This is a genomic window from Zobellella iuensis (genome assembly GCF_016746085.1).
In the GTDB taxonomy this organism is placed as follows: Bacteria; Pseudomonadota; Gammaproteobacteria; order Enterobacterales; family Aeromonadaceae; genus Oceanimonas; species Oceanimonas iuensis.
In genome coordinates, this window is the sequence record NZ_JAERTZ010000019.1 from 1 (window position 1) to 104,698 (window position 104,698).

The window sequence follows — 104,698 nt, forward strand, 5'->3', positions numbered from 1 at the left end:
CGTTGTGGTCCCACCTGACCCCATGCCGAACTCAGAAGTGAAACGCACCCGCGCCGATGATAGTGTGGCAGCTGCCATGTGAAAGTAGGTCACTGCCAGGCACCCAATATAAAAAGCCCTTCACGTTTGTGAAGGGCTTTTTTCGTTGCATGATTTTCTTCCCCCTCCGAGCCCTTACCATTATTCGAATAAGGTCAATGGCTTAAAGTGTTGTTGAATGTGTGTCCACAGGTGGTTTACGGTATCATGTCTACCTATTTGGGAACGCAGATAACCGGCTGCCAACTTGCTTCTCGTTAGTTCAGCCAGCACATTTGCAGTACACTACCCACTTTGATTTTATAGGTGTCTTCAGAATGTCAGAACAGCATAAGTCGACGACCCACTTTGGCTACAAGACGGTGGGAGCAGATGAAAAAGAGCAGATGGTCGCCAGTGTGTTCCACTCTGTGGCCGCTAAGTATGACCTGATGAATGACCTGATGTCTTTTGGTGTCCACCGGTTATGGAAACGATTCACGATTGATTGTTCCGGAGTGCGTAAGGGACAGAAAGTACTGGATCTGGCCGGTGGAACCGGCGATCTCACCGCCAAGTTTTCCCGTATCGTGGGTGACAGCGGCCAGGTTGTACTGGCGGATATCAACGACTCCATGCTTAAGGTCGGTCGGGACAAGCTCAGGAATATGGGACTCGGCAGCAACATAGCCTATGTGCAGGCGAATGCCGAGCAACTGCCTTTTCCGGACAATCACTTCGATCTGATCACCATCGCCTTTGGCTTGCGCAATGTCACCGACAAGGACAAGGCACTGGCGTCCATGCAGCGGGTGCTCAAGCCCGGTGGTCGCCTGCTGGTACTGGAGTTTTCCAAGCCCCAGCACGATATCATGAACAAGTTGTACGACTTCTATTCTTTCAACATTCTGCCGAAAATGGGCGCCTTGGTAGCAAAAGACAGTGACAGCTACCAGTATCTGGCGGAATCCATCCGTATGCACCCGGATCAGGAAACCTTGAAGGGCATGATGGAACAGGCCGGCCTCGAGCAGGTTGAATATTTCAACCTGACCGACGGCATAGTGGCCCTGCACCGCGGGTTCAAGTTTTGATGAAGGATCTGCTGCTTCCCCTGTTGAATGGCACACTGGAGACGGTATTCAATCGGCTTGTCCTGCAGGATAACGAGCGCCTGAAAAAAACACGGCCGCTGCAGGGAAAAGTGCTGCAATTGACGGTGAACGAGGTCGCCAGTGGTTTCCTGCTGTTTTCCGATCAGCGGCTGGAGGTTCTGGGGCGCTATGAAGGTCAGCCGGACAGCCATCTCAGCCTGTCGCTCGATGCCCTTGGACTGCTGAAGGACAAGGGACTGCTGATGCAATATATCCGCGATGGGCGCATCGATCTGGAGGGTGATCCTCAACCCTGGCAGGATCTGGCGGCCTTGCTCAAGGATCCGGCCATCGATGTGGAAGCCCTGCTGGTGCCCTACACCGGAGATATCATGGCGCATCTGTTATGTCGACACGGGCGAGAGCTGAAAAGCGGCGTGGAACGGCGGCTGTCTGGTGCCCGGGCCCATTTGGGCGACTATCTGCGCGAAGAGGCCAGATGGGCGGTGGGTCCCCTTGAGCTGGCCGACTTCAATGACGAGGTGGCGGAACTGAACAAGCGCCTGATCCGCCTGCAGGGACGGCTGGCGGCCCTGACCGATAAGGTAACCCATTCATGAAAAAACTGCGGGAGTTGCTCCGACTCTATCAGATTGGAAAAACCCTGTTCGACTATGGCCTGGACGAGCTGATCCCGGCCCGGTTGCAGGTATGGCCGGCCCGCTGGGCGCGCAACAGCCTGTTCTGGCTGAAGAACCGACACCCGGATCTGTCTCGTGGCAAGCGTATCCGACTGGCGCTGGAAAGCCTGGGGCCGGTGTTTATCAAGTTTGGCCAGATGCTGTCGACCCGCCGGGATCTGCTGCCGCCGGACATCGCCGAGGAGCTTGCGCTGCTGCAGGATCGGGTTCCACCCTTCGATGGCGCCCTCGCGCGCAAGCAGATCGAAGCCAGCCTGCACAACCCTATCGAGGCCCTGTTCGATGACTTCGATGAAAAGCCCCTGGCTTCCGCCTCCATCGCCCAGGTACATACGGCACGGCTGAAAACCGGGCAGGAAATCGTGATCAAGGTGATCCGTCCCGGCATAGAGAAGGTGATCGAGGCGGATGTCAGCCTGATGCGCTCCATGGCGACGCTGATCGCCCGGCTGGTGCCGGAGCGCAGCAGCCGGCTGCGCCCGATTGAAGTGGTGGAGGAATATCGCAAGACCCTGATCGACGAATTGAACCTGTTGCGGGAAGCGGCCAACGCCATTCAGTTGCGGCGCAACTTCGAGGGTTCCCGTACCCTCTACGTACCGGAGATCTACCCCAGCTATTGCCATGAAAATGTGCTGGTAATGGAGCGGATCTATGGCATCCCGGTGTCCGATATCGAGGCGCTGGAAGCCAACGGTACCAATATGAAGCTGTTGGCGGAACGGGGGGTGGAGGTGTTCTTCACCCAGGTGTTCCGCGACAGCTTTTTCCATGCCGACATGCACCCGGGCAATATCTTCGTGTCTTACGATCATCCCCACGACCCCCAGTGGATCGGTATCGACTGCGGTATAGTGGGCACCCTCAACCGGGACGACAAGCGTTACCTGGCGGAAAATTTCCTGGCATTCTTCAACCGGGATTACCGCAAGGTGGCCGAGCTGCACGTGGAGTCGGGCTGGGTGCCGGCGGACACCAAAGTGGAGGAATTCGAGTCCGCCATCCGTACCGTGCTGGAACCCATCTTCGAAAAGCCCCTGTCCGAGATCTCCTTCGGCCATGTGCTGCTGAACCTGTTCAATACCGCCCGGCGCTTTAATATGGCGGTGCAGCCGCAGCTGGTATTGCTGCAGAAAACCTTACTTTATGTGGAAGGGGTGGGGCGGCAGCTGTACCCGCAGCTGGATTTGTGGAAAACCGCCAAGCCGTTTCTTGAAGATTGGATGCAGCAGCAGGTTGGCTACAAGGCGGTGATCAACGCGGTCCGGGAAAAAGCGCCGTTCTGGGCCGAAAAACTGCCCGATCTGCCGGAGCTGGTATACGATTCCCTGCGCCAGGCCAAGCTGCAGCAGCGACAGATGCAAGGGTTGTATGAGCAATTCACCCATCACAACAAGGGGCAGGGCCAGGGCCGTTTCCTGCTGGCGATGGGGGCCACCATACTGCTGGCCAGTACGCTGCTGCTGGGAATGGAGAAAACCCAGTGGGCCATGTCTGGTCTCGTGCTGACTTTGGTTGTATGGTTGCTGGGGTGGCGGCGGATAACCCGCTAGTTTGATCTGGTATCAACTCTTTGTCATCAAGCCCGGATATAATGGTTTTTTATTGTTCACTGTCTACATAGGAAAAATGTGTTATGGGTGGAATCAGTATTTGGCAATTGCTTATCGTGGTGCTGATCGTGGTGCTGCTGTTCGGAACCAAGAAATTGCGCGGTTTGGGCTCCGATCTGGGCTCTGCCGTCAAAGGCTTTAAAAAAGCCATGGGTGATGAAGAGCAAGACAAGAAAGATGCCGACTTTGAACAGCAGAAACTGGCCGACAAGAAAGAGCAGGGCGAGTCGCCGAATCAGCAGGAACAGGATAAAACCAAAGATAAAGATCGGGTGTAATCATGTTCGATATCGGTTTCTGGGAGCTGATCGTCATTTCCGTGGTGGGGCTGCTGGTATTGGGGCCGGAGCGATTGCCCGTGGCCATCAGGACGGTATCCCGGCTGTTCAAGACGGTACGTGATACCGCCAATGCGGTCAAAACCGAGCTGGCCCAGGAGCTGAAAATGGAAGAGCTGCACCGGGATCTGAAAAAGGCCGAGCAGCTCGGCATGAAGGATCTGAGCCCCGAGCTCAAGCAATCCGTCGACCAACTGAAAGAGGCGGCAGCCTCGGTCAACCGGCCCTACGAGAACAAGCCAGGGTCACAAGCCGCCTCCGATGATGCCACTCCTCCGAAAGAGCCTCAGGATAAATCCTAAATGAGTCAAACGCAGCAGCCACTGATCAGCCACCTGGTGGAGCTGAGGAATCGCCTACTTCGGGCCTTTGCCGCCATCTTGCTGGTGTTCCTGACCCTGGTTTATTTTGCCAACGATATCTACACCATACTGGCGGAGCCGCTACTGAAGCAGCTGCCGGAAGGGGCCAGCATGATCGCCACCGGCGTGGCGACGCCTTTCCTGACGCCGCTGAAGCTGACCCTGATAGTGTCCTTCTTCGTGGCCATTCCCTATGTGCTGTACCAGGTATGGGCCTTTATTGCCCCGGGCCTGTACAAGCACGAAAAGCGACTGATTGCGCCTCTGGTGTTTTCCAGCGCCCTGCTGTTCTATGCCGGTGCCGCCTTCGCCTATTTCGTGGTGTTTCCCCTGGCCTTCGGCTTCTTCACCAGGATGGCTCCGGAAGGGGTAACCATAGCGACCGACATCGCCAGCTACCTGGATTTTGTGCTCGGCCTCTTTATCGCCTTCGGCATCGCCTTCGAGATCCCCATCGCCACCATACTGCTGTGCTGGACCGGGGTGACCACCCCCAAGGAGCTGTCCGGCAAACGTCCCTATGTGATCGTCATCGTCTTTATCGTCGGCATGCTGCTGACACCGCCCGATATCATCTCCCAGACCCTGCTGGCCATTCCCATGTGGCTGCTGTTTGAAGTCGGGGTCTTCTTTGCCCGTTTCTACGTGCGCGAGCCGGAGGGGGACGAAGAGGAGCGGGACGGCAGCTCATGATCGACATCGGGGTCAACCTCACCAGCAGCCAGTTCGACCAGGACAGGGCGCTGGTGGTGCAACGGGCCAGGGCGGCGGGCCTGTCGGCCATGGTGCTGACCGGCACCAACCTGGCGGAAAGCCGGGCCGTGGCCGACCATGCCGCTTCCGCCCCCGGGTTTTGTTATGCTACCGCCGGTGTGCATCCTCATGAGGCGCGCCACTTCGATGAGCACAGCCTGGATGAGCTGCGTCGGCTGGCGGCCTTGCCCCAGGTGGTGGCCATCGGCGAGTGTGGCCTCGACTACAACCGGGATTTCTCGCCCCGGCCCCAACAGGATGCGGCCTTCGAGGCCCAGTTGGCCCTGTCCGCCGAACTGCAGCTGCCGGTGTTCATGCACTGCCGGGACGCCCATCAGCGCTTCATGGAGATCCTGGCTCCCTGGCGCGACCGCTTGCCGGCCGCGGTGCTGCACTGTTTTACCGGCTCCGAGGCGGAGCTGCGCGATTGCCTGGCGCTGGATCTGCATATCGGCATCACCGGCTGGATCTGCGATGAACGCCGTGGCCGGGAATTGCAGCGGTTGGTGCGCATGATCCCGGCCGGACGACTGATGGTGGAAACCGACAGTCCCTACCTGATCCCGCGGGATTTGTTGCCCAAGCCCGCTTCCCGGCGCAACGAACCCGCCTACTTGCCCCATATCGTCCGACGCATCGCCGAATGCCGGGGCGAGCATCCCGACGCCCTGATCGCCGCCGTCACGGCGACCAGCCGCGCCTTTTTCCGCATTGAGGAGCAGTCATGACCGAACAAGTTTTTGGGGGGTTTCCCAACCGTCGCCTGCGTCGCGTGCGCAAGCACGACTTCAGCCGCCGGCTGGTGCGCGAACATCGCCTGACCGTGGACGATCTTATCTACCCGGTATTTGTGCTGCCCGGTTTCCAGCGCCGGGAGGCGGTGCCCTCCATGCCCGGGGTGGAACGCCTGTCTGTCGATTTGCTGCTGGAGGAAGCCGCGGAGCTGGTGAAACTGGGCATTCCGCTGGTCGCGCTGTTCCCGGTGGTCAATGCCAGCCAGAAATCCCTGCTGGCGGAAGAAGCCTACAATCCGGATGGCCTGGCCCAGGAAGCGGTACGGGCGTTAAAGGAAGCCTTTCCCGAGTTGGGGGTGATGACCGATGTGGCCCTGGATCCCTTCACCACCCACGGCCAGGACGGCATCATCGACGAGCAGGGCTATGTGCTCAATGACATTACCACCGAGGTGCTGGTCAAGCAGGCCCTGAGCCATGCCGAAGCCGGCGCCGACATAGTGGCGCCCTCCGACATGATGGACGGCCGCATCGGCGCCATCCGCCAGGCGTTGGAAGAGGCCGGTTTCGTCAATACCCAGATCATGGCCTACTCCGCCAAGTATGCCTCCAACTACTATGGCCCCTTCCGCGACGCGGTCGGCTCGGCGGGTAACCTCAAGGGCGGCAACAAGGCCAGCTACCAGATGGATCCGGCCAACGGCGACGAGGCCCTGCAGGAAGTGGCGCTGGATATCCAGGAGGGCGCCGACATGGTGATGGTGAAGCCGGGCATGCCCTATCTGGACGTAGTGCGTCGGGTAAAGGATCAGTTCGGCGTGCCCACTTTCGCCTACCAGGTCAGCGGCGAGTACGCCATGCACATGGCGGCCATCCAGAATGGCTGGCTGAAGGAGCGGGAAACCATCATGGAATCCCTGTTGTGTTTCAAGCGTGCCGGGGCCGACGGCATCCTGACCTATTTCGCCAAGCGGGTCGCCACCTGGCTGAAGGAAGAAAAGTAAAATAAAGGCGCCGTTAGGCGCCTTCTTTATGCTTCGATGATTGCCAGTGGCCAGCCCTGTTCGGTCTGGCGGTGGGCTTCCTGCTGTAGTTCGCTGGCGCGCAGGTGGTGTTGGCGGCCCCAGCCGACGGGCAGGGTGAGGGTCAGGTGATGGCCGTCTGCCGCCAGCCGGAAATCGGGCACTGTGCCCCGGGTGCGGCGCAGGCAGAGGATTATGGCCAGCCGCAGCAATCGGGCCAGCAGTATGGCCTGATCGGTGTCGACGGCACTCTGCTGTGCCAGCGGCTCCGGCTTGAACTCGTCCCGCTGGTTGAGCAGCAGGGCGGCCAGCAGCTGTTTCTGGGCCGAGGTGAAACCGGGCAGATCGATGTGGCTGATGATATAGGCCGCGTGCTCGGGGGCCCGTTTGTATTCGATGCACAGCCCCAGTTCGTAGAGCAGGGCGGCCCAGCCCAGCATGGGGGCCAACAGCTCCTGGTCTGACGATACCTGGGCCAGGGCGCGCAGCGCCGTCTTCCTGACCCGCTCACCCTGGGTGCGGTCGAGCTGGTAGCGGGCGATCAGGCTGTCCGCGGTCCGCTCCTGGGCGTCGCACTCCTGGCGCCGGCCCAGCATGCCGTATACCAGCCCTTCCCGCAGGGCGCCGCCGGCTAACACCATGGTATCGATGGCCAGGGTATCGAACAGGGCAATAAGAATGGCCAGCCCGGATGGGAAAACCGGTGTTCGTTCCGGCTGCAGTCCGGATAGTTGCAGGCGATCGATATGGTTGCATGCCATGGTTTGTTGCTGCAACAGCCTGAGCTTGGCCAGGGTGATTTGTTCACTCTCGCCCTGGCTGACCATGATTTCCTGGATGGCCTGGACGGTGCCGGAAGCGCCGATACAGCCTTGCCAGCCCAGCTTGAGGTAAGTGGCTGCTACCGGCGCCAGGATCTGCTGGGCGGCGGCAATGGCGCGCTCAAAATTCGCGGCGGACAGGTTGCCGTCGGTAAAATAGCGCTTCAGCCAGGTGACGCAACCCATGTCCAGGCTGTTAAGTAACTGGGGGCTGGTGCTTTCGCCGATAATCAGTTCGGTGCTGGCCCCCCCGATATCGATCACCAGCCGGCGGCCGGTGCCGGACGATGTCCAGGCAACCCCTTCATAAATGGTGGCCGCTTCTTCCTCGCCGGAAATGATACGGATGCGGTGACCGAGAATGGCCTCGGCCCGCGCCAGAAATGGTTCGATATTGGTCGCCAGCCGCAGGGTGGCGGTGCCGACGATACGGATATGCTCTGCGGGTACATCCTGCAGTTGTTCGGCAAACAGCCGCAGGCAGTCCCAGCCCCGTTGCATGGCATCGCCATCCAGGCTGCCGTCCGGCCGCAAGCCGGCGGCCAGCCGTACCTTGCGCTTGACCTTGGCCAGGGTGCGGCAGGCCCCTTCGACCTCGTGCACCACCAGCATATGGAAGCTGTTGGAGCCGAGATCGATGGCCGCATACAGAGCCGGGTTTTTCACCTTGGCTCAGCCCTGGGCACCCTGAGGGCGCCGGCGTCGGTTATTGCCGCCGGGGCGGCGAGGACCGCCGCTACCCTGGCCTTGCCGATCACGCATGGTGCGGTTGGCGGCTGCCCTGTGATGATGAATGCGCTTGGGCGCCGTCACATCGTCGAGCAGGGCTTCCCGGTCGTACTTGCTGACCGGGATTTCGTGCTCGATGTAGGCTTCCACCGCCGGCAGGTTGAACACGTATTCTTCACAGGCGAAGCTGATGGAATGACCACTGGCCCCGGCACGCCCGGTTCGGCCGATACGGTGTACATAGTCTTCCGCGTCGTCGGGCAGGTCGTAGTTGAACACATGGGTAACGTCGGGAATGTGCAGGCCGCGGGCCGCCACGTCGGTGGCGACCAGGATGTCGAGCACGCCGCCGGTGAATTCTTCCAGTATTTTCAGTCGTTTCTTCTGGGGGACGTCGCCGGTGAGCAGCCCGACCCGGTGACCATCGGCCTTCAGCCAGGCATAGACTTCTTCACAGCTGTGTTTGGTGTTGGCGAAGACGATGGCCTTGTCGGGCCACTCTTCCTCCATCAGGCTCAGCAGCAGCAGCATCTTGTCTTCCTGGGCCGGATAGAACAGCTCTTCCTGGATGCGGATGCCGGTCTTGCGCTCCGGCTCGATCTGGACGTGTTCGGGGCTGTTCATGTGCTCGTAGGCCAGCTCCTGTACCCGCAGCGACAGGGTGGCGGAGAACAGCATGTTCTGGCGCTGATCGGCACCGGGCATGCGGCGGAACAGATAACGGATATCCTTGATAAAGCCCAGATCGAACATGCGATCCGCTTCGTCCAGTACCACCACCTGGATGGCGCCCAGGTCGATCACCCGTTGCTTGAGGAAGTCGATGATGCGGCCGGTGGTGCCGATCAGCACGTCGACGCCGGCTTCCAGTACCTGCACCTGCTTTTCGTAGCCGTCGCCGCCGTAGGCCAGACCCAGCTTGAGACCGGTACTGTCGCTCAGGGTATCGGCATCGTTATAGATTTGTACCGCCAGTTCGCGCGTCGGTGCCATGATGATGGCCCTGGGCTGATTCAGCTGGCGCGCTTCGGGGACCGGGGTCGTCAGCAGGTGGTTGAAGGTGGCGGCGAGGAAGGCGATGGTTTTGCCGGTGCCGGTCTGGGCTTGTCCGGCGATGTCCTTGCCGGAAGTCAAATGGGGTAACGACAACGCCTGGATAGGCGTGCAGTGGTGAAATCCTTTTGCTTCCAGTCCGGCCAGTACCTGCGGTTGCAGGCCCAACTGGGCAAATTTTACGTCTGTTAAGTGTGTTTTGCTCATAGCGTTCAGAATATCAGGTTAGGCTTGCAATAATAAACAGGATCATTTGAAATAGGGCAACTAAATTGCCCCGACGTTTTCTGTGGCGGGGCCAAACAACTGACTGGAGTTGGAGATGAGTGACAAAATTGTTCAGCTGACCGATGCCAGCTTCGATGCTGATGTGATCAAGGCCGCTGGCCCGGTTCTGGTCGATTTCTGGGCTGAATGGTGTGGTCCCTGCAAGATGATCGCCCCCATCCTGGACGAAGTGGCCGGTGAATACGAAGGTAAGGTCACCGTGGCCAAGCTGAATATTGACCAAAACGCAGATACTCCGCCCAAGTTCGGTATTCGTGGCATTCCCACCCTGCTGCTGTTCAAAAACGGCGAAGTGGCGGCAACCAAGGTAGGTGCGCTGTCCAAGACTCAGTTGAAAGAGTTCCTGGACGCCAACCTGTAATGGTAATCCAAGGGGTGCGCAAGGCGCCCCTTTTGGTTTTTTGCTAGACGCTTCTTCTTTTTGGTGCTAGTTTATTGGTCGTTTGCTAGCCTATTTGTGCCCTAGGGCTCTCCGTATTCAAGCATCAATCCAGCAGACCTTTTCTGACTATTTAACATCCTGGTTGATAGAAACTCACCACTATGAATCTTACTGAACTCAAGAATACCCCAGTATCTGAGCTGATAAAGCTTGGGGAAACCATGGGCCTGGAAAACCTCGCCCGGCTGCGCAAGCAAGACATCATCTTTGCTATCCTCAAAGCCCATGCCAAAAGTGGTGAAGATATCTTCGGCGATGGCGTGCTGGAAATCCTGCAGGACGGCTTTGGCTTCCTGCGCAGCGCCGATTCCTCCTACCTGGCCGGACCCGATGATATCTACGTTTCGCCCAGCCAGATCCGCCGTTTCAACCTGCGTACCGGCGATACCATCTCCGGCAAGATCCGGCCGCCGAAAGAAGGCGAGCGCTATTTTGCCCTGTTGAAGATCAACGAAGTCAACTATGACAAGCCGGAAAACGCCCGTAACAAGATCCTGTTCGAAAACCTGACTCCGCTGCATGCCAACGAGCGCATGAAGATGGAGCGGGGCAACGGCTCCACCGAAGACATTACCGCCCGGGTGCTGGATCTGGCCTCGCCCATCGGCAAGGGGCAGCGGGGCCTGATCGTGGCGCCGCCCAAGGCCGGTAAGACCATGCTGCTGCAGAACATCGCCCAGAGCATCACTTACAACCATCCTGAATGTACCCTGATCGTGCTGCTGATCGACGAGCGTCCGGAAGAAGTGACCGAGATGCAGCGGATGGTGAAGGGCGAAGTCATCGCCTCGACCTTCGACGAGCCGGCGGCCCGTCACGTGCAGGTGGCCGACATGGTGATCGAAAAGGCCAAGCGCCTGGTCGAACACAAGAAGGATGTGGTGATCCTGCTCGACTCCATCACCCGTCTGGCGCGGGCCTACAACACGGTAGTGCCGTCTTCCGGCAAGGTATTGACCGGTGGTGTGGACGCCAACGCCCTGCATCGGCCCAAGCGCTTCTTCGGCGCCGCCCGTAATGTAGAGGAAGGCGGCAGCCTGACCATCATCGCCACCGCCCTGGTGGAAACCGGCTCCAAGATGGATGACGTCATCTACGAAGAGTTCAAGGGCACCGGCAACATGGAATTGCACCTGTCCCGCAAGATCGCCGAGAAGCGGGTCTATCCGGCCATCGACATCACTCGCTCCGGCACCCGCCGGGAAGAGCTGCTCACCACGCCGGAAGAGCTGCAGAAGATGTGGATTCTGCGCAAGATCGTGCACCCCATGGGCGAGATCGATGGCATCGAGTTCCTCATCGACAAGCTGGCGATGACCAAGACCAACGACGAATTCTTCGAAGCCATGAAACGGCAGCAGAAGTAACTTTCGCTCTCCTAAAAAACCGCGGTCCGACCGCGGTTTTTTTGTGGGCGATACAAGCCCGCCTTAACCGGGTATAATCCCCGCAGCCACTCGATACACTCGGAACAAACCTATGAAATATAAGGACTTGCGAGATTTTATCGCGCAACTCGAAGCCCAGGGGGAGCTCAAGCGGATTCGTCATGAGATCGACCCCTATCTGGAGATGACCGAGATCTGCGACCGTACCCTCAAGGCGGGGGGGCCGGCGCTGCTGTTCGAGAATCCCAAGGGCTTCGATATGCCGGTACTGGGCAACCTGTTCGGCACGCCCAAGCGAGTGGCCATGGGCATGGGCCAGCAGGACGTGGCCGCACTGCGCGACGTGGGCCGCTGGCTGTCCTACCTCAAGGAGCCGGAGCCGCCCAAGGGGCTGAAGGAGCTGATGGAAAAGCTGCCCATCTTCAAGCAGGTGCTGAACATGCCGGTCAAGCGGCTGAAAAGCGCCCCCTGTCAGGAGCTGATCCTGGAAGGGGACCAGGTCGATCTGACCCGGCTGCCCATCCAGCACTGCTGGCCCGGCGACGCCGCCCCCCTGATCACCTGGGGCCTGACCATCACCCGCGGTCCCTACAAGAAACGGCAGAACCTGGGGATCTATCGCCAGCAACTGCTGGGCCGGAACAAGGTGATCATGCGCTGGCTCAGCCATCGCGGCGGGGCGCTGGATTTCCGGGAATGGCAGGAGGCCAATCCGGGCCAACCCTATCCGGTGGCGGTGGCCCTGGGGGCCGATCCGGCCACCATCCTCGGTGCCGTGACCCCGGTGCCGGACACCCTGTCCGAATATGCCTTCGCCGGCCTGCTGCGGGGCAGCCGCACCGAGGTGGTGAAATGCGTCGGCTCCGATCTGGAGGTGCCGGCCAGCGCCGAAATCGTGCTGGAAGGCCATATCTATCCGGACGAGACGGCACCGGAAGGCCCCTACGGCGACCATACCGGCTATTACAACGAGATCGACGACTTCCCGGTGTTCACGGTGGAGCGTATCACCCGCCGGCGGGACGCCATCTATCACTCCACCTATACCGGCCGGCCGCCCGACGAGCCGGCGGTGCTGGGGGTGGCACTGAACGAGGTGTTCGTGCCCATACTGCAGAAGCAGTTTCCCGAAATAGTGGACTTCTACCTGCCGCCGGAAGGCTGCTCCTACCGCATGGCGGTGGTGACCATGAAAAAACGCTACCCCGGCCACGCCAAACGTGTCATGCTGGGCGTTTGGTCGTTTTTACGACAATTTATGTATACCAAGTTCGTTATCGTGTGCGACGACGACATCAATGCCAGAGACTGGAAAGACGTGATCTGGGCCATTACGACCCGAATGGACCCGGCGCGGGATACCACATTGATCGAGCACACTCCCATCGACTATCTGGACTTCGCCTCGCCGGTTTCCGGCCTGGGCTCCAAGATGGGCCTGGATGCCACCAACAAATGGCCGGGCGAAACCGACCGGGAATGGGGCCAGCCCATAGTGATGACGGACGAAGTAAAACAAAGGGTCGATACGCTATGGGATCAACTCGGGATCCTGGATGCGAGTGCCGAACAGAGTAAGACCAAAGGATAGTCATGCAGAAAGTAACATGTAGTGTAGAAGCCCTGGAAGAAATGGCCGACACCCTCTGGTATGTGCGGCTCAAACCCGTGCAGGCCGTGGATTTTCAACCCGGCCAGTACCTGTTGGTGGTGATGGCGGACGACGACAAGCGTCCCTTTTCCATCGCCAACATGCCCAATGAGGAAGGCTCCCTGGAGTTGCATATCGGGGCTTCCCCGGACAACAGCTATGCCATGCAGGTATTGACGCGCATGCAGGAGCAGGGGCAGATCGACGTGCAACTGCCGGCCGGCAAGGCCTTCCTGCGTGCGGAATCCCGCCATCCGGTGATCCTGATGGCCGGCGGCACCGGCTTTGCCTATACCCGCTCCATCCTGCAGAGGATGCTGGCCGAGGGACTGCACAAGCCGGTGTTCCTGTACTGGGGCGTGCGTTTCGAAGACCAACTTTACGCCGACGCGGAGATGAAGGCCTGGGCCACCGAGCACAAGGAGCTGACCTATGTGCCCGTGGTGCAGAACGGCAACGAGCACTGGCAGGGCCGTACCGGCCTGGTGCACGAGGCCATCATGGAAGACTTTCCCAGCCTGACCGGTTACGACGTCTATGTGGCGGGCCGTTTCGAGATGGCCGGGGTGGCGCGGGAAGCCTTCAAGGAAAAAGGGGTGGAAGCCGAGCGGCTGTTCGGGGACGCCTACGAGTTTATCTGAGCCTTTTGCCTCGGCGGTGATGATAAATGACAAGGCCGGCGAACCGCCGGCCTTGTTGTGAATTCTGCTCAGATATCGCCGTCCTGGCGTTCTGCCAGCTGGCGTTCGAGCTGGGCCAGCTTGGCTTCCATTTCATTGAGTTTTTCCCGGGTGCGCAGCAGCACCTTGGTCTGCACGTCGAATTCTTCCCGGGTCACCATGTCCAGCTTGCCCAGCTGTGCCTGCAGCACGGTGCGGATCCGTTTTTCCGCTTCTTCGCCCATGTTTTTCAGCCCGGCAGGCAGGTTGCTTTGGATCTGTTTGGCGATCTCTTCCAGTTTTTTCGGGTCCAGCATGGTCGGTCTCCTCAATAGATTGACTCCATTGTAACTCCATTTTCCCGGCAATAGGCAAGGTAATACGGGGTTGGCACCACCTTCGCCCTGCTTATTGACCCTGCTGCAGGGCAATCTGGCGGAACGCCTGGATCAGGGGATCATCCAGCCGCTTTTTCAGCAGGCAGACGCCGACCTCGAAGGGTTTTAAATCCGGGGTCACGTGCAGCCGCTGGATTTTGTCGGCCATGGGGCTGTGCTCGATGACCGCGGTGGGCACCAGGGCGATGCCGCAGCCCAGGGCGACCATGCCGACGATGGCTTCGTTGCCGGCCACTTCCGCATAAATATGCGGGCTGATGCCCTTGTTGCGAAACCATTGATTGGTTCTTTTGCGGGCTACGCCCTGCTCCGGCAGTATTACCGGTATCTTGCTCCAGTCGGCCTGTTTCTGCTGCAACAGTTCGGTTGCCGGGCAGGGGATGCGTGGAGCGATAAATACCAGAGGCACCGTCTGCAGCTTGATAAAGTCGAGTTTGGCGGGCAGGGCATCGGGGCGGGCGCCGATGGACAGATCGGATTCGTCCTGCAGCACCTTGTCGATGGCCAGGGCCGGGTCCCCGGTTTCCAGCCGCAGTTCCAGCTGGGGGTAGCGGGTACGAAAGCGCGCCAGGATGTCGGGTAGCAGGAAATAGCTGGCGGTGACCGAGCAGAACAGCCGCAGCCGGCCCTGCAACGGGCTCTCGTTTTGTTTCAGCTGTTCCCTGATGCCCTGCCAGTCGGCCAGCCAGTGGCCGGCGAAGCGTTGCAGGCGCAGTCCGGCCGGGGTCAGGGTGACGCTGCGATTGTCGCGGTCCAGCAACTCGCAGCCCAGCTCCTGCTCCAGCCGCTGTATCGCCCGGCTCAGGGTGGAAGGGCTGACCGCCATGGCATCGGCGGTGCGGCCAAAGTGCAGACTCTGGCTGAGGTGTACGAACAACTCCAGATTGCGGATATCCATCACATTGCACCAAATGAAATACTCTGTTTCGAATATATCATTTCAAGCAATGAAAAGCCTGGGGTATAGTGCTGGGGTCGTCACCGCCGGGCGGTGCAGGAATTCAAGTATTAAACGGATTAATTGGAGCAAAAGGTCATGGCTAACTATTTCAACACCCTGAATCTGCGTCAGCAGCTCGAGCAACTGGGCAAGTGCCGTTTCATGAAGCGCGAAGAATTTGCCGATGGCTGCAACTACCTGAAAGGCAAGAAGGTCGTCATCGTCGGTTGCGGCGCCCAGGGCCTGAACCAGGGGCTGAACATGCGCGATTCCGGCCTGGACGTGTCCTACGCCCTGCGTGCCGAAGCCATTGCCGAAAAGCGTAAGTCTTTCCAGCAGGCCACCGAAAACGGCTTCAAAGTGGGCACCTATGAAGAGCTGATCCCCACCGCCGATCTGGTGATGAACCTGACTCCGGACAAGCAGCACACCTCCGCCGTCAACGCCGTTATGCCGCTGATGAAAGACGGCGCCGCCCTGGGCTACTCCCACGGTTTCAACATCGTGGAAGAAGGCATGCAGATCCGCAAGGACATCACAGTGGTGATGGTGGCGCCCAAGTGCCCGGGTACCGAAGTGCGTGAAGAGTACAAGCGCGGTTTCGGCGTACCTACCCTGATCGCCGTGCACCCGGAGAACGATCCCCAGGGTGAGGGCCTGGCCATCGCCAAGGCCTGGGCCTCCGCTACCGGCGGCGACCGTGCCGGCGTGCTCGAGTCTTCCTTCGTGGCCGAAGTGAAATCCGACCTGATGGGCGAGCAGACCATTCTGTGCGGCATGCTGCAGGCCGGCGCCATCGTCTGCCACGAGAAGATGGTGGCCGAGGGCATCGACGCCGGTTACGCCGGCAAGCTGATCCAGTTCGGCTGGGAAACCATCACCGAGGCCCTGAAGCAGGGTGGCATCACCAACATGATGGATCGCCTGTCCAACCCGGCGAAAATCAAGGCCTTCGATCTGGCCGAGGAACTGAAAGAGCTGATGCGCCCGCTGTTCAACAAGCACATGGACGACATCATCGAAGGCAACTTCTCCGCCGGCATGATGGCCGACTGGGCCAAGGACGATCACGATCTGCTGACCTGGCGTGAAGAAACCGCCGGTACCAGCTTCGAGCAGTACCCGGCCACCGACCTGGTGATCGGCGAGCAGGAATACTTCGACAACGGCATTCTGCTGGTGGCCATGGTCAAGGCCGGCGTCGAGCTGGCGTTCGAAGCCATGACCGCCTCCGGCATCATCGACGAGTCCGCCTACTACGAGTCGCTGCACGAGCTGCCGCTGATCGCCAATACAGTTGCGCGCAAGCGTCTGTACGAGATGAACGTGGTGATTTCCGACACCGCCGAGTACGGCAACTACCTGTTCGCTCACGCCGCCGTGCCGCTGCTGCGCGAGAAGTTCATGCCCAAGGTGGGCACCGACGTCATCGGCAAGACCATTGCGGTGGAGTCCAACTCCGTCGACAACCGCCGCCTGATCGAGGTCAACGAGGCCATCCGTAACCACCCGGTCGAGAGCATCGGCAAGACCCTGCGTTCCTACATGACCGACATGAAGAACATCGCCGTCGGCGGCTGAACCGGATAATAAACAGAGCGGTAACAACGGGAGGCTTCGGCCTCCCTTTTTGCTTATGGCAGGGATTCGGGAATGGGGATTAGGGACTGGCGGTTTTAGTCCCGAGTCCCCAATCCCGGTGACTTTGATATAATGCCCGCTCAATCAAGGGGAGCAGAAGATGAGTTTTGACGAGCGTTTTGGTGGTATCGCCCGGCTGTATGGCGCCGAGGCCCTGGCCCGTTTCGCGGCGGCCCGGGTGTGCGTGATCGGCATCGGCGGCGTGGGATCCTGGGCGGCGGAGGCGCTGGCGCGCTCCGGCATCGGCGGCATCACCCTGATCGACATGGACGATATCTGCATCACCAACACCAACCGTCAGATCCATGCCCTGTCCCACCAGATAGGGGCCGAAAAGACCGCCGCCATGGCCGAGCGGATCGCCCTGATCAACCCGGACTGCGAGCTGAGGGTGGTGGACGACTTTATCGGCCCGGACAACCTGGATGCACACCTGCTGGCGGGGTTCGACTATGTGCTGGATGCCATCGACTCGGTCAGGGCCAAGGCGGCGCTGATCGCCTTCTGCAAGCGCAACAAGATCCCGGTGATCACCGCCGGTGGCGCCGGCGGCCAGATCGATCCCAGCCAGATCCAGCTCGCCGATCTCAGCAGGACCATCCAGGATCCCCTGGCCGCCAAGGTACGCGGCGAGCTGCGCCGGTTTTACCAGTTCAGCAAGAATCCCAAGCGCAAGTTCGGGGTGGACTGCGTCTTCTCCACCGAGCAGCCCCGTTACCCCGACGGAAGTGGCGGTATCTGCCGCAGCAAGCAGCAGTCGGACGGCACCATGAAGATGGACTGCGCCTCCGGTTTCGGCGCCGCCACCCATATCACCGCCACCTTCGGCTTCTTTATGGTCGGCCGGGTGCTGGCGAAACTGGCGGCTGAAGCCGGAAGCGAGAAGCCGGAAGCTGAAAGTTAAGAGCGCCTCCGGCGGCTCATCCCCTGGTCACCAGCTTTTGTTGGCTTTTGATGGGGTCTGGACCATCGGCCAAAGGGCACTACTCCGCCGACACGCTATGAATACCTCCCTGTACGCTCTCTGTTTCATCCCTGAAACAGAAGGTCGGCTGAGCAGCGCCCTTTGTCCTCCCTGTCGCTCCGCAGCCGCCTGCCGGCACTACCTCCAGACGGCGTCGGGGGTGGAAAGAGGCAACAGGGATGGCCATCCACCCCGGGCTGCTTCCAGCTTCCCGCTGCTAGCTTCCGGCTTTGGTTTTAATCGCCTCCACCACCGCCCGCAGGCCGTTGCCCCGGGAGGGGCTCAGGTGGGCCAGCAGTTGCAGCTCGGCGAAATAGGCTTCCATATCGAAGGCCTGGATCTGCGCGGATGTCTTGTTGCTGAGTGCGGCCAGCACCACCGCCATCAGGCCCTTGACGATGCGGGCGTCCGAGTCGCAGTGCAGCTGCCAGCGGCCCTGCGCGTCCTGCCCGGCCTGCAGCCAGGCCTGGCTTTCGCAGCCGTGGATGGCGTTGGCCTCGGTTCTGGCCTCCGGCGGCAGGGGCGGCAATTGCCTGGCCAGCAAAATCAGCTGCTTGTAGCGGGCCTCCCAGCCGTGGGCGGCGGCGAAGAGGGCGCGGATATCCTGGTCGGTGATGGCGGTGCCGAAGGGGTGGTTTATCACAGCAGCTCCCGGGCTTTGTCGATGCCGGCCAGCAGGGCGGCGACATCGTCGTCGGTGTTGTAAAAGGCGAGGGAGGCGCGCACCGTGCCCTGGGGGAGGGCCAGCGCCTGCATCAGCGGCATGGCGCAGTGGTGGCCGGTGCGCACCGCTATGCCCTGCATGTCGAGCAGGGTGGCCAGATCCTGGGGGTGAACGTCGTCCATCACGAAAGAGACGGCGCCGGCCCGGGGCCGGCCGATCACGTTAATATCGGCCATGGCGTCCAGCCCGTCCACCAGCTGGCGCAGCAGGGCGTCTTCGTGGCGCATCAGGGCGGCCCTGTCCTGCACGGCCAGGTAATCCACCGCCGCTCCCAAGGCGATGGCGCCGGCGATATTGGGGGTGCCCGCCTCGAACTTGAAGGGCGGTGCGTTGAAGGTGGTGGCCTCGAAGCTCACGGTTTTGATCATCTCGCCGCCGGTCTGCCAGGGCGGCATCCGCTCCAGCCATTCCATCCGGCCATAGAGCACGCCGATGCCGGTGGGGGCGAACATCTTGTGGCCGGAAAAGGCGTAGAAGTCACAGTCGAGCGCCTGCACGTCCACCGGGAAATGGCCCACCGCCTGGGCGCCGTCCACCAGGGTAACGGCGCCCACGGCCTTGGCCAGGCGGATAAGCTCCGCCACCGGGTTGACCTGGCCGAGGGCGTTGGACACATGGCCGATGGCCAGCAGCCGGGTGCGCTCGCAGATAAGGGCCCGGGCGGCATCCAGGTCCAGCTCGGCAGTATCGGTAAGCGGAATGACTTTCAGCACGGCGCCGGTGGCCGCCGCCGCCTGCTGCCAGGGCACTATATTGGCGTGGTGCTCCAGGGTGCTGAGCAGGATCTCGTCCCCGGGTTGGAGGAAGTGCCGGCCGAAGCCGAAGGCCACCAGGTTGATGGCTTCGGTGGTGCCCCGGGTCCAGACTATTTCCCGGGCCGAGGCGGCGTGGATAAAACGCGCCACCTTTTCCCGTGCCTGCTCGAAGGCCCGGGTGGCCTGGCCGCTCAGGGCGTGGGAAGCCCGGTGCACATTGGCGTTGGTGTCCCGGTAGTAGTGGTTGAGGGCGTCCAGCACCGGCTGCGGCTTCTGGGTGGTGGCGGCGTTGTCCAGGTACACCAGGGGGTGGCCGTTGACGATTTGGGCCAGGGTGGGGAAGTCGCGTCTGAGTGCCTTGATGTCGGTCGCCATGATGTTGTCGGGAAAAGGGAAAACTGACGGGATCATGAGCCAAAGCCGGGCCCATGACAAGGCGGCCTTCACCCGGAGGCTGTCTGCCGTTAAAATAGCCGGCCTTGTTCAGCCCCGCGGAGCTTTGATGAAACTCAACCCAGCCCAAGATGACGCCGTACGCTACATCGCCGGGCCCTGCCTGGTGTTGGCCGGCGCAGGCAGTGGCAAGACCCGGGTGATCACCAACAAAATCGCCTACCTGGTGCGCCAGTGCGACTACAAGGCCCGCCATATCGCCGCCGTCACCTTTACCAACAAGGCGGCGCGGGAGATGAAGGAGCGGGTGGCCCAGACCCTGGGCAAGCACGAGGCCCGGGGGCTGATGGTGTCCACTTTCCATACCCTGGGGCTGGAGATCATCCGCCGCGAGCACAAGACCCTGGGGCTCAAGGCCGGCTTCTCCCTGTTCGACGACCAGGATCAGCTGGCGCTGATCAAGGAGCTGACCGAGCAGGAGCTGGACAACGACAAGGACAAGATTGCCCGCCTGCTGTCCACCATCTCCAACTGGAAGAACGATCTGGTGCTGCCGGCGCGGGCGGCCCGGCTGGCCACGGATCCGGAAACCGTGCTGTTCGCCCAGTGCTACGAGCGCTACCAGCGACAGATGAAGGCCTACAACGCCCTGGACTTCGACGATCTGATCCTGATGCCGACCCTGCTGCTCAAGACCAACGCCGAGGTGCGTGCTTACTGGCAGAACAAGATCCGTTACCTGCTGGTGGACGAATACCAGGATACCAACACCAGCCAATACGAACTGGTGAAGCTGATCGCCGGCGAGCGGGCCCGCTTTACCGTGGTGGGGGACGATGATCAGTCCATCTATTCCTGGCGCGGGGCCCGGCCCCAGAACCTGGTGCTGCTGAAGGAAGATTACCCCAGTCTCAAGGTGATCAAGCTGGAGCAGAACTACCGCTCCCGGGGGCGTATATTACAGTGCGCCAATATCCTGATCGCCAACAACCCTCATGTGTTCGACAAGCAGCTGTTTTCGGAAATGGAATACGAGGCGTCGGTGCGGGTGTTGTTCGCCAAGCACGAGGAACATGAAGCGGAGCGGGTGGTGGCCGAGATCATGGGCCACAAATTTATGAACGGCAGCAAGTTCGGCGACTACGCCATCCTCTACCGGGGCAACCATCAGTCCCGGTTGCTGGAAAAGGCGCTGATGACCAACCGCATCCCCTACAAGATCAGCGGCGGCACTTCCTTCTTCTCCCGCACCGAGATCAAGGACATCATGGCCTACCTGCGGCTGCTGGTGAACCCGGACGACGACAACGCCTTCCTGCGGGTGGTGAACACGCCGCGGCGGGAAATCGGGCCCACCTCCCTGGAAAAGCTGGGAACCTACGCCAATCAGCGGGGAAAAAGCCTGTTTGCTGCCAGTTTCGAGCTGGGCCTGGAGCAGCACCTTTCCGGCCGGGGGCTGGTGGCGGTGCGCGCCTTCTGCGACTGGCTGGTGCGCCGGGGCGACGAGGCGGCGCGCGGCAACGCGGTGGAGGCGGTGCGCGACATGATCAAGGACATCCACTACGAGGAGTGGCTGTACGAGAGCTCCCCCAGCCCGCGGGCGGCGGAGATGCGCATGCAGAACGTATCCACCCTGTTCAAGTGGGTCAGCCAGATGCTGGAGGGCTCGGAGCTGGACGACGCCATGACCCTGCCCCAGGTGGTCACCCGCCTGACCCTGCGCGACATGATGGAACGGGGTGAGGACGAGGACGGCGGCGAGCAGGTACAGCTGATGACGCTGCATGCCTCCAAGGGCCTGGAGTTTCCCTTCGTGTTTATGGTGGGCATGGAGGAAGGACTGCTGCCGCACCAGAGCAGCATCGACGAGGACAATATCGAGGAAGAGCGGCGCCTGGCCTATGTGGGCATCACCCGGGCCCAGCAGGCGCTCACCTTCACCTTGTGCCGGGAGCGGCGCCAGTTCGGCGAAATGATAAGGCCCGAGCCGAGCCGCTTCCTGCTCGAGCTGCCCCAGCAGGATCTGGACTGGGAGCACAACCGCAAGCCGCCGAGCGAAGGGGAACGGATGCAGAAAGGCCAGGCCGGGGTGGCCAGCCTGAGGGCCATGCTCAAGAAATAGCTATCAGCGGTAAGCTGTCAGCTGTAAGTAAAACCACAGGCGTTTTCGGGAAGCGAATATTGGGTGGGGGCTCAGGTTTTGCTTGCAGGCCCTTTGCCAGAAGATAAGTGGTCGCTGTGTATTGCTGACGACTCGGGCTGCTGATCGCTGACAGCTTATGGCTTACAGCTGCCGTTAAGGCTATAAAAAAGCCGCATCGCTGCGGCTTCTTTGTTGGCTGCGGTGCCTCAGAGGGCTTCGAGCATATAGTCGAGGGCGAGCTCCAGCTCTTCGTCGCTACAGTTGCCACAGGCCCCACGGGCCGGCATCACGACATTGAAGCCTTCCATCACATGGGTCAGCAGGGTATCGCGGCCCTGGGCAACGCGAGGTGCCCAGGCGTCGGCGTCGCCCTTGATGGGGGCGCCGGCGGCACCGGTGCCGTGGCAGGCGGCACAGGCGGCGGTGTACACAGCCTCGCCACTGCGCGGGCCGGCGGGCTCGCTGCTGGCGGCGGCGGTCTCTACAATACCTTCCAGATCGGCGGCGGTATAGACGCTGCCCACCGGCTTGGTGCGCTCGGCAATGGCTTCCGGCGACATATCATTGGCGGCGTAGGCCATGCCACTCAGCGAGGCAGCGGCAACGCCGGCAAGCAACAGGTTTCTTAACAGGCTCACCTTTTTATTCTCCCAGTTGGCTTATTTGTTTCCGTCAAATTCCGTTAAACCCGCGGAGTATACCCCAAGTGCCGCGGTCATTAAACGGTCTGGCTAAAAGAGTGAGGGCGTGAAAAGGCGGTGATCCGATCTGTCGGGAAGGGCATTTAGCCAACGCCGCGACTGGATCCTTTATGTTATTATCAATATTCTCTTGATATGAAAATGGCTGCGAGCATCACGGAGCACCAGACCACAATGAACGACAACAACACGCAGAACATCAGCCTGGGCAGCACCCAGGTCATGGATCAGATCGATCGCATCGTGACCCTGTGGCGACGGGCCCGCCCCGACCTGGCATTCGAGGGTACCGAGGTGATCGGCCGGGTGGTGCGGCTGGAGTACTTTATCACCCGCCGGGTGCTGCAGGATCTGGCCCGCTATGAGTTGAACGTGGGGGAATTTGATGTGCTGGCGGCATTGCGGCGTCATCCGCCCTATTTCCAGCTCTCGCCCAACCAGCTGCAATCCATGGTGCTGATTTCCTCCGGCGCCCTGACCAACCGTATCAACCGACTCGAAAGCCGGGGGCTGGTCACCCGGGCCCAGGCGGATCACGACCGCCGGGGTGTTATCGTCACCCTGACCGACGAAGGTTTCAGGGTGGTGGAAGATGCGGTCAAATATCACCTGGCCGCCGAGGCCGAGCTGGCCTCGGCCCTGTCGGCCGAGGAACAGCAGCATTTCGCCGCCCTGCTGAAGAAAATGCTGCTGGCGGTGGAGGACTGAGGCTCACTTCACCTTTTTGACCTGCGGATGGCGATGCTCCATGGATGACATCGCCATTTCCCGATTTCCTGCTGATAATTAATCAAGGCCGGTACTGGGGCTATGTGTTGCACCAGGACCGGGCCGGATAATAACAAATTATACAGACAGGCTGAGCGGCATAGTACCGCCCAAGGAGGTCATTGAATGAAGTTATATTACAAGCCGGGCGCCAGCTCGCTTGCTCCCCATATCGTCTTGTCCTGGCTGGGCCTGCCCTATGAGCTGGAGCTGGCCGATACCCGGGATCCCGAGTTCCTCAAGATTAACTATATGGCGGCGGTACCGGTGTTGTTCACCGAAGAAATGGGGGCGCTGTACCAGAACAGTGCCATTTTGCGCTATCTGTCGCGCCTGCCCGAGGGCGAGCACCTGGGCCCGGGTACGGATCCGGTGCTGCAGTATCAGTGCGACTACTGGCTCAGCTTCCTCAATACCGACGTCTACAGTGCCTTTACACCCTACTTTGCGCCGCAAAAGTACACCAAGGATCGCAGTTTCGCCGCCCACGACGCTATCAAGGCTGCCGTGCCCGAACGGGTTGGCCGTTTTTTGCAACGCATGGACAACCACCTGGCCAGCCGCACCTGGTATATGGATGAGCACAAGAGCATAGTGGACGCCTGTGCTTTTCCCTTTGCCTACTGGGCGACCCTGGTGCTGTCCGAGGGGCTGAGCCCCTATCCCCACCTGGCCCGCCACTTCCAGGATATGAAAGAAGATCCGGGCGTACGCAAGGCGCTCGACGAGGAAGGCCTTAATCTCTAATGCCGGGCCACGATTAACCCGGTTCCCACCACTGTAGCCAGGGCGCCCAGCCAGGCGCCATTGGCCGGTCGCCGTTTCATCACCAGCCACAGCAGGGGCAGCACCAGCACCGGGCTGACCGAGCTCAGCATGGCCACCATGCCCACCTCGCCGTAACGCAGGGCCAGCAGGATCAGGGTCATGCCCACCCCCATCGCCAGGAAGGCATTGAGCGCCACCATGCCGAACACCGGCCAGTTGATGGCGCGCAGCGGCCTGGCCACCACCAGGCCGCACCAGAGCAGGGCCAGGTGGGCGACAAAGGCGGTGCTCATGCGCACCGCCGAGGCGGCGACCGGATCTATCTCGCCCATCATCACCGGCTTGACCATCAGGGTGGCCACCGACTGGCACAGGGCCGACAGCAGCCCCAGGCCGATGCCGGGCCAGGGGTTGCCGTTATCCTGCTCCCAGGCATGGGTGTCGTTGCCGCGTTTGCCGAAGAAGATGGCGGTCATGACCCCGCCCACCAGCAGCAGGCAGCCGAGCAGGGTCAGGCCGGTGATGGTTTCGCCGAACACCAGGTAGCCGAGCAGGGCCGAGAACAGGGCATGGGTGGCGAACAGCACCCCGGCCCGGCGGGGACCGAGCCGGTTCATGGCGGCGAACAGCGCGGTATCGCCGATAAAGATGCCGATCAGCCCGGAAATGGCCATTATCCCCAGGCTGTGGGGAGACAGGCTGGCCCAGCCGCCGCCGAGCAGGGCCACCGACCACAGCATCAGGCTGACACAGAACATCCGCCAGCGGGAAAAGGCGAAGGCGCCCAGGTGGCGGGCGGCATTGGCCGAGAGCAGGCTGGCCACCGCCCAGCAGGCGGCCGCCGCCAGGGCGAGAAAATCGTAGGGAAAAGGCATCTTCGGGCAGAATGTCGGGAGAAAAGCCCAGTCTAGCAAGTTTTCTGCGCCCGCCAAGGGCATTTGCGCCCAATCCGCTTAACGGGTTTAATAACGGCTCCGCCGACGATAACAAGAGCCGCCATGCGCATACTGCACACCTCCGACTGGCACCTGGGCCAGCATTTTCTGGGCAAGAACCGTTATGACGAACACCGGGCCTTCCTGAGCTGGCTGGTGGAGCAGGCCGAAGAACACCGCATCGACGCCGTGATCCTGGCCGGCGATGTGTTCGACACCGGCACGCCGCCGAGCTATGCGCGTGAGCTGTACAACCAGTTTGTGGTCGAACTGCAGCGAACCGGCACCCATCTGGTGGTGCTGGGCGGCAATCACGATTCGGTGGCCATGCTCAACGAGTCCCGGGAACTGCTCGGTTGCCTGAACGTGTCGGTGATCGCCGGGGTACTGGCCGAGCCGGAACGGCAACTGCTGACCCTGCACCGTCGAAACGGCGAACCCGGCGCCCTGTTGTGCGCGGTGCCCTTTATCCGCAGCCGGGAGGTGCTGGAAAGCCAGGCCGGCCAGAGCGGCCAGGACAAGCAGCAGGCCCTGCAGCAGGCCATCGCCGACCACTACCGGACCCTGTTCGAGTTGGCCGAGGGGCGGCGCGCGCAACTGGCTGCGGCCCTGCCCATCCTCGCCACCGGCCACCTCGCCACCGTGGGGGCCAGCAGCAGCGACTCGGTGCGGGAGATCTACATCGGCACCCTGGAGGCGTTTCCCGCCGCCGCCTTTCCTGCCGCCGACTATATCGCCCTGGGTCATATCCACCGGTCCCAGAAGGTGGCCGGACTGGAGCACGTTCGCTACTGCGGCTCGCCCATTCCCCTCAGTTTCGACGAAGTTGGCCAGCAGAAGGAGGTGCTGCTGGCGGAGTTCGCCGGAGGGAGCCTGGAACGGGTGACCCCGCTGCCGGTGCCCCTGTTCCAGCCGCTGGCCCGGATTGGCGGCAACCTGCAGGAACTGGGCGCGGCCATGGTCGAGGTAGCGGCGAACGGCAGCGAAAACCGGCCGGTCTGGCTGGAAGTGACGGTCACCGGCGACGACTACCTGAGCGATCTGCAGCCCCGGGTGCAGGCCCTGGCCGAGGGGCTGGCGCTGGAGGTACTGCTGGTGCGCCGGGGGCGCCGGGAGCAGGCCGCGGCCCTGACGGCCGAACAGCGCGAGACCCTGAGCGAACTGACCCCGGAGCAGGTGTTTGCGCGGCGGCTGGCGGCGGAGACGCTGGCGGAGGCGGATCTGGCCGCGCTGAACGGGCTGCATGCCGAGGTGCTGGCGGCCCTGGGGGAGGAAGCATGAAAATCCTGACCCTCAGGCTGAAGAACCTGAACTCCCTCAAGGGCGAATGGAAAATCGACTTTACCCGGGAACCCTTCCTGGACAGCGGCCTGTTCGCCATCACCGGACCCACCGGGGCCGGCAAGACCACCCTGCTGGACGCCATCTGCCTGGCGCTTTACCACCAAACACCACGGATGAAGGTGATCTCCGCCGGCGGCAACGAGCTGATGACCCGCCATACTGCCGACTGCCTGGCGGAGGTGGAGTTCGAGGTGAAAGGAGAAGGCTACCGCGCCTTCTGGAGCCAGCGCCGGGCCCGGGACAAGAGCGACGGCAAGCTGCAGGCGCCCCGGGTGGAGCTGGCGAAGCGGAGCGGCGAGATCCTGACCGACAAGATCAACGACAAGTTGAAACTCACCGAGCAGCTGACCGGGCTCGACTTCGGCCGCTTCACCAAGTCCATGCTGCTGGCCCAGGGCGGTTTCGCCGCCTTTTTGCACGCGGATGCCAACGAGCGGGCGGAGCTGCTGGAGGAGCTGACCGGCACCGACATCTACGCCCGCATTTCCCAGCGGGTGTTCGAGCAGACCCGGGAGCACAGGGCCGCCCTGGCGCAGCAGGAGGCCAGGGCCCAGGGCGTGGCGCTGCTGAGCGGGGAGGAACGGCAGAGCATAGAGCAGGAGCGGGCCGGGATAGGCACCGAGCTGGCCGGGCAGCAAGAGGGCCTGCGGCAAACCCGGGCCGAGCTGCAGCGCCGCCGCCAGTGGGATCACTGCGAGCAACAGCGGGTCGCCGCCTGCCGGGAGCAGCAACAGGCCCTGGCCGCCCTGCACGACGCGGCTGGCGAACAACAGCGGCTGCGGCAGAGCGAGCCGGCCGCCCGCTTGTATCCGCAATGGCAACAGCTGCAGCAGCACCAGGCGCGGTGCGGCACCCTGGCGGCCCAGCTGGAGCGGCGCGAGGCCGAGCTGGCCACCCTGACGGCAGGGCGCCACCGGCACAGCTGGCAGGGGCTGTCGTTCAGCCGCCAGCACCATCAGGCCTTGCAGGCCCGGGACGCTGAACTGGAGCGGCAACAGCAAGGGCTGGTCGAGGCCATGGCCGCCAACGCCGCCGGTGAGCGCTTGGGCGAGCAGCTGGCGGGCTGGCGTGCCAGTGTGGAGCAGCTCGACCGGCTGCAGCAGCAGGCTCACAAGGCACACACCCAGCAGCAGCAAAACGGCCAGGAACAACAGCGGCTTGAGCGTGACCGGCAAGTGCTGGCGCAGCAGCACCAGCAGGCGCAGCAGGCCGAGCAACAGGCGGAAGCACAATACCGGCAACAACAGCAGGCGCTGGCCGGTATTCTGGGAGAGCTCACCGAGCCGGAGCTGAAGGCGCACCTTCAGCAATTGCGCGGGCAGCAGCCAGACTGGCTGACGCTGCAGCAAAGTGTCGACCGGCTGCGGGAGCTGCAGCACGAGTGGCAACAGGAGCGGCAAAAGCAGGCCCGGCTGGAGCCGGAATGGCAACAGGGCGAGCAACAACTGGAACAGGCCCGTGAGCAGTACCGTGTGCTCCAGGAGCAGGTGAAGGACAAAACCCGCTTGCTGGAGCAGGAAAAGCTGATCCGCTCCCTGGAACAACACAGAGCGCAGTTGCAGCCCGGCGAAGCCTGTCCGCTGTGCGGCAGCGAGGCTCATCCGGCCATAGAGGCGTATCGGAACCTGGATGACAGCACGGCAACCGAATTGCAGCAAAAGAGCGCCGAGCTGGAAAAGATGGAGCAGCAGGGCCAGAGACTGAACGCTCTGCAGGCGGAGCGCAAGGCGGTGCTGGAGCAGATCAGGCTGCGGCTGCAGCAGCTGGACAGGGCCATGGCGGAGCATGGCGCACGGCAAGCCGCGCTGCTGCTGGCCCTGGCTCTGGATGCGGATCACTGGCCAGCACAACTTGACGAGCGCCGGCAGCAGCTGGCGCGGCTCGAGCAGCAGGCCGAGCAGCTGGATGCGGCCAAAACCGTCCTGACTCACGGGGAGCAGGCCAAACAGGCCGCCACTGGCCAGGTCGACAGGCTTAAACACCGGCAACAGTTGCTGGAGCAGCAGCAGCAAACCCTGCTGCGGGCACAGCGGCAGCTTAACGAAGAATGCCAGGCCATTGAGCGGCAGCGGAAGGAGCTGGAGCAACGGCTGACCGCCAGCGTCGGTCACCAGCCCGCAAGCTGGCAGGACTGGTTGCGGCAGAGCGAGCAGCAATGGCAGCACTGGCGGCAGCAGCACGTCGCCGTCACCCGCTTGAAAGAAGAGCGCCAGCAGCTGGCCGTCAGCCTGAGCGAAGCGGGCAGCCTGTTCCTGCGCTGGCAGCAGCGCTGGCAGGCGCTGGGGCTGCCCGATGGCGAGCCGGTCACGGCGGCGGCGTCGCTGGCCGCGGCCCAGGAAGCGGAAACACGGCTGGCTAGCCTGAATGACGAACTGCAGCGCCAGGGGGCCATTCTGGAGCAGGAGCAACGGCAACTGGCGGTGTTGCAACGGGAGCTGAGCGACGCACAGGCAAGCTGGCAGCAGGCCCTGGCCGCCAGTCCCTTCGCCGACGAGGCCGCCTTTATCGCCGCCCGGCTGGAGGAGGACGAACGCCAGCAGCAGCAGGCGCGTCTGCAGGCCCTGCAACAGGCGCAGGCGCTGGCCGCGGACCGGCTGGCCCAGGCCGAGCAGGCCTGGCAGCAGCTGGGGCCGCAGCCGCCGGCGCCGCTGGCGGAGCTGGAGGACCGGGAGCGGCGACAGCAGGACGCCGTCAACCTGTTGCAGCAGCAGCTGGGCCGGCTCGACGGCCGGCTGGAGCACGACGCCGCCCAGCGCCGGCAGCAGCAGGCCCTGCTGGACGAGATCGAGCGGGGACGCCGGCAGCTGCATCAGTGGGAGCAGCTCAACAGCCTGATCGGCTCCGCCGACGGGGCCCGCTACCGCCGCTTCGCCCAGGGGCTGACCCTGGAGCACCTGGTGCACCTGGCCAACCGCCGGCTGGCGCGGCTGCACGGTCGCTACCGGCTGGCCCGCAAGGACGGCGGCGAGCTGGAGCTGGCGGTGATCGACGGCTGGCAGGCGGACGCGGCCCGGGATACCCAGACCCTGTCCGGCGGCGAAAGTTTCCTGGTCAGCCTGGCGCTGGCGCTGGCGCTGTCGGATCTGGTCAGCAGCAAGACCCGTATCGACTCCCTCTTCCTCGACGAGGGCTTCGGCACCCTGGACGCCGAGACCCTGGAGGTGGCCCTGGACGCCCTCGATGCCCTCAACGCCAGCGGCAAGATGATCGGCATCATCAGCCATATCGAGGCGCTGAAGGAGCGGGTGCCGGTGCAGATCCGGCTGAGCAAGAGCCAGGGCCTGGGCCTGAGCCGGCTGGCGCCGGAATTCGCGGTGAACTAGCCCGGCGACTCAGGAAACGAGTTGGAACTCGGCGTCGATCTCCACCGCCGCATTGCCGGGCAGGGCGCAGACGCCGACGGCCGATCGCACATGGGCGCCGCGTTCGCCGAAAACCTCGACCATCAGGTCCGAGGCGCCGTTGGCCACCAACGGCTGGGCGCTGAACCCGGGTGGACAGTTGACGAACACGGTCAATTTGACGCAGCGTTCAACCCGGCCCAGTTCACCGCCGCAGGCCATCTTCAGTTGGGCCAGCAGGTTCAGGGCGCAGAGCCGGGCGGCGGCCTGTCCTTCTTCGAGGGAGAGGGCTCCGCCCACCTGGCCGGCGTAGACCAGGGTGCCGTTTAGCTTGCAGGTCTGCCCGCTCAGCAGCAGGCGAGCACCCAGTTGCAGACAGGCCTGGTAGTTCCCGGCGGGGTGGCCGGCCTCGGGCAGGGTGATGCCCAGTTCGGTGAGCCGGTGTTCTATGGTGTGCATGGGTGTTTTCCTCCGGATGGTGGGGTTGCGTCAGCCCAGGCCGTGGTCGGCCGGGCGCAGCCCGCTGTCGTCGATGGGGGCGGGGGTCCCGCCGATCCGGGCCGCCAGCAGCGAGGCCGAGCCCATGGCCAGGGTCCAGCCCAGCATGCCGTGGCCCAGGTTAAGGTAGAGGTTGTCGGCCCCGGCCCGGCCGATGATGGGGGCGCTGCTGGGGGTGACCGGACGGAAGCCGGTCCAGCGGTCGAGCAGGCGGTCGTAGTCGCCGGCCTCGGGGAAGCGTTGCCGGCAGACCCGCAGCAGGTGATCGATGCGATCCTGGTCCAGCGTCCGGTCGTCACCGACGATATCGGCGCAGCCGGCCACCCGCAGCCGGTCGCCGACGCGGGCGAACACCACCTTGTTGTCCACGTCGGTGATGCACACCGCGGGGGCCCGCTCGGTGGCGGGTACCGTGATGCTGTAGCCCTTGATCGGATAGATGGGAATATGCAGGCCGATGCCGCGGGCCAGCGCCAGGCTGTCGGGGCCGGTGGCGAGCAGGTAGGCGTCGGCGGTGATGCTGCCCTGGCTGGTGTCCAGCCCGGTGATGCGGCTTCCCTCTTTGTGCAGGCGGTGAACCCGGCAGTGATAATGCGCTTCGAACCCTGGCTGTTGGCGCAGCCGATCCAGCAGGGCGAGGGCGAACCGGTGGCAGTCGCCAACCTCGTCGAGGGGGGAATGGACCCCGCCGGCCATGGGGCTGGCCAGTTGGGCCAGGCCGGGTTCGAGCGCCAGGCACTGCCGCCAGTCCAGCACCCGCTGCGGGCAGCCCCACTCTCCTTTCTGCCGGACCCGGGCGGCGGCCTGCTCCAGATCCTGGCGGCTGCCGTAAAGGTGCAGTTTGCCCGAAGGCCGGTGCTGGAATTCGATGCCGGCCTCGGCCTGGGTGGCGTGCATCACTTCCCGGGAGTGCAGCGACAGCCGCAGTATATTGCGGGTATTGCGCTCTTCCCGGCTCGCCCGGGCGTGCAGCAGGAAGCGGCCGCCCCAGCGCAGCAGTTGTCCGTCCGCCGACATCCGTACCCGGAAGGCGGGATCCCGGCCCAGCAATATCCGGGGCATCTTGGCCACCAGGCCCGGCGAGGCCATGGCGTCGGTATAGGAGTAGCTCAGCTGGGCCCCGTTGGCGAAACTGGTGCCGAGGGCGGGCCCCTCGTCCGCGTCCAGCAGCATCACCCGATAGCCGGCACGGGCGAGCAGGTAGGCGGAGGTGACGCCGATGATGCCGGCGCCGATGATCGCGATGGACTCTGTCTTCATGGTAAGCCTCGTCCTAGTTGACCAGGGGAAGGGCGGCCGCGTGCCGGCGGTACTGGGTCGCCGCCGCGACCAGCGCCTCGAACAGCCGGCGCTCTCCCTGGTTGATCAGATATTCGGGGTGCCACTGAAAGCCCAGGCAGAAGTGCTGGCCGGGAATTTCGATCGCCTCGACGATGCCGTCGTCGGCGACGGCGCTGACGATGATGTCCGGCGGCAGATCCCGCACCGCCTGATGATGCACGCTGTTCACCTCCAGCGATTCCTGCCGGAACAGCTGGAACAGACGGGTGCCGGGGGTGAGGTGCACCCGGTGTCCGGCCAGGTGGTGGGGCTGGGGTTGCATATGGTTCAGGCTGTCCTTCACTTCGCTGGGAATATCCTGGATCAGTTTGGCACCCTTGAGCACCGCCAGCAGCTGCATGCCGCCGCAGATGCCGACAAGGGGAATGTCGCGGGCCAGCGCCCCTTCGATCAGCTTGCGCTCGAACCGGGTACGCCCTGCCTTGGTCACCAGCTCTCCCTGGCGCAGGGGTTCTCCGTAGAGTTCGGGCGGGATGTCATACATGCCGCCGCTGATCACCAGGCCGTCGACCAGGTCGAGATAGTGCTCCACCGCGTCCTGTCCGTGGGGCAAGGCCAGCGGCAGCCCGCCCGCCGCCGCTATGGCGGAGCAGTAGTTCTCCCGCAGCGCGTACCAGGGCTCCAGGGCATAGCCCGGGGTGTGTTCGATATCCAGTGTGATTCCGATGACCGGCATGGAAGACATGATGCGTACCTCTGTGACTGTGATGAAGGCTTCTTTGTGTTTGAGCGTGCGTCGTCGGCGGTTGTTTCGTGTTCCCCGCTACCCGCGTGGGTTATCGCCCCATCGGCTGGTAGCCCAGTATCACCTCGGGCAGCAGCAGCGACAGCGCCGGGATAAAGGTGGTCAGCAAGAGCACCGGCAGATAGCCGAACAGGATGAACGCCATGGTGTATCCGATCATTCTGGGCAGGGTGGTGTTGCCGATCAGCCCGGAGAAATAGAGGATGGGCGCCGTGGGCGGGGTGATCAGCCCCATCCCCAGGTTGACGCCGACAATGGCGCCGAAATGTACCGGGTCTATGCCCAGGCTGACGGCAACCGGCAGCAGCATGGGAGAGGCCAGCAGGACGCCGCTGATGTCGTCCAGGAACATGCCGATCAGCAGCAGGAACAGGTTGATGAGCAACAGCAGCAGTATCTTGTTGTCGCTGAGGCCCAGAATGAACTCCATCACGGTCTGCGGTACGTTGCCCATGGTCCAGACCCGCGCCAGCATCGACGAAAAGAACACCAGTATCATCAATACCGCCGCTATCTGTCCTGTCTTCCAGGCCACATCGGCAAAGGAGCGGAAGCTCAGCCCCCGGTAGATGAAGACGGCGACGGGAATGGCGTAGATCACGGCAATGGCGGCGGCCTCGGTGGGGGTGGTGATGCCGCCATAGATGCAGCCCAGAATGACGATCGGCATGGCCAGCCCGAAGGCGGCACGCTTGGTCTTGAGCCAGACATCGGTGCCCGTATCCCGCAGCGAACGGCGAGGGGGCTCGACCACCTCCATGTTTCGGGTCAGCACCAGGTTCAGCAGGGTGAAGCTGCCGATCAGCAGCAGGGCCGGCAGCACCGGGGCCAGGAACATGGCGGTGATCGAGGTGTTGGTCACCCAGCCGTAGAGGATCATCGAGGAGCTGGGCGGGATCAGCAACGCCAGCACGGAAGAGGCCGCCACCAGGGTGGTAGCGTAGCCCCGGTCATAACCGCGCTCGACCATCTTGGGGATCATGATGGATCCGATGGAGGCGACCGCGGCGGTGGACATGCCGGAAATGGCGCCAAAGATGGCGGTGGAAAACACCACCACTATGCCGAGCCCGCCCTTGACCCGGGCGATCAGGCTTTCGGCCAGGTCGATAAGGCGACCGGCGATGCCGCCCTGGGTCATCAGCCCGCCGGCGAAGATGTAGAGCGGAATGGCCAGCAGGATCAGCGATGACAGCTTGCTAAAGCCCGATGACACCAGGAAGTTGGAGTTGTGAAAATCTCCCGTCGCAAACAGGAACAGGGCGGCGGCGGCAAAGCACAAAGGGGCGGGCACGCCCAGCAGCAGCAGGCCGACGAGGATGATGGCATCAATCAGAATGTCGATATTCATCAGGATCTTCCTTCCGCCTTGCGGGCGGTGTCGTTATCGTCGCGTTCCGCCAGGCAATGATAAGGGCGGCCCGCGGCCAGGCAGTGGAGCCTGCCGACCAACTCGATAAGGGTGTACAAAAACATAAGCCCCGCTCCCGCCAGCATGGCGGCATGCACGTAGTAGAGCGGTATTCTCAGCTCCGGCGACTTGGGCACCCGGGCCAGGCTCCACTGGAAATAGCCGAGGCAAATCCAGAAGACCCAGCCGATGATGGCCAGTGAAATCAGCGACACCAGGGCCTGGAGGGCCGCCTTCGCCGCGGGGGAGGACAGAGCGATGTCCATGACGCCGGCCGAGATATGGTTGCCGCGATAAACGCCGTAACCGGAGCCGATGAAATAGAGCCAGACCGCCAGGTAGACCGCGATCTCTTCCACCCCATAGAGGGGCAGATCCAGGAAGTAGCGAATAAATACCTGAACGAAGATCAGGACGGAAAAGGCGATGGTAGTCAGTCCCATCACCAGGCGCTGCAGCCATAGCAGCTTGTTATGCAACAGGGACAAAAAGGTCGTGTCCATGACGATCCCCATGTGTCGGGGCCCTTCCGGCCGCCGCGGGCGGGGAAGGGCAGGGTGAGCGGGTTTTATGCCGGCGTGGGCATGGCGGTGGTAGCGGCGGGGATGGCCCCACTCGGGTGGGGCCCTGTCACCGGATGCCGGTCTCTGGCCGAAGGGACTACCTGATGCCCAGGCTGAGCTTCAGGCGGGCCATGTTGATGGCCCCGATCTCGCCTTCTATCCTGGGCCACACATCGGCACGCACCACCTGGGCCACGGACTCGAGTTCGGACTTGTCCAGCTCCACCACCTCTATGCCCCTGTCGCGCATCTGCTGCAGGAATTTCTCGTGCTCCTGTTCGGCCGTGGCGAAACGCTCGGCGGACAGCTCGGTGGCGGCCCGGCGGATGGCCTGCTGCTGCTCCCGGGAGAGGCGCTCGAAACGGCCCTTGTTCACCGCCAGGAAAGACACCTCGAAGTGGTCGTTGTTTTGCACCCACATCTTGGCGATGTCGGCGAAGTTGTTCATGACCAGCTCGGGCGTCGCCCCGATGGCGCCGTCCACCACCCCGGTCTGCATGGCGGTATAAAGATCCGACCAGGGGATGGGGGCGGTCTGATAGCCCAGGCGCTTGAGCAGCTCCTGGTGGGTGGTGCCGCCTGGCCAGACCCGGATCTTGAGGCCCTGGCTGGCGTTCGGGTCCCGGGGCGCGGGCGCCGGTTTGGTATAGACGATGCCGCCCATGCCGGAGACGAAGGCACCCAGTATCTTGATGTCCTGCTCGGCCAGGGCCTCGTTGATGATTTCATGGACGACGCCGCCTTCCGAAAAGGCATCCCGGCCGGATTCGAAGTCGAGGGCCGCGTAGGGGAACCACTGCAGGGCGAGCACTTCGTTGAAGCTGTTGGACAAAGGCTGCAGGGCGAGATCGATGGTGCCTTCCATCACCTGTTCGTGCACCTCGACCCAGTCGCCGAGCTGGCTGGAAGGGTAGACCTTGATGTCGATGCTTTCCTGGCTGTACTGCCTGACCCGCTCCGCAAAGGCGTTGGCGAACGCCACCACGGTGGAGGTGGGGGGCTCGATCGCCGACAGCCGCAGGGTATCGGCGGAGAGGGCGGAGAGGGGGCTCAGCGCCAGGGCGCTGGCCAGGGCGACAGCGGAAAAGGTGGGGATGCGATGCAAGAGCTTCATGGTCGACTTCCTTGTGGTTGGAACGGAGGAGATGGCGCCCCGCAGGCGCCTCCTGGGTGTCCATTAGAGCAGGGGCCGCGGTCGGCGAGCAGTTCGCAGCCGGCACGGTCCTGCGCACTGGGTGCGTCATCCCTGGCGCAATCTGTGCGCCCCGTCAGAAAGGTGCCAGCCGGGGCCTTCCGCAAATGGCATGGGGGCCGTCCCGGTGGCACAATTGGCCACTGCCATGCCCGCCCGGGCGGCCAAGTCCTTGGAGAGACGACGATGATCAGGGGAAAGCGAAGAAGGGAGCCGGCTGCGGCCGCACCGTTCGGGAGCAGAATGCAGGCCCGGAAGCAAAGTGATGGCTTCCGGGCCAGGAGGAAAAGCATGATGTGCCTGGAAGGCAGGGAGTGAGCCGGGTGGATTTTACGGAAAACCTGCGGCTGCTCTGTGGCCACTATCCGTCGATGGCCCAGGTGTGCCAGAAAATGGGTATCAACCGGACCCAGTTCAACAAGTACCTGAGCGGCAAGGTGCATCCCTCCAAGGCGAACCTGCGCCTGATCTGCGACTTTTTCGGGGTGGAGGAATTCGAGATCCTGATGCCCCATGAACAGTTCACCAAGCAGGTGATCGTGGCCCGCGCCGAGGGCGGTCCCCAGGACGGCTACTCCCGGAAAATGGCCGAGCTGCGCGCCCGGTCCCGGCCGAGCCTGGAGCGCTACCTGGGCTGGTATCACGAATACTACTATTCCCTGGGCTACCCGGGACGGATTTTCCGCTCGCTGATCCGGCTCGGTACCGGCAAGCAGGGCATCGCCTATACCAGGTACGAACGGCTGATCGGCGCGGCGGCGCGCGGCGAAAAAGTGACCCACTGCCGTTACCATGGCATCGCCGTCAACCTGTGCGATCGCATCTTCCTGATGGACTACGAGGCGCTGACGGAAAACGAAATCACCCAGACGGTGCTGTTCCCCTCCTACAAGAGCCAGCTCAAGCACCTGCTCGGCGTGAAAATCGGCGTGTCGTCCAACAGCCATCGCACCCCGGCCTGTACCCGGGTGCTCTATGACTACCTGGGCGACAGCATCGATTTCAAGAAGCAGTTCAGGGTGTGCGGCCTGTATGAGGAAGCCGAGGTCGACGGCCGTATCCGGGCCGCCATCGACAACCGGCGAGGGAGTGATGAACCGCTGTTTCTCGCCATCGGCGAGTAGGCCTTTGCGGCGCCGAACCAAAAAAACCGGGGCTGGGCCCCGGTTGGAAAGGTGAACTTAACTTGAGGTCTTTCAGGAGATCTTCATCAGCGCCGGTATGCCGGGCAGCATGCCCACCATGGCCATGATCACCAGCAGCACCGCGAAGGTGATGCCGGGGATCACCCAGCGGTCCATCAGGCGCAGCTTTTTGCCGCGCTCCTTGTCACCGATAAGTCCCAGGTTGTCGAGCAGCATGGTCATGGACCAGCCGAACACCGGGTTGACGAAGGCGGAGGCGAACACCACTATGCCGGCGGACTGGCTGCTGGTGGTGCTGCGGGTCATCTGCATGCCGGCTTCCAGCAGGGGCATAAAGACGCCGACGATAAGCGCCACCCGCAGCACCGGATCCCACACCGCCAGATCCATGGGGTAGCCCCAGAGGGCGGCGATAACGCAGAACAGGCCGGTGAGCATGGCGCCGGCGGGAATGGGCCGCTTGGCGATGGCCGCCGGAATGATATAGGTGCCCCAGGAGGAGGCCAGGTTGCCGCCGCCGAGCAGGCTGCCCACCGCCTGGCGCACCGAGGCCACGCCCATGGTGTCGTCCACGTTCATCAGCACCTTGTCGGCCTTCTTCGGGTAGTTCAGTTCCTGGAACACCCGCTGGCCCATAAAGTCCGGCGACCACATGGCCACCGCCAGCACCGCGAAGGGCGCCACGCTGATGAAATGGTGCAGCTCGGGCCAGCCCATCTGCCAGCCGGTGCTTTCGCCCCACCAGTAGCTCGGGCTCAGGTGGGGGATGCCCGGCTGGGTCACGAACTCGAATGGCGCGCCCAGCAGTATGGCGATCAGGAAGGCCAGGCCGGAGCCCAGCGGGATCGACAGCCAGCGCATTCCCAGCCGGGCCAGCAAGGCGTACATGATGATGGTGGCGAGGATCACCGCGAAGGCGATATGGCCCATCTCGATGCCCGTGGCCCAGGCGTTGAGCGCCTTGATCTGGCTGAGCAGGCCCATGGCGCCCAGGTAGATCAGCAGGCCGCCGCGCACCCCGTCGCTGGTGAGCGCCATCAGCTTGCTGCCGCCCTTGCTGATGCTGAGGATCAGGCCGAACAGGCCCACCATCAGCCCCAGCGCCAGGGGGTGGCCGCCGGAGGCGACGATCAGCGGGATCAAGGGGATCATGGGGCCGTGGGTGCCGGCCAGGTTGGCGTTGGGGTTGATCAGCCCCGAGAACAGGATCACGAACAGCAGGGCGGCGATCAGCATCTCGAAGCGGACGTTTTCCACCACGAAGTCGTTGCCCAGCCCGAGCGGCCCGGCGAAGGCGGCCACCACGGCGGCCACCATCACTATCTTGCCGATGGTCGCGGCCAGGGCCGGCACCATGTCTTCCAGCTCGAAGCGATAGTCCCGGAACGGCAGGTTGATGCGCCAGCGGCGGGGGGCCATGATCGACAGCTCGTGCTCCAGGTAGGCGGCGCGGCTGTCGAACTCGCGCCGGGGCTTGCGCAAATCGCGGTAACGGGGGGATTGGGCCTCTGACACGGGACTCTCCTTGATGATGCTCATCACTATGGTGTCATGTTGGCGCCCATGGTATGGCCTGTTACCGCTTTGTGCCATGCGACCTAAGTCTTAACAAAATGCCATTCTGTGAAATATTTTTTTAACAGCGGGCGGGCTTGCCCAGGCCCTCAGCCGTCGTCGGGGGCAGGGCTGCCCCGCACGATACGGATAAAATTCTGCAGGGCCGGGGAGTGGTTGTGGCGGTTCCAGGCGAAGTGGATCGACATGTCGCACTCCCGCAGCTCGGCCATGTCGATAAAGTGCACCCCGGGCGGCGAGCTCCAGCGGCAGTCGCCGGGCACGATGGAAATGCCCAGGCCGGCGGCGACCAGGCTGAGGATGGTGATGTTGTCGGCCCCCTGCTGCACCACCCTGGGCACCAGGCCGAGCCGGGTGAAGTAGGCGCTCAGCCGATCGTAGTAGAGGGGAGAGGTATGGCGGGGGCCCCAGACGAAGTCGAACTCGTTCAGCGCCCGCACCCGGGCGGGCGGCGAGGCCACCAGCGGGGAGCCGGCTGGCACCGCCAACACCAGGTGATCCCGGTGGAACAGATGGCTCTGCAGGAAGTCGGGGACCCTGTCCTCCAGATACAGGAAACCCGCGTCTATGGTGCCCTCCTTCAGCCTCTCGCCCTGGGGCCCCGAGAGCAGCGGATAGACCTCCAGCGCCACCTGGGGGTAGTCGTCCCGGAACCGGGCCAGCAGCCGCCGGATATCCGGCACCCACAGGTGGGACACCGTCACCCCCAGGGTGACCTTGCCGGTCAGCCCCTGGCCCAGGGCGCGGATGCGCGCCATCACCTGCTCCCGGTTTTCCAGCATCTTGCCGGCTTCTTCGTAGAGCGCCTGGCCGGCCACGGTCAGCGTCATGCCCCGGGTATGGCGCTCGAACAGGCTGACCTGCAGTTTTTCTTCCAGGGCGTGGATCTGGCGGGTCAGGGCCGGCTGGGCGATATGCACCCGGCGGCTGGCCGCCGACAGGGAGCCTTCCTCCACCACGGCGACAAAATAGTGCAACTGGCGAAAATCCATCTCAACATTCCGGTGTATTCACACCGGTCTCCATACCTTAATGGCATTGCAGGTATAGATATTTACTATTTTTTATATTGCAGTAACAAGTCCTATCTTGATCATTAAGCCGCCACCACGCCGGTGGGGCAAGGAAGCTGATTGCGAAGGAGATGCCTGATGAATACCAACCGCTGGATAGGGTTGCACTTTGTGCTCTGCACCCTGGCCATGATCTGGCCCGGGGCCCTGATCGCCAACCGGGTGGAGCCCATGATACTGGGCCTGCCGTTCCTGTTCTTCTGGTACATCCTGTGGATGTTCCTGCTGTTCGCCGGCCTGCTGGCGGCCTTTATCAAGCAGTATGGAGGCCAGCGCCATGTCTGACGCCGTCATCGTTACCGGCATTACCCTGTCCTACCTGCTGCTGGTGCTGTGGGTGGGGGTGCGCGCCCGCGGCAAGGGCACCGGCTCCAGCCTGGAGCAGTACGTGGCCGGCGGCCGCCACGTGGGGGTGCTGATCCTGTTCTTTATCCTGGGGGCGGAGATCTTCTCCGCCTTCGCCTTTCTCGGCACCCCGGGCTGGGCCTACCAGCACGGCGCGCCCGCCCTCTACATCCTGGCTTACCTGAGTCTTATCCCCATCATCATCTGGGTGATGGGGCCGCGGGTGCGCGAGCTGGGCAAGGCCCACGGCTACCTGACCCAGGCCGACCTGATCGCCCATCACTATCGCAGCCCGGGCCTGGGCGCCTTCGCCGGCATCATCAGCGTGGTGGCGCTGATCCCCTACCTGGCCATCCAGATCGCCGGCGCCGGCCTGCTGTTCCAGGCGGCCACCGGCGGCCTGGTGCCCTTCTGGCTGGGGGCGCTGCTCGCCTTCCTGGTGGTGGCGGCCTATGTGTACTGCAGCGGCCTGGGCGGCATCGGCTGGACCAACCTGCTGCAGGGGGTGATGATGATAGCCATCGCCTGGTTCCTCGGCTGGGCGGTGACCGACCGCCTGTTCGGCGGCGTCGGTCCCATGTTCGAGCAGATCCAGCTGCAGATGCCGGAATACCTGGTGATGCCGGGCGCCACCGGGGTCATGGGCTGGGGCGCCTTCAGCACCGCCATCCTGGTCAGCGCCTTCGGCGGCGCCATGTGGCCGCACCTGTTTATGAAGTTCTACACCGCCGAAAACGACCGTACCCTGCGCCAGGTGGCCGTGTTCTACCCGCTGTTCGCCTACCTGCTGGTGCCGCTGCTGCTGATCGGCTTCGCCGGCATCCTGGTGTTCGCCGACCAGCCCCTGGCCCGGCCCGACGAGGTGCTGCTCAAGCTGGTGATGGACGTGGCCGGCTTCTCGCCCTGGGTGACCGGCATCATGCTGTCCGGCGCCCTGGCGGCGGCCATGTCCACCGGCGCCAACCTGGCCCATACCGCCGCCACCATAGCGGTGCGCGATATCCTCTGCATCTCGGTGATGCGCAAGGCGTCCGAACGGGCCGTGGTGCGCGCCATTCAGCTGGGGGTGCTGGTGGTGTCGCTGCTCGGCTACCTGTTTGCGCTCTACAACCCGGCGTCGCTGGTGGCGGTGCTGCTGGGCGCCTTCGGTATCATAGTGCAGCTGATGCCCATGGTGGTCGGCGCCCTCTTCCTGCCCGCCCTCACCAAACAGGCGGTGATCGCCGGCACCCTGTTGGGCGGCGGCCTGACCCTGCTGTACCAGTTCTATCTGCCGTCGCCGCTGCAGTTCCATCCCGGCTTCTGGGGCTTTTTGCTCAACCTGCTGGTGGTGGCCCTATGGCAATGGCTGTTCAACAACAAGACCGACGCCGTGGCGTCCAAGGTATAAGGAAACCCCATGCAGATACATGAGCTGATCAAGGGCGCCCTGGCCCGTGTCTACGACGATATCGACCACCTCTACCAGGACCTGCACCGGCATCCGGAGCTGCCGTTCGAAGAGGTCGAGACCGGCCGCAAGCTGGCCGCCCGGCTGGACGCCATCGGCTATGAGGTGACCACCGGCCTCGGCAAGACCGGGGTGGTGGGCCTGCTGCAAAACGGCGAGGGGCCCTGCGTGATGCTGCGCGGCGACATGGACGCCCTGCCCATCCGCGAGCAGACCGGGCTCGATTACGCCAGCTGCCGCCACGGCGGGGAGGGGCCGGCGGTGATGCACGCCTGCGGCCACGACCTGCACGCCAGCTGCCTGACCGGCGCCGCCGCCGTGCTCCATGCCCTGCGCGAGCACTGGCGGGGCACCCTGATGGTGGTGCACCAGCCGGCGGAGGAGGTGTTCGGCGGTGCCCGCGCCATGCTCAGGGACGGCCTCTACGAGCGCATCGCCCGGCCCGACGTCATCCTGGGCCAGCACAACATGCCGGCGCTGGCCGGCATGGTGGGCCACATCGCCGGCCGGGCCATGGCCGCGGCCACCACCCTGGGGGTGACCATCCACGGCAACGGCGGCCACGGCTCCATGCCGGCCCAGGCGGTGGATCCGGTGGTGATCGCCGCCCACGCGGTGGTGCGGCTGCAGACCATCGTCTCCCGGGAAGTGGAGCCCAGCGAGCAGGTGGTGGTGACGGTGGGCAAGCTGCAGGCGGGCACCCAGGGCAACATCATCCCCCACAGCGCCGAGCTGGAGATCAACGTGCGCTGCTTCAGCGACGCGCTGCTGCAACAGGTGCTGGATGCTATCCGGCGCATCATCGACGCCGAGTGCCTGGCGGGGCGCTCGCCGAAGCCGGCGGAATACCGGGTGCTGAGCGAAACCATCACCCTGGACAACGACGCCGCCACCGTGGAGCGGCTGCGCCGGGCCCACGGCGACTATTTCGGCGAGCAACGGCTGTTCGAGATGGGCCGGCTCGGCGGCAGCGAGGATTTCCCCTACTTCGGCAACGCCGCCGCCGGCGGCTTCGAGGGCGGGGACATCCCCTACGCCTACTGGTTTATCGGCGCCGCCACCGCCGAGAGCTGGGCCGGCACCCGCGGCGAGCGGGTCTATGATCGCATGCGCCAGCTGCCCATGCCCCACTCGCCCTACTATGCGCCCGACCGCCAGCCCTCCCTGGAAACCGGCATCGCCGCCCTGGTCACCGGCGCCCTGGCGTTTCTGGAGCGGTAGCGGCGGCAGGGCTTTCTGCCACCCCTTCGGCGGGCTTTCAGGCGGCCTGCTGATTGGCATTATCCGCAGGCCCCGCCTGATTCAGCTATTGTCCGGCGCCTTGGTGCTGAAGCGCAGCAGATGGGTGCGCTCCACCAGGATGTAGAGGATGACCCCGGTGGCCAGGCCCCAGCTGGCGCCGTACACCGCCAGCACCACGCCCATGGTGCCGGCGATGCCCCGCTCGGTGTTGTTGTTGAGCTGCTCGAAGCCCACCATCAGGCAGATGTAGCCGGTGAGGATCAGGGTCAGCGACAGGGCGATGGGCAGCACCGGCTGGAAGAAGCTGACCAGGGGCAGCATGAACAGGGCGAGGAAACCGGTGATCCAGAAGGTGCCGGTGCCGCTGTAGATGGACTCCATGGCCTCGCGGCCGTGCTTGTAGCGCTCCGCCATGGTAGCGGCGACGGCGGTCCACAGGGGGCCGGCCAGGCCGGGGTAGGGGGCGAAGCAGGCGTGCAGGGCGTTGCGCAGGGCGGTGACCAGGTGCACCCGGTCGATGTTGTTTTCGATGACTTCGTCGGTGCGCAGTTCATCGGCCCGCTGCATCAGCGACTGGCCGACGATGATGTCGCCGAAGGCGATGATGTAGGCGATCACCGCGGTGGGCACCGCCAGCATAAAGACCCGGGGCTCGGGAAAGCCGACGCTGAACGGCAGGTACTGCCACATGGCGGCGAAGTCGGGCTGGGTGATGCCCCACCTGACGTCGGGCATGGAATATTCGCCCACGGCGATGCCCACCAGTATGGCGATGATCATGCCCGGCACCATGCCGTAGTTGACGATCTTGCGGGCCATGGGCACCCGTTCCAGCAGCCCCTTGAAGGACACCGAGAACATCAGGTACAGGCAGATCAGGCTGCCCAGCACCAGGGAAATGGGGGTGTTGGCCAGGCGGCCGCCGCTGGAGATCTCGCCCATCAGGGCGGCGATGCCGGCGCCGATGATGATGCCGCCCTTGAGTGAGTTGGGCACCAGCCGTACCATCACCGAGCCCAGCCGGGTCAGGCCCAGCACCAGGAAGATCAGGAACACCAGCAGCTGCAGCGCGAACAGCGCCTGGATGGCGGCCGGCCCCGGCTCGAAGTCGCCGAGGAACAGCAGCACCACCGGAATGCCGGGGGTGATCCAGCCGGGCACGAAGGGCACCCCGAGCAGGGCCGGCAGCATAAAGCCGATGCCGCACACCACCACGTAGGCCAGGGCCACCTCGTAGGGCAGGCCCAGGTATTTTTCCAGCAGCGGGATCATGGCCAGGCTGACCACGAACATGATCAGCGCCTGCATCATCTCCGCCGTTTCCCAGCGGTAATGCACGAAAGGCAGGCGGATCTTGAACGGGCCGAGCGGCCAGTGGGGCTGTTCGGCCCCGTGTTGACGTTTGAATACTTGCATGGTTCCCTCCAGCGCACACCACAGGTGTGCGGATCATGGCGTTGAGTGAGCAAAGGGGTGCGACGGCTCCCTGCACCCGGCTGGTCGTCGGCGGCGCGGTCAGAGCTCCCTGGCCCAGTCGCGCAGCACGTATTTCTGCACCTTGCCGGTCGAGGTCTTGGGCAGGTTGGTGAACACCACCGTCTTCGGTACCTTGAAGCCGGCCAGGTGCTGGCGGCAATAGCCGATGATGTCGTTTTCGCTGGCGTACTCGCCGCTTTTCAGGGTCACGAAGGCGCAGGGCGTTTCGCCCCATTTCTCGTCCGGCCGGGCCACCACCGACACTTCCAGCACCGCCGGGTGTTTGTAGAGCACGTCTTCCACTTCGATGGTGGAGATGTTCTCGCCGCCGGAGATGATGATGTCCTTCAGCCTGTCCTTGATCTCGATGTAACCGTTGGGGTGGCACACCGCCAGATCGCCGGTGTGGAACCAGCCCCCTTCGAAGGCCTCGGCGGTGGCGTCCGGGTTCTTCAGGTAGCCCTTCATCACCGTATTGCCGCGCATAAAGATCTCGCCGATGGTCTGGCCGTCCTGGCTGACCGGCGCCAGGGTCTTGGGATCCGCCACCATGACGCCCTCCAGGGTGGGGTAGCGCACCCCCTGGCGGGCCTTGAGCCGGGCCCTTTCCTCCAGGCTGTATTGATCCCACTCCCGGTGCCAGGCGCAGACGGTGACCGGGCCGTAGACTTCGGTCAGGCCGTAGACGTGGGTGACCCGGATGCCCATTTCCTCGATGGCGCCGATCACCTTGGCGGGCGGCGCCGCCCCCGCCACCATGGCGTGGACCGGGTGGTCGATGGCCGCCTTGGCGGCCTCGGGCATGTTGATCAGGGCGTTGAGGATGATGGGGGCGCCGCATAAATGGCTGACCCCGTGCTCGCGGATCAGGGTGAGGATCTTCTGGGGATCCACCCGGCGCAGGAACACATGGGTGCCGGCCAGGGCGGTCACCGTCCAGGGGTAGCACCAGCCGTTGCAGTGGAACATGGGCAGGGTCCACAGGTAGACGGGGTGCTGGCCCATGGCCCAGGTCATCTGGTTGCCCAGGGCGTTGAGGTAGGCGCCCCTGTGGTGATAGATCACCCCCTTGGGGTTGCCGGTGGTGCCCGAGGTGTAGTTGAGGGAAATGGCCTGCCATTCGTCCTCCGGCCACTGCCAGTCGAAGGCCGGATCCCCTTCCGCCAGCAAGGCCTCGTAGTCCAGCTCGCTCACCGGCTCGCCCTCGCCGTATTCCGGGTCGTTGACGTCGACCACCAGCGGCGGCACCGGCAGCAGGGCCAGGGCATCGCGGATCACCTGGTGGAACTCCCGATCGGTGATCAGCACCTTGGCCTCGCCGTGGCGCAGCATAAAGGCGATGGCCTCGGCATCCAGGCGCACGTTGAGGGTGTTGAGCACGGCGCCGATCATGGGCACGCCGAAATGGGCTTCCAGCATGGCCGGGATATTGGGCAGCATCACCGCCACGGTGTCGCCCCGGCCTATGCCCCGCCCGGCCAGGGCCGAGCCCAGGCGGCGGCAGCGTTGGTAGGTGTCGGCCCAGGTCCGGCGGATGGCGCCGTGGATCACCGCCGGATACTCGGGGTAAACGGCGGCGGTGCGCTCGATAAAGCTCAGCGGCGACAGGGCCAGGTGATTGACGGCGGTGGGGGCCAGGCCGGTTTCAAATATGGACATCGTCTTTCCCTCTTGCGAACGTTGGCTTCCGTATCACTGTTGTTTCATTTAGGTAATCTTTTATTAACATGCGATACTTTATAGCAACGGGATATGGTTTATGGAAATATTCTGTAGTCTTATAGTATTTTCACTAGGTGGTGGCACCCATGATTGAGGAGCAACAGCAGGGCATCCGATTGCAGTCCTGGCTACGGCTGCTGCGGGAAGGAGGCCCGGCGGGGGAAAGCGCCGATGCCCTGTGCCGCTATGTGCGGGCTTGCCCCGGCGTACAGCAGGCCTACTGGCTGGGCTGGCAGGAGCGGGGGCGGATCTATGCCCATGAAGGCCGGGGGCCGGATCTGCCGCCGGGGCAGGGCGATCCGCTGCAGGCCAGCGATCTGGCGCTGTACCGGGCCTTGCAGCGACGGCGCTACCTGAGCCTGGAGCAGGCAAGGGAACTGCCTTGCTGGCTGGCGGGCCGGCTGCGGCGGGCCGGGCAGGCCCATGGCGGCCTGCTGCCCCTGGCCCAGCCCCGGCCGGGGATACTGCTGGTGGCCATGGCGCCCGGGGCCGACCCGGCCTGGTTGCCCGAGCTGGGGGTGCTGTTGCACAGCCTGCTGGCTCAGCTGCCCCTGATGGCGGCCAGTAGCCCCCTGCTCAACGCCGATCCCCAGGCCGCCATCGAGTTCGAGCCCGACGCCACGCCGCGGGCGCTCAATGCCGCCATGCAACGGCTGCTGGGGGAGCGGCCCCTGATCGAGGTGGCGGCCCTGCTGCCGGTCAACTACCGCCAGCTGGTGTCCGCCTGCCTGGGTCAGGGCCGTGCCATCGGCGAGGTGGAAGCCCAGGTGGGCGAGCGCATCCTGCTGTGGCAGTTCATTCCCGAGCCGGCCGAACGGCGGGTGCTGGCCCGCTGCCGGGATGCGACCGAGGAGCTGACCGCCAGCCGCGAGGCGGCGGTGGCCACCCGCCTGTACCGGCTGATCACCGAGAACACCACCGATCTTATCTCCCGCCATACCCCCGACGGCTGTTTCCTCGATGCCTCGCCCGCCTCCTGGGTGCTGCTCGGCTACTGGCCGGAGCAGTTGCGCGGCCAGCCGGTGCAGCCGCTGCTGCACCCGCGGGACAGGGCGCTGCAACTGCGCCGGGCGGGCGAGGCCCTGGCGCGGGACGGCTACCTGACCCTGACCTACCGGGTACGGCACCGCCAGGGGCATTATCTGTGGTTCGAGACCGCCTGCCGCGCCATCCGGGAGACCTACACCGGCGCCGTGGTGGAGGTGGTGTGCGTGTCCCGGGACATCACCGCCCGGGTGCAGGCGGAAGAGAACAACCGTCGCCTGGCGGAGGTGGTGAAGGCCAACACCGATCTGGTGCTCTTTATCGATCCCGAAGGGCGGCTGACCTCGGTCAACCCCTCGGGCCGGCGGGCGCTGGGGATCGAGGAAGGAGGGGCGCTGCCGGCCCTGGCCGCGCTGATGAGCGGGGAGGACTTCGCCCGCCTGCAGCGGCAGGGCTGGGCGGCGGCCGAGCGGGACGGCGCCTGGACCGCCGAAGCCCGGCTGCTGCCCCAGGGCGGGGGCGCCGCCCTGACGGTGTCGCTGGTGTTGCTGGCGCACAAGGGCGCCGGCGGCCAGTACTACTTCTCGCTGGTGGCGCGGGACATGACCGAGCGGGAGCTGCGGGAGGCCCAGCAACGCCGGCACCAGGACGAGCTGGCCCATACCGCCCGGCTGGTCACCCTGGGGGAGCTGGCCTCGGGCATCGCCCACGAGATCAACCAGCCCCTGGCCGCCGTGGTCAATTACGCCGGCGCCAGCCTGCGCTACCTGAACGGCATGGCCGACAACCCCGGCGCCCTGGACAAGGTGGCGGAGGGGTTGCACCGCATCACCGGCCACGCCCGCCACGCCGCCGAGGTGATCAGCCGGCTGCGGGGCTTCCTGCGCAAGGGGCAGCGGCGCATGCAGGCGCTGGACATGGAAGAGGTGGTGCGCGAAGCCATCGACTTCTGCGCCTGGGAGGCGGCCCGGCACAGGATCACCATAGTGCCGCAGCTGGCGCCGGCCCTGCCGGTGGTGTACGGGGATCCGGTGCTGCTGGAGCAGGTGCTGCTCAACCTGCTGCGCAACGCCATCGAGGCGAACCGGGAGCGGCACCCGGATGCCGATTCCCGCATCCGGCTGAGGGTGGAGGCCGAGCCGGAGCGGCTGCTGCTGCGGGTCAGCGATCAGGGGCCGGGGGTGGGGCCCGAACAACGGGCGCGGCTGTTCACCCCCTTTTATACCAGCAAGGCGGATGGCCTGGGCTTGGGTTTGTCCATGAGCCGCAGTATCGTAGAGGGCTTTGGCGGCGGCCTGGATCTGGAGCCAAACGGCAGCGAAGGCGCCACCTTCTATTGCTGGCTGCCGCGCCGGCCCGAGGACGGGGCGGGGAACGCCATCGCCGGTGAACAACGGACAGGAGGACAATGATGCCGACCCGGGAGCAAATCGTGTATGTGGTGGACGACGACCAGGGCATGCTGGATTCCACCGTTTGGCTGTTCGAGTCGGTGGGCCTGAAAGCCGAACCCTTTACCAGCGGCCAGGCCTTTCTCGCCGCCTGCGACGCCGGCGCCAATGCCTGCGTCCTGCTCGATATCCGCATGCCGGGCATGGGCGGCCTGCATGTGCAGGAGGAGATGCGCGCGCGCGGCATAGCGCTGCCGGTGATCTTCGTCAGCGGCCATGCCGACGTGCCCATAGTGGTGCGGGCCTTCCGCGCCGGGGCGGTGGATTTTATCGAAAAGCCATACAACGAGCAGTTGCTGCTCGACAGCGTGCAGCAGGCCCTGAGCCGGGGCCGGCAGGAGGCCTGCGACGATGTGGCCAGGCAACTGGTACGCGCCCGGCTGGCGGAGCTGACCCCGCGGGAGCAGGATATCTTCCTGCCCCTGGTGCAGGGCTACGGCAACAGGGAGATTGCCGAGCAACTGGGCATCAGCGTCAAGACGGTGGACTTGTACCGCTCACGCATCATGAAGCGGCTGGCGGCGGACAACCTGCCCGAACTGGTGGGCCTGGCCATCGCCGCCGGCCTGGTCGATCCCCTGGATCTGCGCGGCGCCTCGCCGGGCTGACCGGCTGCGCGCTATTTGCCCTGTTTCCTGCGCTCGGTGATGGTGGCGCCGCCCACGCCGTAGTTGTCGGTGTCGATCTCGTCGATCACCACCACTGTGGTGCCGGGGCCACGCCCCACCACCTGCACCAGCAGCTCGGTGACGCCGGCGATCAGTGCGGCTTTCTGCTCCCGGGTGATGGGCTCTTGTTCCCGGGTGAGCTTGATGTTGACGTAGGGCATAAGGGTTCTCCTTGGGTGGGTGACAACGGGTGTCGGTAACGGCCCCAGAGCAGGGCCAGGGCGCCGAGCAGCACCGCCAGGGCGCCGCCCAGCAGGGCTTGGTCGAAATGGTGCCGCTGGCCGAGGCTCAGCCCCGCCAGCACCGGGCCGATGATCTGGCCCAGGCCGAAGGCGGCGGTGAGCCCGGCCAGGGTGGCCTGGACCCGGTTAGGGGTCAGTTTCCGGCCCAGCGACAGGGTCAGGGCGGTGATGCCCATAAAGGTGCCGCCGAACAGCAGGGCGCCGAGCAGGGCCCCGGCCGGGCCCGGCCAGAGCAGGGGCAGCACTATGCCCAGGGCCTGCGCCAGGTGGGCGGCGATCAGGGTGCCGGCCAGGCCCAGGCGGTGGCCCAGTCCCAGCCAGAGGCCGCAGGAGGGGATGGCCGCCAGCCCCACCAGCAGCCAGCTCAGGTGGCCGAGTCCGGCCAGCGCCGGTTGCTGGTGCAGCATGGCCACCATAAAGGTGCCGGTGATGATGTAACCCAGCCCCTCGCAGAAATAGGCCAGCAGCAGCCAGGGCAGCAGGCCGGGCCTACGCGGCGCCGGCATCTGCGCCGAGGGTGCCGCCGGGACGGACATGGCGGCGCCGGGCAGGCCGAACCAGGGCAGCAGTGCCAGCAGTCCGCCCAGTGCCGCCAGCCCCAGCCAGCCACCCCGCCAGCCGGCCAGGCTGTCCAGCCAGGGCACCGCCAGGGCGCTGAGGGCGATGCCCAGCCCCACGCCGCTGTACAGCCAGCCACTCTTGGCCGCCCGGCCCCGGCGGCCAAGTTCCTCCAGCACCAGCCCCGAGGCCAGCACGAAGGCGGCGGCGCTGCTCCAGCCGGCCAGAAAACGCCACAGCAGCCAGAGCCAGGGGGAGCTGGTCAGGCCCATGGCGGCCACGCAGGCCAGGTTCAGCAGCAGCTGGCGGCGCAGGCGCGGCAGCGGCTTGCTGCCGGGGCGGGAGCCGGCCAGCCAGAGGGCGCCGAGCAGGTAGCCCAGGTAGTTGCCCGAGGCCAGCCAGCCGGCCAGCAGATCCGACAGGGGCTGGTCGGCCTGCATCAGCGGCAGCAGCGGGGTATAGGCGAAGCGGCCTATGCCCATGACGATGGCCAGCAGGGCGATACCGGCGGCCAGGCTCAGGCGCCAGGAGGCGTGGGATGTCACTGGGGCTCCTCGTTCTCGTTCCTGCTTCATCATTGCCCTTGTGCGCCATTCAGTCTAATGATTAGTTATGATGCGGCTTTCATAAAAAGTGATGGGTAAGGCGATGGCGATGGATTTGCATGAACTCAGGGTGTTTCTGGCGGTGTGGGAGCAGGGTGGGGTGACGGCGGCGGCCCGCCAGCTGCACTGCGTGCAGTCGAACGTGACCGCCCGGCTGCAGGCGCTGGAAAGCAGCCTGGGCACGCCGCTGTTCTACCGCCGAGCCAGGGGCATGGTGCCGACGCCGGCGGCGGAAAAGCTGCAGGGCTATGCCCGGCGCATGCTGCACCTGGCGGAGCTGGCGCACCAGGCGGTGCAGCCGGCGGCGCAGCCGGAAGGCAGCCTGGTACTGGGCTCGATGGAAACCACGGCGGCCATCCGCCTGCCGCCGGTGCTGGCGGACTTCCACCGGGCCCATCCCGGGGTGGAGATCCGGCTGCATACCGGCACCAGCGCCGAGCTGCGCCGGGAGGTGCTGGAATACCGGCTGGAAGGAGCCCTGGTGGGGGGCGAGCTGGACCACCCGGAGCTGGAGCAGCAGGTGCTGTTCGCCGAGGAGATGGTGCTGGTAGCGCCGGCAGGCTGTACCGGGCTGGAGGACGAGCGCATCCGCGCCCTGATCGGCTTTCGCCAGGGTTGCTCCTACCAGGCCCGGCTCGACGCCTGGCTAAAGGAGTTGGGCCGGCCGCCGCTGCGCTTGATGGAGTTCGGCTCGCTCGAGGCCATCCTCGGCTGCGTGGCCGCCGGCATGGGGGTGAGTCTGATGCCCAGGGCGGTGGTGGAACACCGGGACTATGGCCGGGGGCTGCGACAGCTGCCGGTGCCGGAGCGGCTGGCCCGGGTCAACACCTGTTTTATCCGCCGCCAGGACATGCCGCCCAGCGCGGCGCTGCAGGCCCTGCTGGCGCGGCTGGGCGGTGGCCATGGGGCCGTCAGGTCCTGAAGCTGGACACCAGTTGCGTCAGCTGGCGGCTGAGGCCGGTCTGCTCGCCGTAGGCGCCTTCGACTTCGGTGGACATTTCCTGCAGCCGGTTGGCCGACTCGCTGATCGCCAGGATGTTCCGGTTGATGTCCTCGGTCACCAGTTGTTGTTCTTCGGCGGCGCTGGCGATCTGGGTCGTCATGTCCCGGATCTGCTCGACCGAGGTCTCTATGGCTTCGAACGCCTGCCTCGTTTCATCGGACAGGGCGATGGCGGCGTCGGACTCTTTCAGGCTGTGCTCCATGGTGACGGAAACGTTCCGGGTACGGCTGACCAGCAGGCCGAGGATGTTGTTGATCTCCTCGGTCGACTGTTGGGTTCGGTTGGCCAGGGTCCGGACTTCGTCGGCGACCACCGCGAAGCCGCGGCCCTGCTCTCCGGCGCGGGCGGCCTCTATGGCGGCATTCAGGGCCAGCAGGTTGGTCTGGCCGGCGATATCCTGAATGGTGGAGATGATATCGTTGATGCTCCCGGTCTCCTTCTCCAGCTCGAGGATGACGGCGTTCGCCTGGCGGATACTGTCGCCCAGCCGGCCGACGCCGGTGGCGCTGCGGTCGATGATCTCCTTGCCGTCGCGGGTCGCGTCGAGGCTCCGATTAGACACGTCGGCGGTGTCGTTGCAGTTGCGGGCGACTTCGTTGGCGGTCGAGGCCATTTCGGTCACGGCGGTGGCGATCTGTTCCAGGGAGTCGCGCTGGTGCCCGATCGCGCCGGCCATCTGGCTGGCGCTGGCGTTGGTGCGCGCCGAAACCCGGTCCATGCTGGTCGAGGTTTCCTTGATGGCGCTCACCAGGCGCTGGGTCGATGCCACGAATTGGTTGAACCAGCGCGCCAGCTCGCCGGTTTCATCCCGGCTGTCGACATCGAGCCGGGTGGTGAGGTCGCCTTCGCCCTCGGCGATGGTTTTCAAACGGCCCTTGACCGCATTGATCGGATTGACGATACGGCCGGCGATCACCAGTCCCAGCAGGCCGAACAGCAACACCAGCACCAGGCTGACGATCAGGGTGGTGCGCGTCAGCTGCTGCGCCTCGGCATACACTTCGTCGCGCTGCATAAAACCGACGAACTTCCAGCCCAGCCCGGGCGACTGGTAGACATTGGCCATGTAGTCGACCCCGTCGATGGAAACTTCGGCCAGGCCGGCTTGCTGGGCCCCGAGCGCCTTGAAGTTTCCGAGTTCGGCCAGGGGCTTGAAGTTGTTGGCCGGATTGCCGCCATCGACCAGGACATTGCCGTTGCCTTCGACGATCATGATAAAGCCGGTCTCGCCGAAACGGATCCGCTGCACCATGTCGGTGAGCGCCTTCAGCGAGACGTCGATCGCCACCACCCCTTCGAAGTCGCCGCGCTCGTCCTGGAAGCCTTTCAGCAGGGAGACATAGACCGAATCGTCACCTTCCCAGTAATAGCCGTCGCGCCGTACCAGCTGGTAGTTGCCGTCGCGACCCAGGTCGAACCAGGGACGCTTGCGCGGATCCCAGTTGCCGTAGTTGTCGCTGCCGGGCCATTCCAGATAGCCGCCGTGCCGGTCGCCCATATAGACGTACCCCAGGGTCGGATTGTTGTTGCCGATGGCGCTGAACAGTTCGAACAGCCGCTGCTCGCGGCCGCCGTTGGCCATGGCGACCTCGGCGGGCTTGCGGCCCTCGTTGAAATAGGTGCTGATGGCGCCTGCGCGGGTCTGGCTCAGGATCGGATAGTCCGCCATCATCGACACCAGGTGGCCCATGGTGTCGAAGAAGTTGCCGAAGGCCTGATCGACGATGGCGATGTCGAGGCTGCTGGCCTCGGCGAAGCGTTGCTTGGCGTCCTGGTTGACGTTGCGCAGCGTCAGTGCCACGACCACGATCACCGGCAACAGGGTGGTGCAGAGAAAAGCCGCGAGCAGTTTGGTTTTAATGCTGGTCATTGAATTGAACTCCGTGAAAGTAGAGCGACGGGAGCGGCGAGCGCCTTCTTGCCCGAGCGGATTTTTTTTCTCTTAGGCAATTATCATGCCCGAATTTAGGAATAGATAGCGTTATTTGAGTCCCGATTTGCGGCTGGGCGAGGACGACGGGGGCTGCGCGGGTGGCGAGCCCGGCAATGGGCCGCCGATGGATGTTACCGAGCCGTTCATGCTCATTTCTCCCTGTGAATGATTCACTGCGGTGTTGAGTCGGGGCTCCTTCCCTGGCTGCCGTTCCAACGGCGAGGTGACTGTTATGACGTGGTAACGAGTGTTGCTCTAAGCCGAAAATATTTTGCGTTATCATCGGATTGACAACAAGCCCTGTCCGCGATGATCGTCGATGGCCATCCTGCCGGACGCATCCGTTATGCCCCCGGCGTGAACGGACCGGCCTCATCGGGAGGGATCCCCGTTTTGTCCTTGATTGCCGCATTCTTGAGTAGTTTGGTTCTGGGTGGTTGCTTAAAAACGACATGGAAATGTCCTTCAGCCCCACTTTGGTCAAGAAACAGTCGGTGTCGGGATTGGTGAGCAAGCGCCGGCTTCCAGGTCACAGGAAAAACCGTACCGTCAGCACTCATCACGGTAGAAGCGGGACGGGAAAGAGGCAGAAAGCGGATGAAGCCGTCCCCGCCCTGTGCCAGTATCGGAACCGGCGTTCACAACAATGGATTATCAGAGGGGGATATAAGGTGATAACCCTGCATTATCTGAACAACTCCCGTTCCCAGCGCATCCTCTGGCTGCTGGAGGAACTGGGGCTGGAATACCGGGTCCGGCATCATGAACGGGATAAAGAAACCCAGCTGGCGCCGGAAAGCCTGAAAAAGGTCCATCCGCTGGGCAAGGCACCGGTGATCACCGACGGCGAGCTGATCCTGGCCGAGTCCGGTGCCATCGTCGACTACCTGGCCCAGACCTATGGCCGGGCGGCCTTGCTGCCGGCGGCGGACTCCCCCGCCTGGTGGGACTATGTGTACTGGCTGCATTACGCCGAGGGCTCGCTGATGCCGCCGCTCTTGATGCGTTATGTGTTCGACAGGGTCAAGGCGGCGCCGGTGCCCTTCTTCGTCCGGCCCCTGGTCAACAGGATAGTGGCGGAGGTGGACAAGGCCTTCCTGCGGCAACAGATCAAGACCCATCTCGACTTTGTGGAGGATCACCTGTCCTGCCACGACTGGCTGGTGGACGGGCGCTTCGGCGCCGCCGACATCCAGCTGAGCTTCCCGCTGGAAGCGGCCCTGAGCCGGACCGGCATGGGCGGGCACTATCCCCGCATCCGGGCCTATGTGGCGCAGCTGCAGGCCAGGCCCGCCTACCAGCGCGCGCTCAAGGCCGGCGGCCCCTACGCCTACGGTCCGGCGGCAACGGACTGAGCCCGAAAGAACTCCGGCCCTTGCCCTCGCCCGGTCTGTGTGATCGAGGTGAGGGTATAAGGCTCTGATTGTTTATTTCTTTTCATTATTGCCTATTACTAGCATGGCGAACCCTGGCTTGCGGGTGCCGGTTTTAATTTATATATTTTTCATGGTGTTATAAATAGACCTCGAATGAGACTGTTGTATTTCCCGGCATCTGTAACCGCATGTATCAAAAATAAGACATCTTATACGAATGCCCTCTTTATTAAGCAAGGTATATTACCAATTGGTTGACCGAAACTCAGTTTTGGTACACCACCCTTTATTGGGCTCCGCTAACCTTTGAAGCAGGGTTAGACAGAAAGACCCTGAACTCGCCCAGAATACCGGATGTATGCAGTGGCGAAACATACTAGACACTAAATGAAGAAAGAGGGATTTTACCATGTCTATTCAAAAGAAAACCTTAGCTGCTTTGGTTGCCATTTCCATGGGTGCGTCTTTCGGCGCTTCTGCCACTGGTTTTTGGTTCCCTGGTAATGGTGGTCATGATGACGAGTGCTGCAGCGGAGATACCAATACCAATGGCTCAGGTAATCTAGCTGACGACAAGAGCACTATTGTGGATATCGATAAAACCGTTAACGTTAAAAAAACCAATATTACTGTAATCGATATCGATAAGACATATGTCAGCCACTATAAATACAGGTACGATATCAAAAAAGCCGAGCAGAAAAACATGACCTACCAAGGCGGTAAAACTGGAGATACCACTTCTGTATCCGTTGCTGCCGGCGCTGCTGACTCTTATGCGGGCAACTACGCTTCTATGAAGCAGAAAAGCAATAACGAAGCCAATGGGGTTGGCGTTGGCTTGGGTCTGGGGTTAGGTCTTGGTATCGGTGCCGGTTTGAGCGAAGGCGGTGACGGTGGTAACGGTGGTCATGCCGTGGATCTGTCCTTCTTGAGCCTGGGCATCATCGATTTCACCAAAGGTGGACATGGTGGTGATGGCGGCGACTCCGGCAGCGTTGGCGTTGGTCTTGGTGGCGGTTCCGGTGCTGGTGCGGGCTTTGGTGCTGGCCTGGCTGTGCTGACACCCGACCAGGATCTGGATCAGTATGCCGCTTCGTCCGCCTGGACCAAAGTCAGCTCTGTATCCATGATCACGTCTGGTAATAACACCGTAGGTAATTCGGGCGCCACCCACGGTATTAACGTGCAACAGGCTATTTCTGGCCAAAGCGCCTTGGGTAACCAAAGCGTAAACGTGAACTCCAGCCTGCAATTCTAACCTTTGGGCCGGTCCTTCGGGGCCGGCTTATTGCCGGAGGGAACCATGAAAAAGATAATAATGTTGTCGGCTTTTTTAAGTGCGTCTGTATTCGCTGGTCAGGAGTTTGACTCGTTACAGGTAATGGATACCGACTTGCTGAGTGAAAGCCGGGGTATGATACAGATATATGATCAAGAGAATAACACCGTTCAGGCAGGCGTTGCCGGGAATGTAATAGGTGCTATTTCTGGTAATAATACTATATCTCCAGGCGCTTTCGTTGGGGCCCATGGTATACTTCTTATTAACTTGGGTAGCGGCCAGTCCAATGTAACCAACATGAGTGCAAATGTTAACTTAATTATGGCCAAATAACCATGAATAAAAAAATACTACTACTAGTAGCTTTTTTTCCGGCGGCAAGCTTTGCGCTAAGCTTGCCCGGTTTTAAGGTGCCGGTGAAAAGTTTTGCCGAGGTTAGATTTGGCGAAGTCATTAGGCAGCAGTACGACTTCAGTTGCGGCTCTGCCGCACTGGCTTCTCTGCTGACGCATCATTACAATATGCCTTTTACGGAGGCCCAGATTTTCGAGGAGATGTACCGACTGGGTGATAAGGACAAGATAGAAACGCAAGGTTTTTCCATGCTGGATATGAAAAATTTTTTGGCGAGACGGGGACTGGATGCGGAAGGTTATAGAATGAACCGGCAAGATATTCTTAGCCTTGGCATACCGGCAATCGCCTTGGTCAACTACGAGGGGTATAACCACTTTGTGGTAGTTAAAGGCATCACGGAGGATAAAGTATTGATAGGTGATCCTTCACTCGGGCTTCATGTTATTGACGCTGAAGGATTTGATAAAAGCAGCAATGGTGTTTTTTTATTGATTAAAGATAAAATGGATATTGCCAAAGCTAGCTTTAATAATCAAGATAACTGGGAACACTCGGCACCCAATGCCCCAACCAGTATGGCGCTAAGGCAGAAGTTGCCACACTTTACCGAACTGATGTTGCCAGCGGATAGGATTTACTAAACGAGGGAATGACTATGAAATGGCTTATGGTGATTTTTCTAATGTTACCTGTTATGGCCTTTTCGAAGAACTTTGACACTTATCACCTGAGTAAGATGTCAGTTGTGCCAGAAAATGAGTTGTCCCAACAGCGGGGTGGTTTTACTCTTCCTGGGCTTAACTACTCAATAGGTTTAAGGATGGAGGCATTGGTTAATAATAGAAGAGTGTTCTTTAGTAATGTTTTTGATATTGCAAATAATAGGTTGGTCCTGCCGGCAGTTAATGGTTTGCCTGCTGGCATGAATATTACGCCCTTGGTAGATAGGGGGCAGATAGGCTATATTATTCAAAATTCGGCCAGTGGGGTTAGAACGGACGTTATACTTAATATCGATATAGTAGCCCCGAAGACAGTCGATACCTTCAGGACTAACCAGGGGGCAGCTAGTAGGTTCCATGATGCGATACAAAGACAGGGTTATTAATCTTATAAGAACAGCGTGAGGGCTTTGCCATGTTGGCAAGGCGCTCATGCTTGCGTTTTGTTATTAATCTTTCTCTAAAATAGGTTTGCTTATCTCAATGTCATATCCGTCATTCCGCACCTAATTCTCCGATTTAAAGTGGTGATAGATGTCACAGAACAGAGTATGATTGAGCAAACTTGCTGACATTAACGCCAATATCTTGTAAATCTATTCGGTTAAATTGTTTTTATCAGCACGTTCCCTCTAAATATTCCCTATCTTCTACGAATGTGTAGCCATCGTAGCCAAAAATAAATCTAAAAGCTGATGCGGAATGTCGGTGCGTTACCAGGGGAGATCTCGACGAACCATTGCTCCCACTCTTTGTAAAACAAGTGATTTCATTCAAGGTCCTTATATTGGGAGGAATTCTGACAGGACCTAAATAGCTGTTCCGAATAGTAGATCACTGTCGGCAGCGACTGGGTTCCGCTAAGCAGACCCTCCGCGCCAGGGATGGCGCAGCGGAGCCCCCAGGGATAGGTTCATGGCGTGTCTGCGTGCGGGGCCCGGTTGATGTAGCACTATTAGGATCAGTTATTTAGGCCCGGCAATGTCGAATGGGCATGAAAAATAGGTGATGATTTGTTGGTCTTTACGATTTATTCAGCGTCTGTGTCAAATGAATAAACAAAAAAATCCCCCGGCTTCTGCCAGGGGAGTCTGTCTATATGGCGAGTAATGTAAACGTCTAGATAATGATTTTAGAACATAATGGGCATGCTGAAGTTAACTTGAACATCGGGAGCGTCCTCGGTTAATCCCGCCTGAGCGTTCATGTTCAAGGTGGTTCTTTCCGTCAGTGCCAGAGAAAAACCCATACTCAAGCTGTCCAGTTGCAACATTTTACTTCCAGGTGCTTTTTTTCCATTTACTTTTGAGGTGAGAACAGTCCTGTGGTTTAGTCCCAGGCTAAAGGATAGGCGATTGTTAACGGCAAAGCCCATCCCCATGCCCATAAAGAAACTGTCGCCTAAACGAACCTCATCATTTTGTCGAAGGGTCATATCCGGATCCGGTGCATCAGGAGGCGGGGTGCTTCCCTGGCTTCTTACTCTTGTTTTAAAATTGTGAGTATAGCCTGCTGTGCCGAAAATAACCGCAGGATCGGTGGGGTAGATCAGAGTCAGGCTGGGCTCGACAGACCAAGCCCCGGTACCCGTGGGGGGTCTTCTGAATATATTGTCGGCGTCCATTTCTTCTTCAAATGGTGATCTGCCCGTGTCTGATTTTACCCTTAGTCCCCCAATCCAGTATGGTGACGTATTCATGTTGAACTGATAACGTATGGCCCCTTCAATGTCACCCAAGGCTCCACCGGTCGATGTCACAGTTCTCGTGTCAACTGTGGGCTCTGTTTTCCTGAAGCGATAGCTATCGTACCTATAAACCCACGGAGCTCTCAGCTCAAGCTCAATTCTGTCGGTTAATCCATAGCGTCCGGCGAGGCCAACAGTAAAGGTGGCCAAGTCTTGATCCTGCACATCGATCAACCCTACGATGATGGCCGGCAATACACTGTAACCCAAAATGGAAACTCGGGTTGAGGTATTCTGGCCATAGCTGAATGAGGGTTCTAGTTCGAATCTTCCTTGAGGCGTCAGCAGCCCTTTACTATCCAGGGAACTGGCTATGGCCTCCACCACTTGTCTATCCTGGGCATGCGCTGTGCTTGCTGCAGAAAGCAGTAGGCTGGCAAAAATAATCCTTTTTTTCATCATTATCTCCTGATTCCATACCTAGCGATAAGACGGTGTAGCGAGGCTCTAGAAATACACAGTAATTCTGCAGCCCTGCCAGTACTGCCTGAAACAAGGTCGAGCACTCTCTCTATGGCAAGGGCATCGGCTTCTTCTCTTGCCTTTCGTAAGCTCAAGTTATGATGGTTGACAACCAGGCTTCCTTCCAGTCCCATAAGGCCGGCGCTTAGATAATCCGTATTGCAGTTGGATACGCCCTTCTTGATCCGTTCCACCAGCTCGGAAATGTTGCCTGGCCAAGAGTGCTTGTCTATGACACTTTCTGCTTCGTTGGTAAATCCTAGAATATATTTACCGTGCGTTCGGCTGATTTTGTATAGATAATGTTTTGCCAATACGGTTTTGTCCTGACCCCTTTCTCTCAAAGGAGGGATTTTTATCCAGCTTTTTCTTAGAAGAATGGAGAACTCAGGGGTGAAGTGATAACTCCCATCCAATGAGTCCGGATCCAGGTTACAGCTGAAAATAAGTTTAAGATTGTCTATGTTGTTGTCTTTAGTGATGTGTTTCTGTAGTCTCTCAGATATGAAATCTATGTTTTTCAGGTACAAGCATGTTGGCTTTGAACGGCTATTGGATACTGCGGCGTCGAAATGAGAGATGCAGTTGTCCTGGTCGGTTTGGGATATGTCTATCTCCAGGAACTGGAACCCTTTTATTTCTGAGAAACATCTGGCCAAGAGACTTTTTCCTGTTCCTGCCTCTCCCGACAAGGTCAGGCTGTCACCCTGATGGTTTTGAAGGTAAATTAAGATATTTTGGAACTCTTCATGATGTCCTATTACGTTGAATTTCTTGAATGACAAGCTCAGGTTGTGTCTAATCTTGGACATGCCATAGGCTCGCCCTATGGTAATGGACAATAGCTCTTCCAATACAGGAGCAGTGTGATAATCATAGCAATGCATGGCAACGAAGAGTTGCCATGCAGGTTGTAATAACTGACCTTGGGATACTATAGCTACCCAAAATACGCCTTGATAATTGTCCAGCCAGCGTTTCAGCTTGGTGCCTGGGGTTTTTAAATTCCTGCAATCTATGATGCCAACCAAGGTTCCCGAACCATTCAGATACAAACCGGCCGTTTCCAAGTTGCTATGCCGCACAATAAGCCAATCTGGATGTTGATTGTTCCATATCCGTAGACCCGAAGACTCAGGAGAGAGCTGAAGCACCAAGACTTCCCTTTCCGAGGCCATTCCGTACCTCCATGTACACATCATCCAAATGATGCCTATCACTATAGAACAGAATGTGGTAGTGGTAGGGAAATTACAAGAATTTGAGGTTATGTGATTGAAAGGTAAGTAAAAATAGTAGAGCTAATAAACTATGAAGGCTGTTGTCATCTTACTCATGAGCGCACCATCAGGCCTTGGAAAAGAGCGTTTTTTTAAATTGAGAACAGATGCTGGCCGAATAATTGTTTCAGAGTTGGGGCGGCCAGATGGGGTATTGCGGGTCGACCTGGGCCCGCTAATTACCGCCCCTACCGGTTGTTATGAGTCTCGTTTGAGGTTATCTATTGATGTGCAGGCGGTATTTCTGCAACTTGCGCACCACGCTCGGCTGGCTGATGGCCAGCCGTTCGGCGCCGGGCGGGCGCCTTATTTGGAAGCGATGGCCGACGGCCTGGCCCGCCGGCGGCAGGAACTGGCGCACTTGTCCAGCCGCAACAACGGCAAGCCCCTGGCCGAGGCCCTGCTCGATCTGGACGACGCCATCGCCTGCTACCGCTACTACGCCGGCCAGGCGCGGGCGCTGGACCAACGGCAGGGGCAGGAAGTGGCCCTAGCCCAGCCCGGGCTGCAGGCCCTGGGCTACCTGGATCCGGTGGGGGTGGTGGCGCTGATCACCCCCTGGAACTTCCCGCTGGTGACCAGCGCCTGGAAGCTGGCGCCGGCGCTGGCGGCGGGCTGCGCCGTGGTGTTCAAACCCTCGGAGGTGACACCGCTGCCGGAGCTGGCCCTGGCCGAGCTCGCCCTCAAGGCGGGGCTGCCCGCCGGGGTGTTCAACCTGGTGCTGGGCGACGGCGAGGGCGAGGGCGTGGGGGCGGCGCTCTCCTCCCATCCGGACATCGACAAGGTGTCCTTCACCGGCAGCAACCGGGTGGGGGAGGCGATCATGGCCGCCGCCGCCCCGGCCAGCCGGGCGGTGGCCCTGGAGCTGGGCGGCAAGTCGCCGATTCTGGTGCTGGAGGACGCCGACCCGGAGCAGGCCGCCGAGCTGGTGATGGCGGGCATCTACTTCAACGCCGGCCAGATCTGCTCGGCCACGTCCCGCCTGCTGGTGCACCGCGCCCTGGCGGAGCCCCTGTACCGGGCCCTGGCCGGGCGCATCGACGCCCTGCGGCTGGGGGATCCCCTGGCCGAGGGCACCGCCATGGGGCCGCTGGCCAGTGCCCGCCAGCGCCGGGTGGTGCTGGACTACCTGGCCGTGGCCGAGGCGGAGGGTCTGGCGGTGGTGCGCGACGGTCGCCACCGCGCCCTGCCGGCACGCGGTTTCTTCCTGGCTCCGGTGTTGTTTCGGGACGTGCCCGCCGCCAGCCGGCTGTGGCGGGAAGAGATTTTCGGCCCCGTGCTCTGCGGCCGCAGCTTCGACGACGAGGAGGAGGCGGTGCGCCTGGCCAACGACAGCGACTTCGGCCTGGCGGCGACGGTGGTGAGCGGGGATCCGGAGCGGGCCCGGCGGCTGGGTCGCCGGCTGCGGGCCGGCACCATCTGGTACAACAGCGTCCAGGTGGTGCCGTGCGAAACCAGCTGGGGCGGCTTCAAACGCAGCGGCATCGGCCGCGAGCTGGGCCCCTGGGGGCTGAACGCCTTCCTCGAGGTCAAGCACCTGTTGGGCCCGGCGGACTGAACAAAGCAACTGATGACAAAGCTCATCACCTGTTTTTCGCCAGGGACTTCCCTTTATCACCGCTGTTTAATAGTGGTCATCTCCGCGAAGGCGGAGATCCATGAAATATTGCACTGGACTCCCGCCTTCGCGGGAGTGACCGCAGAGTCACTCAATGGTTTGCCAACTGTCTGAACGGCCGGCTTGGCGGCCTCTGTCGCGAAGCCGTCGGGGTACCTGTGCAAGCATTAGAAATGGCCGTAAACGGCGCTTCCCGTCACCAGCAGGGCGGCGAGCTTCTCCAGCGCATGCCGATACTGGCTTTCCTCGGCGATCGACATCAAGGACAGGCGGATCGCGTTGTCCGACCGGGGTCCGACCCGGAAAAAGGAGGCACTGCTGACCAGCATGTTTTGCTCTCGTGCCGCCAGGGCCAGGCTGTCGGCCTGCCAGCTATCGGGCAGCTGCAGCCAGAGGTGATAGCTGGTGGGCTGGCGGCTCATGTGGCAACCCTGCAGGATGCTTCCGGCGATCCTCTGCTGGCGGCGGGCGATATCCTGTTGCGCCTTGGCCATCTGGTAGGCATCGCCGGAACGGATCAGGCCACTGGCTACCTCGAACATCAGGGGTGGGGGTAACCAGACCGTGGCGCGGATAAAGGCGGCCAGGTGCCCTGCCTGGGAGGCGGGCGCCCTGATAAAGGCGCAACGGAGGCCCGGACTGATGGCCTTGGACAGGCCACTGATATGAAATCCCAGCTGCGGCACCCGGTTGGTGATGGCTTCCATCCGGTTTTCGTTAAGGAAGCCGTAGATATCGTCTTCCACCAGCCACAGCCGGAACCGCTCGATGACGGTTGCCAGCGACGTCCTGCGCCGTTCGGACATGATGGCGCCGGTCGATAACCTCTATGCCGGACTGCAGAAAAATGGACTGGGCCGGATGGATACGTCTGCCGTGATCGTCGGCGTTAAGGGTAACCCGGCGTAGCCGATGTCTTCGGCACCCCATCGCCGCGGTTTCAGCCGCGGACACCACACCCACGCAGGTTCCACCGGCATTTGTAGGGTCCACTTATCAGTGGACCATCTCACCGACGGGGCCGTGTTCGACCGGCTGAAGTCGCCCCTGCGATGACCGCCTGATGTGCGCAGGCACAGAGGATCTTCAGGTTGAGCTTCATGCCGGGAGACAGTGCCGAGCCCAGGCACAAGCGTACGGTCGTATTCTGCCTGTCATCGGGAAAGAAAATACCGCTGCCGGCGATATGGCACCCCTGCTGTTCCGCCAGGGATGCCAGGGCGGACATATCCGTGTTGGCTGGCAGCACCACCCAGTGGATGAAACCGCCCGCGGGCGGGATATAGCTGGATCCTTCCGGAAACTCCGTGCGTACCAGAATATCGAGATAATCCCTTACCGCGGCGAGCTTGTCCTGCAACCTTGCGCCGTGCCGTTCCAGATAGCCGCGCTCCAGAAAGACGTTCAGAACCTGTTGGGCAAGGCTGGAAACCGACAGATTGCGCGCGAACATCTGTGCGAGGATGGCGTCCCGGTAGTCTCCCGGCACACACCAGCCGACCCGGTAGCCGGGAGCTATGGTTTTGGAAAAGGAGGAGCAATAGAGGGTCCGGGAGCCTGCCGCCAGGCTTTTTAGGGCGCGTGGACGTGTCTTCCCCGGTGTCAGGTCGAAGAAAATATCATCCTCGATAATGGGAATGCCGGCGGTATGGGCCAGCCGGGACAGGCGGGCACGGGCGTCGTCTGGCATGATAAAGCCCTGCGGGTTCTGCAGGGTGGGGTTGAGGTAGATGGCCGTAATCTGTTGGTGCTTCAGCGCCTCTTCCAGATGATCTACATCCATGCCGGTACGAGGATGGGTACGGATCGGTAGGGCGCGCATGCCGAGCCGCTCGATGATTTGCAACATGCCGTAGTAGGTCGGCATTTCGATGGCGACCACGCCACCTTGGGGCGCCACGGCTTCCAGGGCCAGCTCCAGGCCGATGGTATCGCCGGAGGTGATCAGAATGTCATCTGGTCCGCAGACCACGCCGCGGGTGAGCATGAGCGCGGCGAGCCGCCGCCGCAGATCCGGCAGGCCCGGGGGCGGTATGAAACCGGTGAGTAGGCTGTCATACCGGTCGGCTACGGCGGAAAGGCACTTTTTCAACAGGGTATGGGGGATCAGATCATCATGCAGGACCGCGGAACTCAGGGAGGCGGACTTGAGCCTCCCGGCGCGCGAGAGCATGGCCACGACGGCGTGATTGACATTGACCGCAACACTGGCAAAACCCGTTTCATCTGCTGGTACGGCCTGGGTTTTGGCGGCGACAAAGTAGCCGGTTCTGGGCTCGGCACGGATATAGCAGCTGGATTCCAGATCCCCCAGCGCACGCTGTACCGTGGTTACACTGGTATCGAACATCCGGGAAAGTGCGCGAATGGACGGCAACTTCATTGTTTCCGGCCATTCGCCACTATTTATTTGGCGAACGATCCAGTGCCTTATCGTTTTCCAGCGGGGTTCGTTCCGTTGTTCAATACAATACATGTTTTGTCATAGCCATTAAGAACTATGACATGTATAACAAAATGCTTCCGGCCGCGGCAACGATCACTATGCTGAGCACCACCAGGCCGAAGGCAAATCGGATCAGGCTGTGTTCCTCCTCGCGACTGGCGGCAGCCAGGCCGGTGATAAGGGACAGGATCGAAAGCGAACCCAGGGCGCCATGCCCGGCCGCACTGTTGACCATGGCGGCAAGCCAGGGACCCTGTGTCGTCTCCAGACCTGCAATGGAAGGCATGATCAAGGTGTTTCCTCCCACATTGGAGCCCGTGACGTAGCCGGCAATACCGGCAATGGCGGCGACCATGGGGCCCAGTGCGATGCCGGTCAGCGATTGTAACCCCTGTTGGGCTTGCAGCAGAAAACCGGCCTTGACCATGATCTGTGACATCAACAAGAAGAAAAGGATGGTGGCCACCGGACGTTTGGCACGGGCAAATAGCTGGCTCCAAGGGAATTTAACATGGAGTTCAGCTTGCTCGCGTTGCCGTATGGACATCATCAGTGCCACCAATGCTAGCGCTACTCCCGGCGACGCCAGTGGTTTCCAGGCCACGCTGTCGCCGTTGATTTCCCAGTAGCCGTCCCAGCCAGTGGCGAGGAAGAGCCCTCGCAAGGCAACGATAATGGCTAGAAGAGCCAGGTAGGGCCATGCCGCACCTGGCCAGGCAACCAGGCGCCTGGTGTTCAGGAAGGAGAAGACCAACCCCACGCAAGAGACAGCAAGGCCAGCCATGACTCCAGCGATTTCCGGTCCTGTCCACCGGCTTGTCATATAAAGCACGGCAACAAAAAGGGCGGTGACAACAAAGAGGGCGAGCCAGGGACCAAGGGTACGGATACCGGCCAGCCATAAGGCGATGGCGGCCAATACCAGGAAGACGGGGGCGCTGATCAGAGCGGAGTGGCTTGCCAGTACCTCGGATGGCTGGGCGGCGAGGAGAGCCCCTATCAGGGTTGCCAGGCCCAGGGTCCCCCAAGGCATTATGACCATACCGGACAGGGCAATGCGCAGACCAAGCTGCCGGGAAAACAGTCCCATCAAGAGCGGGACGGTGGCGATCAGGGAAACACCGAAGCCCGTCATGGCTTCAAGCAGCGGAGCCAGACCAAGCACAATAAAAATAACTTGTGCGGCGGGCGGCCACCCCAGCTCTTTCACCCAGGCGCCGATGGCTTGTGGCGCTCCCTGTTTTTCCACCAGGATGACAAAGGCCAGCCCCGGCACTATGACGCCAGCGGTGCTGAGAAACAGGACACCCGTATCCGTGGCGATGGCCAGAGCTACGGCCCGGGATAAGGGAGCCGCGACCCCCAATCCCCACAAGAGTAGAACGAGGGCCACGCCGATGAGTGCTGCCTGTACGGGCGGTCGGCGGAAAGCCAGGATCAGTGCCACCACCATGCCGATGGGGGACATCTGGAGAAGCAGTGTCGTTGCCATGAGTGTCTCCTTAGTCCTGGGTTTGCCCGGAATACACCGTGGCCAGCATGGAAGGACGTTTCCGGAATTCCCGGTACCAGTCGGTCAGGCGCGGGCAGCCGGAAAAATCCGGCAGTTTGCGGAACAGGATCCAATCGAGCGCCGTAGCCAGGGCGATATGGCCGATGGTCATGGGACCGTCCAGGGGAACCCTTTTTTCGATGAAGTCATAGGTCGTCATGAGCTTTCCCGCCTGCCCCTCGGCGTAAAGCGCATAGCGAAACGCTTCCGGCCGGCGTTCTGTCTCGGAGCGCAGCCGGATGCCCGCATCACAGATGCCCTGCGCCAGAGCCTCGAGGCGTAGCGCCGCCCAGCGTGCGGAGCCTTGCTCCGGGATGAGCCGGGGTCCGGCATGCAGGCTGTCGAGATAATCGCAGATCACCAGGGAGTCGAATAGCGACGAGTCATCCGGCAGTATGAGAACCGGCACCTTGCCGAGCGGATTCATCCGGTAGACTGTTTCGTTGCGACGAACGGGGCTGGTCTCGTGGTGAATAACGTCCAGCCCGGCGGCCTGGCCGGTTTCATGGGCGAAGACCAGCACCTTGCGGGCATAGGGGGAGTGTGTTTGGTACAGAAGCTTCATGGACTCGGACCCAAAGTTATTGTGGATTTACACAGAAATTTTCATTCTGTTGGAATTTGACCCGGTAAAAATCACTGCCAGACAGGATTCCCCGGGGCAGGCCGAATCAATATGCGTGATGGGGGCTAACGAAGAGATAGACAGATCATGAGTTTTTTTCAGTACAGGTGTGATTTCAGAAGAACTCCGGTTCGGCCCTGTACCGGCGCCGGCGGCCTTCTTTACAGTTTCTTTATACCCGCCCCCTCAATCTAAACACCCTTCTTATGCGCGTTTTCGTAGGCTTGGGGCATGGCTTTCGGAGACTTCAACCATGGCAAAAAAACGTATTGCGGTGATCGGCCTGGGCCGGTTCGGCTCGGCCTTCTGCCGGGCGGCGCGGGGCGCCGGCCTGGAGGTGATGGCGATGGACTCGGATCAGGGACGGGTGCACGCCATCGCCGATGACGTGGCCGAGGCCATCATCGCCGACGGCTCCGACCCCAAGGTGACCGCCAGTATCGACTGGCGGCAGTTCTTCGCGGTGGTGGTGGCCATCGGCACCGATCTGCAGAGCAGCCTGATCACCATCCTCAACCTGAAGGAGGCGGGGGTGGAGGCGATCTGGTGCAAGACCCGCGACAGCTATCACCACAAGCTGGCGCTGAAGATGGGCGTGAGCCGGGCCATCAACCCGGAGCAGGCGATGGGCGAGATGGTGGCGGCCTGGCTGGGTCACCCGGAGTTGTGCAGCCGCCAGGTGCTGACCACCGGCCAGGTGGTGGCAGAAATCGAAGTCACCTCGGCCCATATCGAGCGCAACATCATGTCCCTACTCGGGCGGCACCAGGTGAAGCTGCTGTCCCTGTCCCGCTACAAGGACTACCAGCCCGAGCAACTGGCCCAGGCGGGCCGGCTGCAGCCGGGTGACAAGCTGTTGTTACTGGCCGGCGAGGAGCAACTGGAAGCATGTCTGCGCAGCTTGTCCTGACCCACAAACGGCTGGGCTCGCCGGCGCTGCTGTTGCTGCAGGGCTACCTGGCGCTGGCCCTGGCCGGCAGCCTGCTGCTGTTGTTGCCCGCGGCCCGGATCACGCCGGTGGGCTGGCTCGACACCCTGTTCACCGCCGTGTCGGCGGTCACCGTCACCGGCCTGGTGGTGGTGGATACCGGCAGCGACTATTCGGCCCTGGGCCAGACCATCATCGGGCTGCTGATCCAGCTCGGCGGCCTGGGCTACATGACCCTGGGGGCGGCGGCCATGCTGTCGTTCAACGCCAGCGTGGGCCTGCGCAACCAGGCCATGCTCAGCTCCTTCTGGCAGGTGGGGCCGGATCTGCGGCTGTCGGACGTGCTCCGCTTCTCCCTGCTGTTCAGCCTGGGGGTGGAAACGGTGCTGACGGCGCTGTTTGCCCTGCACTGGGTGCCGCTGCTGGGCTGGCAGCAGGGGCTGGGCACCAGCCTGTTCCACGCGGTCTCGGCCTTCAACAACGCCGGTTTCGCCCTGTTCGGTGACTCGCTGATGTCGGTGTCGCCGGGCTGGATGGTGCTGGCCCATGCGGCGGGCTTTATCATCGGCGGCCTGGGCTTTGCGGTGCTGTTCGAACTGCTGGTGCTGCGCCGTTGCCGTAGCGTCCATACCCGGCTGGTGCTCTGGGCCACCCTGACCCTGCTGGTCGTTGGCACCCTGCTGCTGCTGCTGTTCGAACACGACCACAGCCTGGCCGGGCTGGGCTGGCGAGAGCGCCTGCTGCATGCCTTCTTCCAGAACGCCACCGCCCGTACCGCCGGCTTCAACAGCCTGGACATCGCCGCCATGAGCCCGGCCGGGCAGAGCTGGCTGATGCTCAACATGGTGATCGGCGCCGGCCCCGGCTCCACCGCCGGCGGCATCCGCGTCACCACCTTCGTGCTGCTGATCACCGGGGTGGTGGCGGCCCTGCAGGGCCGCACCGAAACCCGCATGCTGGGGCGCATGCTGGGGGTGGAGTTCATGCTGCGGGCCGCCGGTATCCTGGTGATCACCCTGATCCTGCTGTTGCTGGTGACCCTGCTGGCCTTCTACCTGATGCCCGGGGCGGATCCCTTCGCGATGATCTTCGAGCTGATCTCGGCCCTGGGCACGGTCGGGCTGTCGACGGGCATGACCGGGGAGTTGAGTCCGGGCGGCAAAGTGCTCATCATGGCGGTCATGATGATTGGCAAGCTGAGCCCGGTGTATCTGTTTACCGCCCTGGCGGGCAACCCGGAGCGTCCGCTGCGCTACGCGGGAGGCCGTATTGCCCTGGGATAATCCACGCCTGTCGCCCTGGCTTGTGAGCCTGGGCGGCCCCCTGCTGGCGGCGATGTTGTTGCTGCCGCTGCGGGGCTGGCTCACCACCACCGATATCGCCATGGCGCTGCTGCTGGTGGTGGCGGTGATAGCGGTGCGCCAGGGCAGCCGTTTTGCCAGCCTGGCCACGGTGCTGAGCGTGCTGCTGTTCGATGTGCTCTTCGTCGAGCCCTACTACACCCTGCACGTGCACAACCTGGACTACCTGCTCACCTTCGGAGTGATGCTGGCGGTGGGCCTGCTGATCAGCCGGCTCAGCGGCCAGTTGCGCGGCCGGCTGGAACGGGTGCGCCAGCTGCTGCGCCAGCTCAGGGGCATGTTCCTGCTGGCCCGGGGCCTGCCCGGACACGGCCGGTCCGAAGCCATGTACGACTTCGTGACCCAGTTGCTGGGCCGCCGGCTGGGCTGCCCGGTCAGCGTCCGCCCCGAGCCGCCGGCAGAGGGCGAGGCGCTGCCGGTGTTCGACAAGCAGCGGCTGGTGGCCTACCTCTGCTGCGCCGCCGGCCCCTACAAGGCCAACCGTACCCTGCTGCGGGTGGCTGCCTCCCTGCTGGGCCAGTCCCTTACCCGGGCCCGCCTGGCCCGGGCCGAGCAGGAAGCACGGTTGGAGGCGGAACTGGCCAGCGGCCGCAACGCCCTGCTGCGCTCCCTGTCCCACGATCTGCGCACGCCGCTGGCCAGCATCATGGGCAATGCCAGCATGCTGGCGGATCCCCAGGTGCGCCTGGGCGAAGCGGAATACCGTGAGATCGCCGAGGCCATCTACCAGCAGAGCCGGGTGCTGAGCAGCCATTTCGACAAGGTGATGGAGCTCAACCGGGTGCAGCGCCAGGAGCAGCCGAGCCTGCAGGTGGTGATGCCGGAGGAGGTGGTCAGCGCCGCCCTGCGCCGGCGCGGCAACCTGTTCGACGCGGTGCGCTTCGATTTCGCCATCGACGACGACACCCCGGTGCAGGGCGACGCCACCCTGCTGGAAATCGCCCTGGCCAACATGCTGGAGAATGCGGTGCGCCACGGCCAGGCGCCCTTCCGGCTGGAAGGGCACTGGCACGGCGAGCTCTACGCCTTTACCCTGAGCAATGGCTGCGGCGAGCGGGCGCCCCGGCCGCAGCGGGACGGCGGCGCCGGCCTGGGCGTGCCCATCTGCCGGGCGGTGGCGGATCTGCACCAGGGCGCCTTCTACCTGACCGAAGCCGATGACGGACACACGATGACGGCCCGCCTGGTATGGCCGGCCTGGAGAACAGAAACATGACGGCCAACCAGCCCCATATCCTGATCATCGAAGACGACGCCTCCATGGCCCGTTTTCTGCAGACCCTGCTGCGCAGCCACCAGTACGGGGTGGAAGCGGCGGCCGGCGGCGCCGAGGGGCTGCGCTGCCTGAGTGCCCGCACCCCGGATCTGGTGCTGCTGGACCTGGGCCTGGGCGACATGGACGGGGTGGCGCTGCTGCGCGAGCTGCGTTCCTGGTCCGACATGCCGGTGATCGTGATCTCGGCGCGGGAGCGGGAGGCGGAAAAGGTGGAAGCCCTGGACGCCGGCGCCGACGACTACCTGACCAAGCCGTTCGGCGCCCAGGAGCTGCTGGCGCGGATCCGGGTGGCCCTGCGCCGCCCCGGGCGGGACGCCGAGCTGCCCCTGCAACTGGGGGATATCACCGTGGATCCGGCGGCGCGGCGGGTCTGCAAGGGTGGCGAGCCGCTGCACCTGACCCCCACCGAATACAAGCTGCTGCTGTTCCTGCTGCGCCACGCCGAGAAGGTGGTGACCCACCGCCAGATCCTGAGCGCGGTCTGGGGTCCCGCCCACGTGGAGCACCACGAATACGTGCGGGTGCACATGTCCCAGCTACGGCAGAAGCTGGAAGCCCAGCCGGCCCACCCCCGCATCCTGCTCACCGAGCCGGGCATCGGCTACCGGCTGGTGGTGCCCTGAGCTCGTGGCGAACGGCGCCGGTTCCCAAGAATCCGTCATGTCCGCGAAGGCGGGCATCCAGGAGCGGCCAGCACAGGTCTTGCTCCCGGCAGGGTTTGATGGACTCCCGCCTTCGCGGGAGTGACAGGAAGAGTGGCGAACGGCGCCCTTCCTGCGTTGCCGGCGGGCTCCTGCGGCTAGGCCCCGCCCAGCAGCAGTGCCAGCAGCAGGATATTGCCGAGCAGCAGCAGCAGCGCCAGCACCCGCCAGAAGGCGAGGGGATGGCGTTCCACCAGCGGCAGTTGCTCCTCGCGCAGGTAGGCCGGGTTGGGTTTCCTGAGATCCGCTTCCAGCTCGGACAGGGCCGGGTAGCGCTGCGCCGGGTCGAGGGCCACGGCCCGGCCGATGGCCTTGTCGACCCAGTGCGGCAACTGGGGCTGGTACTGGCGCAGGGAGGTGTAGCGCAGCCGGTTGAGCTGGCCCCGCCCGCTGGCGGCGGCCAGCCGCTCGCCGTAGGGCAGCTTGCCGCTGAGCAGCTGGTAGAGGATGCAGCCCAGGGCGAACTGATCGGAGTGAGGGCCAACTTGGGCGCCAAGCAGGTATTCCGGCGCCGTGTACTGCTTGGTGCCGAGCAGGGTCTTGCGTTCCAGCGGGGTGGCGATATCGGCGATGCCGGCGATGCGGGCGGAACCGAAGTCGATGATCTTGAGCAGGCCCTCGTCGCTGACCAGGATATTGCCGGGTTTGAGATCCTGATGCAGCATGTCCAGCCGGTGAAAGGCGCGCAGCCCCGCAATCAGCTGGGGCAGCAGCCGGCGTACCTCGCCCAGGGGCAGGGGGCCGTCGTCGTCCAGCATCTGTTCCAGAGTGCGACCTTCCAGGTATTCCAGCACATAGTAGAGAAAGTGCCGGGGCCGTTGCTGCTCGATTACCCGCACCACATGGGGGCTGTTGATGCGCCGGCCCACCCACTCTTCCAGCTGGAAACGCTCCAGGTAGGCGGGGTCGTCCTCGAAATTGACCGAGGGGGTCTTGAGCACCACCTTGTCGCCGCTGTCGGTGTCCACCGCCAGGTAGAGCTGGCTGGTGGAACTGGCGTGCAGCTCGCGCAGTATGCGGTAGCCGTCCAGGATCATGCCCTGTTCCAGTTCCGGCGGAAACGGCAGGGCGGTGAGCCGGGCCACCACTTCGTCCACCTCCGGGCGGGGCAATTGGTCGATCCGCAGGATCTGGCAGCTGATATTGTCGTCGCTGCCCCCGGCCAGGGCCGCCTCGCAGATGGCGGCGGCGCAGGTTTCCGGGTCCGGGTGCTGGCGCAGCAGCCGCCGGAGTTCGCCGTCGGGCACGAACTCGTAGACGCCGTCGGTCAGCAGCAGGAAACGGTCGTCATTTTCCGCCGGCAGCGATTTGTAGTCGATTTCCAGACCGTAGTCGATGCCGAGTGCACGGCCCAGATACTCGCGGTTATTGCCCAGCCGAACGCGGTGATCCTGGGTCAGGGGCTCGAGGTCGTCGTTGCGCCACAGGTAGATGCGGCTGTCGCCCACGTGGAACAGGTGGGCGGTGGTGGACTTGAGCACCAGGGCGGAGAAGGTGGTGGCGGCGGAGCGGGATTCATTGAGGAACTGGCTGCCCTGGCTGCACAGCCAGAGGTTGATGGCGGTGAGCACCTTGGCCCCGGATTGCTTGACCGACCAGCTGTCCGGGGTGCTGAAGTAGTCGGAGATAAAACCGCGCACCGCCGACTGGCTGGCCAGGGCGGCCAGCTCGCTGCTGCTGATGCCGTCGGCCAGCACGCAGGCCAGGCCCTTGGCGTCGAGCAGCTGGGGGTTGTCCGGGGCGTAGAAGCCCAGGGCATCCTGGTTTTCGGCTTTGCGCCCGGCCAGCGAGTGCTGGCCGCAGCGAACGTTAAGGCTGCTGGTCAAAGGGCGCCCCCGGTGGTGTGGCTGATCGGTGCTTTAGTGTACATCTATCATCTGCACTGTGCCGTCGGGCAGCACTTCCGCCATCTGGCCGCTCGGTTCGTCCATCAGCTGCACCGCCGCCATGGTCACGGCGGCCATGGTACAGATCACCCAGAAGAACACCTGGGGCGACACGAAGGACAACACGGTGAGGAACACCACGGCGCCGACGTTGCCGTAGGCGCCGGTCATGCCGGCGATCTGGCCGGTGAGGCGGCGCTGGATCAGCGGCACCACGGCGAACACGGCGCCCTGGCCGGCCTGCACGAAGAAGGAGCAGGCCATGGTGGCCAGCACCGCCAGCACCAGCGGCCAGCTGCTGTCCATCAGCCCCATCAGGAAAAAGCCCAGGGCGGCGCCGGCCAGGCTCAGGGTCAGGGTCCGTTTGCGGCCGAGCCGGTCGCTGAAATGGCCGCCGCAGGGGCGGGACACCAGGTTCATAAAGGCGAAGGCCGAGGCCAGAATACCCGCCTGCACCGCGCTGATGCCGAAGGTATCGCTGAAGAACAGCGGCAGCATGGACACCACCGCCAGCTCGGCGCCGAAGGTAGCCAGGTAGGCCAAGTTGAGTATCGCCACCTGCTTGAACTTGTAGCGGTGGATGGCCGGCACCGGCTTGTGGAACACTTCTTTGTTGACCTTGATGATGTGGTACAGCTGCCAGGCGAAGAGGGCGGCCAGACCGGCATAGATGCCGTAGGTCGCGGTGGCGGACAGCAGGCTCACCCCTTCGGGTGACAGCTTCCAGGCCAACAGGGCCAGGGCTGCGTACAGGGGGATGCTCATCAGGATGTAGAGCACGAAGTCGCCCTTGCTGGTCACTTCCATGGCGCCGGTCTTCTTGGGCTTGAAGTAGGTGGAGCCCTTGGGGGTGTCGGACACGCTGAAGTAGTAGATAAAGGAATATACCAGGGCGATGGCGCCGGTCAGGCCCAGGGCATAGCGCCAGCCATTATCGCCACCGAACAGCAGGGCGATGGCCGGCAGCACCATGGCGGCGGCGGCGGAGCCGAAGTTGCCCCAGCCGCCGTAGATGCCTTCGGCAAGGCCCACCTGCTTGGCGGGGAACCATTCGGAGATCATGCGGATGCCGATGACGAAACCAGCGCCGACAAAACCCAGCATAAAGCGGGCCAGCGCCATCTGTTCGAAGCTCTGGGCCAAGGCGAAGAAAAAGCAGATCAGGCTCGAAATCCCCAACAGCAGCGAATACATCACCTTGGGACCGAACTTGTCCACCAGCATACCCACTACTATACGGGCCGGTATGGTCAGGGCCACGTTGAGGATCAGCAGGGTGGATACCTGCTGGCTGGTCAGCCCCATGGAGTCGCGGATAAACACCAGCAGGGGGGCATGGTTGAACCAGACCACGAAGCTGATGAAAAACGCCAGCCAGGTCATATGGAGGATGCGGCTGTTGCCGCTGAAAGATAGAAGCTTGAGTTTGGAAGCAGACATATAGGTGTTCTCGCTAAGCCCGTGACAACAATGTTGTATGGGCCTAAGCCGGAATCATGCCAAGCTGGCAATACCTTGTTTTTATTGCCTATTGTGCTTGGCCGGCTGGGGGGTGGGTTGGCCTGGGAGCACCAAGTTAAGGCGCTCCGGCAGTCAAATGCACGATCTGTGTGCAGAAAAAGGCCTATTGCACCAAAGTGGTACCACCAAAGTGGTAGTTTTGCGCCATGAAGGTGCTCAGGCGCCCTTCTGCCGATCCCGCCACAGCAGCCAGAGCCGGGTGTCCAGCTCCAGTTGGTGATAAGTCGGCTCCATATGGCAGCACAGCTGGTAGAAGGCCTTGTTGTGCTCCTTCTCTTTGAAGTGGGCCAGTTCGTGAACCACTATCATGCGCAGGAATTCCGGCGGCGCCTCCCTGAACAGGGCGGCAACGGTGATGCTGTTGTGGGCCTTGAGCTTGCTGCCCTGCACCCGCGACTGGTAGGTGTGCATGCCGAGCGCCTGCTTGAGCACGTTGAGCTTGCTGTCGTAGCGCACCTGGCTGAGCGGCGGGCTCTTGCGCAGGTACTGGTTCCTGAGGTTGTTGATGTAGTCGTACAGCGCCCTGTCGCTCTGGATCTGATGGCGGGTCGGGTACTTGCGCTGCAGGTAGCCACCGAGCCGGCCGCTTTCGAGCAGCTCGCCGGCCTGGAGTTGGATGGTTTCCGGATAACCGGCCAAATATTTGAGGGTATTCACCAGAGAAGCCCCGTACTGCATAAACCGAGGCCCATTATACGCCGAAGCCGGGCTGCTTGTCCCCGTGGACTCAGGCGTAGCGCCGGCCCAGGGCGACGCAGGCCACCACGGCCAGGCAGATCCAGATGGCTTGGGCCGAGATCGGCTCGCCGAGCAGCAGGGCGGCGAACCAGAGGGCGCCGAAGGGCTGCAGCAGCTGCACCTGGCTGACCTGGGTCACGCCGCCCAGGGCCAGCCCCTTGTACCAGAAGAAAAAGCCCAGGAACATGCTGCAGCTGCCGAGGTAGAGGAAGCTCAGCCAGCCTGCCGGGCTGGTGAGGGCCGGCTCGGGGCGGCTCAGCCAGATCAGCGGCGCCAGCAGCGGCAGCGACAGCACCAGCGCCCAGCAGATCACCTGCCAGCTGCCCAGCTCCCGGGTCAGCCGGGCCCCTTCCGCATAGCCCAGGCCGCACAGCACGCAGGCCAGCAACAGCCACAGATCCGCCAGTTGCCAGTGGCCCTGGGCCTGCTGGCCGGCATAGAGCAGCACCAGCGCCGTGCCCGCCAGGGCGCACAGCCAGAAGACGGGCTTCGGCCGGTGTCGGTGCAGCCAGGCGCCGGCCAGGGCGGTGCACAGGGGCAGCAGGGCGGTGACCAGCACGCTGTGGGTGGCCGACACTGTCTCCAGGGCGAGGGAGGAGAGGATGGGAAAGCCGAACACCACACCGGCGGCCACCACCGCCAGCCGGGCCCACTGGCGCCCGCTCGGCAGGGACTGTCGCGTCGCCGCCAGCAGCAGCAGGGCCAGCACCCCGCCCAGGCCGGCGCGGCCGGCGCCCACGAACAGCGCCGGCATTTCCTGCACCGCGATGCGGGTGGCGGGCAGGCCGGCGGAAAAGGTCATGACCCCGAGCAGGCCCCAGGCCATGCCGAGCAGGGGGCGGGTATCGAGGGAAGGGGGGCTGCTGGTCTTCATGGCGGACTCCGGTTGCTTGCTTTTGGTCAGCTTAGCCGCTTTACTACCGGACAATCAGGACACTTCCTATAAAAATGACCCGAGTGTACAGGTAGTAACGCCATGACAATTTCCGCCGCCGACTGGGCCTTCGACAAGGCCGACAACCAGCCCTTCGTGGAGCAGCTGGTGCGCCACGCCACCCAGGCCATAGGGGAGGGGCGCTGGAAGCCGGGGGAAAAGCTGCCCTCGATCCGCGCCCTGGCCGAACAGCTGGCCGTGAGCCGCTTCACCGTGGCCGACGCCTACGAGCGGCTGGTGGCCGCCGGCCTGGTGGTCAGCCGCCAGGGCAGCGGCGTTTACGTGGCGCGCAGCCCGCAAACCCGCCGGCTGGTGCTGGAGGTGGATGCCTCCGCCAGCGCCATGGCCCAGGAGGTGGCGCTGCTGCGCCAGGTGATGGACACCGAGCGCTTCCGCTACAAGCCCGGCAGCGGCTGCCTGCCGGCGGACTGGCTGGGGGATCAGGACATCCGCTCCGCCCTGCGCGAGCTGGCCCGGCAGCCGGCGCCGCTCACCGAATACGGCAGTGCCCAGGGCCACCCGGCCCTGCGCAGCCAGCTGGCGCTGCGGCTGGAACAGCATAATATCCAGGTAGAACCCTCCCAGATCCTGATGACCGCCAGCGCCTCCCACGGTGTGGACCTGGTGCTGCGCGCCCTGGTGCGGCCCGGCGACCGGGTGCTGGTGGACGATCCCGGCTTCTACAATTTCCTCGCCGCCCTGCGTTTGGCGGGGGCGGTGCCGGTACCGGTGCCGCGGCGGCTGGAAGGGCCGGATCTGGCGGTGTTGCGCCAGGCCCTGGCCGAGCACCAGCCGGTGCTCTACATCACCAACTCGGTGCTGTGCAATCCGGTGGGGGCCAGCGTTAGCCGCGGCCGGGCCTACAAGGTGCTGAGCCTGCTCGCCGAGCACCGCTGCTGGTTGCTGGAAGACGACATCTACGCCGACTTCGACCCCCAGCAGAGCCTGCGTTATACCAGTCTGGCCGGCTTCGAGCGCACCCTCTACCTGGGCAGCCTGTCCAAGACCCTGTCGGCGGACTTCCGGGTCGGCTTTATCGCCGGCAACCCGGCGATGATCGCCGAACTCACCGATATCAAGCTGATCACCGGCATGTCGACCTCGCCGTCGGTGGAGAACGTTGTCTACCGGCTGCTCACCGGCGGCCGCTACCGCCGCCATGTGGAGCTGCTGCGGCGGCGGCTGGACGAGGTGCGCAACCCGGTGCTGGAACGTTTCGAAAGCCTGGGATTCGGCATCGGCCACCGGCCCGCCGGCGGCTTCATCTGCTGGCTGCGGCTGCCGGACGGTATCGGCGCCGGCCGGCTCAGTCGCTACGCGGCGGAGCAGGATCTGCTGCTGGCGCCGGGCGGCCATTTCAGCCGCCAGCCCGACGCGGACAGCCATATGCGCATCAATATCGCCCAGTGCCAGCATGAAGCCGTCTGGTGCCGGCTGGAGCTGGCACTGGAGCAGGCCGCTCAGTCCGCGGCCAGTTGAGCCTGGATAAACTCGCGCAGGCGCCGGTCCCGGTTTTCCGGGTGCTCCCGGACGCAGGTGGTGCAGTAGTGGCCGCCCTGGGTGGTATAGAAGCGGCAGCAGCCGGCGCGGGTGCGGAAGCTGCGCCGGGCCAGCTCGCGGCCGGGGTGGTCCGGGTCCGGCAGGACGATGTCGATGAAGCCGGTTTTGCGGTTGTGCAGCGGGGAGCCGGGCTCCTTGAGCACGGCCAGGGCGAGGGCTTTGGCCTTCTCTTCGCAGCCGAGCTGCTGACCCGCGTGCAGGAAGGCCTGCGCCACCGAGTCCGCCACCAGGCACCAGAGGCCCCGCTCGGGCAGGCCGCAGCGCCGGTGCAGCAGGTTCACCAGTGGTGTCATATGCTCCTCAAGCCCGTGCCGCAGCCGCCGTTCCGTCTCTTCCCCGGCGTCGGCCGGGTAGCCGGCGGCAAAGCGCAGCAGCAGGCGGCGGGCGGTGCCTTCCTGGCCTTCATGCCGCCATTGGTACTCCTCCATTTTCAGCGCCAGCTGCGCCGGGCCGAAGCCGGGCAGCCGCCCGCCCAACAGCAGCCCGGCCAGGGGCAGGGCCAGGTACCAGGCGTAGCGGCCGAGCAGGAAGGCGCAGCGGGTCTTGAGATCGGTGTCGGGGTAATGGCTGCCCTCGTGTTCCAGCCAGGCCTCCAGCAGCGCCGAGCCGGGCGTCATCAGCGCCGCGGCCGGGGTCCAGCCCGGGCCGGCGGCGCCGCACGACCAGCCGCTTTCCCCCAGCCGGGCCGACAGCTCGGCCAGCTCCTCGGCCAGGGAAGGGAGTGCCAGGGGGATCCGGAGGGATGGGCTTGCCTGCATGGGGTCCTCGTCGGGAAAAGGGCGGCCGGACTGGGCCAGCCTGAATCTGGCGACAAATATTAACGATAATTGTTTTTATTTCAATGCTGAAGTTGGGTGGGTTGCGCAAGGATCCGTTGTCGATTCAAGGAGCGGCTTGAGATATATAGCCGGCCAGGGCCGCGCCTGGAGGGGATGGGCTGTGGTGGATCGAGGCGGTGAATTCGTTGTGGTGGGTACGAATTCACCGCCCTGGGGGCTGGCCGAAAGCATTCGGCGCTGTCCACGCCGGGGGAGGTGGTGGACTGATTGTGGCCGATCTCTGACCGTATCCGTCAGATCTCGCTCATCCCATCTGTGACTGCAGGTAATTCTGCAGCCCGACCTTGTCGATCAAGCCCAGTTGTTTTTCCAGCCAATAGGCATGGTCTTGTTCCGTATCGGCCAGCATCTGTTCGAGGATTTCCCTGCTCTGGTAATCCTTCTGATCCTCGCAGAGCTTGATGGCGCTTTTCAGTGCCTTGTCGACGTCGTATTCGAGTTGCAGGTCGTTTTTGAGCATCTGCGGCACATCCTTGCCTACTTTCAGGCCTGCGCGCTGGGTCATGTCCGGTGTTCCCTCCAGAAACAGAATGCGTTCGATCAGCGCCGCCGCATGGCCTTTTTCATCATCGAATTCGTGATCGATACGTTCATACAGCTTGTTCAAGCCCCAGTCCTGATACATGCGGGAATGGATAAAATACTGATCCATGGCCGTTAACTCTCCGGCCAGCAGTTCGTTCAGGGTGTCGATGACTTTCTTGTTGCCTTTCATACCCAAGTCTCCCTACATCTGTGCCTGCAGATAGTTTTCGATGCCTACGTCCCGTATCAGCCCCCGCTGGGTTTCCAGCCAGTCGACATACTCCTCCTCGTCTTCGAGGATATCTTCCAGTAATTCCCGGCTGACGTAGTCCCCCTTGGACTCGCAGTAGCCGATGGCCTCGCGCAGCAGGGTCAGTTGTTCCATCTCCAGGGCCAGGTCGCACTGCAGCATCTCTTCGGCGTGTTCCCCAATCTTCAGCAAGTCGAGCTTCTGGAGGTTCGGCAAGCCCTCGAGGAAGAGTACCCGCTCGATCACCGCATCCGCCTGTTTCATATCCTTGATCGATTTCTTGTACTCTTTTTCATCCAGCTCTTTCAGCCCCCAGTTTTTGAACATACGGGCATGGAGAAAATACTGGTTGATGGAGGTCAGCTCCGTGGTCAGGACCTGGTTCAGATACTCGATGATTTTTTTGTCGCCTTTCATGGGAGGCCTCTCGTGGCAACCGGGTGAGGAAGTGGTTCTGTCACAGCTAAATCCTAGGCGGGAAATCTGAATATCTCCATAAAACCTACAAGCTGTTCGGTGGCCGGTAGCGAAGCTAGGATGAGGTCCATTCGGGTCTAGTTGCCGGATGCGCCAGGGTAATGCGCACCACTACCGGATCGGGTGAGTTTCGGCTCTCGCTGCCGGAGGACTGCTCTGTACGGAAAACACTGGGATGTACCTATGAGCCTTGGCGGCCACGAAACAAGAAAAAAGTTCCCTTGCATATTGAAATAACAAATCAAATACAAAATAATGTGCAAATAAAAATTATTCTCGTTTAATTTAAGGTTGCTTCCCTATGCCAAGGAACAGCGCGCTTTCATCCCACTTCCCTCATCGTCGCCCCCTTAGTGTCCTAACCGGTCTGGCTCTGTTGCCCGGCCGTACCCGTATGCCGGAAGGCTTTTTGACGTTCTGACCCATCGCAAAGGACGGCGGAAGAGGAGGAAGGTCGCTCTTCGCCTGCCCATGGATATCGGCCTTCAGCACAGAGTTAAGGATTTATGCGCAAGATGAACAAGGTGTCGCCGGTGCTGGCGATGATGGTGGCGGCCCCGCTGGCGGTGGAAGCCCAGGTGGCGGAGCCCTATGAGCTGGAGACGGTGGTGGTCAGCGCCACCCGCCAGGGGATGGCGGCGAGCGAGCTGGCCCATGCGGTGACGGTGATCGACCGCGAGATGCTGGACACCCAGTTGCAAACCGCCCGCAACCTGGGGGAAGTGCTGGCGAAGACGGTGCCGGGCATGGCGCCGGCCAGCCAGACCCTGACCAACTTCAACCAGACCCTGCGCGGACGCAACCTGCTGGTGCTGATCGACGGCATCCCGCAGAACACCAGCCGCAACGTCAGTCGTGATCTGATGAACATCGATCCCGCCAATATCGAACGCATCGAGGTACTGCGCGGCGGCAGCGCCGTGTATGGCAGCGGTGCCGCCGGTGGTGTGGTCAATATCATCACCCGGCGCAACAAGGACGAAGCGGTGACCAAGCTGGGGATGCAGAGCTCCCTGTCCAGGGTGACGGGTGACGGCCTGGGCTATCGCGGCGAACAGTCCCTGGGCGGCGGCAACGACACTTTCGATTATGGCCTGAACGTCGCCTGGGAGCGTCAGGGGGCGGCGTTCGACGGCAAGGGCTCCCGCATCGCGCCCGAGCCCAGCCAGGGCGACCTGTCGGATACCGACAGCCTCAGCCTGGCCGGCAAGGTCCGCTGGCACCTCGATGCCGGCACCCTGACCCTCTCCGCTAACCATTTCGATGCCGAGCAGGATACCGACTACGCCTCGGATCCGGCGGTCAATGCCGCGGCGCCGGGAGATGTCCGGGCCCGCGCCATCTCCGGGCTGCAACTGGACAAGCAGAACCGCACCCGCAACAGCCTGGTGAACCTGGCCTGGAATGCGGACCATACCCCGCTGGGAGGGGTGGACGCCCAGCTCTACTACCGCGACTACCATGCCCGTTTCACCCCCTACGACGCGCGTCACCTCGCCTCCTGGGGGAATAACCTGGCGCAGACCTACCTGGACAGCGAGACCCTCGGCAGCCGTCTGACCATCAACTCGGCGCTGAGCGACAACACCCTGCTGCGCTGGGGACTGGATCTGAGCCGGGAAAAATCGGAAATGCCGATGACCACCTATGACGGCGCCGCCTTCGACAGAAGCGGCGGACTGGTGTTCGTCGATACGGGAGACAAGGTGTTCATGCCGCAACTGACCCAGCGCACCGTCGGTGCCTTCGCCCAGCTGGAATACGACTTCAGCGAGCGCCTGCGCGGCGAGGCCGGTACCCGCTACGAATATGCCAAGGCCTCCTTCGGCGATTTCACCACCCTGGGCGGCAATGCCATCGAGGGCGGCGACGTCAGCTTCGACGACTTCCTGTTCAATGCCGGCCTGCTGTACAGCCTGACCGACAGCATGGAGCTCTACGGCAACTTCTCCCAGGGCTTCGAATTGCCGGATCTGGGCCTGCAGTTGCGCATTGCTCCCGCCGGCTTCAATGTGAACGACTCCCAGCTCAAACCGGTCAAGAGCAATAACTACGAGCTGGGCTGGCGGGGCGACTGGGGCAATACCCGGGGCAGCCTGGCCCTGTTCTACAGCACCTCGGATCTGGGGCCCGTCGCGACGGAGAATTTTGCGTTCGTCCAACGCCGGGCCAAGGAGCGGATCTACGGGGTGGAAGCGACCCTGGATCACCGGCTCAACGAGCAGTGGCAACTGGGCGGCCTGCTGACCTGGATGGAAGGTGAAAGCTATAACGAGGCGGCGGGCGAGTGGAAGGCGCTCAACGGCTATCGTATTCCGCCGCTGCAGGTGCGGGCCTATGTGGAGTACCGCCCTTATGATCAGTGGTATCACCGGTTACAGGCCAACTACAGCGGCTCCCGGGACGACGCCTTCAAGGATCAGGTGGGGTTCGGCAGCCGCCAGGTCGCCAGCTACACCACCCTGGACTACAGCACCCGCTACGACCTGGGCCGGCACGGCGTCAGCCTGGGGGTGGAAAACCTGCTGAACCGGGACTACTACCAGGTTTATGGCCAGTTGCTGCGGGATAACAATAACACCAGCCATATCCCCGCCAGCGGCGCGACCCTGAAGCTGGGCTACCAGTACCGGTGGTAACACGGATCCTCCTGTCGCTGCTGGTGTTGCTGCACCTGCCGGCCTGGGGTGAAACGACGGCACGGTGCCGCCTGTTGCCCCATGCCATGGGTGAGAGCTGCGTGCCGGAACAGCCCCGGCGGGTGGCGGTGCTGGATACCGGCGAACTGGACATGGCCCTGGCGCTGGGGGTGACGCCCATCGCCGCCACCACCGCCTATCAGGTCGGGCAGTTTCCCGCCTACCTGGCGCTGGAGACGCCGCCGGTGGCGCTGGGTGTGATGCAGGAGCCGGATCTGGAACGCCTGCTGCGACTGCGGCCCGATCTGATCCTGGGCAGCCGGTTGCGCCATGGCCGGCTCTACCCGCTGCTGTCCGGTGTGGCGCCCACCGTGTTCAGCGAGAGCGTCGGCGCCGGTTGGGCGGAGAATTTCCGCCTGTTCGCCCGGGCCCTCGATCGCGAGCCGCAAGCGGAACGGCGGCTCGCGGCCATTGATGCCCGTTGCCGGCGCATCGCCGCCCTCCATGCCCGCAAGGGCTATCCCACCCTGTCGCTGGTACGCTCGATGCAGACCCATGTCCGGCTGTACCTGAGCGATTCCTTCGTCGGCAGCCTGCTGGCGCGTTGCGGGCTGGACAGGCCCGCGTCCCAGGCGGGCGTCGGCTTTGCCCGGCAACTGGCGTCGCCCCGCCATATCGAGGCCCTGGACGGCGATATCATACTGCTGAGCGAATACGCCCCCGAGAAGGGCTCCCTGGTCCGGCGCTGGCAGGATTCCGCCTTCTGGTCGTTGCTCGGCGGGCGGCTCTACGAGGTGGACGACGGCTACTGGATGCTGGGCATAGGCCCGCTGGCGGCGGAAAAGGTGCTGATGGATCTGGAGCGGATTATCGATGACTACCACCCCCGTTAGCCGCCGGCGGCGTTGGCTGCCGCTGGCCGTGTTGCTGCTGCCGTTGGCCTTGCTGCTCGGCGAGGAGGGGCTGGCCGGGCCCGGCTGGCACTGGCTGCTGGGCAAGGAGGCCATGGCCCCGGTCGATTACCTGGTGCTGACCGAACTGCGGCTGCCCCGGCTGCTGGCGGCCCTGCTGATCGGCGCGGCCCTGGGCTCCGCCGGTTGCCTGCTGCAGCGGCTGACCCATAATCCCCTGGCCAGCCCCGGCCTGCTCGGGCTGAACCAGGGCGCGGCCCTGGGACTGGTGTGCCTGCTGATCTCGCCCCTGCCCTTTACCCTGTGGCATGCCGGCCTGGCCGCCCTGGGCGGGGCCACCCTGGCCATGGTGCTGGTGTTCGGCGTGGTCAGGCTGGCCACCGGCCGGCTGGCGGCCGACAGCCTGCTGCTGTTTGGCGCCCTGCTCAGCACCCTGCTCGGCAGCCTGGGGACCATGCTGCTGCTGCTGGATCAGCACGCGCTGGACGTGATCCGTTTCTGGCTGGCGGGCTCCCTGTCGCTGGTGGTGCCGGCCCAGCTTCCTCCCCTGGCCGCCGTGGTCTTTCCCGCCCTGCTGCTGGCGCTGCTGTGCGGCCGGCCGCTGGAGATACTGGAAACCGGAGGCGATACCGCCCGCAGCCTAGGGGTGAATCCCGTGCTGGTGCTGCTGGCGGTGTCGGCCGTGGTGCTGCTGTTGACGGCGGCGGCGGTGGCGGTGAGCGGCCCCATCCTGTTCGTGGGCCTGGTGGTGCCGCACATGGCCCGCTTCTGGCTGGGAGACAGGCTGCACCGGCAACTGCTCGGCAGCATGGCGCTGGGCGCCGGCCTGCTGGCGGCGGCGGATGCCCTGGTGCTGGCCGCCGACGAACAGGACCGGCTGCCGCCGGGCATGGCGCTGGCCCTGCTGGGGGTGCCCTGGTTCCTGTGGCTGGTACGACGGAGGTACCTCGAGCGGTGAAGCGACATCTGAGTCATTACGGTTATCTGTGGCTGCTGCCGCCGGTGCTGGCCTGGTGCCTGCTCAACGGCAGCGTCGACACCCTGTCGCTGCTGCTGGCGCCGGAGCAGCGCGGCCTGACGTTGCAACTGATCGGCGAGCTGCGCCTGCCGCGGGTGCTGACCGCGGCGTTGGTGGGGGCCGGGCTCGGGCTGGCGGGGTTGCTGCTGCAGACCCTGTCCCGCAACCCGCTGGCCGATCCGGGCATCATCGGCATCAACCAGGGGGCGGCGCTGGCGGTGGTGCTGGCGTTGCTGCTGGTGCCTGGCCTTCCCCCCCAGTGGCTGCCGTTGCTCGGGTTGCTGGGCGGCCTGGCCAGCACGGCCCTGCTGTGGTGGCTGAGCCGGGGCACGGCGGCCGTGGCCCTGATCCTGATGGGAATCGGCTTGAGCAGCCTGCTGAGCGCCCTGATCGGTTGCCTGCTGATCCTGGCCGACAGCCAGCAAATCGCCATGGTGATGACCTGGCTGGCGGGCAGCTTCGCCGGCAGCCACGGCGAGCTGGCGCTCACCACCCTGGGCTGGTCGGCGCTGCTGCTGCCCGCCGGCTGGCTGCTGTGCCGGCAACTGTCGCCGCTGCTGCTCGACCCCCTGAGCAGCCGCATGCTGGGCACTCCGGTTGCCCTGCTGGAATGCCTGTGCCTGCTGCTGGCCTGCGCCCTGAGCGCCATGGCGGTGGCGGCGGCCGGCACCCTCGGCTTCGTCGGCCTGCTGGCGCCCCATCTCGCCCGGGCCCTGCATCCGCCCCAGCCCGGCGGGCTGGCGCTGCCGGTGATGGGCTACGGCGCCCTGCTGACCCTGCTGGCCGACTGGCTCGGCCGTGGCCTGTTTGCCCCGGTGCAGTTGCCGGCCGGCCTGATGCTGGCCCTGCTGGGAGTACCGGTGTTTGTGCTGTTGCTGCTCTGGCAGCAACGTTTGCGAGGAAAATAAGAGATGAACGAGGATGCCATCCGGGCCGATGGCCTGAGCGTCGGCTACCGTGGCCTGCCGCTGATCGAGCGGCAGGACGTGGCGATACCGGCGGGGCGCATCACGGTGCTGCTGGGGGCCAACGGCTGCGGCAAGTCGACCCTGCTCAAGACCCTGGCCGGGTTGCAGCCCGCCCGGGAAGGACGCATCCGGATCGGGCGGGAGGAGCTCGCCGCCATTCCGGGGCGCCGGCTGGCCCGCCGGCTGGCGTTTTTGCCCCAGCATCCCGCCGCGCCCGATACCCTGACCGTGGCCGAGCTGGTGATGATGGGGCGCTATCCCTACCGCCGGCCCCTGATGCCGCCGGCCCCGGCGGACCATGGGGCGGTGGCCGAGGCGCTGCGGCAGACGGACATGGCGGCCCTGGCGGGGCGCCGCCTTTCCGCCCTCTCCGGCGGGCAGCGGCAACGGGCCTGGCTGGCCATGGTGCTGGCCCAACAGACCGACATCCTGATGCTGGACGAGCCGACCAGCTACCTGGATCTCAGCCACCAGTACGAGCTGCTCAACCTGCTCCGGCGGCTGAACCGGGAGCAGGGCAAGACCCTGGTGCTGGTGCTGCACGATCTGAACCAGGCCTTCGAGTTCGCCGACCATCTTATCTACATGAAGCAGGGCCGGCTGGTCGCCGAAGGTTCGCCGGCCGAGACCGCCACCCCCGAGCTGGTCGACACCATCTTCGGCCTGCACTGTGACATCCGGCCCCATCCCCAGGCCGGCTGCCCGCTGCTGATCCCCCTGGCGGGGTGCCGCTAGCCCTGTCTCCCGGCGCTCAGCCGGCGCGCCAGCCGCCGCCGAGGGCCTTGAACAGGTTGAGGGCGCCGTCCAGCCGGTTCTGGCGCAGGATGGCCAGCTGCTCTTCGGCGCTGAACAGGGTGCGCTGGGCGTCGAGCAGGGCCAGCAGCTCGTCGGCGCCTTCCCGGTAGCGGGCCTCGACCAGACGCAGGCTTTCCCGGGCTTCGTCGACGATCAACTGCTGCTGGGCTTCCTGGTCCCGGAACAGGGCGGCGTTGCCGAGGGCGTCTTCCACTTCCTTCAGGGCGGTGAGGGCGGCCTTGCGGTAGCCCTCGGCCAGCTCCCGCCGGCGGGATTCGGTCAGCCGTACCTGGGCGCGCAGCCGGCCGCCGTCGAACAGCACCTGGCTGAGCGAGGCGCCCAGGCTCAGGCTGTGGCTGGGATCCGCCAGCGACAGCAGGGCATTGCTTGCCAGGCCGCCGCTGCCGGTGAGCTGCACCGAGGGAAGCAGGGCGGCGCGGGCCGCCGCCAGGTTGGCGTCGGCCGCCAGCAGCGCGGCTTCGGCGCTGGCCAGATCGGGGCGGCGGCTCAGCAGCTCCGACGGCAGGCCGGGGCCGACCGCCGGCACCGCCAGCGCCATCAGCGCGCCGGCGTCGAGTTCGAACGACTGGGGCGCGCGGCCCAGCAGTATGGCCAGGGCCGAGCGGGTCTGTCTGGCCTGTTCCCGCAGTGGCAGCAGGGCCGCCTCCTGGCTCAGCACCAGGGTGCGCTGGCGGCGCAGGTCGCTCAGGGCGGCGGCGCCGTAACGGTACTTGGCGTCCACTATCGCCAGGTTGTCCCGGGCCAGGGCCAGGTTGTGCTCGTTGATGCGGATGCGTTCCCCGGTGGCCAGCCACTGGAACCAGGCGCTGGCCACCGCGGCGGTGAGGGTCAGGCGGGCGCTCTCGTAGTCGTGGCGGCTGGCGTCGAGGCCGGCGTCGGCGGCCAGCCGCCCGGCCCGGTTCTTGCCCCAGAAATCCAGCTCGTAGCCCAGGGCCAGCCCCAGGCTGCTGCGCTCGCCCACTTCGCCCGGATCCGACCAGTTACGGCTGCTGGCGCCGCTGGCGTTGAGGCTGGGAAAGAGCGAGGCGCCGGCGGCGGTGAGCTGGGCCTCAGCCTGGACGATGCGCTCGGCGGCGATGCGCAAATCCGGTGCTTCGGCCAGGGCCTGCTCGACCAGGGTGTCCAGGGTGGGCGAGCCGAAGCCCCGCCACCACTGGCGATCCAGCTCGGCGCTGCCCTCGGCCGGGCTCAGCCAGTGCCCGGCCAGGGGCGGCGCCGGCGGGGCACCGGCCTCGGGCAGGGCGCAGCCGGTCAGGCCCAGCAGCAGCAGCAGGGACAGGGGACGTAAGGGTAAAACGGTCATTGTTACTCCGAAGCCAGGGCGATAACAGGGTCGAGCCGGGCCGCCTTGCGCGCCGGCAGCCAGCCGAACACCAGGCCGGTGGCGAAGGCGCAGCCGAAGGCGAGCAGCACCGGCGACAGGGAGATATGGACGGGGAGCTCGAAGCGGGCCACCAGGGCCGCGGCGCCCAGCCCCAGCAGCACGCCGATGGCACCGCCCAGGGCCGAGACCACCAGCGCCTCGGTGAGAAACTGCTGCAGTATGTGGCGGGTACGGGCGCCGGTGGCCATGCGGATGCCGATCTCCCGGGTGCGCTCGGTCACGCTCACCAGCATGATGTTCATCACCCCGATGCCGCCCACCAGCAGCGAAATGGCGGCGATGGAGCCGAGCAGCCAGGTGAAGGTCCGGGTGGTGGCCGAGACGGTGTCGATGATGGAGGACATGTTGCGGATCTGGAAGTCTTCCACCCCGTGGCGGGCCAGCAGCAGCCGGTGGATCTCGGTTTCGGTGTCGCCGATACGATTCACGTTGTCCACCGCCACCACCAGGTTGCGCAGGAACTGCTGGCCGAACAGCCGCAGGCCGCCGGTGGTGTAGGGCACGAACACCACGTCGTCCTGATCCTGGCCCCAGGGCGAGGCACCCTTGGGCGCCATCACCCCTATCACCTGGAACAGGATGTTGTTGACCATGACGTACTGGCCCAGGGGATCCGTATCCGGGAAGAGGGCGTCCACCACCGACTGGCCCAGCACCGCCACCGTGGCGTAGCTCTGCTCGTCGTCTTCGTTGAAGAAGGTGCCGGCGCTCAGGGCCCACTGGCGGGCGAAGGGGAAGTCGGCGGAGGTGGCGTTGATCTCGGGGCTGTGGTCCAGGTTGCCGACACGCAGGGTAGCGGAGCCGCCGATCTCCGGTACCGCCGCCGCCACGTTGGCCACGTCCTTGATCGCCTCCATGTCCGCCGGCACCAGGGTGGAGGTACCCCGCCGGCCCCACTGGTTGGGGGCCCCGGGGCGCACCACCAGCAGGTTGCTGCCCATGGCGCTGATGCTCTGCACCACCTGCTGCTGGGAGCCGTTGCCGATGGCCAGCATGGTGATCACCGAGGCCACCCCGATGACGATGCCGAGCAGGGTGAGGGCGGCGCGGAACAGGTTGCTGCGCAGGGAGCGAAAGGCGGTGCGCACCGCTTCCAGCAGTTCGGTGGCAAGCGAGCCGGCGGCGCGGGGGCGGGCGGGGGGCGTGCCCTCCCGCCGCCCCTGGGCCGGGCCCGGATCGGCGACGATGCGGCCGTCGCTGATCTCGATGATGCGCTCGGCCTGGGCCGCCACCTTGGGGTCGTGGGTGATCAGTATCACGGTGTGGCCCTGGCGGGCCAGGCCGGTGAGCAGGGCCATCACCTCGGCGCCGCTCTTGCTGTCGAGCGCGCCGGTGGGCTCGTCGGCGAGGATGATGTCGCCGCCGTTCATCAGCGCCCGGGCGATGGACACCCGCTGCTGCTGGCCGCCGGAAAGCTGGCTGGGCCGGTTTTCCAGGCGGTTTTCCAGCCCCAGGGTAGTGAGCAGTTGCTCCGCCCTTTCCCGGCGTTCGGCGCGGGACAGCCCCGAGTAGAGGGCCGGCACCTCGACGTTCTCCCGGGCGCTCAGGCCGCCCAGCAGGTGGTAGCTCTGGAACACGAAGCCGAAGGTGTCCCGGCGAAGCGCCGCCAGCTCGTCGCCGCTCAGGCTGGCCACGTCCCGGCCCAGCAGCCGGTACTCGCCGCCGCTGGGCTGGTCCAGGCAGCCGAGAATATGCATCAGGGTCGACTTGCCCGAGCCGGAGCTGCCCATGATGGCGACGAACTCGCCCCGGTGGATGGCGAGATCGATGCCGTGCAGCACCCGGGTGGCCAGCTCGCCGCTGCCGTACTGCTTGGTGATGCCCTGGAGGGCGATCAGTGGCGTGTTCATCAGAAGCGCATCCTCATGCCGCCGCCGGGGCGACTGTCCGCCGTGGCCGGCGCCACGTTCAGCACCACCTGTTCATTCAGGGCCAGGCCGTCGCGGATCTCGGCCTGGATGCGGTTGTTCACGCCCACTTCCACCCGGCGGATTTCACTGCTGCCCACCGCAGTGAGTACCCGCACCTCGGCCTGGCTGCGGTCGCGCCGGTCCGGAAAGCTCAGCGCCGACATGGGTACCAGCAGCACGTCCTGGGCTTCGGCCAGCACGAAGAACACCTGGGTGGTCATCTGGGACATCAGCCGGCCCTGGGGGTTGTCGATGTCGAACAGGGCGTTGTAGAGCACCACGTTGTTCTCCACCACCGGGGTGGGTTCTATCTTGCGAAGCTGGCTGTACCAGCGCCGGCTGGGCTCGCCCAGGGTGGTGAAATACACCTTCATCCCGGGGCCGAGCTTGCTCACGTCGGCCTCGGACACCCTGGCCTGCACCGTCATGGTGGCCAGGTCGGCGATGCGCATCAGGGTCGGCGCCTGCTGGGTGGCGTTCAGGGTCTGGCCCTGGCGTGCCTCTATGCTCACCACTGTGCCGTCCATGGGGGCGTAGATGCGGGCGTAGTCCAGGTTGGCCTCGTCGGCGCGCAGGCTGGACTCGGTCTGGCTGATCTGGGCCTTGAGCGCCTCTATCTGGGCCTCGGCCGAGCGCAGGCCGGCCTCGGCGGTCTGCAGCGCCTCGCGGGAGGTGGCGTTTTCCGCCATCAGGTTCTGCTGGCGCTGGTACTGGATGCGGGCCAGGGTGAGCTGGGCTTCCCGGTCCTTGAGCTGGGCCTGCTGGTTGCGCAGCTGGGCGCGGCTGGCGTCCACCTGGGCCAGGTAGACGGTGGGGTCTATCTCCGCCAGCAGATCGCCGGCGCGGACCTTGTCGCCCACTTCCACGTGGATCACCTTGAGCTGGCCCGAGACCTGGGCGCCCAGGTCCACGTAGTCGCTGGGCTGGAGCACGCCGGTGGCGGTCACCTGGTCGACCAGTTCGCCCTGCAGCACCGCCACCGTGACCGGGGCCGCGGCGGCGTCGCCGAACAGGCGGTCGGAGAAAACATAGGTGCCGAGGGCGATAACCAGCAGGGCCAGGCCCAGCCAGAGAAAGGTGGTTTTTTTCATCTTGTCTAAATTCCAGGTGAACACCGGTGGTGTTGGACCATGGTGGATGGGTGATGTTCGGCTATTCAACCGCTTAAATGTCACCAGAGTTTGTCAATGTTTCACAAATCCGGTTCTTTGACAAAGTTGACCGTTGAGATGGAAAAATCGGCCCATTGCTCTCCTTTCCCGACAGGCTTTGTCTCGAGCACCATATAGCTTAAAACCTGGGCAGTGACGATTCCTGGTGCGTGGGCTGCCGCCATGGCTTGGGTGTTGCGCCCCACCGGCAAGGTGCACACGCCAGACCGCTTGATTTTTAAACTATGACGGTGCTCTAGGGTTGGAGGAAGTGGGTCGGGTGCCTCACTCGTCGACCAGAACGCCTTCACCCTGGAGCAGGCGCTGCTGCAACGGGCCCTGGCCGGGGACTGATCAGGCCAGGCCCAGCAGGCTGCGGGAGTGGGCCTGGGCGGCCTGGCCGTAGACGCCGGCGATCACCTGGTTTCTAAGTGCCATCTGGCCCTGGGCCCTGTCTGGCGCAAGCGCCGAGGCCGGCGCTTCGCCGCCGGGCTCGGGCGTTGGGCCCGAGGGGTTGTCCTGGCCGGGGGTAGTCCGGGTGGGAGCGGTCGCTTCCAGCAACTCGGCCTGGGCGTTGCGAATATGCTGTTCGGCCCGGGCGGCGGCGGCCTTGTCGGCCTGGGAAGGCTCGGCCGGCGCCAGGGCCGCGGCCTTGACCTGGCGCATCTTGTCGATGGTGGCCTGGGGATCGCCGGGGACGGGGGCGATATCTATCTGCACCTCGCCGCCCACCGCATACTGCTTGCCGTCGGGGCCGGTTTCGAACTCATAGCTGGGTGCGCCGGCATACTGGCCGCCCACGCTGGCGTGCAGCTGTTCGTGAATGCGCACTTCCCGGTCGCGCTGTTGCAGCTCTTGCAGTTGCTCCACTTCCTCGGCGCTCATTGCCTCGCCGGAAGGCTTGGTCGGCCGGGCGGGCTCACCGCTGGCCTCGGTTGCTTCGCCTTCGGTTGCTTCGCCTTCGGTTGCTTCGCCTGCGGCGGCTTCATCCGCCGCCTGCCCGGTGGCGGTGTTGTCCTTGGCATCGGCAGTGTCGCCGGTTTTGCGGCCACGGGCATCGTACAGCTCGATTTCCCCTGGGCTGGCGGCCTGCTCCCGGCGCGGGTCGGAGCCGGCAAAGGCATCGGCCTGTTCGGCGGGCGGGATGCGCTCGCGCTGTTCGTTGTCCTGGCGGGGCTGGCCGGCGGCGGGCGGAGCCGGGGCGAAGGCGGCGTCGTGGAAGGCGGTGCCTATCTGCATGGCTAGACCCGGATGTCGATCAGGGTGCCCAGCACCTCGTCGGCGGTACGGATGCTGTTGGCATTGGCCTGGGCATGAAGCTCGTCCAGCTTAAGTTGAATCAGGCTGTCGGTCACCGGTTGCTGGCTCGCATCCACGAACTGATCCGGATTGACTTCGGGCGCGCTGTCGGACCGGTTGGCGACCTGGTTGAGGTTCTGCCGGCTGATATTGACCGAGGCCTCGGTCACGCCGTCGGCGGCGCGCTGGTAGCCCTGCAAACCGGCGGAAAAGGCGGACTGGATATTCATCGGACCTCGCTTGGGCTTCGTTCGGAGCGTTCAATTATTCATCATAACGGCCGGTGGGGAAAGGCGTAAATGAAAAAGGCCCTCCGCAGAGGGCCAAACAGTAGGGCTTGAACAGGTATCAGAAGCGGATATTGGTGGACAGCCAGAGACGGCGGCCTTCTTCCAGGGTGCCGCTGGTGGCGGCGCCAGACTGGGTGTAGTCGGAGGCCCAGGCCGCGCTGCCGTTGCCGGCGGTGTAGTGGGTGCCGGTGGTGAAGTCCTTGTCGAACAGGTTGTAGATGGTGGCGTTCAGGGTCACGTTGTCGGACGCCTGATAGGAGCCGCCGAAGTGGAACACCTCATAGCCCTTCAGATCGCCGGCCGCGTCGAACAGCTCTTTGTTGGCGGCGGACAGATTCTCATATTTGTTGAGGAAGCGCGCCCGCTTGCTGCGATACTCCCCCTTGAACCACAGGGTCAGCTGCTCGGTGGCATCCCAGCTCAGGTTGGCATTGAGCAGGTGCCTGGGGGTGTTGGTCAGGGGCTCCCCCTGATCGACACCGCTCTTCTGCTCGCTGTCGGTAAAGGTGTAGTTGCCCGCCAGTTTCCAGTCCGGGGCGAAACGCCAGCTGGCGCCCAACTCCAGGCCCTGGGTCAGCGCTTCGTCCACGTTGATGGACTGGGCAAAACTGTCCTGGGTGAAACCGCTGCCAAAATCGACACAGCCCGGCTGGTTGGGATTGCTGGCGGCATGGCAGTTAGGACGGGGATTGCCGGATGCTATCTTGTCCTTGAACTTGTTGTGGAACAGGGTGGCGTTGGCGTTGAAACCGTCCAGGTTGTCGTAGTAGACACCTACCTCGGTATTGGTGGTCACTTCCGGCTGCAGGTCCGGGCTACCGACGGTGATGGTGGCACCCTGGGCGGTCACGCCGTTGATGCCATCATGCAACTGGTTCAGGCTGGGGGTCTTGTAGCCGCGGCTGACACCACCTTTCAGGGTCCAACTGTCGGACGCGGTCCACACCAGGTAGCTGCGGGGGCTGACATGGCCGCCGAAGGCTTCGTGATCTTCGTAACGGGCGCCCAGGGTCAGGGCCAGATCATTGCGCAGCATCCATTCGTCCTCGGCGAACAGGGCCCAGGATTTCTGCTTGAATTTTTCGGTGGCGATGCCGTCTACCACTTCCGCATCCCACCATTGGCCACCCAGGGTGGCGATATGAGCGTCGCCGATGGGCGCCACCAGCTTGGTGTCCAGCACCAGATCGGTGGACTTCAGCTCCCGATCGTTACCGCCGATCAGGGAAGGGTAACCGGTATAGGCCACGCCTAGGGTGCCGGGGATGGTGCGGCCGATGGTCTCGGTGGTGTTGTGGGTCAGGCTGCTGTCCAGGGTGCCGAAGCCCAGGCGGGCGGTGTGGCTCAGGGCTATCTGCTCGCGTTCGAAGCGCAATTCGTCCTTGTAGCCGTTGATCCTGGTGGGGGCGTCCGTGGTGCAGCCGGCGGTGGCGTTGCCGCCGCTCTTGCCGTCCAGGTTGCCCAACTGGCAGTCATCGTTGTTGTACACCTGCCGGCCTTGCTCCACATCGAGGGAGATATCGTGGTTCTCGTTCGGGGTCAGGCTAAGGCGTCCGCCCACCGTGTAGTTGCGTCCTTCCACCGGCGAGACGCCGCGCTTGCTGACCTTTTCATCGTTGTCGAAGGTCAGGTCGGAGGCGCCCCGATCGAACACGCTGCCCCGCACTGCCAGGCCGAGCAGGCCGTCCACCAGGGGACCGCTGGTATAGAAGCTGGCACCGCCGGTATCGCCATAGTCGCGGTTTTGCTGGAAGGTGTGATCCAGGCTGAGCGAGCCGCTCCACTCGTCGGCGACCTTCTTGGTGATGATATTGATCACGCCACCCATGGCATCGGAGCCGTACAGGGTGGACATGGGGCCGCGGATCACCTCGATACGCTCGATGGCGGACATCGGCGGCATAAAGCTGGTGGAGGTTTCGTTGAAGCCGTTGGGGGTGACGTTGCCGGCCGTGTTCTGGCGGCGGCCGTCGATCAGGATCAGGGTGTAGTCGCTGGGCATGCCGCGGATGCTGATGTTAAGCCCGCCGGTCTTGCCGGTGCCCTGGCGGATGTCGATGCCTTCCACTCCGTCCAGGGCCTGCGCCAGGTTGCTGTAGCGTTTCTGCTGCAGCTCTTCCTGCCCGATGACGGTAATGCTGGCCGGCGCGTCCTTGACGTCCTGCTCGAAGCCGGCGGCGCTGACCACTACGGTATCGAATACCTGGGTCTGGGCCTGGGCGGTGGCCACCAGAGCTGCATTCAGCAGCACCATGGAAACGGCGCTGGCAAGGCGGGTGGGCTTGGGCATGGGCATTTCTACACTCCTGTACAAAGATACCGACTGGCGATAAAAATAAACTTACTAATGAGAATTGTTATCAAAAGCGTGGGCATTGTAGGGAAATAGTTCCCGAAGGGTGAGGGAAAAAGGTGGAACAGATTGTTCCATATATTGGAACAGGAGGTTTTTGTCCCCCTTTTCGGTAAGGCTATTTACGACGATTTTTATATTTTTATTTTAAAAATCAGTTTGTTGTTATTAGTTTCAAGATGGCTGTGTCTTATCATGATGACGGTGAATGGACCACTTTGAGGCTAATCCTGCACCCCTAAACAAAGTTGACAATTATTCTCATTGGCAACATCATCCGAGCGTTTTTGGATACCCGAACCTGCACGGAGCGCCATCTTCCCCATGCCCAGCCAGTCGACCCGTTTTTCCCAGGCCCCCCGCTGGGTCCGCCCCCTGCATACCTACAGTTCCATGCTGATGCTGGTGATCATGTTGTTCTTCACCTTCACCGGCCTGACCCTGAACAACCGCCACTGGCTGCCCGAGCCCGAGCCGGAGCGGGAGGCCGAACTGAGCCTGCCCGCGCCCCTGGCCGGCTCCGGGCTGTGGCGGGAGGATCCCCTGTTGGCGGCGAGCCAGGTCTGGCTGTGGCTGCGCGACGAGCGGCAACTGGCCGGCGGCGAGGTGCGCTTCGACTGGTCGGAAGACGAAGGGCTGCTGCTTATCGATATCAAGCGGCCCGGTGGCTACAGCCTGGTGGAAGTGCTGCCGGAAGAAGGCGAGGTGTGGCTGGCCAGCCGCCACTACGGCTGGATGGCGGTGCTCAACGACCTGCACATGGGCCGCTCTAGCGGTGCCGGCTGGCGCTGGTTTATCGACGTCTCGGCCCTGGTGATGCTGCTGTTCACCCTCACCGGCCTGTGGCTGGTGCTGCCCATGCGCCGTCGCCGGGGCCGCATGCTGACCCTGAGCGGCCTGGGCACGGCGCTGATGGCGGCCCTCTACATCTGGTTCCTTTACTGAGTGCGGGAGTGCACATGAAACAGCCATTGCTGGCACTGATGCTGCTGGGGGCCGCGCAGGCCCACGCCCAGCAGGTGGACATTGACCTGAACCTGCCCGAGATCGGCGGTGCCATGTATTACCGCCCCTATGTGGCGGTATGGGTGGAGGACGCCGACGAGCAGCCGGTGAAGACCCTGGCGGTGTGGCGCAAGGAGCCGGACTGGCTCAAGGACATGCGCCGCTGGTGGCGCAAGGCGGGCCGCTACGACCAGGGCGAGCTGGACGGCGTGACCGCGGCCACCCGCAAGCCGGGCCGGTACCGGCTGAGCTGGGACGGCACCGATCAGCAGGGCAGGGCGGTGCCGCCGGGCCAATACCATATCAACGTGGAAGCGGCGCGGGAGCACGGCAGCCGCAGCCTGGCGCGCCAGGCCATCCAGCTGGGCGGCGGGGCCGCCACTCATCACCTCGAGCCGAGCGAAGAGCTGGGCGAGATCACCATTACCCTGGGAGCGCAATAACATGAAAGCATGGACCTCATCCCTGGCCGCCCTGGCCCTGGTGGCGGGCACCGCCTCCGCCCACCCCGTCTGGATGCTGCCGAGCGAATTCAGCCTGTCCACCGAGGAGGCCCACTGGATCACCGTGGACGCCACCGCCTCCCACGGGGTGTTCAGCTTCGACAAGCCCATCGGGCTGGACAACGTCACCCTCTACGGCCCGGCCAACGAGCCCCGCCGCATCGGGCCCTACTTCAAGGGCCAGCGGCGCAGCGTGTTCGACCTGGAGCTGGTGGAGAGCGGCACCTACAAGGTGGAGCTGAGCTCCCCCACGCGCTATTTCACCAGCTATGTGGTGGGCGGCCGGGACACCCAGCGCCGGGTGTTCGGCAACAAGCTGGAAGTCCAGGCCGAGCTGCCCAAGGGCGCACGGGAGGTGACCACCTTCGCCGCCCAGACCATCAGCGCCTTCTACGTCACCAAGCAGGCCCCCAGCGACGGGGTGCTGGCCACCACCGGCAAGGGCTTCGAGCTGGACGCCCTGACCCACCCCGGCGACGTGGTGGTGGGCGAAGAAGCCCGCTTCCGCTTCACCTTCGACGGCGAGCCGGTGGCCGAGCTGGCGGTGGAAGTGGTGCCCCACGGCACCGCCTTCCGCGACTCCCGGATGCAGACCGAACTGGTCAGCGACCAGGACGGGGTGGTGCGCTTCACCCCCGAACTGGCCGGCCCCCACCTGCTCAGCACCAATATGCGCCGGACCATCGACAGCCCGCTGGCGGATCAGGCCGGGGTCAATTACCTGCTGAGTTTCGAAGCCCTGCCCGAATAGGAGAAAGACGATGCTGCGAGCCCTGTTGCTCGGCCTGGGCCTGGGGCTGTCCGCCCCCGCCCTGGCCCATTATCCGGTGATGGACTGCCAGCGGGACGCCGAGGGCGTGGAGTGCCGGGTCGGCTACAGCGACGGCACCCTGGCCGACGGCGCCGAGGTGGTGATGTACAGCTACGACGACGAGGTTATCGCCAGGGCGGTGGCCGACGCCCATTCCCGGGTGCATTTCCCCTGGAGCGAGCAGGAGTTCTACATCCAGTTCGACGCCGGCCATGAGGATCCGGCGGAGTTCGACTATGTCGAGCTCTGAGCCGGGTGCCGAGACGGGGCGCTTCACCCTGGAGCGGGTGCCACCCGACGATGGCCGCCGGGAAAGCCTGTGGGTGGCGCTGGCCATGCTGCTGGTGCTGGCTGCCGGTGCCGCCGGCATCTGGTTGCGGCAGGAGGCGGCCGAGCCACCCGCGGCCCACCTGAGCCTGAACCGGGAGCAGACCCAGTGGCTGACCGAGTTGTCCATCGGGGCGGAGGAAATCCGCTTTATGGCGCCCTCCGGCGGCCCCTGGCCGGAGCCGGCCGCCCTGGCCGCGTTGGCGGTGCCCCCCTTCGACCGGCCCGAATATCGCTGGCAACAGCCGGCGGCGGACTGTTACCAGGCGGTGGACCCTGCCAACCTGGGCGACTTTGCGCTCTGGCTGGCCCCCGAGGGCGGCATTTTCTTCCATGCCGGCGACTCTCATCCGCTGACCGGCTGCCACGAACTGACTTTCTGGACCCGAATGGATAATAAACCATGAACCGATGGCTTCTGCTTTGCGCCGGCCTGCTGGCCACCACGTCCGCCTGGGCCAAGCCCCTGGTGGTGGGCATTACCCTGCACCCCTACTACAGCTACGTCAGCCATATCGTCGGGGACAGAGCCCACATCCAGCCGCTGATCGAAAGCGGCTTCAACCCCCACAGCTACGAGCTGCAACCGGCGGATCTGAAGCGGCTGCTGGAGATGGACGCGCTGGTGCTCAACGGCATCGGCCACGACGAATTCGCGGTGCACGCGCTGGAAGGGCTGGAGCTGCCCCGGCTTACCCTGATCCAGGCCAACCGGGATCTGCCGCTGCTGTCGTCCGGCAAGGGCAGCAACAGCTACAATCCCCATACCTTCGTGTCCATCGACGCCGCCATTCGCCAGCTGTACACCATAGCCCGCGAGCTGGGCCGGCTGGATCCGGACAACGCCGACTACTTCCAGGCCAACGCCCTGGCCTATGGCCGGGAGTTGCGCGCGCTCAAGAACCGCTACCGGGGCCAGTTGCTGGAGCTGGACCTGTCGCGGGTGCGCATCGCCAGCACCCATAACGCCTACGGCTACCTGCTGCAGGAGTTCGGCATCGGCATCGACACGGTAATAGAGCCGGCCCACGGGGTGGAGCCCAACGCCAGCCAGCTGCAGCAGACCATAGACCGCATCAGGGACGCCAACATCCAGGTGCTGTTCACCGAGCTGGACATGGACAACCGCTACGTCCGGCTGATCGAGGAGGCCACCGGCATCCGCATCTACCATTTCTCCCATATGACTTTCGGAGACTACGATGCCGGGCTGGTCTCGCGCGAGATGGAACACAACCTGCAAACCCTGGTGCAGGCGCTGCGCTTCGCGGCGGAGGCATCCTGATGGGGCCGACGCTGGAGCTGGAACGGCTCAGCCTGAGCCTGAACCGGGTGGAAATACTGGCGCCCCTGTCCGCCACCCTGGCGGGGGGAAGGCTGCATGCCATCATAGGCCCCAACGGCGCCGGCAAGTCGTCGCTGATGAAGTGCCTGCTGGGGTTGCGGCCCCACCAGGGCGATATCCACCGGCGCTGGCCGGGGCGGCCCGACAGGCCCGCCTATGTGCCCCAGCAGGCCCAGTTCGAGCCCTCGCTGCCGATCACCATAGAGGAGTTCATGCTCAGCACCCTGAGCCGGCGGCCGCTGTTCGGCTGGGAGCGGCACCGTTGCCGGGCGCGCATCCGGCAACTGCTGGCGCGGGTCGGGCTGGAACACAAGGGCCAGCTGCGCCTGGGCCAGTTGTCGGGCGGTGAACGCCAGCGGCTGCTGTTCGCCCAGGCGCTGGAGCGGGACTCGTCGCTCTGGTTTCTGGACGAGCCCATGACCGGGCTGGATCAGGAAGGCCAGATGCTGATCAACCGGGAAATAGCACGGCTCAAGGCGCGGGGCTGCACCCTGCTGGTGATCCATCACGACATGGAATGGGTGCGTCGCTACGCCGATGAAGTCTGGCTGATCGACGGCGGCCTGCGGGCCCATGGCCGGCCCGAGCAGCTGTTGCCCGCCGACGGGCCCCGCCCGCTGGAGGCCTGCGCCTGATGGAAAGCCTGCGTCAAAGCATTTTTGCCCTGTACGAGGCGGGAATATTGCCGCCCATGTTCCAGTACGCCTTTCTCACCAACGCCCTGGTGGCGGCGCTGCTGATGGGGCCGCTGCTCGGCGCCCTGGGGCCGCTGGTGGTGGTCAAGCGGCTGGCGTTTTTCTCCGAGGCGGTGGGCCACGGCGCCCTGACCGGGGTGGCCATCGGCATCCTGCTGGGCGAGCCCGCCACCCAGCCGCTGGTGGCCCTGTTCAGTTTCTGCATCCTGTTCGCGCTGCTGCTGCACTGGGTGAAAAGCCGCACCCAGGTCCCCTACGATGCCCTGGTGGGGGTCTTCCTGTCCTTCGCCATCGCCCTGGGCGCGGCGCTGCTGCTCTATGTGGCGAAGAAGGTCAACGTGCATATCCTGGAAAACGTGCTGTTCGGCTCCATCCTCACGGTCAAGGACGGCGACATCCTGGTGCTGGCGCTGATCGCCGCCCTGGCCCTGGTGCTGCTGGCCCGGGGCGCCAACCGGGCGCTGCTGGCCAGCCTGTCGCCGGAGCTGGCCCAGACCCGGGGTATTCCGGTGCGGCTGTACGACTACCTCTTTATCCTGCTGATCGCCCTGGTCACCGTGGCCTCGGTCAAGGTGGTGGGCGCCATTCTGGTGGGGGCGCTGCTGCTGATCCCGGCCACCGCCGCCCGGCTGGTGAGCCGCAACGGCCGCCAGTTCTTCTGGCTGTCGGTGCTGTTTTCCACCCTCAGTTGCTGGCTCGGCATCCTGTTGCCCATGGCCGGCGCCCTGCCCATTCCTTCCGGGGCCGCTATCGTCATTATCGCCTCGTTCGGCTTCGTGCTGGCGCTGGGCGTCCGTCGCTGGAGATCCATCGAATGAAACTGCGCTGCTGCTTGTGCCTGCTGCTGTTGTTGTTGCCGCTCGGCGCCCGGGCCGCCGCCGTGGCCAGTGCCGTGCCGGTGCTGCACGCCCTGAACCGGTCGCTGCTCGAGGGCACCGGGCTCGAGGCCCGCTACCTGCCCCCGGCCCGGCTGCCGGTCAACCGCATCGGCGGCTGGCTGGGCAAGGCGGATGCCGGCCAGTTGGCCCCGGCCGAGGCGCTGCTGACCATTGAGTCGGTATGGCCCGGCCTGGAGCTGTATCCCTTGCTGCGCCAGCTCGATATCCGGGTGGTGCCCATCGACGTGGCCAGCGAAATCGCCCCGGGCGGGGCCCGGGTGACCCAGCGGCCCGGACTGGCTTCTCCCGACTATTTCTGGCTCGACTTCGCCAACCTGACCCTGATGGCCAATGTGGCGGCCCGGGATCTGGCGCGGCTCTGGCCCGAACAGGCGGGGCAGATTGAAGCCAATCGCCTGGTGCTGCAACGGCATATCCAGCAGCAGGCGATGCGGCTGGACGAACTGCTGCTGAGCCACGACATCGGCTCGGTGGCCTTGATGGACGAGCGGCTGACCCCCCTGGCCCAGGCCATGGCCCTGCCCCTGGTGGCGCCCGAGTCGGCGGATTTGCTGCTGGCCGCCGGCAAGGCCGAGGCCGGCACGGCGACGGTATGGGAGCTGGACCCGCTGGCCCGGCCCCAGCGGCGGGATTTGAGCGGCTGGCTGACCGGCCAGCTGGACGCCCTGGAGCGGGTGCTGGCGCCCTGAGCAAGGTACCCGAGCACATGGCCAACGCCAGTCCGGACACCGGCTGTTTCCGCGATTGATATAGCGGCGCCATTACTTCCCATACAAATGAGAATGTTTCAAAAAACCATTTTCCTATCCTGTTAAAATTCTTGCCCGAATAGCGTAGGATAAGGCCAATTCGTCTGTTCCATAATTCGGAACAGGCGCACGGATGCTTGAATCCACCCATTGCACGCGGCCATCACGACGGGATGACGACGATAAGGCGTGCTTAACGTTCATGGTTTGCTGATGCACGATTTACTGGAACTGGAAGGTTTTACCACCGTCATGGCCTGCGGCAGCCTGACCGAGGCGGCCCGCCAGCTGGACATGCCCAAGTCCACCCTGAGCCGGCGCCTGAGCCAGCTGGAGGAGCGGCTGGGCCAGCCCCTGCTCAACCGCCAGGGCAACCGGCTGCAGGCCACCGAAGCCGGGCTGCTGTTCGAGCAGTACAGCCGGCAGATACTGCGCCTGGCCGAGCAGAGCCGGCAGGCAATGGACGACCTGCGCGAGGAAGTGAGCGGAGAATTGGTGGTGCGGGTGCACAGCAGCTGTTGCCGGAGCTGGTTTCCCCGGGCGCTGGAAAGCTTTCTCGCCGACTATCCGGGCATGCGTATCTCACTGCATACCGAAACCCGGCCGCCGCGTCCGGGGGAGGGCCAGGGGGAGATTTGGCTGTGGGTGGGCAAGGATCCGGAATGCGGCCTGCGCCATGAGGTGCTGAGCTACTGGCCTTGCGGCCTCTACGCCAGCCCGGGCTATATCGCCGCCCGGGGCCGGCCGAACCACCCCCGCGAGCTGCCGGCCCATGCCTGGGTGGACTGGCTGGGCGAGGCGGGTGACGGACTGTTGCTGCGGCATGAGTCCGAGGGTGAATACGGGTTTCAGCCCCCGCCTTCCCGCCTGATGGTAGACAACCTGGTGCTGCAGATGGACGCCATTACCCGGGGCCAGGGCATCGGCATACTGCCGGTGCAGTTCGCCGAGGGCTATATGGCGGCCCATCCGGGCAACCTGGAGCGCTGCCTGCCCGAGTGGCGGCTGCCGTCACGGCCGGTGGGGCTGTTGTATTCCTTCGGCCGCCAGCCGCGCAAGGTAACGGCGCTGCTGGCCCATATCCGCAAGTCGATGCCGGACACCTGGCGCTACCAGGAAGAGCAGGGCTGCTAGCAGCACAGCCGCTGGCGTTCGGGCCTGTTGCCCATGTGCGCCAGCCGGGCACGGGCCGGGGCTATATAGTCTTGGTAGTGGCCGAAGGTGTGCTGCAGTATGGCCAGGGCGCCCGCGTCCAGCGCCGGCGACAGCCGGTAGTAGACCCACTGGCCCTCGCGCCGGTCGGCCAGTAGGCCGTGCTGGCGCAGCAGCGCCAGGTGACGGGAGATCTTGGGCTGGCTCTCGTCCAGGGCGTGGGTCATTTCACAGACACACATTTCCTGCTCGGCCATGATCATCAGCACCAGCTGCAGTCGGGTATCGTCCGACAGGGCCTTGAACAGGCTGAGGGGGAGGCGATCGGCTACCACAGGGGCTTCTCCTGGCGATCCTGCACCAGTACCAGCAGCTTGATGCGCTCGTAGATTTCGTGCACCACCTTGGTGGCCTCGGGCTGGGAGCAGCAGGAGGCGTCTTCGAAGTGCCAGGCCATGAAACGGGCCGACGGCACCGCCTGGGCGGCGGCCTCGGCCTGTTCGCACAGGCTGATCACGATATCGAAATACTGGTCGGCAACCCTATCCAGCCCTTTGCTATGGAGCCCTTCGGTGTTGACGCCAAGCCGGTGCAGGGCGGCCAGCGCATTGGGCTCTATATCGGAAGGCTGGAGGCCTGCGCTCGTTACCTCGTAGCGATCGGCCGCAAGGTGTTTGAGCAGGGCCTCGGCGATAGGAGAGCAGACGGCATTGCTGTGGCAGACAAAAAGCACACGAGTCATGACGGAATCTGGGTCCTGAATGATGGCAACATCATATATTTGGACTTTCGTATGTCAACGCCGGTTTCATTCTATTGTCATCTGGCTGGGCTATGGCCGGATTTTTTTATGCTCAAACGTTTGCGCATTTTCTGTACCGGTGAGCCGGGCGCGGCTTTTTGCTAGACTCCGCCGACCGTTGTTTTGAGGTAAAGACAAATGAAGTTTCCCGGCCAGCGCAAGCACAAGCATTTCTTTCCGGTGGAGGCCCGCGACCCGCGCCTGAGCGAACTGCTGCCCCAGAACAAGCCGGTGTCCGGCCATATCTGCGGCATCGACCAGGTGCTGGTGGACATCGAGGCCCAGGTGGACGACGCCTTCCTGGCTCGCCACGGCCTTTCCAGGGGACACTCCATGCTGCTGGCGGCGGACAAGGCCGAGGGCATCTACCGGGAACTGCTCGATCGGGAACTGATCGTCTCGGAATTCGCCGGCGGCACCATCGGCAACACCCTGCACAACTACTCGGTGCTGGCCGACGACAGGTCCGTGCTGTTCGGGGTGATGAGCGAGAACATCCGGGTGGGCAGTTCGCCCTACCGCTACCTGTGCACCTCCTCCTCCCGGGTGGATCTGAACTATCTGCAGCCGGTGGCCGGCTCCATCGGCCAGTGCATCACCCTGATAAGCCCGGACGGCGAGCGCAGCTTCGCCATCAACAAGGGCATGATGGACTGGCTGACGCCCGCCTACCTCGACAAGACCCAGATCCAGACCGCCTCGGCGCTGGTGTTGACCGCCTACCTGATGCGCTGCGAACAGCACGAGCCCATGCAACAGAGCGCCCTGCGGGCGGCCGAGTGGGCGCGGGAAGCGGGAGTGCCGGTGGTGCTGACCATGGGCACCCGCTTTATCGTGGAAGACCGCAAGGACTGGTGGCAGCAGTTCATCCGCGACCATGTCACCCTGGTGGCGATGAACGAAGACGAGGCCCTGGCCCTGACCGGCATGGCCGACCCGCTGCTGGCCTGCGAGCAGGTGCTGGAATGGGCCGACCTGGTGTTGTGCACCGCCGGCCCGGCCGGCCTTTACCTGGCCGGTTACGTGGATGACGAGCACAAGCGGGAAACCAGCCGGCCGTTGCTGCCCGGCGCCATTCCCGAGTTCAACCGCCATGAGTACTCCCGCCCCATGCGCAAGGCCGACTGCACGGCGCCGCTGAAGATCTACACCCATATCTCGCCCTACATGGGCGGCCCCGAGCGCATCAAGAACACCAACGGCGCCGGCGACGCGGCCCTGGCCGCCCTGCTGCACGACCTGGCCGCCAACGACCACCACCGCCACAACGTGCCCGGCAGCGCCAAGCACCGGGCCCGGCACCTGACCTACTCTTCCCTGTCCCAGGTGAGCAAGTACGCCAACCGGGTGAGCTTCGAGGTGCTGGTGCAGCACTCGGCCCGGCTGTCCCGCGGCCTGCCGGAGCGGGAAGACTCGCTGGAAGAAGCCTACTGGGCCCGGTGAAGGGCCGGCCCGGCTTGTTGCCGGGCCGGGTTATCTGTTACAAGTGAAGGGCGCGTACCGGCATTAAGGCAACAAGATGGATTTTCCCGCACGAGTAAAGCAGCAGAGCTGCATGGATTGCCTGAGCGGCCAGTCGCTGGGGTTTGACATCAGGATGGCGTTCCAGCCCATCATCGACTGGCAGCGGCAGGAGGTATTCGCCTACGAGGCCCTGGTGCGCGGCCCGGAGGACCAGGGCGCCGGCTGGGTGTTCGAGCGCGTCACCGACGACAACAAGTACTATTTCGACCAGTCCTGCCGGGTCAAGGCGATAGAAACCGCCAGCCGCCTGGGCTGCGACAAGCTGCTCAGCATCAACTTCCTGCCCAACGCGGTGTACAACCCGGAAACCTGCATCCGCGCCACCATAGAGGCGGCCAGCCTGTTCGGCTTTGATCTGCGCAAGATCATCTTCGAGGTGACCGAAGGCGAACAGATCCTGAGCCAGGACAAGCTCAGGCGCATTTTCGAATCCTACGCCCGCCACGGCTTTTTGACCGCCATCGACGACTTCGGCGCCGGCTTTGCCGGGCTGGACTGGCTGCACGGCCTCAAGCCCGCCATCCTCAAGCTCGATATGAGCCTGATCCGCGACATCCACCGGGATCCCGCCAGGCAGCAACGGCTGGCCGAGGTGCAGCGGATCTGCCACGAACTGGGCACCCTCATCCTGGCCGAAGGCATCGAAGTGGAGGAAGAGCGGGACTTTCTGGTTAACGCCGGAGTGCGCTACCTGCAGGGCTACCTGTTCGCCCGCCCGACCCTGGAGCACCTGGCCGGCCGGGACGAGATCAACGGCTGGCGCTAGGGTCCGTTTCAACGGACCATCCCGCCACCGCCACCGCCACCGCCACCGCCACCGCCACCGCCACCGCCACCGCCGCCGCCACCGGCGCCGTGGTTTGGTCCGATGTAGATACTCTGTTTAAAATCAAGATTTCATGTGCTCTTCACTGAACAGCAAAGCGGAATCGAACGCCGTTTCAGTCTGCATGCAGGCCCATAGTCCGGTGAGGTATT

96 protein-coding genes, 1 rRNA gene and 1 pseudogene are annotated in these 104,698 nt (G+C 63.7%); 55 read left to right on the plus strand and 43 right to left on the minus strand.

Annotated features, from left to right (window positions below):
- From rrf to hemB, 9 genes and pseudogenes are all read left to right on the plus strand, one after another.
- Positions 1-101, plus strand: a 5S ribosomal RNA gene (gene rrf, locus JKV55_RS08725); the annotation flags it as partial.
- A gap of 255 nt (positions 102-356) precedes the next feature.
- Entirely contained in the window at positions 357-1,112 is a 756-nt protein-coding gene (gene ubiE, locus JKV55_RS08730) for a bifunctional demethylmenaquinone methyltransferase/2-methoxy-6-polyprenyl-1,4-benzoquinol methylase UbiE (RefSeq protein ID WP_202084282.1), read from the plus strand.
- The gene (locus tag JKV55_RS08735) at positions 1,112-1,732 is read left to right on the plus strand and encodes a ubiquinone biosynthesis accessory factor UbiJ (RefSeq protein ID WP_202084284.1); all 621 of its coding nucleotides are present in this window, start codon (positions 1,112-1,114) and stop codon (positions 1,730-1,732) included. Before ubiE ends, JKV55_RS08735 begins: the two co-directional genes overlap by 1 nt.
- Positions 1,729-3,366, plus strand: a complete 1,638-nt coding sequence (ubiB, locus tag JKV55_RS08740; RefSeq protein ID WP_202084286.1) for a ubiquinone biosynthesis regulatory protein kinase UbiB — start codon at positions 1,729-1,731, stop codon at positions 3,364-3,366. The genes JKV55_RS08735 and ubiB overlap by 4 nt, the downstream gene beginning before the upstream one ends.
- 83 nt (positions 3,367-3,449) lie before the next feature.
- Positions 3,450-3,704 carry a Sec-independent protein translocase subunit TatA gene (gene tatA / locus JKV55_RS08745; RefSeq protein ID WP_202084288.1) on the plus strand — a complete coding sequence of 85 codons (255 nt, stop codon included), beginning with the start codon at positions 3,450-3,452 and terminating at the stop codon, positions 3,702-3,704.
- Between the two features lie 2 nt (positions 3,705-3,706).
- Positions 3,707-4,039 (plus strand): annotated as a pseudogene (gene tatB, locus JKV55_RS08750) (Sec-independent protein translocase protein TatB); the annotation flags it as partial.
- A 27-nt stretch (positions 4,040-4,066) separates the two neighbouring features.
- Positions 4,067-4,819, plus strand: coding sequence for a twin-arginine translocase subunit TatC (gene tatC, locus JKV55_RS08755; RefSeq protein WP_202084290.1), 753 nt, complete (start codon positions 4,067-4,069; stop codon positions 4,817-4,819).
- The gene (locus JKV55_RS08760) at positions 4,816-5,607 is read left to right on the plus strand and encodes a TatD family hydrolase (protein WP_202084292.1); all 792 of its coding nucleotides are present in this window, start codon (positions 4,816-4,818) and stop codon (positions 5,605-5,607) included. The genes tatC and JKV55_RS08760 overlap by 4 nt, the downstream gene beginning before the upstream one ends.
- Positions 5,604-6,617, plus strand: a complete 1,014-nt coding sequence (gene hemB / locus JKV55_RS08765) for a porphobilinogen synthase (protein ID WP_202084294.1) — start codon at positions 5,604-5,606, stop codon at positions 6,615-6,617. Before JKV55_RS08760 ends, hemB begins: the two co-directional genes overlap by 4 nt.
- Before the next feature lie 26 nt (positions 6,618-6,643).
- Here hemB and gppA read toward each other — a convergent pair whose 3' ends face one another.
- The gene (gppA, locus tag JKV55_RS08770; RefSeq protein WP_202084296.1) at positions 6,644-8,122 is read right to left on the minus strand and encodes a guanosine-5'-triphosphate,3'-diphosphate diphosphatase; all 1,479 of its coding nucleotides are present in this window, start codon (positions 8,120-8,122) and stop codon (positions 6,644-6,646) included.
- Between the two features lie 6 nt (positions 8,123-8,128).
- Complete coding sequence (gene rhlB, locus JKV55_RS08775) at positions 8,129-9,445, minus strand: ATP-dependent RNA helicase RhlB (RefSeq protein ID WP_202084298.1); 1,317 nt, start codon at positions 9,443-9,445, stop codon at positions 8,129-8,131.
- Positions 9,446-9,560: 115 nt separating this feature from the next.
- Here rhlB and trxA point away from each other — a divergent pair, with 115 nt between their 5' ends.
- From trxA to fre, 4 genes are all read left to right on the plus strand, one after another.
- The gene (gene trxA / locus JKV55_RS08780; protein WP_202084300.1) at positions 9,561-9,887 is read left to right on the plus strand and encodes a thioredoxin TrxA; all 327 of its coding nucleotides are present in this window, start codon (positions 9,561-9,563) and stop codon (positions 9,885-9,887) included.
- Between the two features lie 182 nt (positions 9,888-10,069).
- The gene (gene rho / locus JKV55_RS08785; RefSeq protein WP_202084302.1) at positions 10,070-11,335 is read left to right on the plus strand and encodes a transcription termination factor Rho; all 1,266 of its coding nucleotides are present in this window, start codon (positions 10,070-10,072) and stop codon (positions 11,333-11,335) included.
- A 112-nt stretch (positions 11,336-11,447) separates the two neighbouring features.
- Positions 11,448-12,947 (plus strand): 4-hydroxy-3-polyprenylbenzoate decarboxylase, encoded by a 1,500-nt coding sequence (ubiD, locus tag JKV55_RS08790; protein WP_202084304.1) that lies wholly within the window; start codon positions 11,448-11,450, stop codon positions 12,945-12,947.
- A 2-nt stretch (positions 12,948-12,949) separates the two neighbouring features.
- Positions 12,950-13,648 carry an NAD(P)H-flavin reductase gene (gene fre, locus JKV55_RS08795; protein WP_202084306.1) on the plus strand — a complete coding sequence of 233 codons (699 nt, stop codon included), beginning with the start codon at positions 12,950-12,952 and terminating at the stop codon, positions 13,646-13,648.
- A 68-nt stretch (positions 13,649-13,716) separates the two neighbouring features.
- Here fre and ubiK read toward each other — a convergent pair whose 3' ends face one another.
- Together ubiK and ilvY are read right to left on the minus strand one after the other, a co-directional pair.
- Entirely contained in the window at positions 13,717-13,983 is a 267-nt protein-coding gene (gene ubiK, locus JKV55_RS08800; protein WP_202084308.1) for a ubiquinone biosynthesis accessory factor UbiK, read from the minus strand.
- A gap of 91 nt (positions 13,984-14,074) precedes the next feature.
- Positions 14,075-14,962: an HTH-type transcriptional activator IlvY gene (ilvY, locus tag JKV55_RS08805; protein WP_202084310.1), complete on the minus strand. Its 888-nt coding sequence runs from the start codon at positions 14,960-14,962 to the stop codon at positions 14,075-14,077.
- Positions 14,963-15,100: 138 nt separating this feature from the next.
- Between ilvY and ilvC the strand changes: the two genes are divergently transcribed.
- Together ilvC and tcdA are read left to right on the plus strand one after the other, a co-directional pair.
- Positions 15,101-16,585 (plus strand): ketol-acid reductoisomerase, encoded by a 1,485-nt coding sequence (gene ilvC / locus JKV55_RS08810; protein WP_202084312.1) that lies wholly within the window; start codon positions 15,101-15,103, stop codon positions 16,583-16,585.
- Between the two features lie 160 nt (positions 16,586-16,745).
- Entirely contained in the window at positions 16,746-17,549 is an 804-nt protein-coding gene (gene tcdA / locus JKV55_RS08815; RefSeq protein ID WP_202084314.1) for a tRNA cyclic N6-threonylcarbamoyladenosine(37) synthase TcdA, read from the plus strand.
- A gap of 277 nt (positions 17,550-17,826) precedes the next feature.
- On the opposite strand, the gene csdE is transcribed toward tcdA, so the two are convergent.
- Positions 17,827-18,249, minus strand: a complete 423-nt coding sequence (gene csdE, locus JKV55_RS08820; protein WP_202084479.1) for a cysteine desulfurase sulfur acceptor subunit CsdE — start codon at positions 18,247-18,249, stop codon at positions 17,827-17,829.
- Positions 18,249-19,463, minus strand: a complete 1,215-nt coding sequence (locus JKV55_RS08825; RefSeq protein ID WP_202084481.1) for an aminotransferase class V-fold PLP-dependent enzyme — start codon at positions 19,461-19,463, stop codon at positions 18,249-18,251. Before JKV55_RS08825 ends, csdE begins: the two co-directional genes overlap by 1 nt.
- A gap of 127 nt (positions 19,464-19,590) precedes the next feature.
- Here JKV55_RS08825 and rep point away from each other — a divergent pair, with 127 nt between their 5' ends.
- On the plus strand, positions 19,591-21,603 hold the full coding sequence (gene rep, locus JKV55_RS08830) for a DNA helicase Rep (protein WP_202084317.1): 2,013 nt from the start codon (positions 19,591-19,593) through the stop codon (positions 21,601-21,603).
- Positions 21,604-21,830: 227 nt separating this feature from the next.
- Here rep and JKV55_RS08835 read toward each other — a convergent pair whose 3' ends face one another.
- Positions 21,831-22,205: a c-type cytochrome gene (locus tag JKV55_RS08835; protein ID WP_237332780.1), complete on the minus strand. Its 375-nt coding sequence runs from the start codon at positions 22,203-22,205 to the stop codon at positions 21,831-21,833.
- A gap of 294 nt (positions 22,206-22,499) precedes the next feature.
- On the opposite strand from JKV55_RS08835, the gene JKV55_RS08840 reads away from it, so the two are divergent.
- Both JKV55_RS08840 and JKV55_RS08845 read left to right on the plus strand, forming a co-directional pair.
- A complete protein-coding gene (locus JKV55_RS08840; protein WP_202084321.1) occupies positions 22,500-23,033 on the plus strand; it encodes a MarR family winged helix-turn-helix transcriptional regulator in 534 nt (177 codons plus the stop codon).
- A 186-nt stretch (positions 23,034-23,219) separates the two neighbouring features.
- Positions 23,220-23,840 (plus strand): glutathione S-transferase family protein, encoded by a 621-nt coding sequence (locus JKV55_RS08845; protein ID WP_202084323.1) that lies wholly within the window; start codon positions 23,220-23,222, stop codon positions 23,838-23,840.
- Here JKV55_RS08845 and JKV55_RS08850 read toward each other — a convergent pair.
- Complete coding sequence (locus JKV55_RS08850; protein WP_202084325.1) at positions 23,837-24,736, minus strand: DMT family transporter; 900 nt, start codon at positions 24,734-24,736, stop codon at positions 23,837-23,839. The genes JKV55_RS08845 and JKV55_RS08850 overlap by 4 nt on opposite strands.
- A gap of 123 nt (positions 24,737-24,859) precedes the next feature.
- Here JKV55_RS08850 and sbcD point away from each other — a divergent pair, with 123 nt between their 5' ends.
- Both sbcD and JKV55_RS08860 read left to right on the plus strand, forming a co-directional pair.
- Positions 24,860-26,077 carry an exonuclease subunit SbcD gene (sbcD, locus tag JKV55_RS08855; protein ID WP_202084327.1) on the plus strand — a complete coding sequence of 406 codons (1,218 nt, stop codon included), beginning with the start codon at positions 24,860-24,862 and terminating at the stop codon, positions 26,075-26,077.
- Positions 26,074-29,463 (plus strand): AAA family ATPase, encoded by a 3,390-nt coding sequence (locus JKV55_RS08860; protein ID WP_202084329.1) that lies wholly within the window; start codon positions 26,074-26,076, stop codon positions 29,461-29,463. The genes sbcD and JKV55_RS08860 overlap by 4 nt, the downstream gene beginning before the upstream one ends.
- A 9-nt stretch (positions 29,464-29,472) precedes the next feature.
- Here JKV55_RS08860 and JKV55_RS08865 read toward each other — a convergent pair whose 3' ends face one another.
- The 6 genes from JKV55_RS08865 to dctP all read right to left on the minus strand — a co-directional run bounded on the left by JKV55_RS08865 (position 29,473) and on the right by dctP (position 35,153).
- Positions 29,473-29,940 (minus strand): RidA family protein, encoded by a 468-nt coding sequence (locus JKV55_RS08865; RefSeq protein WP_202084331.1) that lies wholly within the window; start codon positions 29,938-29,940, stop codon positions 29,473-29,475.
- Positions 29,941-29,970: 30 nt separating this feature from the next.
- Positions 29,971-31,239 (minus strand): D-amino acid dehydrogenase, encoded by a 1,269-nt coding sequence (locus JKV55_RS08870; RefSeq protein WP_202084332.1) that lies wholly within the window; start codon positions 31,237-31,239, stop codon positions 29,971-29,973.
- Between the two features lie 13 nt (positions 31,240-31,252).
- On the minus strand, positions 31,253-32,005 hold the full coding sequence (locus JKV55_RS08875) for a gamma-glutamyl-gamma-aminobutyrate hydrolase family protein (protein ID WP_202084334.1): 753 nt from the start codon (positions 32,003-32,005) through the stop codon (positions 31,253-31,255).
- Between the two features lie 91 nt (positions 32,006-32,096).
- Entirely contained in the window at positions 32,097-33,416 is a 1,320-nt protein-coding gene (locus JKV55_RS08880; RefSeq protein WP_202084336.1) for a TRAP transporter large permease, read from the minus strand.
- Positions 33,416-33,979, minus strand: coding sequence for a TRAP transporter small permease (locus JKV55_RS08885; protein ID WP_202084338.1), 564 nt, complete (start codon positions 33,977-33,979; stop codon positions 33,416-33,418). Before JKV55_RS08885 ends, JKV55_RS08880 begins: the two co-directional genes overlap by 1 nt.
- A 157-nt stretch (positions 33,980-34,136) precedes the next feature.
- Positions 34,137-35,153: a TRAP transporter substrate-binding protein DctP gene (dctP, locus tag JKV55_RS08890; RefSeq protein WP_202084341.1), complete on the minus strand. Its 1,017-nt coding sequence runs from the start codon at positions 35,151-35,153 to the stop codon at positions 34,137-34,139.
- A gap of 401 nt (positions 35,154-35,554) precedes the next feature.
- Here dctP and JKV55_RS08895 point away from each other — a divergent pair, with 401 nt between their 5' ends.
- Positions 35,555-36,355 (plus strand): helix-turn-helix domain-containing protein, encoded by an 801-nt coding sequence (locus JKV55_RS08895; protein WP_202084343.1) that lies wholly within the window; start codon positions 35,555-35,557, stop codon positions 36,353-36,355.
- A gap of 72 nt (positions 36,356-36,427) precedes the next feature.
- Here the strand turns inward: JKV55_RS08895 and JKV55_RS08900 are convergent, their stop codons facing one another.
- Together JKV55_RS08900 and JKV55_RS08905 are read right to left on the minus strand one after the other, a co-directional pair.
- Positions 36,428-37,891 carry a DUF3360 family protein gene (locus JKV55_RS08900; RefSeq protein ID WP_369409632.1) on the minus strand — a complete coding sequence of 488 codons (1,464 nt, stop codon included), beginning with the start codon at positions 37,889-37,891 and terminating at the stop codon, positions 36,428-36,430.
- Positions 37,892-38,040: 149 nt separating this feature from the next.
- The gene (locus JKV55_RS08905; protein ID WP_202084347.1) at positions 38,041-38,943 is read right to left on the minus strand and encodes a LysR family transcriptional regulator; all 903 of its coding nucleotides are present in this window, start codon (positions 38,941-38,943) and stop codon (positions 38,041-38,043) included.
- Between the two features lie 159 nt (positions 38,944-39,102).
- Between JKV55_RS08905 and JKV55_RS08910 the strand changes: the two genes are divergently transcribed.
- From JKV55_RS08910 to JKV55_RS08920, 3 genes are read left to right on the plus strand one after another with little or no spacing between them, the layout of a single operon-like run.
- Positions 39,103-39,309 (plus strand): hypothetical protein, encoded by a 207-nt coding sequence (locus JKV55_RS08910; RefSeq protein ID WP_094039059.1) that lies wholly within the window; start codon positions 39,103-39,105, stop codon positions 39,307-39,309.
- Complete coding sequence (locus tag JKV55_RS08915; protein ID WP_202084349.1) at positions 39,302-40,759, plus strand: sodium:solute symporter family protein; 1,458 nt, start codon at positions 39,302-39,304, stop codon at positions 40,757-40,759. The genes JKV55_RS08910 and JKV55_RS08915 overlap by 8 nt, the downstream gene beginning before the upstream one ends.
- 9 nt (positions 40,760-40,768) lie before the next feature.
- Positions 40,769-42,040, plus strand: a complete 1,272-nt coding sequence (locus JKV55_RS08920) for an amidohydrolase (RefSeq protein WP_202084350.1) — start codon at positions 40,769-40,771, stop codon at positions 42,038-42,040.
- Between the two features lie 81 nt (positions 42,041-42,121).
- Here the strand turns inward: JKV55_RS08920 and JKV55_RS08925 are convergent, their stop codons facing one another.
- Positions 42,122-43,477, minus strand: a complete 1,356-nt coding sequence (locus tag JKV55_RS08925) for a solute carrier family 23 protein (protein ID WP_202084352.1) — start codon at positions 43,475-43,477, stop codon at positions 42,122-42,124.
- A 99-nt stretch (positions 43,478-43,576) separates the two neighbouring features.
- A complete protein-coding gene (locus JKV55_RS08930) occupies positions 43,577-45,196 on the minus strand; it encodes an acyl-CoA synthetase (RefSeq protein ID WP_202084354.1) in 1,620 nt (539 codons plus the stop codon).
- 149 nt (positions 45,197-45,345) lie between these two features.
- Between JKV55_RS08930 and JKV55_RS08935 the strand changes: the two genes are divergently transcribed.
- Positions 45,346-47,655, plus strand: coding sequence for a PAS domain-containing sensor histidine kinase (locus JKV55_RS08935; RefSeq protein WP_202084356.1), 2,310 nt, complete (start codon positions 45,346-45,348; stop codon positions 47,653-47,655).
- Entirely contained in the window at positions 47,652-48,302 is a 651-nt protein-coding gene (locus JKV55_RS08940; RefSeq protein WP_202084358.1) for a response regulator transcription factor, read from the plus strand. The genes JKV55_RS08935 and JKV55_RS08940 overlap by 4 nt, the downstream gene beginning before the upstream one ends.
- An 11-nt stretch (positions 48,303-48,313) precedes the next feature.
- Here JKV55_RS08940 and JKV55_RS08945 read toward each other — a convergent pair whose 3' ends face one another.
- Both JKV55_RS08945 and JKV55_RS08950 read right to left on the minus strand, forming a co-directional pair.
- Positions 48,314-48,523, minus strand: a complete 210-nt coding sequence (locus JKV55_RS08945) for a tautomerase family protein (RefSeq protein WP_202084360.1) — start codon at positions 48,521-48,523, stop codon at positions 48,314-48,316.
- Positions 48,454-49,707, minus strand: a complete 1,254-nt coding sequence (locus tag JKV55_RS08950) for a YbfB/YjiJ family MFS transporter (RefSeq protein WP_202084361.1) — start codon at positions 49,705-49,707, stop codon at positions 48,454-48,456. The genes JKV55_RS08945 and JKV55_RS08950 overlap by 70 nt, the downstream gene beginning before the upstream one ends.
- A gap of 109 nt (positions 49,708-49,816) precedes the next feature.
- On the opposite strand from JKV55_RS08950, the gene JKV55_RS08955 reads away from it, so the two are divergent.
- Positions 49,817-50,689, plus strand: a complete 873-nt coding sequence (locus JKV55_RS08955) for a LysR family transcriptional regulator (RefSeq protein ID WP_202084363.1) — start codon at positions 49,817-49,819, stop codon at positions 50,687-50,689.
- Here JKV55_RS08955 and JKV55_RS08960 read toward each other — a convergent pair.
- On the minus strand, positions 50,679-52,640 hold the full coding sequence (locus tag JKV55_RS08960; protein WP_202084365.1) for a methyl-accepting chemotaxis protein: 1,962 nt from the start codon (positions 52,638-52,640) through the stop codon (positions 50,679-50,681). The two genes, JKV55_RS08955 and JKV55_RS08960, sit on opposite strands and share 11 nt — an antisense overlap.
- Before the next feature lie 734 nt (positions 52,641-53,374).
- Here JKV55_RS08960 and JKV55_RS08965 point away from each other — a divergent pair.
- From JKV55_RS08965 to JKV55_RS08985, 5 genes are all read left to right on the plus strand, one after another.
- Entirely contained in the window at positions 53,375-54,058 is a 684-nt protein-coding gene (locus JKV55_RS08965; protein WP_202084367.1) for a glutathione S-transferase, read from the plus strand.
- A gap of 430 nt (positions 54,059-54,488) precedes the next feature.
- Entirely contained in the window at positions 54,489-55,340 is an 852-nt protein-coding gene (locus tag JKV55_RS08970) for a hypothetical protein (protein ID WP_202084369.1), read from the plus strand.
- Positions 55,341-55,385: 45 nt separating this feature from the next.
- Entirely contained in the window at positions 55,386-55,697 is a 312-nt protein-coding gene (locus JKV55_RS08975; RefSeq protein ID WP_202084370.1) for a hypothetical protein, read from the plus strand.
- 2 nt (positions 55,698-55,699) lie between these two features.
- Entirely contained in the window at positions 55,700-56,362 is a 663-nt protein-coding gene (locus JKV55_RS08980; protein WP_202084372.1) for a C39 family peptidase, read from the plus strand.
- A gap of 14 nt (positions 56,363-56,376) precedes the next feature.
- Entirely contained in the window at positions 56,377-56,829 is a 453-nt protein-coding gene (locus JKV55_RS08985) for a hypothetical protein (RefSeq protein ID WP_202084379.1), read from the plus strand.
- Positions 56,830-57,575: 746 nt separating this feature from the next.
- Here the strand turns inward: JKV55_RS08985 and JKV55_RS08990 are convergent.
- Both JKV55_RS08990 and JKV55_RS08995 read right to left on the minus strand, forming a co-directional pair.
- Positions 57,576-58,589, minus strand: coding sequence for a transporter (locus JKV55_RS08990; RefSeq protein WP_202084381.1), 1,014 nt, complete (start codon positions 58,587-58,589; stop codon positions 57,576-57,578).
- A gap of 2 nt (positions 58,590-58,591) precedes the next feature.
- Entirely contained in the window at positions 58,592-59,830 is a 1,239-nt protein-coding gene (locus tag JKV55_RS08995; protein WP_202084383.1) for a VpsR-related response regulator, read from the minus strand.
- 313 nt (positions 59,831-60,143) lie between these two features.
- On the opposite strand from JKV55_RS08995, the gene JKV55_RS09000 reads away from it, so the two are divergent.
- A complete protein-coding gene (locus JKV55_RS09000) occupies positions 60,144-61,490 on the plus strand; it encodes an aldehyde dehydrogenase family protein (RefSeq protein WP_202084385.1) in 1,347 nt (448 codons plus the stop codon).
- A gap of 227 nt (positions 61,491-61,717) precedes the next feature.
- On the opposite strand, the gene JKV55_RS09005 is transcribed toward JKV55_RS09000, so the two are convergent.
- The 4 genes from JKV55_RS09005 to JKV55_RS09020 all read right to left on the minus strand — a co-directional run bounded on the left by JKV55_RS09005 (position 61,718) and on the right by JKV55_RS09020 (position 66,113).
- On the minus strand, positions 61,718-62,356 hold the full coding sequence (locus JKV55_RS09005) for an aminotransferase class I/II-fold pyridoxal phosphate-dependent enzyme (RefSeq protein ID WP_202084387.1): 639 nt from the start codon (positions 62,354-62,356) through the stop codon (positions 61,718-61,720).
- A gap of 203 nt (positions 62,357-62,559) precedes the next feature.
- Positions 62,560-64,026 (minus strand): aminotransferase-like domain-containing protein, encoded by a 1,467-nt coding sequence (locus JKV55_RS09010; protein WP_202084389.1) that lies wholly within the window; start codon positions 64,024-64,026, stop codon positions 62,560-62,562.
- A 22-nt stretch (positions 64,027-64,048) separates the two neighbouring features.
- The gene (locus JKV55_RS09015) at positions 64,049-65,488 is read right to left on the minus strand and encodes an L-lactate permease (protein WP_202084391.1); all 1,440 of its coding nucleotides are present in this window, start codon (positions 65,486-65,488) and stop codon (positions 64,049-64,051) included.
- A 10-nt stretch (positions 65,489-65,498) separates the two neighbouring features.
- Positions 65,499-66,113: a glutathione S-transferase family protein gene (locus JKV55_RS09020; protein WP_202084393.1), complete on the minus strand. Its 615-nt coding sequence runs from the start codon at positions 66,111-66,113 to the stop codon at positions 65,499-65,501.
- 313 nt (positions 66,114-66,426) lie between these two features.
- On the opposite strand from JKV55_RS09020, the gene JKV55_RS09025 reads away from it, so the two are divergent.
- The 4 genes from JKV55_RS09025 to JKV55_RS09040 are packed head-to-tail and all read left to right on the plus strand — an operon-like array spanning position 66,427 to position 70,361.
- The gene (locus JKV55_RS09025) at positions 66,427-67,083 is read left to right on the plus strand and encodes a potassium channel family protein (RefSeq protein WP_202084395.1); all 657 of its coding nucleotides are present in this window, start codon (positions 66,427-66,429) and stop codon (positions 67,081-67,083) included.
- Positions 67,062-68,384 carry a TrkH family potassium uptake protein gene (locus tag JKV55_RS09030; protein WP_202084397.1) on the plus strand — a complete coding sequence of 441 codons (1,323 nt, stop codon included), beginning with the start codon at positions 67,062-67,064 and terminating at the stop codon, positions 68,382-68,384. Before JKV55_RS09025 ends, JKV55_RS09030 begins: the two co-directional genes overlap by 22 nt.
- Positions 68,371-69,678, plus strand: a complete 1,308-nt coding sequence (locus JKV55_RS09035) for a DUF4118 domain-containing protein (RefSeq protein WP_202084399.1) — start codon at positions 68,371-68,373, stop codon at positions 69,676-69,678. Before JKV55_RS09030 ends, JKV55_RS09035 begins: the two co-directional genes overlap by 14 nt.
- Complete coding sequence (locus tag JKV55_RS09040) at positions 69,675-70,361, plus strand: response regulator (RefSeq protein ID WP_202084400.1); 687 nt, start codon at positions 69,675-69,677, stop codon at positions 70,359-70,361. Before JKV55_RS09035 ends, JKV55_RS09040 begins: the two co-directional genes overlap by 4 nt.
- 176 nt (positions 70,362-70,537) lie before the next feature.
- On the opposite strand, the gene JKV55_RS09045 is transcribed toward JKV55_RS09040, so the two are convergent.
- From JKV55_RS09045 to JKV55_RS09060, 4 genes are all read right to left on the minus strand, one after another.
- Positions 70,538-72,265 (minus strand): bifunctional protein-serine/threonine kinase/phosphatase, encoded by a 1,728-nt coding sequence (locus tag JKV55_RS09045; protein ID WP_202084402.1) that lies wholly within the window; start codon positions 72,263-72,265, stop codon positions 70,538-70,540.
- A gap of 33 nt (positions 72,266-72,298) precedes the next feature.
- Positions 72,299-73,765 carry a NarK family nitrate/nitrite MFS transporter gene (locus JKV55_RS09050; RefSeq protein ID WP_202084404.1) on the minus strand — a complete coding sequence of 489 codons (1,467 nt, stop codon included), beginning with the start codon at positions 73,763-73,765 and terminating at the stop codon, positions 72,299-72,301.
- 237 nt (positions 73,766-74,002) lie between these two features.
- A complete protein-coding gene (locus JKV55_RS09055) occupies positions 74,003-74,503 on the minus strand; it encodes a M48 metallopeptidase family protein (protein ID WP_202084405.1) in 501 nt (166 codons plus the stop codon).
- A gap of 70 nt (positions 74,504-74,573) precedes the next feature.
- The gene (locus tag JKV55_RS09060; protein ID WP_202084407.1) at positions 74,574-75,458 is read right to left on the minus strand and encodes a DMT family transporter; all 885 of its coding nucleotides are present in this window, start codon (positions 75,456-75,458) and stop codon (positions 74,574-74,576) included.
- 102 nt (positions 75,459-75,560) lie between these two features.
- Here JKV55_RS09060 and JKV55_RS09065 point away from each other — a divergent pair, with 102 nt between their 5' ends.
- Positions 75,561-76,997 carry an aminotransferase-like domain-containing protein gene (locus tag JKV55_RS09065; RefSeq protein ID WP_202084410.1) on the plus strand — a complete coding sequence of 479 codons (1,437 nt, stop codon included), beginning with the start codon at positions 75,561-75,563 and terminating at the stop codon, positions 76,995-76,997.
- On the opposite strand, the gene JKV55_RS09070 is transcribed toward JKV55_RS09065, so the two are convergent.
- The 3 genes from JKV55_RS09070 to bfr (JKV55_RS09080) all read right to left on the minus strand — a co-directional run bounded on the left by JKV55_RS09070 (position 76,979) and on the right by bfr (JKV55_RS09080) (position 79,109).
- Positions 76,979-77,836, minus strand: coding sequence for a ferric iron reductase (locus JKV55_RS09070; protein WP_202084412.1), 858 nt, complete (start codon positions 77,834-77,836; stop codon positions 76,979-76,981). The genes JKV55_RS09065 and JKV55_RS09070 overlap by 19 nt on opposite strands.
- Positions 77,837-78,161: 325 nt before the next feature.
- Entirely contained in the window at positions 78,162-78,632 is a 471-nt protein-coding gene (gene bfr, locus JKV55_RS09075) for a bacterioferritin (protein ID WP_202084414.1), read from the minus strand.
- A 12-nt stretch (positions 78,633-78,644) separates the two neighbouring features.
- Positions 78,645-79,109: a bacterioferritin gene (gene bfr / locus JKV55_RS09080; protein WP_202084416.1), complete on the minus strand. Its 465-nt coding sequence runs from the start codon at positions 79,107-79,109 to the stop codon at positions 78,645-78,647.
- A gap of 575 nt (positions 79,110-79,684) precedes the next feature.
- Between bfr (JKV55_RS09080) and JKV55_RS09085 the strand changes: the two genes are divergently transcribed.
- The 5 genes from JKV55_RS09085 to JKV55_RS09105 are packed head-to-tail and all read left to right on the plus strand — an operon-like array spanning position 79,685 to position 85,440.
- Positions 79,685-81,808, plus strand: coding sequence for a TonB-dependent receptor (locus JKV55_RS09085; protein WP_237332777.1), 2,124 nt, complete (start codon positions 79,685-79,687; stop codon positions 81,806-81,808).
- The gene (locus JKV55_RS09090) at positions 81,802-82,701 is read left to right on the plus strand and encodes an ABC transporter substrate-binding protein (protein ID WP_202084420.1); all 900 of its coding nucleotides are present in this window, start codon (positions 81,802-81,804) and stop codon (positions 82,699-82,701) included. The genes JKV55_RS09085 and JKV55_RS09090 overlap by 7 nt, the downstream gene beginning before the upstream one ends.
- On the plus strand, positions 82,682-83,677 hold the full coding sequence (locus JKV55_RS09095; RefSeq protein ID WP_202084422.1) for a FecCD family ABC transporter permease: 996 nt from the start codon (positions 82,682-82,684) through the stop codon (positions 83,675-83,677). Before JKV55_RS09090 ends, JKV55_RS09095 begins: the two co-directional genes overlap by 20 nt.
- Positions 83,674-84,645, plus strand: coding sequence for a FecCD family ABC transporter permease (locus tag JKV55_RS09100; RefSeq protein ID WP_202084424.1), 972 nt, complete (start codon positions 83,674-83,676; stop codon positions 84,643-84,645). The genes JKV55_RS09095 and JKV55_RS09100 overlap by 4 nt, the downstream gene beginning before the upstream one ends.
- Positions 84,646-84,648: 3 nt before the next feature.
- Positions 84,649-85,440 (plus strand): ABC transporter ATP-binding protein, encoded by a 792-nt coding sequence (locus tag JKV55_RS09105; RefSeq protein ID WP_202084426.1) that lies wholly within the window; start codon positions 84,649-84,651, stop codon positions 85,438-85,440.
- Between the two features lie 16 nt (positions 85,441-85,456).
- On the opposite strand, the gene JKV55_RS09110 is transcribed toward JKV55_RS09105, so the two are convergent.
- The 6 genes from JKV55_RS09110 to JKV55_RS09135 form a co-directional block, all read right to left on the minus strand.
- Positions 85,457-86,824 (minus strand): efflux transporter outer membrane subunit, encoded by a 1,368-nt coding sequence (locus JKV55_RS09110; RefSeq protein ID WP_202084428.1) that lies wholly within the window; start codon positions 86,822-86,824, stop codon positions 85,457-85,459.
- A gap of 2 nt (positions 86,825-86,826) precedes the next feature.
- Positions 86,827-88,755, minus strand: coding sequence for a MacB family efflux pump subunit (locus JKV55_RS09115; protein WP_202084430.1), 1,929 nt, complete (start codon positions 88,753-88,755; stop codon positions 86,827-86,829).
- A complete protein-coding gene (locus tag JKV55_RS09120) occupies positions 88,755-89,906 on the minus strand; it encodes an efflux RND transporter periplasmic adaptor subunit (RefSeq protein ID WP_202084432.1) in 1,152 nt (383 codons plus the stop codon). Before JKV55_RS09120 ends, JKV55_RS09115 begins: the two co-directional genes overlap by 1 nt.
- A 414-nt stretch (positions 89,907-90,320) precedes the next feature.
- Positions 90,321-91,205 (minus strand): putative metalloprotease CJM1_0395 family protein, encoded by an 885-nt coding sequence (locus JKV55_RS09125; protein ID WP_202084434.1) that lies wholly within the window; start codon positions 91,203-91,205, stop codon positions 90,321-90,323.
- A gap of 2 nt (positions 91,206-91,207) precedes the next feature.
- Entirely contained in the window at positions 91,208-91,495 is a 288-nt protein-coding gene (locus JKV55_RS09130) for a flagellar biosynthesis protein FlgE (RefSeq protein ID WP_202084436.1), read from the minus strand.
- A 118-nt stretch (positions 91,496-91,613) separates the two neighbouring features.
- A complete protein-coding gene (locus JKV55_RS09135; protein ID WP_202084438.1) occupies positions 91,614-93,851 on the minus strand; it encodes a TonB-dependent receptor domain-containing protein in 2,238 nt (745 codons plus the stop codon).
- Between the two features lie 381 nt (positions 93,852-94,232).
- On the opposite strand from JKV55_RS09135, the gene JKV55_RS09140 reads away from it, so the two are divergent.
- The 10 genes from JKV55_RS09140 to JKV55_RS09185 all read left to right on the plus strand — a co-directional run bounded on the left by JKV55_RS09140 (position 94,233) and on the right by JKV55_RS09185 (position 101,376).
- Positions 94,233-94,853 (plus strand): PepSY-associated TM helix domain-containing protein, encoded by a 621-nt coding sequence (locus tag JKV55_RS09140; RefSeq protein ID WP_202084439.1) that lies wholly within the window; start codon positions 94,233-94,235, stop codon positions 94,851-94,853.
- Positions 94,854-94,867: 14 nt separating this feature from the next.
- Entirely contained in the window at positions 94,868-95,356 is a 489-nt protein-coding gene (locus JKV55_RS09145) for a DUF2271 domain-containing protein (RefSeq protein ID WP_202084441.1), read from the plus strand.
- A 1-nt stretch (position 95,357) separates the two neighbouring features.
- A complete protein-coding gene (locus JKV55_RS09150; protein WP_202084443.1) occupies positions 95,358-96,167 on the plus strand; it encodes a DUF4198 domain-containing protein in 810 nt (269 codons plus the stop codon).
- Positions 96,168-96,177: 10 nt separating this feature from the next.
- Positions 96,178-96,477 carry a hypothetical protein gene (locus tag JKV55_RS09155; RefSeq protein ID WP_202084445.1) on the plus strand — a complete coding sequence of 100 codons (300 nt, stop codon included), beginning with the start codon at positions 96,178-96,180 and terminating at the stop codon, positions 96,475-96,477.
- Positions 96,464-96,961, plus strand: coding sequence for a DUF6162 family protein (locus JKV55_RS09160; RefSeq protein ID WP_202084448.1), 498 nt, complete (start codon positions 96,464-96,466; stop codon positions 96,959-96,961). The genes JKV55_RS09155 and JKV55_RS09160 overlap by 14 nt, the downstream gene beginning before the upstream one ends.
- Positions 96,958-97,839 (plus strand): metal ABC transporter solute-binding protein, Zn/Mn family, encoded by an 882-nt coding sequence (locus JKV55_RS09165; RefSeq protein ID WP_202084457.1) that lies wholly within the window; start codon positions 96,958-96,960, stop codon positions 97,837-97,839. The genes JKV55_RS09160 and JKV55_RS09165 overlap by 4 nt, the downstream gene beginning before the upstream one ends.
- On the plus strand, positions 97,839-98,534 hold the full coding sequence (locus JKV55_RS09170; protein ID WP_202084466.1) for a metal ABC transporter ATP-binding protein: 696 nt from the start codon (positions 97,839-97,841) through the stop codon (positions 98,532-98,534). The genes JKV55_RS09165 and JKV55_RS09170 overlap by 1 nt, the downstream gene beginning before the upstream one ends.
- Positions 98,534-99,412, plus strand: coding sequence for a metal ABC transporter permease (locus JKV55_RS09175; protein ID WP_202084468.1), 879 nt, complete (start codon positions 98,534-98,536; stop codon positions 99,410-99,412). The genes JKV55_RS09170 and JKV55_RS09175 overlap by 1 nt, the downstream gene beginning before the upstream one ends.
- On the plus strand, positions 99,409-100,182 hold the full coding sequence (locus tag JKV55_RS09180) for a hypothetical protein (protein ID WP_202084469.1): 774 nt from the start codon (positions 99,409-99,411) through the stop codon (positions 100,180-100,182). The genes JKV55_RS09175 and JKV55_RS09180 overlap by 4 nt, the downstream gene beginning before the upstream one ends.
- Positions 100,183-100,455: 273 nt before the next feature.
- Complete coding sequence (locus tag JKV55_RS09185) at positions 100,456-101,376, plus strand: LysR family transcriptional regulator (RefSeq protein WP_202084471.1); 921 nt, start codon at positions 100,456-100,458, stop codon at positions 101,374-101,376.
- Here the strand turns inward: JKV55_RS09185 and JKV55_RS09190 are convergent.
- Positions 101,373-101,729, minus strand: a complete 357-nt coding sequence (locus tag JKV55_RS09190) for a metalloregulator ArsR/SmtB family transcription factor (RefSeq protein ID WP_202084472.1) — start codon at positions 101,727-101,729, stop codon at positions 101,373-101,375. The genes JKV55_RS09185 and JKV55_RS09190 overlap by 4 nt on opposite strands.
- Complete coding sequence (locus JKV55_RS09195; RefSeq protein ID WP_202084474.1) at positions 101,723-102,136, minus strand: arsenate reductase/protein-tyrosine-phosphatase family protein; 414 nt, start codon at positions 102,134-102,136, stop codon at positions 101,723-101,725. Before JKV55_RS09195 ends, JKV55_RS09190 begins: the two co-directional genes overlap by 7 nt.
- 198 nt (positions 102,137-102,334) lie before the next feature.
- Here JKV55_RS09195 and JKV55_RS09200 point away from each other — a divergent pair, with 198 nt between their 5' ends.
- Positions 102,335-103,639 (plus strand): inosine/guanosine kinase, encoded by a 1,305-nt coding sequence (locus tag JKV55_RS09200; protein WP_202084476.1) that lies wholly within the window; start codon positions 102,335-102,337, stop codon positions 103,637-103,639.
- A 76-nt stretch (positions 103,640-103,715) separates the two neighbouring features.
- Complete coding sequence (locus JKV55_RS09205; RefSeq protein WP_237332778.1) at positions 103,716-104,486, plus strand: EAL domain-containing protein; 771 nt, start codon at positions 103,716-103,718, stop codon at positions 104,484-104,486.
- Here JKV55_RS09205 and JKV55_RS09210 read toward each other — a convergent pair.
- Entirely contained in the window at positions 104,470-104,613 is a 144-nt protein-coding gene (locus JKV55_RS09210; RefSeq protein WP_202084478.1) for a hypothetical protein, read from the minus strand. The two genes, JKV55_RS09205 and JKV55_RS09210, sit on opposite strands and share 17 nt — an antisense overlap.
- Positions 104,614-104,698 lie beyond the last annotated feature (85 nt).

Excerpts from the sequence above, each read along its gene's own strand:
- ubiE (WP_202084282.1), top strand. The coding sequence starts at position 357 with ATGTCAGAACAGCATAAGTCGACGACCCACTTTGGCTACAAGACGGTG.
- JKV55_RS08735 (WP_202084284.1), top strand. The coding sequence starts at position 1,112 with ATGAAGGATCTGCTGCTTCCCCTGTTGAATGGCACACTGGAGACGGTA.
- ubiB (WP_202084286.1), top strand. The coding sequence starts at position 1,729 with ATGAAAAAACTGCGGGAGTTGCTCCGACTCTATCAGATTGGAAAAACC.
- tatA (WP_202084288.1), top strand. The coding sequence starts at position 3,450 with ATGGGTGGAATCAGTATTTGGCAATTGCTTATCGTGGTGCTGATCGTG.
- tatC (WP_202084290.1), top strand. The coding sequence starts at position 4,067 with ATGAGTCAAACGCAGCAGCCACTGATCAGCCACCTGGTGGAGCTGAGG.
- JKV55_RS08760 (WP_202084292.1), top strand. The coding sequence starts at position 4,816 with ATGATCGACATCGGGGTCAACCTCACCAGCAGCCAGTTCGACCAGGAC.
- hemB (WP_202084294.1), top strand. The coding sequence starts at position 5,604 with ATGACCGAACAAGTTTTTGGGGGGTTTCCCAACCGTCGCCTGCGTCGC.
- rhlB (WP_202084298.1), bottom strand. The coding sequence starts at position 9,445 with ATGAGCAAAACACACTTAACAGACGTAAAATTTGCCCAGTTGGGCCTG.
- trxA (WP_202084300.1), top strand. The coding sequence starts at position 9,561 with ATGAGTGACAAAATTGTTCAGCTGACCGATGCCAGCTTCGATGCTGAT.
- rho (WP_202084302.1), top strand. The coding sequence starts at position 10,070 with ATGAATCTTACTGAACTCAAGAATACCCCAGTATCTGAGCTGATAAAG.
- ubiD (WP_202084304.1), top strand. The coding sequence starts at position 11,448 with ATGAAATATAAGGACTTGCGAGATTTTATCGCGCAACTCGAAGCCCAG.
- fre (WP_202084306.1), top strand. The coding sequence starts at position 12,950 with ATGCAGAAAGTAACATGTAGTGTAGAAGCCCTGGAAGAAATGGCCGAC.
- ubiK (WP_202084308.1), bottom strand. The coding sequence starts at position 13,983 with ATGCTGGACCCGAAAAAACTGGAAGAGATCGCCAAACAGATCCAAAGC.
- ilvY (WP_202084310.1), bottom strand. The coding sequence starts at position 14,962 with ATGGATATCCGCAATCTGGAGTTGTTCGTACACCTCAGCCAGAGTCTG.
- ilvC (WP_202084312.1), top strand. The coding sequence starts at position 15,101 with ATGGCTAACTATTTCAACACCCTGAATCTGCGTCAGCAGCTCGAGCAA.
- tcdA (WP_202084314.1), top strand. The coding sequence starts at position 16,746 with ATGAGTTTTGACGAGCGTTTTGGTGGTATCGCCCGGCTGTATGGCGCC.
- JKV55_RS08825 (WP_202084481.1), bottom strand. The coding sequence starts at position 19,463 with ATGGCGACCGACATCAAGGCACTCAGACGCGACTTCCCCACCCTGGCC.
- rep (WP_202084317.1), top strand. The coding sequence starts at position 19,591 with ATGAAACTCAACCCAGCCCAAGATGACGCCGTACGCTACATCGCCGGG.
- JKV55_RS08835 (WP_237332780.1), bottom strand. The coding sequence starts at position 22,205 with ATGGCCTACGCCGCCAATGATATGTCGCCGGAAGCCATTGCCGAGCGC.
- JKV55_RS08840 (WP_202084321.1), top strand. The coding sequence starts at position 22,500 with ATGAACGACAACAACACGCAGAACATCAGCCTGGGCAGCACCCAGGTC.
- JKV55_RS08845 (WP_202084323.1), top strand. The coding sequence starts at position 23,220 with ATGAAGTTATATTACAAGCCGGGCGCCAGCTCGCTTGCTCCCCATATC.
- JKV55_RS08850 (WP_202084325.1), bottom strand. The coding sequence starts at position 24,736 with ATGCCTTTTCCCTACGATTTTCTCGCCCTGGCGGCGGCCGCCTGCTGG.
- sbcD (WP_202084327.1), top strand. The coding sequence starts at position 24,860 with ATGCGCATACTGCACACCTCCGACTGGCACCTGGGCCAGCATTTTCTG.
- JKV55_RS08860 (WP_202084329.1), top strand. The coding sequence starts at position 26,074 with ATGAAAATCCTGACCCTCAGGCTGAAGAACCTGAACTCCCTCAAGGGC.
- JKV55_RS08865 (WP_202084331.1), bottom strand. The coding sequence starts at position 29,940 with ATGCACACCATAGAACACCGGCTCACCGAACTGGGCATCACCCTGCCC.
- JKV55_RS08870 (WP_202084332.1), bottom strand. The coding sequence starts at position 31,239 with ATGAAGACAGAGTCCATCGCGATCATCGGCGCCGGCATCATCGGCGTC.
- JKV55_RS08875 (WP_202084334.1), bottom strand. The coding sequence starts at position 32,005 with ATGTCTTCCATGCCGGTCATCGGAATCACACTGGATATCGAACACACC.
- JKV55_RS08880 (WP_202084336.1), bottom strand. The coding sequence starts at position 33,416 with ATGAATATCGACATTCTGATTGATGCCATCATCCTCGTCGGCCTGCTG.
- JKV55_RS08885 (WP_202084338.1), bottom strand. The coding sequence starts at position 33,979 with ATGGACACGACCTTTTTGTCCCTGTTGCATAACAAGCTGCTATGGCTG.
- dctP (WP_202084341.1), bottom strand. The coding sequence starts at position 35,153 with ATGAAGCTCTTGCATCGCATCCCCACCTTTTCCGCTGTCGCCCTGGCC.
- JKV55_RS08905 (WP_202084347.1), bottom strand. The coding sequence starts at position 38,943 with ATGGATTTTCGCCAGTTGCACTATTTTGTCGCCGTGGTGGAGGAAGGC.
- JKV55_RS08910 (WP_094039059.1), top strand. The coding sequence starts at position 39,103 with ATGAATACCAACCGCTGGATAGGGTTGCACTTTGTGCTCTGCACCCTG.
- JKV55_RS08915 (WP_202084349.1), top strand. The coding sequence starts at position 39,302 with ATGTCTGACGCCGTCATCGTTACCGGCATTACCCTGTCCTACCTGCTG.
- JKV55_RS08920 (WP_202084350.1), top strand. The coding sequence starts at position 40,769 with ATGCAGATACATGAGCTGATCAAGGGCGCCCTGGCCCGTGTCTACGAC.
- JKV55_RS08925 (WP_202084352.1), bottom strand. The coding sequence starts at position 43,477 with ATGCAAGTATTCAAACGTCAACACGGGGCCGAACAGCCCCACTGGCCG.
- JKV55_RS08930 (WP_202084354.1), bottom strand. The coding sequence starts at position 45,196 with ATGTCCATATTTGAAACCGGCCTGGCCCCCACCGCCGTCAATCACCTG.
- JKV55_RS08935 (WP_202084356.1), top strand. The coding sequence starts at position 45,346 with ATGATTGAGGAGCAACAGCAGGGCATCCGATTGCAGTCCTGGCTACGG.
- JKV55_RS08940 (WP_202084358.1), top strand. The coding sequence starts at position 47,652 with ATGATGCCGACCCGGGAGCAAATCGTGTATGTGGTGGACGACGACCAG.
- JKV55_RS08945 (WP_202084360.1), bottom strand. The coding sequence starts at position 48,523 with ATGCCCTACGTCAACATCAAGCTCACCCGGGAACAAGAGCCCATCACC.
- JKV55_RS08955 (WP_202084363.1), top strand. The coding sequence starts at position 49,817 with ATGGATTTGCATGAACTCAGGGTGTTTCTGGCGGTGTGGGAGCAGGGT.
- JKV55_RS08960 (WP_202084365.1), bottom strand. The coding sequence starts at position 52,640 with ATGACCAGCATTAAAACCAAACTGCTCGCGGCTTTTCTCTGCACCACC.
- JKV55_RS08970 (WP_202084369.1), top strand. The coding sequence starts at position 54,489 with ATGTCTATTCAAAAGAAAACCTTAGCTGCTTTGGTTGCCATTTCCATG.
- JKV55_RS08975 (WP_202084370.1), top strand. The coding sequence starts at position 55,386 with ATGAAAAAGATAATAATGTTGTCGGCTTTTTTAAGTGCGTCTGTATTC.
- JKV55_RS08980 (WP_202084372.1), top strand. The coding sequence starts at position 55,700 with ATGAATAAAAAAATACTACTACTAGTAGCTTTTTTTCCGGCGGCAAGC.
- JKV55_RS08985 (WP_202084379.1), top strand. The coding sequence starts at position 56,377 with ATGAAATGGCTTATGGTGATTTTTCTAATGTTACCTGTTATGGCCTTT.
- JKV55_RS08990 (WP_202084381.1), bottom strand. The coding sequence starts at position 58,589 with ATGAAAAAAAGGATTATTTTTGCCAGCCTACTGCTTTCTGCAGCAAGC.
- JKV55_RS08995 (WP_202084383.1), bottom strand. The coding sequence starts at position 59,830 with ATGGCCTCGGAAAGGGAAGTCTTGGTGCTTCAGCTCTCTCCTGAGTCT.
- JKV55_RS09005 (WP_202084387.1), bottom strand. The coding sequence starts at position 62,356 with ATGTCCGAACGGCGCAGGACGTCGCTGGCAACCGTCATCGAGCGGTTC.
- JKV55_RS09010 (WP_202084389.1), bottom strand. The coding sequence starts at position 64,026 with ATGTATTGTATTGAACAACGGAACGAACCCCGCTGGAAAACGATAAGG.
- JKV55_RS09015 (WP_202084391.1), bottom strand. The coding sequence starts at position 65,488 with ATGGCAACGACACTGCTTCTCCAGATGTCCCCCATCGGCATGGTGGTG.
- JKV55_RS09020 (WP_202084393.1), bottom strand. The coding sequence starts at position 66,113 with ATGAAGCTTCTGTACCAAACACACTCCCCCTATGCCCGCAAGGTGCTG.
- JKV55_RS09025 (WP_202084395.1), top strand. The coding sequence starts at position 66,427 with ATGGCAAAAAAACGTATTGCGGTGATCGGCCTGGGCCGGTTCGGCTCG.
- JKV55_RS09030 (WP_202084397.1), top strand. The coding sequence starts at position 67,062 with ATGTCTGCGCAGCTTGTCCTGACCCACAAACGGCTGGGCTCGCCGGCG.
- JKV55_RS09040 (WP_202084400.1), top strand. The coding sequence starts at position 69,675 with ATGACGGCCAACCAGCCCCATATCCTGATCATCGAAGACGACGCCTCC.
- JKV55_RS09050 (WP_202084404.1), bottom strand. The coding sequence starts at position 73,765 with ATGTCTGCTTCCAAACTCAAGCTTCTATCTTTCAGCGGCAACAGCCGC.
- JKV55_RS09060 (WP_202084407.1), bottom strand. The coding sequence starts at position 75,458 with ATGAAGACCAGCAGCCCCCCTTCCCTCGATACCCGCCCCCTGCTCGGC.
- JKV55_RS09065 (WP_202084410.1), top strand. The coding sequence starts at position 75,561 with ATGACAATTTCCGCCGCCGACTGGGCCTTCGACAAGGCCGACAACCAG.
- JKV55_RS09070 (WP_202084412.1), bottom strand. The coding sequence starts at position 77,836 with ATGCAGGCAAGCCCATCCCTCCGGATCCCCCTGGCACTCCCTTCCCTG.
- bfr (WP_202084414.1), bottom strand. The coding sequence starts at position 78,632 with ATGAAAGGCAACAAGAAAGTCATCGACACCCTGAACGAACTGCTGGCC.
- bfr (WP_202084416.1), bottom strand. The coding sequence starts at position 79,109 with ATGAAAGGCGACAAAAAAATCATCGAGTATCTGAACCAGGTCCTGACC.
- JKV55_RS09085 (WP_237332777.1), top strand. The coding sequence starts at position 79,685 with ATGAACAAGGTGTCGCCGGTGCTGGCGATGATGGTGGCGGCCCCGCTG.
- JKV55_RS09095 (WP_202084422.1), top strand. The coding sequence starts at position 82,682 with ATGACTACCACCCCCGTTAGCCGCCGGCGGCGTTGGCTGCCGCTGGCC.
- JKV55_RS09105 (WP_202084426.1), top strand. The coding sequence starts at position 84,649 with ATGAACGAGGATGCCATCCGGGCCGATGGCCTGAGCGTCGGCTACCGT.
- JKV55_RS09110 (WP_202084428.1), bottom strand. The coding sequence starts at position 86,824 with ATGACCGTTTTACCCTTACGTCCCCTGTCCCTGCTGCTGCTGCTGGGC.
- JKV55_RS09115 (WP_202084430.1), bottom strand. The coding sequence starts at position 88,755 with ATGAACACGCCACTGATCGCCCTCCAGGGCATCACCAAGCAGTACGGC.
- JKV55_RS09120 (WP_202084432.1), bottom strand. The coding sequence starts at position 89,906 with ATGAAAAAAACCACCTTTCTCTGGCTGGGCCTGGCCCTGCTGGTTATC.
- JKV55_RS09125 (WP_202084434.1), bottom strand. The coding sequence starts at position 91,205 with ATGCAGATAGGCACCGCCTTCCACGACGCCGCCTTCGCCCCGGCTCCG.
- JKV55_RS09130 (WP_202084436.1), bottom strand. The coding sequence starts at position 91,495 with ATGAATATCCAGTCCGCCTTTTCCGCCGGTTTGCAGGGCTACCAGCGC.
- JKV55_RS09135 (WP_202084438.1), bottom strand. The coding sequence starts at position 93,851 with ATGCCCATGCCCAAGCCCACCCGCCTTGCCAGCGCCGTTTCCATGGTG.
- JKV55_RS09140 (WP_202084439.1), top strand. The coding sequence starts at position 94,233 with ATGCCCAGCCAGTCGACCCGTTTTTCCCAGGCCCCCCGCTGGGTCCGC.
- JKV55_RS09145 (WP_202084441.1), top strand. The coding sequence starts at position 94,868 with ATGAAACAGCCATTGCTGGCACTGATGCTGCTGGGGGCCGCGCAGGCC.
- JKV55_RS09150 (WP_202084443.1), top strand. The coding sequence starts at position 95,358 with ATGAAAGCATGGACCTCATCCCTGGCCGCCCTGGCCCTGGTGGCGGGC.
- JKV55_RS09155 (WP_202084445.1), top strand. The coding sequence starts at position 96,178 with ATGCTGCGAGCCCTGTTGCTCGGCCTGGGCCTGGGGCTGTCCGCCCCC.
- JKV55_RS09160 (WP_202084448.1), top strand. The coding sequence starts at position 96,464 with ATGTCGAGCTCTGAGCCGGGTGCCGAGACGGGGCGCTTCACCCTGGAG.
- JKV55_RS09165 (WP_202084457.1), top strand. The coding sequence starts at position 96,958 with ATGAACCGATGGCTTCTGCTTTGCGCCGGCCTGCTGGCCACCACGTCC.
- JKV55_RS09170 (WP_202084466.1), top strand. The coding sequence starts at position 97,839 with ATGGGGCCGACGCTGGAGCTGGAACGGCTCAGCCTGAGCCTGAACCGG.
- JKV55_RS09175 (WP_202084468.1), top strand. The coding sequence starts at position 98,534 with ATGGAAAGCCTGCGTCAAAGCATTTTTGCCCTGTACGAGGCGGGAATA.
- JKV55_RS09180 (WP_202084469.1), top strand. The coding sequence starts at position 99,409 with ATGAAACTGCGCTGCTGCTTGTGCCTGCTGCTGTTGTTGTTGCCGCTC.
- JKV55_RS09185 (WP_202084471.1), top strand. The coding sequence starts at position 100,456 with ATGCACGATTTACTGGAACTGGAAGGTTTTACCACCGTCATGGCCTGC.
- JKV55_RS09195 (WP_202084474.1), bottom strand. The coding sequence starts at position 102,136 with ATGACTCGTGTGCTTTTTGTCTGCCACAGCAATGCCGTCTGCTCTCCT.
- JKV55_RS09200 (WP_202084476.1), top strand. The coding sequence starts at position 102,335 with ATGAAGTTTCCCGGCCAGCGCAAGCACAAGCATTTCTTTCCGGTGGAG.
- JKV55_RS09205 (WP_237332778.1), top strand. The coding sequence starts at position 103,716 with ATGGATTTTCCCGCACGAGTAAAGCAGCAGAGCTGCATGGATTGCCTG.